Origin of the sequence: Pseudomonas sp. EL_65y_Pfl2_R95, assembly GCF_963971045.1 — a bacterium.
Classification (GTDB): domain Bacteria; phylum Pseudomonadota; class Gammaproteobacteria; order Pseudomonadales; family Pseudomonadaceae; genus Aquipseudomonas.
Genome location: NZ_CAXAOV010000003.1, coordinates 57672 through 173014, shown reverse-complemented (window position 1 = coordinate 173014; position 115343 = coordinate 57672). Strand labels below are relative to the sequence as shown.

Genomic DNA, 115343 nt, shown 5'->3' with positions numbered 1-115343 from the left:
ACATTTGATGTTGGCCTGGTACGCAATGCTGATAACGCAAGGCTGATTCTTGGCACCTTGGTCGGCGGATTGGTATCGCTGATGGTATTCAGCTTTTCCATGGTCATGGTCGTCCTCAACAACGCCGCGGCGGTGCTTTCACCGCGTGTGCTTCCTGGACTGGTTAGCAGCAAGAGTCACCAGAAAACCCTCGGTTTCTACCTCGGCACCATCATCTACGCACTGCTGCTTATCACCACTATTGAGCTCAATGGTAGTGACAAGGTACCGAGTCTCGGCGTATTGATCACGCTCGGACTGGGAATTGCCTGCCTGGCATTGTTTGTCTACTTCATTCGCTCTATTTCTCAGTCGATTCAGGTCGAGTACATCCTCAGTAATTTGTACCACGTAACACGCGATGTACTCGCCTCGCGCATCAGTAAAATGGCAGCGCAGAGCCCGGCGCCAAAGTGGCCTGCCGATCACAAATGGCAGCAAACGCTGTCCGAGCGCAGTGGCTATTTCAAAGAAATAAACTTCGCCATGACCAATGAACTGCTCAGCGAGCATGATTTAACCATGACGATTCAGGTGCACCGTGGATTCTTCGTGATGGAGGGCCACCCACTGTTCAGGCTCAACCGTAAAGTCGATGACGCAATCATCAATAAACTGCTCGACTGCTTCGACTTTTTTATCGAGGAATACCCCAGCACTCATTACCTCTTTGGCTGCAAACAGATATCTGAGATTGCGGTTAAAGCGCTAAGCCCAGGCATTAACGACCCAGGCACTGCAATCAAATCAATTGATATGCTCAGCGTTTTGTTTAGCCAGCGCTTGAACCTGCCAGATTTTGACTTCAGCGAGCTTGAAGACGAGCCGCCTCGCCTGTTCTTGAACGAGCTGCCCCTTGACCAGCTACTGCAGCAAATTATCGGCCCCATACGCACTTATGGCGCAGCAGATCCGAGTGTACTGGTCAGCCTGCTGCAAGCCTTTAAAAACCTGCTTCATCAGAACCCGAAGCCGGAGCATAAAGCTCAGTTACTGCGCCATGCATGCAGTGTTTTAGAAAGTGCCGATGAACACTTGTCCACGCCACGCGACCGCGAAGAGATCAATGATTTTATCGAGCGCATCAACAGTGCAGGCAAGCAAGACTTGCCTGCACTATCGAGGGTGAAAGCGTCTTGACCTGCAAAATTGCGCACCAACACAGTGCAAGCCTTCGTCATAAAAAATTATCCAATCTTTTTTGACGAGCATTTTTCTGTTTATAATCATGCAGTTAACAAAACCAATCAAAAGTTAGTGGCGCGCTTTGTGCTTGCTATCTTAGGACTAGTTCCCTAGGGTAGGTCGCCATGTGGTCCCTTATTGCCCCTATCAGCTCTCTGCTGAGCGGGGTCGCTTTACTCCTGCTCGGCAATGGTCTGCTCAATACACTTCTGACTCTGCGTGGCGTAGCCCAAGGCTATTCCACTGGAATGCTCGGGCTGATTATGTCCGGGTATTTTGTCGGCTTTCTCCTTGGCACCTGGCTAGCGATTCCGCTGGTTCGGCGCATCGGACATATTCGCGCGTTCGCGTTTTGTGCCGCGCTCGCCGCCATCACCGCCCTGCTCCACGTGCTGATTGTCGACCCTTGGGTATGGCTTGGCTTACGGGTTGTCTACGGCTTGGCGTTGGTCAGTCTGTACATGGTTATCGAAAGCTGGCTCAACGCACAGGTGCCCAATGACAAACGCGGCACCGTATTTGCCATCTATATGGCGGTCAACCTAGGCGCCTTGGCCGCTGCACAACAGCTGCTCAACCTTGCCGAACCCACTGAGTTCATGTTGTTCGCCCTGGCAGCAATTTTGATCAGTGCAGCATTGATGCCGATTACCCTGACCCGGCAAATTCAACCGACGGTGCCGGAAACCCTGCACACCGATGTTCGCCAAATCGCCAAAATAGCGCCTCTGTCAATCGCGGCAGCGGGTTTATCGGGTTTGGCCCTTGGCGCGTTTTGGGGCATGGCACCGGTATATGCCAACCTCAGTGGCTTCGACGCCAAGGGCGTGGGCTTACTGATGAGCAGCGCGATTCTTGGCGGGGCATTACTGCAACTGCCGATCGGTCGATACTCAGATAAGCACGACCGCCGTATGATTATGTTCTGGGTTGTGGCGCTGTCTGTGGTGGTGGCGCTGTTGATGAGCGTTATGCCGGCCGGGCCGATACTGCTGGGTTTGATGTTCGTCTGGGGCGGCCTGGCATTTGCCATCTACCCGATTGCGGTCGCCCAGTTGATTGACCAGTTGCACAGTGACGAAATCCTCGCAGGCTCAAGCAGCTTGTTGATGGTCAACGGCGTCGGCTCAGTATGTGGCCCGCTGCTTGCTGGTGTGCTCATGCAGCACATTGGCCCGCATGCCCTACCGCTGTATTTTGCTGTGGTCTTGGGTTTACTCGCGGCTTACACCCTTTACCGCCTGCGCCATGTCAGCGATTTGGTCAGCGGCGATCAAGCGCATTTCGTACCTATGCTGCGCACCAGCCACACCGTATTGGAACTCATGCCTGACACTCCGCATGCAGATCTAGACTCAGGTACCAACAACGCTGGACCTGAACCCGAATCACCGTAGCGGCAGACTCAATCTGCGGCTGCATAACAATAAGGGCAGTCACCCATTGTGTGGGTGCAACTGCCGGAAACGCAGAGCTTGTTGCTGATAAACAGCGCAGCAGCAAGTTCAAGCTCGTCGGCTGATGTCGGCGCGTCAACTGCACCCACTATATGGACAGGGAGACAGCGCATGCTACTTGCAACCGATCTTGACGGTACTTTTCTTGCTGGCGATCCTGAGGATCGTTTAAGCCTTTATCAAACCATTGCCGCCCACCCAGAAATCAAGCTGGCCTACGTCACCGGCCGCAGTCTGGAAGCGGTGCTGCCACTGCTGGCAGACCCCACACTGCCGCACCCCGACTACATCATTGCCGATGTCGGTGCGACCATGGTCCATGGCGACAGCCTGCAGCCTATCCAACCCCTGCAGAATGCCGTCGATGCGCTCTGGCCCGGTGAAAGCCAAGTGGCCAGTGCCATTGAAGGCTTCAACCTTGAGCGCCAGGATGTGCCGCAGGTTCGCCGCTGCTCATATTTTTGCACGCCCGAGCAAGCCGCCGCGCCTGAACTGCAAGCTGCTGCTGACTCACTGGGGTGTGACCTGCTCTACTCCGCCGAACGCTATCTGGACTTTTTGCCCAAGGGCGTGAACAAAGGCACCAGCCTCGAAGCGCTGGCAGCATGGCTTGAATTAGACGACGATCAGGTCCTCGCCGCGGGCGATACACTCAATGACCTGAACATGCTCAACAGCAAATTCCACGGGGTTTGCGTCGGTAAATCCGAGCAACCTCTGCTCGATGCCACCCTGCACCATTCGCGCACCCTCCATGCCCAGCGCAGCGGCTGCGGCGGGATTCTCGAAGCCTTCGCCCACTTTGGTTTTCTGGGTGAGCACGGTATAGCCGCCGAAAAACGCCAAGCCGCGCAACCAGGCAAGTCAGAAATGGTGATGGTCTATCACCGCCTGCCGTATGAAGAATATCGCGGCGCTGACGGCAAGCTACAGCGCCGCCGTCCGACTTCGCCCAATGGCATTATTCCAACGCTTTTGAGTTTTTATGGGGATGGCCGCCCCGGCTCATGGGTGGCGTGGGCGATTCATGAGGGTGACGAAGAAGAACCCTTTGAAACCCATACCACGGTTGATGCCGAGCGTTATCCCAAGCTAAAAGCGGCGCGCGTGGCACTGACCAAGCATGAAGTCGATATTTTCTATAAACGCTTCTCCAAAGAAGCCTTCTGGCCAACCCTGCACACCTTCTGGGAGCGTGCAGTGTTCCGTGAGGAGGACTGGGAAGTGTTCCTCAAGGTCAACCGTGCCTTTGCGGAACGCACCGCTCTTGAAGCCGCTGAGGGCGCCACAGTATGGCTCCACGACTACAACTTGTGGATGGTGCCAGGCTATCTGCGCGAGTTGCGACCAGACCTGAAGATTGCCTTCTTCCACCACACTTACTTCCCATCGGCGGACGTGTTTAACGTGCTGCCATGGCGTCGCCAGATCATCGGCAGCCTGCTGCAGTGCGACTACATTGGTTTTCACATTCCACGTCAGGTGGAAAACTTTGTCGATGTGGCACGCGGGGTTACCCCGCTGCAAACAGTCAGCCGGCAGAACTGTGCGCCGCGCTTTATCACTTACGGCTGCGCCGTTGGCCTTGAACGCATGACCACCGCCGTTGACACTGGCAGCCGCGTGGTCAAGCTGGGTGCGCATCCGGTAGGGCTGGATATCGACCGGGTACGCACGGCTTTGGATAATCCGAAAATCCGCGAGATGATGGCGCGCCTGCGGGAAGAGCTAAGTGGGATTAAGTTGATTCTCGCGGTTGAACGCCTCGACTACACCAAAGGCATTCTCGAGAAGCTCAATGCCTATGAGCGACTTCTCGATGAAAATCCAGAGCTGCTCGGCAAGGTTACCTTGGTCACAGTCTGCGTACCGGCTGCCAAAGAGATGACCATCTACAACGAACTGCAGTCGCAGATCGAACAGGCCGTTGGCCGCATCAATGGGCGCTTTGCCCGTATCGGCTGGACACCGCTGCAATTCTTCTTCCGCAGCCTGCCATTCGAAGAAGTCAGCGCTTGGTATGCAATGGCCGATGTTATGTGGATCACTCCGCTGCGCGACGGCCTTAACCTGGTGGCCAAGGAGTTTGTTGCAGCCCAAGGCTTGCTCGGGGGCAGCGGCGTGCTGGTGCTCTCCGAATTTGCCGGTGCAGCGGCCGAACTCAAAGGCGCATTGCTGACCAACCCGCATGACCCGGCCGACCTGACCAGTACCTGTTACTGGGCACTTAATTTGCCGAAAGTCGAAGCGCAGGCTCGCCTGCGGGAGCTGTTTGACATCGTCAGCTACAACGACATTCGTCGCTGGGGTGATGAGTTCCTAGGCGCGGTGGCTGAGGCACCCTTTGCACTGGAAACCTCTGAAAAAGTCAGTTCTATTGGCTTGGCCTCTTAGCTCGCGAGAGCTGTAAAAAAGCCCGCTACAATCGCTGCATGTAACAGCGTTTGTAGCGGGCTTTTCGCATGCGAAAACGCTGAAGGGTCTTTAGGCCTATGGCTCAGAGCCCACGCATCCTAGGCCTGCAGCTCTTATTCCGCCACGATGCAGTTGATCAACCAAGGCACGCCAAACCGATCCTTTACTGAACCGAAACGGGTCGCCCAGAAGGTCTTTTCAAAAGGCATTTGGATAGTGCCACCCTCTGCAAAGGCATTGAAAATACGTTCACCCTCATCGGTACAATCCAGGTTCAAGGCTACCGAGTTACCGGTAATGCCCTCATAAGGGCTGAAGCCGCAAGCATCCGAGCCCATCAAGACCTGATCACCCACCATCAGACACACATGCATAATCCGCTGCTCGAACTCGGGCGGGATTTGCGCATCCTCACAAGGTATCTCGGCAAAGCGCATCATGCCCTCGATCTTGCCACCCAGGCATTGTGCATAGAAGTTGAAAGCCTCTTCGCAGTTACCATCGAACGTCAGGTAGCTATTAATTTTCATGATTCACTCCTCGCAATGATAGGGGTTATTTTCTTGCGTGAATTTGCTCACGCAACTGGCGCTCTTGCTCTTGCAGTTGAGGGGTAAATTCCTCGCCGAAATCTTCGGCTTCAAATATTTGACGAATCTCGATTTCCGAATCGCTGAGCATCGGATTCGGACAGCGTTTGACCCATTCGATTGCCTCTTGCATGGAGGCCACATTGAATATCCAGAAGCCTGCAATCAGCTCCTTGGTTTCCATAAACGGGCCATCAACCACCGTGCGCTGCTCACCCGAGAACTGCACACGTACGCCTTTGCTACTGGGATGCAAACCTTCACCTGCTAGCATGACGCCAGCATTTACCAGTTCCTGATTGAAGTTACCCATCTGCTCAAGTAATTGTTCAGTGGGCATTTCGCCGGCCTCTGACTCTGGGCTGGCTTTGACTATCACCATGCAGCGCATAAAAAACTCCTTCTATTTACGGTTGGACTAACCAGTAGTCGAACCGGCGCACGGCAAATCGACAGACACCTGAAAAATATTTACGGACAGCCATGCAGGGATCGTCCAACGGGACTATTTAAGGGCTCGTCGAATGACGATAGGCGAGTTGCGCAGACACGGCAAACAGCCCCATAGCAGATTGAGCAATGGTGGCTGGCATTGTTTTGGGGAGGGCGTAAAAAGGTGAAGGCCGGCTGACATCGCGTTATCAGCCGATCACTTGCAGCAGGTATTTACTGCGCCAAGAGGGCCAAGGCTTCGGCACTGGTTTGCTCTACTCGCGCCCAGTCACCGGCTTTAATCCAGGCACTGTCGAGCATCCAGGTACCGCCAACGCACATCACGTTTGGCTGCGCCATGTAGCTTTTGACGTTAGCCAGGCTGACGCCACCCGTCGGGCAGAAACGCACCGCTGGGAAGGGCCCGCCCAAGGCTTTTAGCGCCGCAGTGCCACCACTGACTTCAGCTGGAAATAGCTTGAAGCGACGGTAACCCAAAGCGTAACCCATCATGATTTCAGAGGCACTGGCGATCCCCGGCAACAATGGTATATCGCTGGCCAAACTGGCTTCCAGCAATTCAGGGGTGCAGCCAGGGGTGACAATAAATTGCGCGCCTGCGGCTTCTGCGGCGGCCAGCATCTCAACATCAAGCACGGTACCCGCACCGACAACGAGATCGGGGCGCGTTTCACGCAACAGACGAATAGCGGCCAGGCCATGCTCGGAACGCAAAGTCACTTCGAGCACAGTAAGCCCGCCGGCGGCCAGTGCATCAGCCATCGGCAGTATGTCTTCCTCACGGGAGATGGTGATCACCGGCATTATTTTCGCTTGCGCGCAAATGGCGTCGATCTGAGCGGTTTTGGCCACCATGCGCTGCTGATTGGTTTCGTGTGTTGTCATTATTCAAGGTCCTTTAAAACTAGAGCTACTGGGCTAGGCGCACCAGTAAATTTCAAGAGGTGATTGCAAAAACACGCTTACGGGCATCTGCGCCGGCACATCAATCTGCAACGCTTGGTTCAGGGTTGCCAACTTGCTGCTGCCTTGAATCGCCAACATCGTCCGCCTGGCTGATGCGAGCAGCGGCAGCGTCATGGTCAAGCGCTGATGCGGCACCGTTGGCGCCAGCATCGGCAAGCAACGGCGCGTTGTATCCAGGGCCAATGCCTCGGTTAAATTAGGGCTGCCCGGGAACAGCGATGCGGTATGGCCATCGTCGCCCATGCCCAGCACCAACACATCAATGGGCGGTAAATCCTGCAGCGCTTGATCCGCCTGTTCAGCCGCCGCATCCAGCGATGGCGCACTGAAATACAGGCCGAATATGCGTGCAGCGGCGGCTGGGCCTTGCAACAAATGGCGTCGTACCAAGCCTTCATTGCTGTCTGCATGGGTGGTTGGCACCCAGCGCTCATCAGCCAGGCTAACCAGCACATTGGCCCATTGCAGTTGCTGCCTGGCCAACGCCTCGAAGAATGCCACCGGGCTGCGCCCACCGGAGACCACTAATGTGGCCTGCCCATTTTCGGCAATGGCCAGGCGCAGCGCATCGGCCACCTCTGCAGCCAATGTGTTGGCAAGCTGCGTTGGGGTATTGAGGCTGTGGCTAACCACGTCAGCCGGCAATTGCAAATCAGAGATCGCCATACCAGGCCCTCCCGTCACGGGTAATTAATGCGATTGAGGCCATTGGCCCCCATGAACCTGCGGCATAGGGCTTGGGTTTATCGCCCAGGCGTTTCCAGCCAGCAATCAGCTGATCACACCAATGCCATGCGTGTTCGATTTCATCTTTACGCACGAACAAATTCTGATTGCCGCCAATAACTTCCAGCAGCAAGCGCTCATAGGCATCCGGGATGCGTGCGCTTTGGTAGGTGTCGGAGAAACTCAGCTGCAAGGGCCCGCTGCGCAGTTGCATGCCTTTGTCGAGGCCTTGATCTTTGGTCATCACCTGCAGGGAAATACCTTCATCCGGCTGCAGACGAATAATCAGCCGATTACTGATCAGCGGGCGCTGTTCGGCGGCAAATATATAGTGCGGCGGCTCTTTGAAATGAATCACGATCTGCGACATTTTTTCCGCCATGCGCTTACCGGTGCGCAGGTAAAACGGCACACCCGACCAGCGCCAGTTGCGAATATCAGCCCGCAGCGCGACGAAGGTTTCGGTGTCACTTTCAGTGTTGGAGTTTTCTTCTTCAAGGTAACCAGGGACTGGCTTACCGGCACTGTTACCGGCTACATACTGGCCACGCACAACACGCTGGCTGAGCTGCTCGGCGGTAATCGGCTCAAGCGCTTTGAGCACCTTGACCTTTTCATCACGAATGCTGTCGGCCGACAGATCGCTTGGCGGGTCCATGGCGATTAGGCACAGCAACTGCAAGAGGTGGTTCTGAATCATGTCGCGCAGTTGGCCCGCCTTATCGAAGTAACCCCAACGGCCTTCAATTCCGACTTTTTCAGCCACTGTGATCTCAACGTGGGAGATGTGATTCTGATTCCACTGGGTTTCAAAGAGGCTGTTGGCAAAACGCAGTGCAATCAAGTTCTGCACGGTCTCTTTGCCCAGGTAATGGTCGATACGGTAGATGCGCGTTTCCGGGAAAAACTGCGCTACTGCATCATTGACCTCACGCGATGACGCCAGGTCATGGCCAATCGGCTTCTCCAACACCACCCGAGTACGTTCCGCCAAACCAACCCGCGCCAAGTTTTCACAGATGCCGCCATACACCGATGCGGGCGTCGCAAAGTAGGCAATCAGGCATTTGTCATGGGCAATTTGTTCAGCCAGCGGCAGGTAATCATCCGCCTGCAAGAAATCCATGCACAGGTAACTGAAGCGCGCCAGAAAACGCTGCATGACCGCTTCATCGATGCTCTTTGCGTCGATGTAACCGCGCAAGGCATGTTCAATTGCGTCGATATACTGCTGCGGCTCACCGCTGTCACGCGCCAGGGCGAAAATTTGCGTGCCTGGGTGCAGTAAGTCCGCTTGATCCAGCTGGAACAGGGCTGGAAACAGTTTGCGCAGGGCCAGATCACCCAGCGCACCAAATAAGGCAAAGCTACAAGGTTCAACAGTTATGCTTGGCATGATATATGTTCTTCTATCAACTTAAGCGAGAAACACCGCGTTTGAGGGCATACTACACCGCAATATGTAGTAATAAAAACAACATTCAATGGAAATTAACAGAACAAGTGGTGCCAAACAGGGCCGATCAGTACGATAGGCCAGCATTTTCGTCGACCGCTTGTGTGCATAAGGAACAAAAATGGATCGCGTGCGAAACCTTCTGGAGCAAATTCAGACCCGTCTCGACAGCCTTAACAAGGCAGAGCGTAAGGTCGCCGAAGTGATTTTGCACAACCCGCAACAAGCCACACGCTTGAGCATAGCCGCGCTTGCCCAAGCGGCATCGGTCAGCGAGCCTACCGTCAATCGCTTCTGCCGCTCATTTGGCGTCAACGGCTACCCGGAACTGAAGATGCAATTGGCCCAGAGTCTTGCCAGTGGCGCGGCTTACGTCAGTCGAGCCGTTGAAGCAGACGATGGCCCGGAGGCTTACACCCGGAAAATTTTCGGCAGTGCCATTACCTCGCTTGACAGTGCTTGCCAGTCACTTGACCCGCAACTCATCAGCCGCGCTGTCGACCTGCTGATTCAAGCCCGGCAGATCCACTTCTTCGGCCTTGGCGCTTCTGCCCCGGTGGCGCTGGATGCGCAGCACAAGTTCTTTCGCTTCAACCTTGCCGTGACCGCTCACGCCGATGTGCTTATGCAGCGGATGCTGGCCTCGGTTGCCCATACCGGCGATCTGTTCGTGATCATCTCTTACACCGGCCGCACCCGCGAACTGGTTGAAGTGGCGCGCATCGCCCGGGAAAAAGGCGCTTCAGTCCTGGGACTGACCGCTGCCAACTCACCGCTGGCCAAAGCCAGCACCCTGAGCCTGAATATTCCCCTGCCTGAAGACACCGACATCTACATGCCGATGACCTCACGCATCATTCAGCTGACCGTGCTTGATGTACTCGCCACCGGCGTAACCTTGCGTCGCGGTGTCGACTTCCAACCCCACCTGCGCAAAATCAAAGAAAGCCTCAACGCCAGCCGCTATCCGACTGACGAAGATTAACCACATCGGCGATCAAGCCATTTAACCTAGCCTGATCGCCTTCGGGCTTACTTCCACCAGTACTCGACTTGCACCCCAAAGTTCGAGCCATGCCGAGCGTTGTCAAACACGCCCGAATCAGACAGCGCCGAACCGGCAGACATCTGACTGGCGGCGCGCTGCGCTGCTTCGTTCCAGCTGGCATAGGTGTAGTACAAACGGAACTCAGGACGCGCCCAAAACCCGGGACCTGCCGGCGACCATGTCGGCGCGACGGTGAATTTGGTCAGCTTGCGGGTGCCGTCGGCTGCATCCACCTGATCACGGCCCAATTCACCGACCAGCTTGAACTGATCAGTCAGCGCATAAGTAGTACGCCCTCCCACCGAGAGCCAGTCCTGATCTTCACTGTCCGGACGAATATCCTTCTGGTACACCACCTCAACCTGACCACCCAGGCGCGGGGTTATTTGCCAGTCAAAGAATTCCACCAGGCGGTAGCTCTTGCTGTCGCGATCAAGCCCGACGTCACCGGTGGTGCCCAACCCGGTGCCCGGGCCCTGGCCGTATTGCAAGGCGAATTTGTTGGTGCCTCCAAGAAATACTTTCTGCACATGCTGTCCGGTGATGGCCCAGCCGCTGCTGCTGTCACCACGATCCGGGTTATCGATGTAGCTATAACCGACTTCAACCTCACCGCCGGGATTGGTCTTGAAACCGCCGACGTTGAAGTCATGGCGAGTGGTGTAGTCATCCTGGAAGTAACTGTCTTTGCGCGAGAACACATAGCTGTACTTAAGGTCACCGATCACCATCTCATCAACCCCGAAACCGGTCGCACTCTGGTTCCAGTAGTAGAAGTCGGAGATATGAATGTCGTTACGTTTGTAGAAACGTCGACCCGCCCACAATGAGCCGCCATTCAAGGCAGGCATGTTGCTCCACTCGGCATACATCTGGTTCATCCGGGCAAAGCCATATTCACCAGTGAACTTGGGCGTGTGACCGTATTCGTTATACAACTGGGCCATCCCTTCGACGCTGAGGGTGGAGCCGTCATCCAGAGTCGCCAGATCCTGACGCAGATCCAGCTCCGAATAGGTCTCGCATTCGTTACCCAGACGATACTTGGACTGCGCGCCCGGCAACTGGAAGCAGGATTGGCTTCCGCCGTTTTCCGAACTGCCCGCTCCGCTGCGCACGTAACCTGTGAATTCTAATGCGTTGGCCGCCATTGGCATCGTCAAATAGCCCGCTGCTAGCGCCAGTCTCAAACCCGTTGCTGCTTTCATTGCAACTCCAATTATTTTTATTGTTAAGTCGGTCATCGATCTGCTCAGGTGGCGTGATAAGGCAGCTGCCACCCAAACCCTTTGGATTGATATCCGTATCGGCGCAAAAAACGCGCAAAAGCTTCCTCAACCAGGCAGGAAACTGCCCGGCTGCACAACACAAAATGGTTTACCTAGAGGCGCTTACGCCCATCGTCAAAGACTTCTTAAACGCGTGACATTGGTGGCCGATGCATCCACCTTGGGTGCCACAGACAAATCCGAACGCAGGCGCTCGCCGCTCTTGGCGTCGAACAACATGACCTTTTCAGGATCGAGTTGCAGTTCAAGCACCTGACCCACACGCGGCGCGTCATCGGGAGCCATGCGGCAACAAACCTTGGTTTGATTCAGCGTGACAAATACCAAGGTGTCAGGCCCGGTAGGCTCGATGATCTCGACTTCGGCAGCAATCGCCACCAGCCCCGCAGTGCCTGCCGAGGTCTGAATCTGCTCAGGCCGCACCCCTAGAATCACCTCGCGATCCTCAACACCCTCGGGCATATCCGCCAAGGGCAAGGCGCAGCTAATCTCGCTTTTTTCACCGCTGTGCAGTTGCGCGACTAATTGATTGCCTTGGCGCTGCAGTTTCACCGGAATAAAGTTCATCGGCGGCGAGCCAATAAAACTGGCGACAAACAGATTGGCCGGATCGTTGTAAATCTGCTGCGGGGTACCGAACTGCTGGATAACGCCCTCTTTCATCACCGCCACTTTGTCGCCCAGGGTCATGGCCTCGATCTGGTCATGGGTGACATACACAGTGGTGGTCTTGAGGCGCTGGTGCATCAGCTTGATTTCCGTGCGCATCTCCACCCGCAACTTAGCGTCCAGGTTGGAGAGTGGCTCATCGAACAAGTAGATTTTTGGCCGCCGCGCCAAGGCACGGCCCATTGCCACACGCTGCTGCTGACCGCCGGACAATTGCCCCGGCTTGCGTTTAAGCAGGTGTTCGATTTGCAGCAACTTGGCTACCCGAGCAACCTCTTGATCAATTGCCTCTGGCGCCATTTTGCGCATCTTCAAGCCGAAGGCGATGTTGTCGCGAACACTCATGGTTGGGTACAGCGCATACGACTGAAAGACCATGGCGATATCACGATCTTTCGGGCTCATGCCGCTGATATCGGCGCCTTCAACCAGGATTTCGCCACCACTGATGCTTTCCAACCCGGCAATGCAGTTCATCAGGGTCGACTTACCACACCCGGAAGGGCCGACCAGAATCAGGAATTCGCCCGAGTCGATTTTCAATTCGATATTTTTCAGCGTATCGGCCAGACCGCTGCCGTAGCTTTTGTGGACCTTACGTAGTTCAAGCGTTGCCATATTGCCTCTCCAAACAGGTCGTTGCTTTTCAAGCAAACAAAGGTCGAAACCGACCTGTCAGCCTTTCACCGCGCCGGCTGTCAGCCCGCGCAAGAAGTACTTACCCGCCAGCACGTAGACCACCAGCGTGGGTAGCCCAGCGATCATTGCGGCAGCCATATCGACGTTGTATTCCTTGGTGCCGGTGCTGGTGTTGACCAGATTATTGAGCGCCACCGTAATCGGCTGGGTGTCACCACTGGCGAACACCACCCCAAACAAGAAATCGTTCCAGATCTGTGTAAATTGCCAGATCAAACAGACCATGATGATCGGCACCGACATCGGCAGCAGAATGCGCCCGAAAATCGTGAAGAACCCTGCCCCATCAAGCCGCGCAGCACGCACCAAGGCATCCGGCACACTGACGTAATAGTTACGGAAGAACAGCGTGGTAAAGGCGATCCCGTAGACCAGGTGCACCAACACCAGACCGGTTGTGGTGTTCGCCAGGCCAAGCTTTCCAAGGGTGAACGACGCCGGCAGCAGCACCACTTGAAACGGCAGGAAGCAGCCAAACAAGAGCAAGCCAAAGAACAACTGCGAACCCTTGAAACGCCACATCGCCAGCACGTAGCCGTTGAGCGCGCCGAGAACGGTGGAAATCAGCACCGCAGGCACGGTGATCTTCACCGAGTTCCAGAAAAAGCCGCCAAGGCTGTCCCAGGCCTTGACCCAACCAATCGCAGTGATCACATCCGGCCATGACAGCAAATTGCCGCTCCGAATGTCGTCAGGCGACTTGAAGCTGGTCAGCAGCATGACGATTAACGGCACCAGATACACCGCACAGGCAATGAGCAAGGTGGCGTAAATGGCCATACGACTAAAACTGAATTTGTTTTGATTAATCATGGCGCTTGCCCCGCAACTCGGAATACAGATAGGGCACCAGAATTGCCAACACCGCGCCGAGCATCAGAATCGCACTGGCCGCGCCGAGGCCCATCTGGCCACGGGTAAAGGTGTGGGCATACATAAACATGGCGGGCAGATCAGAGGAGTAACCGGGCCCACCTGCGGTCATCGATGCGACCAAATCGAAGCTCTTGATCGCGATATGCGAGAGGATCATCACCGCGCTGAAAAACACCGGACCGAGGCTCGGCAACACAATGCGCAGGTAGATATTCGGCAAACTGGCGCCGTCGACTTGCGCGGCGCGAATGATCGATTGATCCACCCCGCGCAGCCCCGCCAAAAACAGCGCCATGACAAACCCAGAGGCTTGCCAGACAGCAGCAATCACCAGGCAATAAACCACCCGATCGGTGTCCACCAACCAGTCAAAGCGAAAGCCTTCCCAGCCCCAGTCACGCAGCAGCTTGTCCAGGCCCAAACCTGGGTTAAGCAGCCATTTCCAGGCCGTACCGGTGACAATCATCGAAATCGCCATCGGATAAAGAAAAATCGTGCGGATAAAGCCTTCACGACGAATTCGCTGATCGAGCAGCACCGCCAGAAACACCCCAAGGATCAAGCTGATGCTGATAAACAGGCCACCAAAAATCATCAGGTTCTTGCTCGCCACCCACCAGCGATCGTTTTCCATCAGTCGCTGATACTGCTGCAGGCCCACCCATTTGTAGCTGGGCATAAACCGCGAGCTGGTGAAGGACAATAAAAAGGTCCACAGGATGTAACCGTAAAAGCCAACCAGCACGATCAACATGGTCGGTGCCAGCACCAGCTTAGGCAGCCAGCGCTGTAGTGCATCCAGTGGTGAAGCTTTGCTCATAACTGCGATCGAGCTCATACAGGCCCCTCAAGCTGGGTAAGACAAAACTCAGGCAAAGCGCCGCCGTGATGCCTGAAATGCATCGGGTGACGCTTTACGCAAGGAGTCGCTGCCGGCGCACCGGCAGCGTGGAATTACTGCACCGCCTGGATGGCTGCCGCCAATTGCTGCGCAGCTTTTTTCGGATCAGCATCGGCGTCGTTGAAGAAATTGGTCACCACGTCGAATACCGCGCCCTGAACATAGCTAGAAGCCGCCATGCCGTGAGCCAGACTTGGCTGCAGGCCGCCATTGCTTGCAGCTTCTTTGAAGTCCTTCATGGATGCCTGGGCGCAACTGTCAAAGCTGCTCATGTCCATGTCCTGACGAACCGGAATCGAGCCTTTGGCCTTGTTGAAGATGCCTTGGAATTCCTTGCCCATGACGATCTCGGCCAAGTCCTCCTGTGCCTTGCGGTTATCCGCATCGGCCAGTTTGAACATCGCCAGGGAGTCGATGTTGTAGGCGAAGCTGCCTTGGGTGCCAGGGAATGGAACGCAGGTGTAATCCTTGCCCGCAACCTTGCCGGCAGCGGTCCACTCGCTCTTGGCCCAATCACCCATGATCTGCATACCGGCCTTGCCATTAATGACCAGACCTGCGGCTGTGTTCCAGTCGCGACCGGCAGCGTTGCTATCAATGTAGCCATGGAGCTTTTTCAAAGTGGCAAAGACTTTGACCATCTTATCGCCTGTCAGCACCGATTCGTCTTGATCTACAAAGGCTTTACGGAAATCGGCTGGGCCAAGAATGGCGAACGCCAAATCTTCGAAAACAGTGCCGTCTTGCCAAGGCTGACCGCCGTGGGCAATGGCGATAAAACCGGCAGCTTTGAGCTTGTCTGCGGCGGTAAAGAACTCATCGAGGGTGGTGGGCGGTGTAGCACCGGCCTTGGCAAATACTTGCGGGTTGATCCACAGCCAGTTAACCCGGTGCACGTTCACTGGAACCGCCACGTAATCACCGTCGTACTTCATGATTTTGGCAACCTGGGCGGGCAGCAACTCATCCCACTTCTGGCGCTTGGCAACGTCATTCAAATCGGTGAGCAAACCCAACTCGCCCCACTCTTGAATATCCGGGCCTTTGATTTGTGCAGCTGCGGGCGGGTTGCCAGACACAGCGCGGGTCTTGAGCACGGTCATGGCGGCTTCACCACCACCACCGGCGACTGCGAAGTCTTTCCAGGTGTGACCTTTGGCTTCAACCATTTGCTTGAGGGTATCGGCAGCGCGTTTTTCACCGCCCGAAGTCCACCAGTGCAGCACTTCCACTTCACCAGCATGGGCAGCAAACGGAATCAGGGAGGCAAGGTAAACAGCGGTTGCCAGGCGAGAGATAACTTTCATGAACAGTACCTTTCTTGTTGTTATTCGCGAACAAGTCTGATGCTTGTGCTGCATTGGATACTAACCAAGGCGCTGGCGAAAACGGGTAACGAAGGGATATAGAAACGTCACCGAATGGTTACAAACCTAATCGGCGAAACGGGGTAAATACAACGACACACGCAAGCCACCTTCGCGCAGGTTTTTCAAGGTCACTTCGCCACCATGGCTGTGGGCGATGTTGCGCGCGATGCCCAGGCCGAGGCCGTAACCTTGCTGCTGCGCAGACAAGCGAAAATGCGGCTCAAACACATACTCTAACTGCTGCTCAGGTACGCCTGGGCCTTCGTCATCCACATGCAGGACAAAAGCAGTGTCATCATCCTCGATCTGCAAGTGCGCACGCTGGCCATACTTCAAGGCATTATCGACCAGATTACCAATGCAGCGTTTCAGGGCCAGAGGCTTACCCTGATACGTTTCGCGGCTCTGGCCGGCCAGCGCAACCAAGCCATTCCCGGCAGGTGCCAAATACGGCTCGACCACGCAGTTGATCACATAATCCAGATCAACAGCCTCGATATTCTCATGGATATCCGTGTCTTTAACGCACTGCAATGCGCCCTTGACCAGCAGTTCGAGCTCATCCAAGTCACGGCGAAATTTTTCCTGCACCGCTTCATCGTCAAGCAACTCAACACGTAATCGCAGGCGGGTGATGGGTGTGCGCAAGTCATGAGAGATTGCGCTGAACAACTGACTCCGCTCGCGCAGGTAACGACCAATACGCTGGCGCATGGTGTTGAAGGCCCGGCTCACCTCAACCACTTCGCTACCGCCCGCCTCTTTCAACGGCTCGACTTCGGTGCCCAAGGACATTTCACGCGCCGCCACCGCCAAGTGCTTCAGCGGTCGACTCTGCCAATGCACCATCAAACCGATAAACAGCAGCAGAAAACCACTGGTCAAGATGATGAACCAGAGTTGCTGCGCTGGCAGTCCCGGCTGCTCAAGACTCACATAGGGCTCGGGCATCAGCGACGCCAGATACAGCCACTCTTCAGGACCGATCCTTATCTGCGTTACCAGCACCGGCGGATTCATCGGTTCAAGGCTCAAGGCGTAATGCGCCCAGGAGCGCGGCAACTCATCGAGCTTCACGGCGTTATTGAAGATACGCAGGTCGTCGGGGCTGACAAATTGCACCGACAAATCAAGATCGTGGCCCAGGCGCTCACGCAAGGTCGCGTCTACCGCATCAATGACCGCCCGCTTGCGCGGTGTGATTGGCAGAACGTCCATGCTCAGTGGCTTGTCATTGAGCGAGACAAAAAATCGCGTCCCGCCCATATTGCGCAGCTGGTCGAGCACCATCGGCCTGTAGCCCAGGGGCAATGAGCGAAAGTAGCTGACACTGGCAGCCATTGATTGCGCCAGACTGCGCGAGCTGGCGACCAAGCCCTCAACCTGACTGGCACGCAGTTGTGAGACCCAGATAACGCTGGACAGCGCTTGAGCTATTACCACCACCAGCAAGGTCAACACCAGCATTCGGGCCAGCAACGAGCGCGGCACCAGCAACCTGAGCATGCGTTTAATAACCATGCCCCTGATGCGGTTCAACATGGGCCGCAAGCAGGTAGCCACTGCCGCGAACAGTGCGAATCAGTCGCGGTGGCTTGTCTATATCGCGCAAGCGCTGACGCAACCGGCTGACTGCCATATCGACGATGCGCTCAAGCGGCATCACTTCCCGCCCGCGCGTGGCATTGCCGATGGTGTCGCGATCAAGTATTTGCTGCGGGTTATCGAGAAACAGCTTGAGCAAGATAAAATCCGCCCCGGAGAGAATCACTTCTTCGCCGTCGATGTGAAACAAGCGGTGGCTGACCATATCCAGCCGCCAGCCCTCGAAAGCCAACACCTCTGCCCCGCGCTCCTGGCTGAAGTTAACCCGGCGCAGCAAGGCTTTGATACGCGCCTGCAACTCACGCGGACTAAAAGGCTTACCCAGGTAATCATCGGCGCCCAGCTCAAGGCCGATCACCCGGTCCGCTTCGTCCGAGTTGGCGGTCAACATGATCACTGGGATGTGGGCAAAACGCTGATGCTCACGTACCCAACGACAAAGACTGAATCCGTCTTCATCAGGCAGCATTACATCGAGAATCACCAAGTCAGCTGATTCCGTCGTCAGGCTCTGTCGAAAACCGGCACCATCACCAACAGCCCGCACCTGAAAACCTGCACGACTGAGATAGGTTTGCAGCAGTTCACGAATTTCCTGATCATCATCAACCAACAGGATCGACTTTCCGCTTTGAGTCAAAACATCACCTTTTTATTGTTATCTGCAGCTGATGCGGCCTCGCGCTTACCGACTGCGTTGTTGCTGCAATGCCACGCCCGCCCCCATCAAACCGGGGTACTCAGCAGTGACTAGCCACACGGGAATCCCGGCAAAATAATCGCTCATACAACCTTTGTCGCTGAAGCTGTGCGCAAAACCGCTCTTACAGAAGAACTCGGCAAAGCGCGGGACAATTCCACCGACGATATACACACCACCGCGTGCCCCCAAACTCAGCACGTTATTGCCCGCCGCACGCCCCAGCCAGCAACAAAACTGCTCAAGCACAGCACTGGCCGTGGCCTCACCTGAAAGCGCCGCTGTGGTTATTTCGGCCGGAGTAGCCCATTGCGCAGTGACGCTATCCAGCTCGCACATGGCGCGATACAGCACCAGCAAGCCATTGCCGCTGAGCACATCTTCGGCCCGCACATGACCCAGTTGCCGGAACAGCACTTGCCATAATTGCGCCTCGCGAGCACTGCCAATGGGTAAATCGACATGCCCGCCCTCGCCCGGCAGCGCAGCCCAGCCGCCGTCTGCTTGAGGCAGTAACGTCCCCACACCCAGGCCGGTGCCCGCACCAATGACCACCGCAGGGCGACTGCTGTCGGCCTGGCCTGCGCAGACTTGCAAACGCTCACCTGCAGCCAGGCGCGTCATGCCCAGCGCCATGGCCGAGAAATCATTGATCAGTAACAATTGCTCGATCTGCAGGCGCCGGCAAAATGCCTCGCGATTAATCAGCCAATGGTTATTGGTAAAGCGAAATACCGCATCACTGACGGGCCCAGCGCAAGCAAGACAGACCGAACCGAGCGAGCCCAGCGACACATCGTGCTCAGCCAGGTACTGCTCAATCGCGGCCTCAGGCGTGCTGAAATCAGCCGTTGCCAGCACGCTGACTGATTCCAGTTGGTCATCGCGCCACAAGGCAAAGCGTGCGTTGGTGCCACCGATATCACCGACTAGCGCTAGCTTCACTTAAGTGACTCCAGACTTTCGGTGAATGCACTGGCACCCTGCTCTGCGGTGCTGAATGAGTGACGCATAAAGCTGAAAAGCTCGCGCCCACAGCCTTCGCCATTGTTCAGAGAACTGCTGGCAAGTTCGCGTCCAGCCAGCTCTGCATCACTGACCAAGACCTGCAATTCGCCGGTATGACCGTTCACTCGGATGATGTCGCCATCACGCACACGCGCTAACGCACCGCCATCAAAGGCTTCAGGGCACACATGGATCGCCGCCGGAATTTTACCCGAGGCGCCCGACATCCGACCATCAGTCACCAGCGCGACTTTGAAACCGCGATCCTGCAGCACCCCAAGAAACGGCGTCATCTTGTGCAATTCAGGCATGCCATTGGAGCGCGGTCCTTGAAAGCGCATCACCGCCACCATGTCATGCTCAAGCTCACCGGCTTTAAACGCATCAGCCAGTTCCTGCTGATCTTCAAATACCCGCGCAGGAGCCTCAACGATTTGATGCTCAAGGGCCACAGCCGAAACCTTCATCACGCCACGGCCGAGATTGCCTTCCAAGACCCGCAAACCACCCTCAGCCGAGAATGGATTGGCGACCGGGCGCAATACCGTCTCGTCATAGCTCTTGCTCGGCCCGTCGCGCCAAACCAGCTTGCCATCTTCCAGGAAAGGCTCTTGGGTGTAACGACTCAGGCCATGGCCAGCAACGGTGTTGACGTTTTCATGGAGCAGCCCCGCATCAAGCAATTCACGGATCAGGAACGACATGCCGCCCGCTGCCTGGAAGTGGTTAATGTCGGACTTACCGTTTGGATAAACGTGAGCCAGGGTTGGCACCACCGCCGACAGGTCGGCCATGTCCTGCCAGGTCAGCATAATCCCAGCAGCGCGGGCAATGGCTGGCATGTGCAGGGTGTGATTGGTTGAGCCACCGGTGGCGCTCAAAGCAACAATCGAGTTAACCAGGCAACGCTCATCAACAATCTCTGCCAGGGGCATAAACTGCCCGCTTTGCTTGGTCAACTGAGTGATCTGCCGCGCGGCTGCAACGGTCAAGGCATCACGCAGTGGGGTATTCGGATTGATAAACGAGGCACCCGGCAAATGCAGACCCATCACTTCCATCAACAGCTGGTTGGTGTTGGCCGTGCCGTAAAAGGTGCAGGTGCCAGGGCTGTGATAAGCGCTCATTTCGGCTTCAAGCAACTCATCGCGAGTGGCTTTACCTTCGGCATAACGCTGGCGCACGTCAGCCTTTTCTTTGTTGGACAAACCCGACGGCATCGGTCCAGCCGGCACGAACAGGGTCGGCAAGTGACCGAAGCGCAGCGCGCCCATCAGCAAGCCCGGCACGATCTTGTCGCAAATTCCCAAGCACAGCGTGGCATCAAACATATTGTGCGACAGCGCCACCGCAGTCGACATGGCAATCACTTCGCGGCTGGCAATGCCCAGCTCCATGCCCGGCTCGCCCTGGGTCACCCCATCGCACATGGCTGGTACACCACCGGCGAATTGACCAACCGAGCCAACATCGCGCAGGGCCTGTTTGATCTGTTCGGGATAGGTCTCATAGGGCTGATGGGCCGAGAGCATGTCGTTATAGGCAGAAATAATTGCCACATTGGCTGCGTTCATCAGACGCAAGGCTTGCTTGTCGTTAGTGCCGCAACCGGCAACGCCATGGGCAAAGTTGGCGCATTGTAATTTGCCACGCTGCGGACCATCACTTGCCGCCGCATGAATCATCGCCAAATAGCGCTCGCGAGTAGCTCGGCTACGGGCGATAAGGCGGTCAGTTACCTCTTGGACACGGGGATGCATGTTGTCGACTCCAGGCTAGCGGGCAAATTTATTTGTACCTTTAACAAAATATTGCCACTTAAAAGGCTTGATTTCTACATTCACGGGAATAATCTTGTAATTCCAACAACAAATAATCAATGGACTGCATTTATGACTCTGCGTATCGCTATCAATGGCTTTGGCCGTATCGGCCGCAATGTTCTGCGTGCCTTGTACACCCAAGCCTACCGCCAGAACATCCAAATCGTAGCTATCAACGACCTTGGTGATAGCGCTATCAATGCCCATTTACTCAAATACGACAGCGTGCATGGCATCTTTGATGGCGATGTTGAGTTTGATCAGGAAAGCCTGACAGTAAACGGTGACCGTATCGCTGTCAGCGCAATCCGTGATCCAAGCGAGTTGCCATGGAAACGCCTGGCAATTGACCTGGTATTCGAATGCACCGGGCTTTTCACCTCTCGTGACAAAGCCGCTGCGCACCTTAGCGCCGGCGCGCGCAAGGTGATTATATCGGCGCCAGCCAAAGGTGCGGACGCCACCGTAGTTTACGGGGTTAACGAGGGTATTTTGCGCCAATCTCATCAGATTATCTCCAATGCATCTTGCACCACCAACTGCCTGGCGCCCGTTGCACAGGTTTTGCACCGCGAATTGGGCATCGAACATGGCCTGATGACCACAATCCACGCCTACACCAATGACCAAAACCTGTCCGATGTTTACCACAGCGATCCGTACCGCGCCCGCTCGGCCACGCAGTCACTCATCCCCAGCAAGACTGGGGCAGCCGAAGCTGTAGGTTTAGTCCTGCCAGAGCTAGCAGGCAAGCTGACGGGCATGGCGGTGCGCGTTCCAGTGATCAATGTTTCCCTGGTCGACCTGACCCTGACCCTCAGCCGCGAGACCAGCGCAGACGTGGTGAATGCTCTGATGCAAAGCGCCAGCGAAGGCTCAAGCGTGCTCGGCTACAACAGCCTGCCATTGGTCTCATGCGACTTTAACCATAATCCGCTTTCATCGATTTTCGACGCCAATCACACCAAAGTCAGCGGCAAAATGCTCAAAGTGATGGCTTGGTACGACAACGAATGGGGCTTCTCCAATCGCATGCTCGACACCTGTCTGGCCCTGTGTAATGCACCTGAGTAATAGCCATTTTTAGGAATCACAGCATGAGCCGTATCAGCTTCACGACCGCCACATTGGCGGCACGCAAACGCATCGCACTGGTCGCCCACGATCACTGCAAGGTGTTTTTGCTTGATTGGTGCCAACGCCACCGCGACAAACTGGCAAATCACGATTTACTGGCAACCGGTACAACCGGAGCATTGCTCAGCCGCAGCTTGAACTTGCCAGTCGAAAGCATGATCAGCGGCCCCTTGGGCGGCGACCAGCAGATTGGTGCGCGCATCGCCGAGCGACGTGTCGATATGCTGGTGTTTTTCTGGGACCCGTTCGAGCCACAGCCCCATGACCCCGATATCAAAGCCCTGCTGCGCGTGGCCGCTGTCTGGAACATCCCGGTGGCCTGCAACGAGAGCAGCGCCGACTACATGCTCAGCAGCAGTTTGTTAGAACAACACCATTCCTACCGAATCCCGGATTACAGCAGCTACCTGGCGGAGCGCTGTTAAGCGGTGTGCAACAGCGCTGTGCTCACCCCATCTGACTTGTTCGCTTAAAAAATTCATGCGGACGACAGATATTGCGCCTGAAATTAACGCGTCACCCAAGGTCGTTTTTCCCGGAAAGATACTGAGGGGTCTACGCCACCGTCTTGAGCTTCGTTATCTCAGGGCATGGGCGCTGTTCTGCCTGCCATAAATCAAACGCTGCTTGCTGGGCGAGCCAGACCCGAGCAGCGCCAACGCCTGCAAGCTCCAAACGGCGCGCAAGATCGGCACTAATACCGGCATGGCCATTAATCACTGTCGAGAGCTGGCCCCGCGAATAACCCAAGTGCTGAGCCAACGCAGTAACACTCAAGCCAAGGGCTGGCAGAACGTCATCGCGCAAGGTTTCGCCCGGATGGGGCGGGTTGTACATAGGCATGTCGTGCCCTCCCATTAGTGCTAGTCCAAGTATTGTAGGGTGGGTGACGCTTTTTTCACCCACCATTTGTGGAGGCTGCGAGGACTCGCGCTGCGACATCCTACAGCGCATCCGCCCCACGAAGCGGTGCGCAACATTGGCGGTTATCCAGGGCTTCTAACAGCCGGCAATGCTCCGCCTCGGCGCTGGTGCAGTTGGCCATTCTGGATAATTCAGCCTGCATTTTTTGCAGGTCGCGAATACGCTCCTCAATAGTCACCAGGTGGCTTTGCACCAGCTGATCAGCCTCGACACAAGGGCTGTGCGGCCTGTTGGCCAGTTCTAACAAGGTACGAATCTCATCTAAGCTAAACCCTAGCTCGCGACCACGGCGAATAAACAACACGCGCCGAACATCTGCATCCTGGTAGTTGCGATAGCCTGAAGCAGTACGTTTTGGCTCAGGTAGCAAACCGCTGCGCTCATAAAAACGAATTGTTTCCAGATTGACGCCGCTCTGCTTACTCAATGCACTGATGGTAAATGGCTTATTCATGCTTGACTCCGTAGCGACTACAGGGTTTAGCGTAGCGCTTATTGCTAAAAAGGAGAAGTCAAATGAGCGCCAATTGCTGCAGTCACACCCCGGATCCATCAAGCCAACAACAGCCTGCCCGCTATCGCAAAATTCTGTGGATTGCGTTAGCGGTCAACCTCGGGATGTTTTTTGTCGAGATCGCCAGCGGTGTCAAAGCAGGCTCGGTTTCACTGCTGGCCGACTCCCTCGACTTTCTCGGCGACGCCGCCAATTACGGCATCAGCCTTTGGGTACTGGGCATGGGCATCGCATTGCGCGCCAAAGCCTCACTGGTCAAAGCCGTATCGATGCTGATATTTGGCATCGGCGTACTAGGCATGGCCATTTGGCATGCCCTAAGCGGCCAGGTGCCAGAAGCACAAACCATGGGCCTGATTGGTACCTTGGCATTACTCTCGAACCTGGGCGTGGCCGCCCTGCTCTATGCCTACCGGGAAGGTGACAGCAATATGCGCAGCGTTTGGCTGTGTACCCGCAACGATGCGCTTGGCAACGTTGCCGTGTTGCTGGCCGCGGTCGGCGTGTTCGGCACAGGCACCGCGTGGCCAGACCTTCTGGTTGCCAGCGTAATGGCCCTTTTGGCCATCACTTCGGCTTATCAAGTGACGCGCCAGGCACAACAGGAACTAAAGCCTGAACATGCCCATTCATAACCGCTGACCAACCACAAGATAACGCCGCAGAACTGCGGCGTTTCTTGTACCTTTTGTCGATTAAAAAAACGAATCGTACACAATATATTTCACGCAATTACAGCTTAAAAAAAGCTGGAATCCCAATAATACGGGGCCTACAGCTTAACCATGCAGACATTTTATGACTGACCGTTCAGACAGGTTATCTTAATTTAATTACAAAATTGTATACAAGCACTAGCCAAGTGCCCCCTTTGTTCCCTACATTACGAACACAAGAACAAAACGGGAACACCTCACTATGCAGTCGCCATCGGTTGAAAGTGCTTCATCGCAACGTCCTGAAGATGAGAACCTCGGTGTCGGAGCCAACATGGCTTACGGCTTGCAACATGTCCTGACCATGTACGGAGGGATTGTCGCGGTACCCTTGATTGTTGGCCAAGCCGCCGGCTTATCACCCAGCGACATAGGTTTATTGATCACCGCATCATTATTTGCAGGCGGTTTAGCCACGCTCCTGCAAACCCTTGGCCTGCCATTTTTTGGCTGCCAATTGCCGCTGGTACAAGGTGTTTCCTTTGCCGGTGTTGCAACCATGGTGGCAATTGTTACCGGCGATGGCGCTGGCGGGATTCCTGCCGTTCTAGGCGCAGTGGTTGTGGCCTCGTTGATAGGCTTACTGATAACGCCCATTTTCTCAAAAATCATTAAGTTCTTTCCGCCATTAGTAACCGGTATCGTGATCACCACGATCGGCTTGACCCTGATGCCGGTTGCAGCCCGCTGGGCCATGGGTGGCAACAGTAATGCCCCCGACTTCGGCAGCATGGCCAACATTGGCCTGGCGGCTATCACGCTGGTCTTCGTGCTGCTACTGAGCAAACTGGGCAGCGCCAGCATCTCGCGCCTGTCGATTCTGCTGTCGATGGTGATCGGCACGCTGATTGCGATGGCCCTCGGCATGGCTGATTTCTCGCGCATCGGCGACGGTACCCTTGTGGCCATGCCTAGCCCGTTCCACTTCGGTATGCCGACCTTTCACATCGCAGCCATTATTTCGATGTGCATCGTAATCATGGTGACTCTGGTCGAAACCAGCGCTGACATCCTTGCAGTTGGTGAAATTATCGAGACCAAGGTCGACTCCAAGCGCCTGGGTAATGGCCTGCGTGCCGACATGCTGTCGAGCATGCTGGCACCAATCTTTGGCTCATTCACTCAAAGCGCGTTCGCTCAGAACGTTGGCTTGGTCGCGGTTACCGGAATCAAAAGTCGCTATGTAGTTGCCACCGGCGGCCTATTTTTGGTGCTGCTGGGTTTGTTGCCGGTGATGGGCCGGGTGATCGCGGCGGTGCCGACATCAGTGCTTGGCGGCGCAGGTATCGTCCTGTTTGGCACCGTGGCAGCCAGTGGCATTCGCACCTTGTCGAAGGTTGATTACCGCAACAACATGAACCTGATCATCGTTGCCACGTCGATCGGCTTCGGCATGATCCCGATCGCCGCACCCAGCTTCTACCACGACTTCCCAAGCTGGTTCGCGACCATCTTCCATTCCGGCATCAGCTCCGCTGCAATCATGGCGATCCTGTTGAACCTGGCATTCAACCACTTCACCACGGGCAACTCTGACCAGCAGTCCGTGTTTGTTGCCGGCACCGAGCGTAGCCTGCGCTACCGCGATGTTGAAGCGCTGGAGGACGGCGACTACTTCAAAGGTGGCAAGCTGTTCAACGCACAAGGCGAGGAAGTGCCGATCATCGGCGCTGAAACCCAAACCGCGTCACCCACCTCGCCTGATGCGCGAGCAAGCACCATAGGCAAGCCATCTACCGAACAGGTTTAGTCAGCAACTAGTCCATTAAAAACCGGCGCACAGCCGGTTTTTTTGGCGCTGTATTTCTCAAGGCTTATGCATGTGCTTAGCCAGATAATCAATAAAACAGGTAATACGCGATGCCAAGGCAGTATTGCGGTAGTACACCGCGTTGATCGGCTGCAGCGATTCGACGGTATCGCGCTTAAGCACCTGCTGCAGGCTGCCGTTGTGAAGGTCTTTATCGGTCATAAAACCTGCCAGACAAACAATCCCGACACCTTCTAATGCGAGCTGGCGCAAGGTTTCCCCACTCGAGGCTGACAAGCTGGGCTTGATCGCATACCCGTCCTCCTGATCACAACGTAGCGGCCAATGATTGAGGGATTCTGGTTGGGTGAAGCCGAGCAAACTGTGCTGGCTCAAGCTCGCAACCGATTTCGGTTCGCCGTGCAGGCGCAGATATTCAGGACTGGCCAATACCCGTTTCGGACTGCGGCCGAGCAGGCGTGCATGCAAGGTGGAATCACGCAAAGGACCAATCCGAATGGCAATATCGGTACGTTGCTCAAGCAAATCAATGATCTGATCGCTGCTGTTGATCTCAAGCTCTATGTCCGGGTATTGCTCGCGGAACCCTGCCACTAGCGGCACGATGCTGTGCAACACAAAAGGGGCAGCCGCATTGACCCGCAAACGCCCAGCGGGAAGCTGGCGGCGCAACGCCATTTGCTCCTCGGCTTCTTCAACCGAGGCCAATATCTTGCGCGCCTGGGCCAGAAAAACCATGCCCTCTTCGGTCACTTCCAAACGCCGCGTGGTTCGGCGCATCAGGGTTACATCGAGCTTTTGCTCAAGACGACTTAACGCCCGACTGACCCCCGAAGCCGTTTGCTCAAGCTGCTCGGCAGCAGCACTGATTGAGCCGCTGTCGACCACGGTCACATAGGCTTGTAATTCATCTAAAGTCGTTTTCATTCGTGAATTTTAGTCAAATATTTTATGACTACAACCCCATTACTGCGCATAAACCAATGCCGCAGACTGGCTGACAGATCCACAGTTAATAGCAGGTTTACCGGGCAACAGCCTCGAAACGATAAGCCAAAAGCACTGTCAGCTAATTTATCGACTGATTTTTGTTAATGATTCACTCAAGCCGTTAGGAGTAAATAATGTCTCTTCCAGTATTTGGTCTTGGTACGTTCCGCCTTAAAGATCAGCAAGTCATCGACTCGGTCACCATGGGCCTTGAGCTTGGGTACCGCCACATTGACACTGCACAGATTTATGGCAACGAAGCCGAAGTCGGCCAAGCGATTGCCGCCAGCGGCATTGCCCGCGGAGACTTGTATGTCACCACCAAGATCTGGACCGACAACCTTGCCAGTAATGCGCTCATCCCCAGCCTGAAAGAAAGCCTGCGCAAGCTGAAAATGGATTATGTCGACCTCACACTGATTCACTGGCCCTCGCCAGATGATGAAATTCAGGTCAGTGAATATATGAGCGCCTTGCTCGAGGCCAAAGCTCAAGGCCTTACCCGTGAGATCGGTATTTCCAACTTCACTATCAAGCACATGCAACAAGCCTTTGAAACCGTGGGTGCCGATCAGATCGCGACCAATCAAGTGGAAATCCACCCGTACCTGCAAAATCGCAAAGTGGTTGAGTTTGCCCGTGAAAACGGCTTGCAGCTGACGGCTTATATGCCGCTGGCCTACGGCAAGGTAATGGATGACCCTGTGCTGCAGCGCATCGCCAGCACGCACAACACGACCCCGGCGCTGGTCTCGTTGGCGTGGTTGCTTCAGCAAGGGTTTGCGGTGATTCCTTCATCAACCAAGCGCAATAACCTGCAAAGCAATCTGCAGGCGATGAACCTCAAACTCAGCGAGGCTGAAATGGCTGAAATCGCCCAACTGGATCGTGGCGAACGCCTGGCAAACCCTGGTTTTGCACCTGAGTGGGATTAATCTGAAACACAGCTGGGCGTGCTCGCGAGGATTAAAAGTCCACCCGCCCGCGCCCTGCCTTGATCGCCCCACGCTTGGTCTTACCTTCCAGTCGGCGCTTCTTTGAGCCCAGCGTCGGCTTGGTCGGTCGCCGGGCTTTTTCAGTTTTACCGGCGCTGCGGATCAATTCACACAACCGCTCCAACGCATCGGCGCGGTTTTTCTCCTGAGTGCGAAATTGCTGGGCCTTGATAATCACCACGCCTTCGGCAGTAATGCGGCTGTCACGGAGCGCTAGCAGGCGTTCTTTATAAAACGGCGGCAATGACGATGCCTGGCTATCAAAGCGCAAGTGCATGGCGCTGGACACCTTGTTGACGTTTTGCCCACCCGCGCCTTGAGCCCTGATTGCAGTGAGCTCAATTTCATCATCGGCGAGGTGAACACTGTTTGAAACCACCAGCATGACAGGGCCTTGAACAAAATATGCATGCAGAATAACCCGATATGCCGCATCAGTTCGCCCTTAGCCACTATTTGATCGCGCTGCATTGAAATGTTTTTTAGTACATTACTGTGCATCAGCCTGGTCCCGCCTCGGTTACCGTAGTCGCTGATCGAATTTGAGGACTGGCAATGGATTCGCTTACACAGGTGGTGCTTGGCGCAGGCATTCAAGGCGCCTTGCTCGGTCGCTGGCAAGGCCGCAAGGCGCTGCTATATGGCGGATTGCTCGGCACCCTGCCGGATATGGATGTACTGATTCACTATGGCGATGCGGTGGCACAGATGACCTATCACCGTGGGTTCAGCCACTCGGTATTTGTGCTCAGTGCGGTGGCATTGCTGCTGACCTTGCTGGTACGGCGCTTTTACCCGAATCCCGGTTACTCCTCTCAGCGGTTGCTGTTAACGCTCTGGCTGGTGTTGGTCACCCATCCCCTGCTCGACAGCTTCACCAGCTACGGAACCCAGTTGTTCTGGCCAATGACGCCACCCCCTATTGCCTGGTCGAGTATTTTTATCATCGACCCGCTCTACACTGTGCCCCTGCTTGCGGCCATGATCCTCGGCCTGATTTACGGCCTGCGCGGCAAAGCTGGTAAAGCACCCGCTATCGCACTGGCCATTTCCACCGCTTATCTCGCCTCAACACTGGTGGGTAAACACCATGCTGAAGAGCGGGTTGAGGCCGAACTCGCGAGGCAGGGTGTTCAAGCCCAGCAAATCTTCAGCACGCCGACCCCCTTCAATACCTTGTTATGGCGGGTGATCGTGCTCGATGGCGATGATTACTACGAGGCGCTGTCCGGCTGGTTTGATAGCGCCCCACCCAAGCTTGAGCGTATTCCGCTGGGCACCGCTGAAGGCAAAGCGCTGGCCGCTTCACCTGCGCTGGCACGCCTTAACTGGTTCACCGCTGGCGTGTTGCGTTATGACCGGATTGATGACCACTTGATAGTCACTGACCTGCGCCTGGGGATGACCGGCTTTCACCCGTTTCGTTTTGACTTTGCCCACTGGCAAGACGGCAAGTGGCAACTCCAAAATGATATTCAACGCTGGCCGACTGGGCGTGGCGACCTGGACCGCTTGAAACTGCTATGGACCCGCATATGGAAACCACAAACACCCATTCCGCTGGCACTCTGGGCCAGCGAATTGAGCAAGCCCATGTAAGGTGGTCGACGCCTTTTTCGGCCACCGTAGCGATCTTAAATAGTCGTAGTTTTTGCGCGGGTCACGGCGGCCAAACTTCGCGCTGCCTTACCACTCTCGCCCCTAAACAATTATGTGCGAAAGCGCTTGACCAAGCCTTGCAGCTCAACCCCAAGGCGTGCCAACTCTGCACTAGAGGCCGCTGTTTGCTCACTGGCTGAGGCACTTTGCTCGCCGATATCGCGAACCCGGGTGATGCTCTCGCTGATGTTCTCCGCCACGCTGCTTTGTTCTTCAGCGGCCGCTGCGATCTGGTGATTCATCTGCTCGATGGTGCTCACCGACTGGGTAATCCGGCCCAACGCATCACCCGCCTGCCCGGCCAAAACTACAGTGCGCTGGGTCAAGCTCAGGCTACTGTCCATTTGCGTCACGGCGTCTTTGGCCATGGTTTGCAGGCCCGCAATCAAGGACTCAATTTCTTCGGTAGAACTGTGCGCCCGCTGCGCCAACGCTCGTACCTCATCGGCCACGACCGCAAAACCACGGCCCTGCTCACCTGCACGCGCCGCTTCGATTGCCGCGTTCAAGGCCAGCAAGTTAGTTTGCTCTGCCACAGAACGAATCACCTCAAGCACGCTGCCAATGCGCCCGCTTTCAAGGTTGAGCGCTTGAATGGCCTGAGCAGATTGCTCAACTTCGCTGGCCAAGCTGTTGATTTGCCCAACAGCCTGCTGCACAACCTGGTTGCCCTGCTGGGCTTCTTGATCCGCCTCACGGGCCGCAACCGATGCCTGATCGGCATTCTGCGCAACTTCTTGCACAGTGGCGGCCATTTCATGCATGGCGGTAGCTGTCTGTTCGGTTTCAAGCTTCTGCTCTTGCACGCCTAAACTGGTTTGCGCGGTGATTGCAGACAACTGTTCGGCTGCTGCGGCAATTTGGCCGACGCCACCCCCAATGTGGCCAACCAACTCGCGCAGACTCAGGGTCATACGTTGCATGGCCGACATTAGCTGGCCGACTTCATCGCCCCGGTTGCTGGTGATGTTTTGACTAAGATCACCCTCGGCAATTTGCTCAGCAAAGCTCACTGCCTGACGCAATGGGCCAACAATCGAACGCGTAATCAGCAACCCAGCCAGCACGCCAATAACCGAGGCTGCCAGCGCCATGATGATCAAGCCCAACAGCGCCTGATTGCGAATATCCAACATACTGGCATCTTCAGCCGCCGTGGCTCTTTCAACCAAAGTCAGGACTGACTGGGCCTTTTCCTGCATGGTTTTTTCAGCATTTTCGCTCTGGGTAATCACCTGTTGGTAATTAGCGAAGGCTTGCTGATACACCTTGAGTGCATCCAACGCGGCTGTGATTGCGCTTTTTTGCTCGTCGGTGAGCCAGATCATCAAGTTGCGGGCGACTGTTTCCAAGTCTTCGTTGGTGTACTTCCAGTCCTTCAAGGCATCGGCTGATTCATCGATGATGTACAGGCTTTCATTACTGCGCAGGTCAAGCATGCGTTTACTCAAACCGGATGCAGTCTCGGCCAACGTCAGCGGATCACTGCCTTTAAGGTTATCGCCCTGCAGGCGCAGCTCACGCACAGCGTCGTACATCTCAAACTCAATCACATCAAACTGATCACGGGCCTCGCCTGCCGCCTTACTCATTTGCTCCCGTGCAGCGCGCGACTGATCATTAAGCCGGACAAAACCATCAAACTGTTGCTGGTATTGATTCACCGCCTCACCCATGGCCTGCAGCTTGGCTTTCTTATCCGCGTCCGCCGAGCCCATTTGCGTGGCAATAAGTTGCTTGACCAGGGTCAATTGTTCGGTGGTTTTTGCAGCCGTCTCAGCGGTTTTCTTCAATGCAAAAACACTCTCAAAATGCCGCGCCTCCAATACCGCAACGTCAATTTCTGAAAACTGATTAACCTGCTCATGCCTGCTCGCTACCGCTTCCACCGCCCAATAACCGGTTAATGCGACTGCCAGCGTGAGCAGCAGCACCAAGGCAAAACCACCCAGCAGTTTTTTACCGACGGCGAGGTTACTAAACAGGCGTGAGGCAGACGACAACATGAGTTACTCCGTTATATTTATTCACTGAAGTCGCCAGCCTGCTAGCAAGATTGGGCCGGCACAGTGTTTGTTGGATCGATGTCCTTCGCAAGCATTGTGCCATCACCAGCAAAAGCCACTAATTCCGGCACACCAGCACGTCTCGCGGGATCAATCACAACCTCTAATACAGCTTTATCGGCAGCTTTACGCTGAGCTGAACTAATGATTGGCGAGATTTCGCCATTTATCAGACGTCAAAAAAACCGTGCCGCGTAAAAGCACGGACGTAAAACGTTGTCCGCCTTACGTAGGGCACGACGACATGAAGCTGTGTGCCAGATAGTTAATAACGTGGAATTTCGAGTGCGCTATCGGCTCTCACGTGTGTGCCACAGGCACAGCAGATAAATCTAAGAACCCTGTATTTCGTAGCGCATCTCGTAGTCGCCAATCAGGGCGCAACACTGGCATAAAAAAAGCGCACGGCTTTCGCCGTACGCTTTTTAAAATAGCCTGATCGATTAACGCCCGGCTAAAACCGGCATCACCCGCGGGCGAAAGATCTCGCCCAGGATGGTCAACACGCCAATGGCGCCAGCGATCCAGTACCACCCGGCAATCGGGTCAAAACCCAGCCAGCCCAAGGCATTGAGGAACACGATCATGATCAGCACCGGGCACACATAGCGCACCATAAATAGCCACAGCGCGTAGCCCATTGGCGGCAGGTTGAGTTCATCACGCATGATCTCGTCACGCAACGCGTAGCCGGCAAACAGGACAATAAATATTCCGCCCAGGGGCATCATCCAGCGTGACGTCAGGTAATCCAGCCAGTCGAAGAAGTTCTTGCCCATTGGCGTCCAGCCTGCAAGCAGGTTGAACGAGAGCATCGCCAACAAGCTGATGACCAACAACACCGCACCTGAAACCACAGCAGATTTGACCCGACTGATGCCGTGTTTCTCGTTAAGATAGGCGACGGTGGCTTCGATCATCGAGATCGCTGAAGTCAGCGCGGCAATCGACACCATGGCGAAGAACAGCACGCCAAAAGCGGTGCCAAACGGCATCTGCTGGAAGGCCAGCGGCAAGCTCATAAAGATCAAGCCCGGACCGGCACTCGGGCTCATGCCGTTCGCAAAGATGATCGGGAAGATAGCCAAGCCGGCCAACAACGCCACAGCAGTATCGCAAATGGCGACCATAAAGGTTGTCCGCGCAATCGACTGGCCATCGGGGATGTATGAGCCGTAAGTCAAAATCGCCCCGGACGCCAAGCTCAAGGTGAAGAAGGCATGGCCCAAGGCGGCCAACAGCGCTTCGCCGGTGATTTTCGAGGCATCAAAGGTAAACAGGAAGTCGAAACCGGCGGAGAAGCTACCGCTGGTGAAGGCATAACCCACCAGTGCCACCAGCATCACCGCCAGGCCTGGCATCATCCAGCGCACCGAGTTTTCGATACCTTTTTGTACGCCTTTGGCGACGATCCACAGCGTCAGCAGCGCCACCAGCACGCTCCAGCCACCGAGTTGCCAAGGGTTGGCATTGTGCGCTTCAAACACCGCGCCCAGCGCATCAACACTGGTGGCCGCGAGTGAGCCATCAAGCATTTTCCAGGTGTAGGCAAAGGCCCAACCGGCGACCACCACGTAAAAACACAGAATCATAAACCCGGCGAGCATGGCCATGCCGCCCACCGCTTTCCACAACGGGTTGCCGCTGTTTTCTTTGACCACGCGACCAATTGCATCAATCGGGCTGCCGCGTCCACGGCGACCAATGGCGATCTCAGTCATCATCACCGGAATACCAATGGCCAGGATGCAGGCAAGGTACATCAGTACGAAAGCGCCGCCGCCGTACTCACCGGTGATGTAAGGGAATTTCCAGATATTGCCCAGGCCCACGGCGGAGCCAGTTGCGGCAAGAATAAAGCCCCAGCGAGAGAGCCAGAGGTTTTTCGGTTTTTCTCGGGTCATGCGTCACCTGTTGTTTTTATCTGTGACGGGATCTAACCCGCTGCGCTTGTGGCGCGGCGGAGTGATGAAGAGTCGAGCAACGCCAGCATTGGCTAGCGCGCCTGTCTCCCCGCAAGGCTGGTAAGCCCTAAGTTGCGTCGGGTTGCACCTCCGGAGCGGCCTTGCTAAAGGCTTCGAGGGCTTCACAACGCGCCGTCATGGCGAGAATGCGCGGATACGCATTGAGGTCACAGTTAAAACGGCGCGCATTGTACACCTGTGGGATCAAACAGGCTTCTAGATATCCCGGCCGCTGACCAAGGGACAGCTTGCCAGCAAAAACGGCCAAACCTTGCTCCACAGCTTTCAGTCCAGTGTGAACCCAATGCTGATACCACTCGGACTTCGCGTCATCGGTAATGCCCAACTCGCTGGACAAGTAGTTGAGTACCCGTAAGTTATTCAGCGGATGGACTTCGCAAGCGATATGCATCGCCAGCGCTCGCACCTGCGCACGCTGCGCCGGATCGGCTGGCAGCAGTGCAGGCACAGGAAACACTTCATCGAGGTATTCGATGATTGCCAGCGACTGGGCAATTTTGACTTCATCGCCCCCAGACCCAGAGTCAACCAGCAATGGCAGCAAGCCTTGCGGATTGAGCTGCTGATAGGCTGGGGCCAATTGCTCGCCCCCGTCCCTGACCAGATGCACCGGCACTTGCCGATAGGCTAAACCTTTGAGATTCAGCGCTATTCGCACCCGATAGGCAGCACTGGAGCGCCAATAGGAATAGAGCGTCAGCTCAGCCATCGTAGCGTTCCACCGCCTGATCGATAGCGCCGAACAGGCTTTGCCCTGCGCTATCAAACATCTCAATGCGGACCCGATCACCGAACTTGAGAAATGGGGTTTTCGCTTCGCCCTGCTCAATCACTTCAAGCATGCGCTTTTCCGCGAGACAGGATGAGCCGGCACTGCGGTCATAGTTGGACACAGTGCCCGAGCCAACAATGGTGCCCGCGCCCAGAGGACGACTTTTGGCGGCGTGAGCGATAAGCGTGGGGAAATTGAAGGTCATATCAGTACCTGCATCCGGCTCGCCGAACAGCTGGTCATTGATATGCGAAACCAATGGCCGATGGACCTTGCCCTCTTTCCAGCTATCGCCCAGCTCATCTGGCGTCACTGCTACCGGAGAGAAGCTCGACGAAGGTTTGCTCTGGTAAAAGCCGAAGCCCTTGGCCAGCTCACCCGGAATCAAGTTCCGCAGCGACACATCGTTAACCAGCATCAACAGTTGCACATGCTCTGCAGCTTCAGCAGCGCTAACGCCCATCGGCACATCATCAGTAATGACTGCCAGCTCGGCTTCGAGGTCGATGCCCCAGGCCTCGTCGGCCATTCGAATGGCGCTGTGCGGTGCAATAAAGGCATCAGAACCGCCTTGATACATCAGCGGCTCATGCCAAAAGCTCTCTGGCATTTCGGCGCCACGGGCCTTGCGTACCAGTTCAACGTGATTGACGTAAGCGCTGCCATCGGCCCAATGAAAAGCGCGCGGCAGAGGGCTATGACAAGCGCTCTGCTCGAAGGCAAATGCCTGGCCCTCAAGGCCGTCATTCAGGCGCTGGTACACCGCCTCAAGTTGCGGACGAATGTTTGCCCAGTCATCCAGTGCCGCTTGCAGGGTTGCGGCAATGGCTGGGACTTTGAGGGCACGGCTGAGATCGCGAGAAACCACGACCAAGACGCCGTCGCGACCCTGCTTGAGTGAGGCTAACTTCATAATCAAACCTTCGAATTGGCAAAAGCATCTGACGCCGCAAGGTTGCGGCGCTAGTGGTCTACAGGAATATTAGTCGGCCGCGATAACGCCGCGACGAACTTGATCTTCTTCGATCGACTCAAACAAAGCCTTGAAGTTGCCTTCACCGAAGCCCTGATTGCCCTTGCGTTGGATGATCTCGAAGAAAATCGGACCAATCACAGTGTTGGTGAAGATCTGCAGCAAAATACCGTCATCGCCCGGCGCGCCATCAATCAGAATGCTCAGCTCTCGCAGGGTTTCAGTTGACTCACCATGGCCTGCGACGCGGGTATCCACCTTGTCGTAGTAAGTGCCCGGCGTGCTCATAAAATCGACGCCATTGGCGCGCAACTGGCGAACCGTGGCGAATATATCCTCAGTGCTCAAGGCGATGTGCTGGATGCCTTCACCTTGATATTCGCGAATAAACTCTTCGATCTGCGACTTGTCATCCGCCGACTCATTGATCGGGATGCGGATCTTGCCGCATGGCGCCGTCATTGCCCGCGACAGCAGGCCGGTAAGCTTGCCTTCAATGTCGAAGTAACGAATCTCACGGAAGTTGGCGATGCGCTCGTAAAAGCCGGACCAGACGTCCATCTGCCCACGCTTGACGTTATGCGTCAGGTGGTCGAGGCTCACCAGGCCAACAGCGTTGTCGTTGGGTGTGCGGCCCTCGATAAATTCGAAGTCAACGTCGTAGATGGTGTTTTCGCCAAAGCGGTCCACCAGATACAGCAGCGAGCCACCAATCCCTTCAACGCAGGGAATGTTCAGCTCGCCGAAGTTGGCGTGGCTACCGACCAGCTTGGCGCCCTGGGACTCAACATAGGCAGCGGCCTGAGCAGCATTTTCCACCCGGAAGGCCATGGCGCAGGCACTTGGACCGTGCTTGATACCAAACTCGCGGACATGGCCGGTCGGGCTGCCATTGAGGACGAAGTTGATATCGTTCTGCTGGAACAGAAATACTTCCTTGGAACGGTGTTTCGCGGTTTCGGTGAAGCCCATGGCAGTGAACAGCTCGCGTAGCTGCTGAATACCTTCAGGCGTCGGCGCTGTGTACTCGACGAATTCAAAGCCATCAGTACCAATCGGGTTGTGCTGTTCGATTTTGTTCACGGCGTTCATTGCGCCTCCTTGTTGTTCTCGGGCGGTTGTCAGCAGCCTTGCAGGCAGCTGTAGTGAAGCCATAACACCCGTAGAACGCTGGCCGAACAAGCACTTAAGCGGCGCGCAACAGCAAGGCAGTCGACTTGCCGCGGCACGATTTCCTTACACCCGCGCTGGATGACAATAAGCGCGTGATTAGCGCCCAAGAGCCGTAAACTTATCGTTACAAGGCGGTTCAATAAGCTGCCAATGCAGCGTGCAGAGTCGTGCGAACTTGTCTCTGTACCTTAGGGTGCAGTAGCAAAACGCTTTAGATACGGCGCATTATCGCAGAGGGTCGTGGCCGCGATGGTGGCTCTTGGAGGGTGTGACAACCCGAAGCTTGTCCACCATGGTCCACGCAAACAACCCGTATGTCCGAGATCGTAACGGTGGATGAGAAGAGCGTCATCCACCCGAAACCCACGCGGGATGCGCCAACCGACGCTGCCCACCGTGATTTAACTTACTTATCGTGCTCCAGCTCGGTGGTAATCACCGGATCGGATTCGAGGGTTTTGTGCACCGGGCAGCGATTGGCAATCTTCAGCATGCTTTCGATATGCGCCTCGGTCAGTTGCTCGCCCTTGAAGGTGATGTAGCGCTGGATTCGTTCAAGCTTGCCTTCGCGCCCTTCACAGGCAGCACAATCCTCGGCATGCACTCGGTCATGCACCAGACGAATATCGATGTCTTCCAGTGGAATGCCTTTACGCTCGGCATACATACGGATGGTCATGGAGGTGCAAGCGCCCAGGCTCATCAACAACAACGCGTAGGGTGTTGGCCCCAGGTTAGAACCACCCACGCTCTTGGGCTCATCGGATACCAGGCTGTACCTGTTGGTATAAAGCCCGCGTAGAAACTTCTTATCCAGCTCTGTGACCAACACATGACCGTCTTCAAGGGCCGTCGCAACGGATTCGGTGACGGGCACCTCAATGTAACGCTCAGCCCAGGCGGCCAAGGTCTTGGCGACATAGCGGGCGTCTTCTTTCTTGCTCAGCAGGTGATCGGCTTTATCCAGTGAAATAAAGCTTTTCGGATGCTTGGCTGCGGTAAAGATTTTCGCCGCTTCTTCGACGGCGACTGTGTCATCTATCGGCGAGTGAAAGATGATCAGTGGTCGGCGCAGGCGCGTGATATGTTGCAGATCGGCGTATTGATCGAGGTCCTCAATAAGCTGCTTCTTGATCGAAAACTCACGAAAACCAAGCTTAACCTTGGCCTCACCCTGTGCTTCGATCTCAGCTTTTGAGCTTGCGAATAGGTGCTGCACATGGTGCGCGGTAGAGGGCGCGGCAATGGTGGCGACCGCTTGCAGCGATGGAATTTTATCAACCGCTGAAAGCACCGCCGCACCGCCAAGGCTGTGGCCAATGATCAACTTGGGCGCGGCATACTCAGCTTCGAGCATTTTGGCCGCAGCCACCAAGTCTTCGACATTTGAGGTGAAGTTGGTATTGGCAAAATCACCGTCGCTGTTGCCCAGTCCGGTGAAGTCAAACCGCAGCACTGCAATGCCTTGATCAGCGAGCTCGCGACTGATGCGCGATGCGGCGGCAATATCTTTACCACAGGTGAAACAGTGGGCAAATAACGCGTAATACCTCACCGGTTGCAGGCTGTTTGGCAGCTCCAACAAACCCGCCAGTTGCTGCCCTGAACTGCCTGCAAACTCGACTTTGACTCGATTCATTCACCTATCCCTCGCTATTAATCGTTAGGCTTGAGCAACCGGGCACAACGCCCAGCTGTACTGACGAATGAACATTCGACGTCGACCCCGTGAATTCATTACGCCCGGCAATGGCTAAATCCTATCAGCCCTAACCTTAGCACCCACCGATGTCCCCAAGCGTCAGGCTACTGTTGAAGATGGCCATAGAGGCGTGCATACAGCCCGCCATCAGCGATCAATTGATGATGATCACCGTCTTCAGCAATGCGTCCACCATCGAAAACCAATACCCGGTCAGCTTGCTTCACCGCAGACAGGCGGTGGGCAATAATCAGCGTGGTGCGCCCAACGAGGAAGCTGCTCATTGCCTTGTGCAAGGCGTACTCTGTGGCAGCATCCAGCGCAGAGGTCGCCTCATCGAGAATCACCACCTTTGGTTCGGCCAGCACCATGCGGGCGATAGCCAGGCGCTGACGTTGACCGCCGGACAAGCGCACGCCAGATCGCCCAACAATGCTGTCGAGGCCCTTGGGCAACTGGCGAATCGTCGCGGCCAGTTGGGCTATTTCCAGTGCATGCCAGCAGGCATCATCACTGCGCTCACGGCCCATGCATAAATTGGCGCGTACCGAATCGTTAAACAGTGCGGGATGCTGCAGCACCACGGCCACATTCTCGCGCACCTGCTCAAGTCCAATGGCTTGCAGGCTAGAGCCGCCATAACGAATCGAACCACTTTGTGCGCTATACAGCCCCAGCAACAACTGCACCAAGGTGCTTTTACCGCCGCCGCTGGCACCGACGATGGCGACCTTTTCACCCGGTGCAATGCGCAGGTTAAGTTCGTCGAGTACCGGTTCATCCTGATAAGAAAAGGTCAGCTGTTCGATCTCGATGCCAACAGTCGCTCGACCATCGAAAGGATCAGCGCCACCCGGATATTGCGGCTCATCATTGCGCGCAAGCAGCTCATTGATGCGTGACAGCGCACCACCTGCTGCATAGAAAGCGTATTGCAGGCTGAGCAACTGCTCCACGGGGCCGATCATAAACCACAGGTAGCTGAACACCGCGAGCATCTGCCCGATTGACAGGTCAGAGAACAGCACGGTAAGCATGGCCGCCGCTCGGAATACATCGATCCCGAACTGGAATAGCAAGCCACTGGCCCGACTTGATGCATCGCTTTTCCACTGCGATGCGACGGCAAAATTACGCACTTCCTGGGCGCGTGCGCCTAGCCTGCCAAGAAAGAATCCTTGACGATTGCCCGCCCGAATTTCCTGAATGGCGTCCAGGGTTTCGGTCAATGTCTGGGTAAAGCGGGAGGTGCTGTCGTTTTCCAGTTTCTTCAGGTGTTTGACCCGTTTGCCGAGCTGCACTGTGGCGTAGATCACCAGCGGGTTGAACAACAGAATCAACATGGCTAGCTGCCAGTGCATCCACAGCAATATGGCCGAGGTGCCAGCCAGCGTCAGGATCGCCACCAGGAATCGGCTGAGGGTTTCACCGGCGAACTTATCCAGCGTGTCGAGATCGGTCACCAGGTGAGTGGTCACTGTGCCGCTGCCAAGACTTTCGTATTCAGCCAGGGAGATGCGCTTTAGCCGCTCGATAAGTCGCACGCGGATGCGATAGACGATGTCTTTTGATAACCGGGCAAACAGACGTGCTTGCAGCACATTGAAAACCAACGCACTGGCGCGCAGTACGAAAGTCAACGCCAACATCAAACCGATGTAACCGACCGCGCTTTGCCAGGCGACAGGTAGAAAGTTGTTCATCACCTGCAATGCTGAATCGCCCTGCTTAAGCAAGACCTCATCAACCAACAGGGGTAACAATAGGGGTATCGGTACGCTGCACAGGGTTGCCAGCACGGCAATGCCATTGGCTAGGAACAAGGCTTTACGGTGACGCAAAGCCAGGCGACGAATTTCCGCCCAGCTCAACTGGTCACGCATTGGCAGCGCGCTCTAACCAACGAGCCAGTAATGGTGACAAACGTTCAAGCGGCTGATAGCCATTAGTCACCAATGCAAGTTGGCCGTCACGCTCAGCCAGCAGCGTTGGAAAACCCGCAATGCCCAGATCTTGAACCCAGGTAAAGTCAGCCGCTGTGGCGGCATGCTGCTCGGCGCTGTCGAATGCTTCAGCAAAAACAATCCGCGGCAAACCGACCTTTTCCGCCAGTTCAACCAAAACGCTGGCTTGGGTGACATCCCGACCTTCGGCATAGAACGCTTGCTGAATCAACTTAACCAGCGGCCATGCGCTTTGCGGATCAAGGCTGCGCGCCGTGACCAAGGCCCGGCACGCAGGCTCGGTGTCGTAAACAAAGCCATCTGGCAAGGCGCCGTCAAACTTGAAGGGCTGCCCTGTCGCCTGTGCAACAGCCTGCCAATGCTCAAGGATGTAATTGCGCGTGGTGGTGTCCAACGCCGCGCCACTGCCGGTGCGTAAACCACCGGCAATCAGGTGCAGTTCCACGCCTTGCGCTTGCGCCTGCTCTGCGAGGGATTGAAAGACCGGAGCAAAGCCCCAGCACCACGAACACATCGGGTCCATCACATAGAGCAAGCGAGTTTGCATGGCTTAGCCTTGATTTTTTAGACGCGGATTGAAGCCTAAGGGATGCGGCATATTGCGTTGTTTGGCCAGTTCGATCTGCTTTTGCCGCTCTCGGGCGCCCGCGCGCGTCTTCTCCGGCAGTGAATCCCAGCAATAGGGGCAACTCACGCCTGGTGTGTAAAATTCAGATTCACGGTCAATCGCTGAGATCGGCGTGCGGCAGGCGTGGCACTGGTCGTATTCACCTTCCGTCAAGTCATGGCGAACCGTGACGCGGTTGTCGAACACAAAGCAGTCTCCCTTCCAGCTCGACTCATCCTGCGGCACTTCTTCAAGGTATTTAAGAATCCCGCCTTGCAGGTGATAAACCTCCTCATACCCTTGATTAAGCATGTAGCTGGAGGCTTTTTCGCAGCGAATACCGCCGGTGCAGAACATCGCGACCTTCTTGTGCTTGGCCGGATCGAAATTGGCTTTGATGTAATCCGGAAACTCGCGGAAGGTTTTGGTCTTTGGGTCGATAGCCCCCTCGAAGGTGCCAATCGAAACCTCGTAATCATTGCGGGTATCGATCAGCAGCACCTCTGGATCAGCTATTAGCGCGTTCCAGTCTTTAGGCTCGACATAGGTGCCCACTTGCTTGTTGGGGTCGACACCCTCAACACCCAGCGTGACGATTTCTTTCTTCAGTTTGACCTTGGTGCGATAGAACGGCTGCTCATCGCAATACGACTCTTTGTGATCGACATCGGCCAGCCGTGGGTCCAGGGCAAACCAGGCGAATAACCCGTCAATCCCTGCGCGGCTGCCGGAAACAGTACCGTTGATGCCTTCTTCGGCAATCAGCAGTGTACCTTTCACGCCGTTTTCGATCAGGGTGTTGAGCAGCGGCTCACGGAGTTCGTGGAAATCTGGCAGCGAGACGAATTTGTACAGGGCTGCCACGACAATCTTGTCGGTCATGCTTTTATTTCCTCAGTAGTCGCCCACGTAAAGGGCGGACTGGCGATTGATTAACAGGTCGTAGTTTAACGTTTTTTTAAGCCGCCCGCGCAGGGTGCGACAACAGGAAGCTTTTCCAAAGGAGCGCGCACACCATTGGCCGTTAATAATGGCTCGTGTAGGGTGTGTCAACGCGAAGCTTGGCCACCGTGGCGTTGCGAATTCGTGAGCATGTGTGGCGGCGAATGGTGGCCGAAAAAGGCGTCGACCACTCTACAAAAGCGTCAAGCTACAGCCTTCACTGGTCGTGCTTGCTGCCGCCGAGGCAGGTGGGCGACGCCGGGGCATCTCCGTTTTTGGCCCACTCCTGGGCGGTGTAGGTATGCAGCGCCAGGGCATGGATCTGGCCCATCAAGTCGCCAAGGCTGGCATAGACTTTCTGGTGACGCTTCACCGCATTCAATCCTTGAAACTGCTCACTGACGATAACCGCCTTGTAGTGCGTCTCAAGACCACGGCTGTGCATATGGCTTTCATCCAAAACTTGCAAATGCTCAGGTTGCAAGGTGGTAAGTGCGGCCTCAAGCTGCGCTTGTTTGGTCATCATTAACTCCAAAATACGCACGCGATACCCAATGACTGGGTTATCGCCACGTAAAAAAAATGGCTCAGGCCCTGAGTTTACGAAGTGTAAAGCTCAAGCCAAAGCCATTTTTCAACATCCGGCAATAAATGCCTGAATGCGCCGCCGATTAGGACTTTTTAGGGCCTAACTCTTTGGTCATATCTTCCAGCAATTTATTTACCTTAGGCACCGCAGGTTCCAGCTTGCCTTGGGTCAATTCGGCCGACTGTGCAGTCAGGCGCGGCATGGTTTTCAGCACTTTCTCACCCACTGGCGACTCGTAGAACTTGATCAGTTCCTTAAGCTCTTGCTCAGTGAAGTTGCTGGTGTAGAGCTTAACCAGATCGGGCTTAACCTTGTTCCAGCTTATCGACTGGTCGAGGACCGCGTCTGCTTTAGCCTGATAAGACTCAAGTACCGCCTTCTTTTCACCGCCAGCACCACTTTGTGAGTAGCGCTGGGCAAACATTTGCTGCACTTGCGCATATACCGGAACAGCGAGCTTGTCGGCGTGGGCTAATTGCAAAAAGCGCTCAGCATCGGCTGCGTGGCTGGCTGCATCTGCGAATACCTGAGCACTGGCGCAGGACAGCACAGCAGCTAGGCATAGAACCGGAAAACGAGGCATTGGCGACTCCTAACAAAGGTTTGAATCGAGTTTGACAGCCACTACAGGCATTTTGTGCCCGAGCAGTTAACAATTCGCAAAATCATTGCGATCACTGCACCAAAAGCAGGGCCTGTGCGGACGCCAACCCACCCTTTTAGGATAAATTCTCTGGACGTGAAACAGTTTGCTTAGCAAAGGCACGCTTGGCGTCGCAAATACTCTATTATCTGATTACTGCCGCGCGCCCGCGCGAACCCCACACGGATGTGTACGATGAACAGCGCCATTCATAGTCCCGTTTTTGCTCAGAAAGACCTATGCCTGAAAAACGGCATGCTCAATCCTGACGCCATTGGCTGGTCAAATCGTCCGCAAATCAACTGCACGCTCTTGCAGCACAAGGGTCGGCGCAAGCGCTGGAACCATTGGTGTTTCACCACTCCAACGTGGATGCTTTCGGTCACTCAAGCCAATCTCGATTACGTGGGCTATGGCGCAGCTTATTTTCTCGACCTTGTTACCGGGGAATCAGCAAGTTTCAGCCAAATGCGTGCCCTCGCCCGAGGTTGCACATTGCCTGACCATCCCCAGCAAAGCCACGCATTCAGCCACCGCAACCTCTCGTTCCAGCTCAATGAATACCCAGGGCGTGCCTGCTTGAGCCTGAGTGCCAGCAATTTAGGGGGGCATCCCATTGAGATCCTGCTGGATATTCAACGGCCAACCCACCTGGAGTCGGTCAATTTGGTCGCCCCAATGGGGCCTGGTACTTTTCATGCGACCTGCCGTCAACTTGGTTTGCCCGTAAGTGGCAGCGTGCAACTGGGCGATCGCCTGTACACCTGTGAAGCTGGACACAGCTTTGCGTCGATGGATTTTGGCCGCGGTGTCTGGCCGCTTAACAGTCACTGGAAGCGTGCAGCCTTTGCCGCCCCGGGTGGAATTGCCGGAAATTTTGGCACCCACTGGACTGATTACAGCGGCCTGTCAGAGAACGCATTGTGGTTTGGCGGTGAGCTGCAACAGATCACCCACAATGTCGAGCTGACGCCTCTAGGTAAAGGCCGACTGGCAAACTGGCGGATTGAGACGGCTGACAAGCAGGTACACCTCACCTTCACCCCGCGTCAGCTGCATCACGCCTCCCCTCATGTTGGCCCGCTTTTCGCCGACACCCGCCAGTGGTTTGGACACTTCGACGGCGAACTTCTCAGCCCTCAAGGTGAGCACGTGCCGGTCAACGCAGCACTTGGCTGGCTGGGCGCGACCGACGCGCGCTGGTAAACCGATAAGCGCGTGAGATTTTCCAAACAGCTACGCCTCGGGAACCTGTTACCGTTAAATGCAGCCTAAACTGCCACGAACGGTAATTGGAGGAGTGTCATGAGTCCTAACAACACAGGCCCGACCGAAACTACCCGGACCAAGCCAGGCCGGACCGAGACAGACAGCATCGGCCCAATTGAAGTCCCTGAAGATGCCTATTGGGGCGCTCAGACCCAGCGCTCGTTAATCAACTTTGCGATTGGCCAAGAGCGTATGCCCTTGGCGGTACTACACGAACTGGCGCTGATCAAAAAGGCTGCAGCGCGGGTAAATGATCGCGTTGGCGACCTGCCACAAGACATCGCCCGCCTTATCGAACAAGCCGCCGACGAAATCATCAGCGGGCAGCACGATGACCAGTTCCCACTTGTGGTGTGGCAGACTGGCAGTGGCACCCAAAGCAATATGAACGTGAATGAAGTGATTGCCGGGCGCGCCAATGAGCTGGCCACTGGCGAACGGGGCGGTAAAAGCCCTGTCCACCCCAATGACCACGTCAACCGCGCACAAAGCTCCAACGACAGCTTCCCAACCGCCATGCACATTGCCACGGCGCGGGCGATTACCCAGCAACTGCTTCCGGCCATCGCTGAGCTGTCTGGCGGTCTCGCCGAACAGTCGGCGCGGCACGCCAAGCTGGTCAAGACCGGCCGCACCCATTTAATGGATGCGACCCCCATCACCTTTGGGCAAGAGCTGTCAGCCTATGTGGCCCAGCTAGATTACGCTGAGCGTGCGATTCGCGCCGCCCTTCCCGCGGTATGTGAATTAGCCCAAGGCGGCACAGCAGTGGGTACGGGGCTGAATTCACCTCCGGGCTTTGGTCAGGCAATCGCTGCCGAGCTCGCCGCCTTGAGCGGCTTGCCGTTGACCAGCGCCCCCAACAAGTTCGCCGCATTGGCAGGCCACGAGCCGCTGACCAGCATGTCGGGCGCGTTGAAAACCCTGGCAGTGTGCTTGATGAAAATCGCCAACGACCTGCGCTTGCTCGGCTCAGGGCCGCGCGCAGGGTTTGCGGAGGTGAAGTTGCCGGCCAATGAACCGGGCAGCTCGATTATGCCCGGCAAGGTTAACCCAACGCAGTGTGAAGCCTTATCAATGCTGGCCTGTCAGGTATTGGGCAATGATGTCACCATTGGCTTTGCTGCCAGTCAGGGCCACCTGCAGTTGAATGTGTTCAAGCCCGTGATCATTCACAATATTCTGCAATCAATCCGCTTGCTGGCCGATGGCTGCAGTAACTTTCAGCAGCACTGCATCGCGGGTCTGCAACCTGATGCGCAGCAAATGGCCAAACACCTCGAAAACGGCTTGATGCTGGTCACTGCGCTCAATCCGCATATTGGTTACGACAAGGCCGCGGAAGTCGCGAAAAAGGCTTATCACGACGGCACCACCTTGCGAGAGGCTGCCATTGAATTGGGCCACCTGAGCGCTGAAGAATTTGATCAATGGGTTCGCCCGGAGAACATGCTCGAACCCCACCACGACTAAGCACGGCGCAGGGCTTGGTCAAATCCAAGCCTTGCGTCATTTAATCACCGTCAAAACAATGCCGAAAGCCCGCTAAATCCAGGCAAAAAAAGAGACAAAACAACCACTTGTCGCCCTACATAGCACCTTGATAGCAAAGTTCAGATTGCCAGTTACACTGATTAAAAATCGTGTTTCAAGTCGCCCCTGAGAAATGTAGCGCAGTTGTTTTTCAGGGGTCCCAACTGAGGATGGACCCATGCTAGGCCAACGCGCTATCGACCCCGGCCCCGACACTCACTATCGCAGTGATCGCATCAGCTCAGTCAATGGTCATTATTTTTTTTCGACCCGTGAAGGCACTCTGGAAGGCCCTTACTTCACCCGCATCGACGCCGAACACAATATCGACCGTTACGTGCAGCGCATGATTCAGTCGCACCAGCTGATTGAAAGCCGCGCTTTCTAGCTCTTCTGGCCAGCGTTTTTTCATTCCGTGGATGACGCTCTTTTCGGCCACCATTTGCAGCCACAAATACTCGATATATTTGCACCCCTCGGGTGGCCACGCTTCGCGTTGACACACCCTCAGGCTACGGAGCCACGCGCACGCTACGCTTGATATGCCTCAAACAGCCCCGCTGCGCCCATGCCACCGCCGACACACATGGTCACAACCCCATAGCGCACTTCGCGGCGCTGAAGCTCACGGATCATGTGCCCGACCAACCGAGAACCGGTCATGCCAAACGGGTGACCAATCGAGATCGAGCCGCCATTGACGTTGTATTTCTCGTTATCAATGCCCAGCTCATCACGGCAATAAAGGCACTGCGACGCGAAGGCTTCATTGAGCTCCCACAGATCAATATCAGCCACACTTAGACCTTTGGCCTTAAGTAATTTAGGCACGGCAAATACCGGACCGATGCCCATTTCATCCGGCTCACAACCGGCCACGGTAAAACCACGGAAATAGGCCTTCGGCTTGAGGCCCAACTCAAGGGCTTTCTCCAGGCTCATGATCAAGGTCATTGAAGCGCCATCCGACAACTGCGAGGCGTTGCCCGCCGTAACCGAGCCATCTTCAGCAAATACCGGTTTCAAGCCCTGAAGGCTTTCGAGCGTGGTGTCCGGACGATTGCAGTCATCATGCTCGACCACGCCTTCAACAATCGATTTCTCGCCCGTGGCTTTATCTTCGACTGAATAGCTCACATTCATCGGCACGATTTCATCGGTGAACAGTCCAGCCTGCTGTGCCTTGGCGGTACGCTGCTGGCTCTGCAGGGCGAAGGCGTCCTGCGCCTCACGACTGATGTTGTAGCGTCGCGCCACAACTTCGGCTGTGCGGCCCATGGGGTAATAAATACCCGGCACGTTTTCCTGCAGAATCGGGTTGTAAAGGTTGTCCATGTTGACGCTTTTCATGGTCATGCTGATCGACTCAACGCCGCCTGCGACAATCACGTCGCTGCAACCTGAGGCGATCTGGTTGGCGGCAATCGCAATGGACTGCAAGCCGGAAGAACAGTAGCGATTAAGCGTCATACCGGCGACGTGGGTACCGAGGCCGGACAATACCGCGACGTTACGGCCGATGTTCATGCCTTGCGCGCCCTCGTTAGAACCGGCGCCGACAATGCAATCATCAACCAGCTGCGGGTCAATCCCGGTACGCTCAAGCAAGGCATTGACACAGTGGGCGGCCATGTCATCGGGGCGGGTCATATTGAATTTGCCGCGGAATGACTTGGCCAGACCGGTTCTTACACTTTCGACAATCACTACTTCACGCATAGCTGTTCTCCATGATGAGCTGGGATAAGTGCGCGGCCGGGCGAGTGCGCCGCGATATGTGTCCTGAGCATAAGTTCGTACAATGCCGGTGCGCGATGACTATTCATAATGCATATGTCACCAGACATATGAACCTGTACCTGCGGCATGCATAAACCGCCCGCTAGCCTTTAGCAAAGGCCGCCTCAAGTGCTTCATTGATGGTACGTATCACCTTAACCCGGGCAAAGTGCTTGTTATTGGCCTCAACCAGCGTCCATGGGGCTATCGAGGTGCTGGTGCGATCAACCATATCCCCGACTGCATCACGGTACAGCGGCCACTTCTCGCGGTTACGCCAGTCGTCTTCAGTAATTTTAAATCGCTTGAACGGAATTTTCTCACGGGCTTTAAAGCGCTCCAACTGAGTGTCTTGATCAATTGCCAGCCAGAATTTGACGACCACCGCACCCGCCTCAGTCAGCTGCTCTTCGAAATCATTGATTTCGCCATAGGCCCGCAGCCAATCAGCGGGCGAGCAATACCCTTCCACCCGCTCAACCAGTACTCGCCCATACCAGGAACGGTCGAATACACTGAACTTACCCCGCGCCGGAATATGTCGCCAGAAACGCCACAAATAGGGTTGGGCCAACTCTTCGTCGGTCGGCGCAGCAACGGGAATGATCCTGTACTGACGCGGATCCAATGCGGCGGCAACACGACGGATTGCCCCACCTTTACCCGCCGCATCATTGCCCTCAAACACTGCAACCAGCGAATGCTTACGCATGCGCCTGTCACGCATCAGGCCAGATAAGCGCGCTTGCTCAATCGCCAGCACCTCTTTGTAGTCTTCCTTCTCCAGCGTCTGGGTCATGTCCAGGCTATCAAGCAAGCCATTGCCTTCAAGCGATGAAATCAACGGCGCTGCATGGGGTTGCGGCACGGGACGCTCTGTTTTGTTGAGGGCCGCCTGCAGGCCTTCCAGCAGGATTTTGCCAACCGTCAGGTTGCGGTAGTTTTCATCCACCCCTTCAACCACATACCAAGGCGCATAATCGCGGCTGCTGCGACGCAGAACACGTTCACCGTAGCGGACAAATTTGTCGTAAGTCTTCGACTGTTGCCAGTCCAGCGGGCTGATGCGCCAGCTGTGCAGCGGATCGTCCTTGAGGGTTTTAAGGCGCGCATTCATGTGGTCTTTGGACAGGTGAAACCAGAACTTGAAAATAAGCGCGCCTTCATCACAGAGCATACGTTCAAGCCCTTCGGCGGTGTCGATCGCTTGATCGAGCCCGGCATTTTTGAAGCGCCCATGGACGCGTGCCTGAAGCATCTGGCTGTACCAGTTGCCAAACATGATGCCGATGCGGCCTTTGGCAGGTAACTGACGCCAATAGCGCCAAGCGGGTGGCCGTGCCAGCTCCTCATCCGTTTGCTGATCGAAGGTGTTGACCTCAATCAACCGCGGATCCATCCATTCGTTGAGCAATTTGACTGTCTCGCCTTTCCCGGCACCTTCCACCCCGTTGATCAGGATGATGACCGGGAAGCGCTTCTGTTGCTGCAGTTCGTACTGCGCCTCAAGCAATGCTTCACGCAGTGCCGGTTCGGCATCATCGAAGGTTTCCTTGTCAATGGTGCGACCAATCTCTGCAGACTCGAACATAGGCTTCTCCTTGAGCTGATGGCTTCAGCCTAGCGGATTACCGCAGGTGTTGTCTCACAGCTTTAGCCATTAGGAAGCCGATCGCGCCTGATATTCAGTGTGCAGAATCGGCTAGAATGCACGGCTGAATCTCCGAGCAAAGACCATGACCCAGCGAGTGCAACACCCACCCCAGTTTGAACACGCGCAACTTGACTGGGATGATCAGGGCCGCCCGCTTTCCTCGGTGTTTGATGATGTGTATTTCTCGCCGCAGCAAGGTATTGAGGAAACCCGCCATGTGTTTTTGCACAATAATGACCTCGCCCAACGCTTTGGCAGCCTCGCAGACCATCAGCACCTGACCATCGCTGAAACCGGCTTTGGTACCGGCTTGAATTTTTTCTGCGCCTGGCAGCTGTTTGAACAACATGCGCCGCCCAGCGCCCGCCTGCATTTTGTCAGTGTCGAAAAGTACCCATTGAGCCACGATGACCTGCAGCGCGCCTTAAGCCTGTGGCCGGAACTGGCACCTGTTACTCAGCCCCTGCTAGCCCAATATGTCGCGATTCATCCGGGGTTTCAGCGCTTGCAGTTCGACAATGGCCGCATCACCCTCGACCTGCTGATCGGCGACGCCAGCGAGATGCTCAGCCAACTGGATGCACGCGTCGATGCGTGGTTTCTGGACGGTTTTGCCCCGGCGAAAAATCCAGAGATGTGGTCGACACAATTGTTTGCTGAAATCGCCCGGTTGTCAGTCGCAGGTACAACCCTTGGCTCTTTTACCAGCGCCGGTGATGTGCGCCGCGCGCTGAAGGACGTTGGCTTTAAAATCAAGCGTGTGCCCGGTATTGGCGGCAAATGGCATGTGCTCAGGGGTCAGTTTATTGGCCCGCAAGAGCAATCGACCGATGCGCTCAGCCCGCCATCAACCAGCCCGATTAGACATTGGTTTTCGCGCCCACCGCTGAATAACTCAAAACGCCATGCATTGGTGATCGGCGCAGGCCTTGCCGGTTGCGCTACGGCCGCCAGCCTGGCTGCGCGGGGCTGGCAGGTGAGCTTGCTGGAACGCCACAAGGCAATCGCCCAAGAAGCGTCGGGCAACCCACAAGGTGTGCTGTACCTCAAGCTCTCCGCCCACGGCACCGCCCTGTCGCGTTTGATCGTCAGTGGCTTTGGCTACACACGGCGCTTGCTTGAACGCTTGGACAAAGGCCAGGATTGGAGTGACTGCGGCGTCTTGCAACTGGCGTTTAATTCGCAGGAACACAAGCGTCAAACTAAGCTTGCCGCGGCATTTCCGCCAGGACTGCTGCAACAAATCGATCAGACCACTGCCACGCAACTTGCCGGTATCGAATTACCTGCCGGCGGTTTGTTTTATCCCGATGCCGGCTGGGTTCATCCGCCTGCGTTGTGTGAGTTGCTCAGTCGTCATCCAAACATAAGCTTGCTCAGCCAGCACAACGCGCTGCAACTCGTTCGTGTGGACAACCAGTGGCAGGCCTGGGATGGCGAACAGTTACTGGCCAGCGCCGAAGTGGCCGTTCTGGCCGGCGCCGCCGAGATCAAGCATTTCGCCCAAAGCGCTGAATTGCCACTGAAACGGATTCGAGGGCAAATCAGCAGCCTGAAAAAGACAGCGGCAAGTGGCGCGCTGAGTACGGTTGTCTGTGCCCAGGGCTACATCGCCCCAGCCCGACTCACCGAGCACACCTTGGGCGCCAGCTTTGACTTTGACAGTGACGACCTGAGCCTTAACAGCGCCGATCACATCGGCAACTTGCAGATGCTTGAGGAGATTTCACCCGATCTCAGTGCCCGCCTGAATGTTGCCGAGCAAGACCCGCAAAGCCTTGCAGGACGCGCCGCGTTTCGCTGCACCAGCCCGGATTACCTACCCATCGTTGGTCCGTTGGCTGATCAGCAGGCTTTTCTCGACAGCTATAACGCCCTCAGCAAAAACGCCAAGCACGTCCCCGACACTCCTTGCCCGTGGCTTGAAGGCCTATACATCAACAGCGGTCACGGCTCCCGCGGTTTGATTACCGCAGCGCTTTCGGGTGAGCTAATCGCCGCTTGGCTCAATGACGAACCCTTGCCTGTACCCCGTGATGTTGCAGAAGGCTGCCACCCAAACCGCTTCGCCTTACGCAAGCTAATCCGCAACCTTTAATGCGCAACACACGCCCATGGATGTATCCATCGGCAACAGCAAACACCCAAGATATTTGCAACTCCCGCAGGGGGGATGACGCTCTTTTCATCCACCATTGGCAACCCCAGAATACGCGATATATTTACAACCCAATGGTGAACAAGCTTCGCGTTGTCACACCCTACGCACTGCCATACCGACCCAAATAATTCAACGAATTTGCACCTCGCGTTGGGTGGATGACGCTCTTTTCATCCACCATTGCCAACCACAAAATACGCGATATATTTACAATCCCATGGTGGACAAGCTTCGCGTTGTCACACCCTACGCACTGCCATACCGACCCAAAATATTCAGAGAATTTGCAACTCGCGTAGGGTGGATGACGCTCTTTTCATCCACCATTGCCAACCCCAAAATACGCAATATATTTACGACCCCATGGTGGACAAGCTTCGCGTTGTCACACCCTACGCGGAGTCATTGCAGGCGTTGCGAAGCGCTATCGGCCCTTAAGAACTCTGCTCTCCATAGTCACCGACCTCCTGCAACGGGCCGGTACACCAATCTTCAGGATAAATGCCCATTGCTACAGCCCGGTGGAAACTCGAATAGGGCCAATCTGCCAGACTCCGGACATGGTTGTGTTTCAGCGGGTTGTAATGGATATAGTCAAAATGCTGCTGATAGTCCTGCCTGTCGCGAATCAGATGTTCCCAATAGCGGCGTTGCCAGACTCCGCGCTCTGCTCGCCGGAGTTGGTTGGCTGTTCGCGACTCGATCGCAGGCAGGCGTTTGCTAAATGCGAATTTGATTATCTTCCAACGGAGTGCAAACTCCTTGTCGCCCGGGGGCAGCGTCCACATGCAATGCATATGCTCGGGAAGCACCACCCAAGCATCAATATAAAAGGGGTGACGAGATCGAGCGGCACGAACTGACTCGCGCAGTAAATCTATTTCACGAACGAGTAGATCGCTTTTGCGATCCTGCAGATTGACGGTAAAGAAATAGGTTTCGCCCGGCGCGCGGGCACGGCAGTAATTAGGCATAGCAGCTCATCCTTGAGCGGTCAGGTGCAATGAATCTTGATGGACAAGCTTCACCGTGGCCACTTTACCAATTGCTTGCCCTGATAGATGGCATTTGTTCAACCCACCATCAGCAACAGCAAACACCCACGATATTGCAACTTGCGTAGGGTGGATGACGCTCTTTTCATCCACCATTGGCAACCACAAAATACGCGATATATTTACAACCCCATGGTGGACAAGCTTCGCGTTGTCACACCCTACGCACTGCCATACCGACCCAAAATATTCAGAGAATTTGCAACTCGCGTAAGGTGGATGACGCTCTTTTCATCCACCATTGCCAACCCCAAAACACGCGATATATTTACAACCCCATGGTGGACAAGCTTCGCGTTGTCACACCCTACGCACTGCCATACCGACCCAAATAATTCAACGAATTTGCAACTCGCGTTGGATGGATGACGCCCTTTTCATCCACCATTGGCAACCCCAAATACGCGATATATTTACTACCCCATGGTGGACAAGCTTCGCGTTGCCCCTACAAAACGCAAAACCCTACTCGTCCTGGTCACAAAACTCGGCGGCGCGGAGCAGCGCGGCGGTGAGGTTGTGTCGCTCCCACTCGGGGGTCGCGGCTAAATGCTGGTTGAACTCTGGTGGCAGCAATGACGGCGCACGCTTTAACAGCTCGCGGCCTTCATCGCTGATCAACAGCCACTGACGACGGCGATCCTGGTCATCACGCTGACGCTGTAACAAGCCACGCTCTTCCAGGCGGTCGAGCAAACCCGACAAGGTCGCGGCGGTAAGGCTTACCTGCCCGCTCAAATCACTTGCGGTTATCCGCGACTCTTTTTCCAGCACTTGCAGAACCATTAATTGCATCGGTGTCAAACCACCAAAGCGACTCAAGCGCTTGGCATGCACTTCACCGGCCTGCTGCAAGCGCCGCAAGGCTTGAAAGATGGGCATTTCAAATGCGACAACGGATGACAATTTAATTTCAGTTGAACCTTTTTTGTCTGCCATTTATCTATCTACCTGTTGCCATAAACTTTGACATGAAAGCATTTTTTTGTTTTGGTGTAAAAGGTTCAGCAACACGTAAGAACCACTCCCCAACGGCAACTCCGGTAAGGACATATGTGCGGAATAGCAGGCGAACTACGCTTCGATAATCAACCAGCCGACTTGGCTGCAGTTGAACGAATTACCCATCATCTGGCCCCTCGCGGCCCGGATGCCCATGGCTTTCACAGCCAGGGCCCGATTGCCCTCGGCCATCGCCGACTAAAAATCATGGACCTCGCAGAGGCCTCAGGCCAGCCGATGATCGACAGCGATCTGGGCTTGTCCATGGTGTTTAACGGCGCGATCTACAACTACCCCGAATTACGTAAAGAACTTGAAGCCTTGGGTTATCGCTTTTTCTCTGGCGGTGACACCGAAGTGCTGCTCAAGGGCTATCACGCTTGGGGCAAAGATATGCTGCCCAAGCTCAACGGCATGTTTGCCTTCGCTGTTTGGGAGCGCGACAGCCAGGAGCTGTTTATCGCCCGTGACCGACTTGGCATCAAACCGCTGTATATGTCGCGAACCGGTCAGCGCCTGCGCTTTGCATCGAGCTTGCCCGCGCTGCTCAAGGGCGGCGACATCGGCAAAACCCTCGACCCGATTGCGCTGAATCATTACCTCAATTTCCATGCCGTCGTCCCGGCGCCCCGCACCATTCTGGCGGGCGTTGAAAAGCTTCCGGCGGCAAGCTGGATGCGCATTGATGCCAAGGGCAATTGCGAGCAGCAGAGCTGGTGGAAGCTGGACTTCGGCCCGCGCCCAGATGAAGCAAACTACAGCTTTGAAGATTGGCGCGACCAGGTACTGGACGGCATGCGTGAAGCGGTATCGATCCGCCAACGGGCAGCCGTTGATGTGGGCGTGTTGCTTTCAGGCGGTGTTGATTCGAGCATGTTGGTTGGCCTGCTGCGTGAAGCCGGCGTCGAAAACCTGTCGACCTTTTCCATCGGTTTCCAGGATGCCGGTGGCGAGCGTGGCGATGAGTTCCAGTACTCGGATCTGATAGCCGAGCGCTTCAATACCAATCATCACCAACTGCGCATCGGCGAGAACGAGATTCTCGACCAACTGCCTGCCGCCTTCCGCGCGATGAGCGAGCCGATGGTCAGCCATGACTGCATCGCCTTCTACCTGCTTTCACGCGAAGTGGCCAAGCACTGCAAAGTGGTGCAAAGCGGTCAAGGCGCGGATGAACTCTTCGCGGGCTATCACTGGTATCCGTTGGTTGACGGTGCTAAAGACCCGTTCGCGGCCTATCGCAAAGCCTTTTTCGACCGTGAGCACGATGAATATGCCGCGTGTGTGCAGCCTGCGTGGCTGACTGACGACCACGCCGGTGAATTTGTCCGTGAACACTTTGCGCAACCGGGTGCCGATGCCGCAGTCGACAAAGCGCTGCGCCTCGACAGCACGGTAATGCTGGTTGATGACCCGGTTAAGCGGGTGGATAACATGACCATGGCATGGGGCTTAGAAGCGCGCACACCATTCCTTGACTACCGCCTGGCCGAATTATCGGCGCGCGTTCCGGGGCAATTCAAGCTGCCCGATGGCGGCAAGTACGTGCTCAAGGAAGCCGCACGCAAGGTCATTCCTTCTGAAGTAATTGACCGCAAGAAGGGCTACTTCCCAGTGCCTGGTCTCAAGCACCTTGAGGGTGCAACCTTGGGCTGGGTGCGTGACCTGTTAACCGACTCCAGCCAGGACCGTGGCGTGTTCAACCCCGCCATGCTCGATAAGTTGTTGAGCGATCCATCCGGCCAATTGACGCCGTTGCGCGGCTCAAAACTCTGGCAAATGGCCGCACTCAATTTATGGCTCAGCGAACAGGGCCTGTAAATCGCGGTCATATGCAGTTGCCATTAACCCGACCTCGCCGTCGGGTTAGTGCTTATTTTAATAACCCGGAATCAATCCGGCGATTTGCAAAGCAAAGGAACAGTTCCAATGCGAGCCAATGTCTACAATCAGCGCCTTCTTCGCGGCCAAGCGCCCACCTACGAGCGCCTGCAAGCGCGACTCGCTGAAGACCGTGACACGCAACCCAGCGAGCCGGCGGCAGTGCATTGTGGCTGGGGTCGGTTACTGATTGGTCATACCTTCCCCGATGCAGCGTCCTTGGCCAACGAACTGGTGACCGAGGAGCCCGGCGAGCGCGATATTGCGCTGTACGTGGCGGCCCCTCATCAAGTTTTGGCGCATGCGCCGCAGCAACTATTTCTCGACCCATCCGACACCTTGCGTATCTGGTTTAGCGACTACCGCCCTGCCCGCCGGGGCTTTCGCGGCTATAACATCCGCCGCGCACAAAATGATGAAGACTGGCAGGCCATCAATTGCCTCTATCAGTTGCACGGCATGCAGCCGATTGATCCGGAAAAGCTGACACCTTATGAACAAGGTGGCCCGACCTACTGGCTGGCAGAGGATCAAGACAATGGCTCGGTGATCGGCAGCGTCATGGGCCTTAACCACTTGCGAGCCTATCGAGACCCGGAACACGGCAGCAGTTTGTGGTGCCTGGCCGTCGATCCGCATTGCTCGCGCCCGGGCGTGGGCGAAGTGCTGGTCCGACATTTGATTGAACATTCGATGAGCCGAGGCCTGAGTTATCTTGACCTGTCCGTGCTGCACGACAACACGCAAGCCAAGCGCCTGTACGCCAAGCTTGGCTTCCGTGAACTGCAAACTTTCAGCATCAAACGTAAAAACGGCATCAACCAGACGCTGTTTATCGGCCCCGGTCCAGAAAGCGAAATGAACCCTTACGCACGGATCATCGTCGATGAAGCCATGCGCCGCGGCATTGAAGTCAGCGTTGATGATGCTGAAGCGGGCCTGTTTACCCTCAGCCACGGTGGCAGGCGCATTCGTTGCCGCGAATCGCTCACCGACCTGACCAGCGCGGTGAGCATGACCTTGTGTCAGGACAAGCGCCTGACTCACCGCACTCTCAGCCGTGCAGGGCTGAGCATGCCGGCGCAGCGACTGGCCGGAAATGCCGAAGAAAACGCCGCGTTTCTCTCCGAACACCAACGGGTGGTGGTCAAGCCGGTCGATGGCGAACAAGGCCAAGGGGTGGCTGTGGATCTGCGCAGCCCAACGGAAGTGCATGACGCCATCGAGCGGGCCAAGTTGTTTGATGAGCGGGTGCTGCTGGAAAGCTTCCACGAAGGTTTTGACCTGCGCATTGTGGTGATTGGCTTTGAGGTGGTTGCCGCTGCTATCCGCTGCCCCGCTGAAATCATTGGTGATGGTCGCCACAGCATTGGCGACTTGATCGATTCACAAAGCCGTCGCCGCCAAGCGGCCACCGACGGCGAAAGCAAAATCCCCAAGGACGCGGAAACCTTGCGCACCCTGCAAGCGGCCGGGCTTGATTACCAAAGCGTGTTGCCTGCTGGCAAGCGCATGTTCGTGCGTAAAACGGCCAACCTGCACACCGGTGGCAGCCTCGAAGACGTGACTGACATCCTCCATCCCGTGCTCGCAGATGCTGCCGTACGCGCGGCGCGAGCACTCGACATCCCCGTGGTCGGGCTGGACCTTATGGTGCCCGCCGCCGACCAGCCCGAATACGTATTTATTGAAGCCAACGAGCGTGCCGGTCTAGCCAATCACGAGCCTCAGCCAACCGCCGAGCGCTTTATTGATTTGTTATTCCCGCTAAGTCGCGGCGTCAACTAACCCATCAGCACTGAGCGCTGGCGGCTTTGCATCCGTCAGCGCTCAACACCCAAGACCCATTCATATGCCAGGAGGCTTTTATGCAATCACTCCCAGAACCGGATCTTGAATACCTGCAAAAAGTACTGCTTGAGATGCTCGCCATCCCCAGCCCAACCGGATTTACCGACACCATTGTGCGCTACGTTGCGGAAAAGCTTACCGAGCTGGGCATCCCCTTTGAAATGACTCGCCGCGGCACTATCCGCGCCACGCTCAAAGGCAAGCGCTACAGCCCGGACCGCGCCATATCTGCACACTTGGACACCATTGGCGCGATCGTTCGCGTGGTTCAAGACAACGGTCGCTTAGGTTTGGCCCCAATCGGCCATTGGTCGAGCCGCTTCGCTGAAGGCAGCCGCGTCAGCGTATTTACCGATCACGGCGTGTTACGCGGCAGTGTGTTGCCCTTGCTCGCCTCAGGCCATGCCTTCAACACCGCCATTGATGAGATGCCCGTGAGTTGGGATCACATCGAATTGCGCCTGGATGCAATCACAACCACCCGTGCCGACAGCGAATGCCTGGGTGTATCGGTTGGCGATTTCGTGGCATTCGACCCTCTGCCTGAGTTCACCGAGAGCGGTCATATCAGCGCCCGGCACCTCGATGACAAAGCAGGCGTTGCCGCCCTGCTCGCGTCATTGAAAGCCATTGTCGACAGCGGCATAGAACCGCCAATAGACTGCCACCCGCTGTTCACCATCACTGAAGAAGTCGGCTCGGGCGCCGCCGGTGCATTGCCTTGGGATGTCAGCGAGTTTGTCGGGATCGATATCGCCCCCGTCGCACCCGGCCAGCAGTCTAACGAACATGCGGTGAGCGTCGCACTGCACGATTCCGGCGGCCCTTATGATTATCACTTGTCGCGCCAATTACTGCGCTTGGCGAGCGAAAACGACATCCCGGTTCGTCGCGACCTGTTCCGCTACTACCACAGCGATGCGCAATCTGCGGTTACAGCTGGCCATGACATCCGTACCGCCTTGTTGGCCTTTGGTTGTGATGCAACCCACGGCTACGAGCGCACCCATATCGACAGCCTCTCGGCGCTGACCAAGCTAATCAGTGCTTACCTGCTCAGCCCGCCGGTATTCGCCAGCGACGCGCAGCCTGCAGAGAGTTCACTTGAGCGTTTCAGTCATCAGATTGAGCATGCTGCACAAATGGAAAGCGACACGCGCGTGCCTTCAGTTGACAGCGTACTCAATACCCTAGAAACCAAAGAAGAATGAATGACAAGCCTTAGCTAGACTGAGTTTCTGGCTAAGGCGCTTGCTAACGCGCAACATTGATGGTCAGCGGCGTGCGCAAGGGTTAGCATCGCCGCTGCTTTACCAATCCCCCAATGGAGCGCCCGCGTGCTGATCCCTGCCACTATGCTGCAAGCCGAGACGCTGACTCTGCTGATCGAAGATTTTGTCACCCGTGACGGCACGGATAATGGCGATGAAACGCCGCTAGAAACCCGCGTTCTGCGCGTTCGACGCGCCCTTGATAAAGGCGAAGCGGTGATCATTTTCGATCCAGAAAGCGAACAATGCCAACTGGCGATGAAACGGGACGTGCCCAAAGAATGGCTCACTGACCTGGCTGACTCACTTGACTAGTGTCTCAAGGACTTGAAAAGCGCGGCCCGAGCAATATCACCAGTGCTCCGGCGACACACAGCCCCGCGCCCAGCCAATCGCTGCTAAGTGGTCGACTTTTCTCGATCACGCTCAGCCACAGCAGCGAAGCAACAATATAAACCCCGCCATAAGCCGCATAGGCACGCCCCGCATAGCTGGCCTCAATACGCGTGAGCAGAAGCGCGAACAGCACCAGGCTGGCTAGACCCGGCAGAATCCACAGTGAACTTTTGCCCAAGCGAAGCCACATCCAGAATGCATAGCAGCCTGCAATCTCAAATACAGCCGCCATAAAAAAAAATAGATAATTAAGCACGCAGTTGCCCCGCTTTCGTCTCGGTTTTAAGACAGCTACTTGCGCCCGCCACCCTCACGTTCCCAAGCGCAACGCACGCGCAAGTCACCCTCTTGCGGGCTATGAAACTCGCCATCAGATTCCCAGCGGAAGGTATGAGTGCCATTCAGTTCAGTCTCAAGATGGACTACAGCGCTGGCCCAATACAAACGTTTGAGCAAGGTCTCGAACTGCTCGATCCACAGATTCCACTCATACTCGACCGACTTATAACTGGCGCCGAAATGGATCACCTGTGTTTGGTAAACACCGTCGCTCGGCGCCGGGCAGCTTGAAAACATCTCACGGCCCAACAGCGGCCAGCAATCGCCCGCAGGCAACTCGCTCAACACCTGGCGGTTGATTTGCCGGCGCAAGCGACTCTCAAGCGCGCTATCTGACGGCCAGTCACGAATACAGCCATAGACAATCGACTCAGACTCCACACCGCCACTCCACAAAAATCAGGCTGCCTTATATCCCAGGTCGCTAAGCGTGGCAACGCAGAGCGTGCACAGCATCGATCAATCAACAAACCAACCCGCCCGCGTAAATGGTGGCCACCCTGTCCAATATTCATCGTCGCAACCCGCAAAAAACATCCGCCCCGTAGGGTGCGACAACGCGAAGCTTGTCCACCATCTTTTAAACGCGCCGAAGCTCTTCCGCTGGAGTAGCCTGTTGAACGCCGTGCCTTAAAAAGCCAGCCAGCACGGTCATCAGCAAAGCCATACTCATCATCATTGCAAAGGGCAGCTGATAAGAGCCTGAGTAATCACGCATAAAGCCGGTAATAACCGGCATCAAACTGCCAAGGCTGTAGCCCATAAACAGCATCATCGCGGTCCATCGACTCACATCCAGCGGCGAATCGGTTTCATACAGCGGCAACACCAAAGACAAGGCGAAGGAGCCACTAAGTGCAAAGCCCAGGGCAACGGCCCACACCTCAGGCAAAAGACTCGGCATAAAGGTGATCATCGCCAAGCACAACGCCGTGGTTGCACCGCAGACCATCAACAACACATAACGATTGTTATAACGCTGAGCCAGCCAGGGCAATAAAAAGGCACTGGGCAAGCCCATCAGCATGATCATGCCAAACAGATTATTGCTCTGCAGCAGGCTGAAACCGGCCTCGTGATAACGGGCAACCGTCCAGGTGGCGATGGCATAAAACAAACCGCCTTGCAGCGCGAAAAAGCTACTGATAAGCCACGCCCGCGGTTTTCGCCATGGCAAACCTGCCGGTTGTTCCGCCGTTTCTTTAGAAGCCTTCAAGTTTGGCACAAACAACCACAAAAGCACGCCGATAAAACCCAGCACGGCCCACACCGCCAAACCGCGTGACCAGTTATCACCCAGCAACTCAGTCGCAGGCGCGGTCAACACAGCCCCTGCCGCACCACCCACCGCCATACTCAAGGAGTACCATGCAACCACCTTACCCACATGACCCACGAAATGCCGTTTGATAAACCCGGACAACAGCGGTCCGGCAATTGCAATCGCCGCACCCAACACCGCAGCACTGCCAATGAGGATAGCCGTTGAGTCACCGATCAGACGCAGTGACAACGCTCCAGCAATAAGTACTAAACAGAGGGTAATTGTGCGCTCCAGCCCGATGCTCAGCGCTAGACGCGGCGCAAACGGCGCCAACAAACCCATGCATAAAACAGGCAGTGCCGTGGTCAGGCTAATCAAACTGCGACTCAGCGAAAGCTCGCCGGCAATTCGCTCAACCAGTGGCGCAAGCGAGGTAATCCCCGGGCGTAGATTGATGGCTGCAATGATCAAAGCAATCAGCAGCAAGGTCTTTGAGGCAGGCTTCACAAGGCGTCCAAGATCATTAGTCTAATAGTTAGCAAGCCACCCTAACTGGCGCATCTAGATAGATCAAGATCGAGAAGAATAAAACTGACTAAACAGTCAGCATTTTATTGCCTCTACTGGAAAAAATACTGGCGAAGGCGCTGAAAGTTAACTAAATCAACAACGTGCACCACCTATGCCCGTCCGCCGCCTTACCTAGCTAGTAATGGACTACAGTCTTATTTAGGAAAAGCTGAATATCTAATAACGCGATGGACGTAATGAGCTGTCGGACATGCTTGAAGCGTTAGCCGTTTAAGCATTTACGAAGGAGCCTTTGTGGCTCCTTTTACGAGGTATCAGTTAACTTCTTTTAGCACGCATCTTCTCAGCCATGCTGCTCATTTCATCGTAGAGCAACTGCGGGTTCTTTTGCTTGATTGCCCAAGCCATACGGCCCTGCTCATGGGGCAGAATCATAAACTCACCTTTGGCCACCTGCTGGTAGATATAGTCAGCAATCTCGGTAGCGTTTATCGGTGAGCTTTCAAGCAGCTTGCCGACCTGAGCCTTCATCGCTGGCGTTGGCCCGCGGAATGAGTCGAGCAAATTGGTTTGGAAGAATGATGGGCAGACTACGTGCACGCCGATCTCTTGAGCTTTAAGTTCGATGAGTAAGCTCTCAGATAGCGCAACAACGCCGGCTTTTGCCACGTTGTAATTACTCATCGCCGGGCCCTGCATTAAGGCCGCCATAGAGGCGATGTTGATGATCGTGCCCTTGCTGCGCTCAAGCAAAGGCAAGAAGGCCTTACAGCCCTTAACAACGCCCATAAGATTGATTGCAATCTGCCAATCCCAATCCTCAAGCGACAGCTCATTAAAGAAGCCGCCCGAGGCAACACCTGCGTTATTAACGATCAGATCAATGCCGCCAAACTTTTCATCGCAGGCTTGAGCGAAAGCAGTTAACTGGCTGTAATCACGCACATCACAACGCTGGGTGAAGCCTTCGCCACCCACCTCACGAACAAGAGCCAAGGTTTCAACAAGGCCTGCTTCGTTAACATCAGAAAGTGCTAGCTGACAGCCTTCACGCGCCCAGCGCAGGGCTATTTCGCGGCCTAGACCTGAGCCTGCGCCAGTAATCATGATGCGATTTTGCATACGGAGGTCGCCTTGTAGTGCTGTGGTTAATGGTAGGGAGTGTAACCAAGGAAATAATCCTACCCACGTACCATTAGCCTCCTGAATGATCAGGGCAAACTAACAAGCGAAATACAAAACGGATAAAACTTACGTACTTGCGCGGCGTGCCAAATTAGGGTCAGAGAGGCTGTTGGCGAAACACGCTGGCCCTTCACAACCGTTAATTTTGCACAAACACCTTATTAACTGTGCGTATGCGGACGGGCTGTCAAATCAACACCCAGCGCCCTCATCACTACCAGCATGGTTTTCAGTGTAGGGTTTCCACGTTCGCTGAACGATTTGTAAAGTTGCTCTCTAGCCAGACCTGTTTCCTTGGCCAACTCGGTCATCCCTTTGGCGCGTGCAACAACTCCCATAGCTTTAGCGATATAGGCAGCATCCCCCGTGTCTAAGGCGTCTGCAATGAAAATAGCTATCGCCTCAGGTCCGTCCAGTGCCTGCGCAGGGTCGTAATCATATATTGGCTCTGTCACTTCGGCCTCCACTCATTCGCTAGGCGTTTCGCCGTTTCGATGTCCCTGACCTGACTGCTTTTGTCACCACCACATAGCAGGATGACGATTTCGGTTCCGCGCTGCTGAAAGTAGACTCGATAGCCCGGACCATGATAAATCCTTAACTCGCTTATGCCATGGCCGACCGGTGCCGCGTCGCCCGACAGACCATTTGCCAAGCGAAAGATGCGCGCGGCAATTGCCGCCTTTGCCCGTCGATCCTTGAGCTTGCTTTCCCAGATCATGAAAGTTGCTGTTTGTTTGATTTCAAACATTGGACCAATGTGCTTTATAAATCACAGAAGGTCAACCGCTGTAATCAATAACCTATCAAGGCTCCAGACGTCGCTGCTGATGTATCCAGTCAACGATCTCGCCATCGGGTTTATATCCGCTGACAGTCTCGCGCAAAAGTTGGCGGACACGGCCGTAATCATCCGCCGAGACAGAGTCAACCAGTTCCGCCAGGACTTTCCTGAAGTCCTCCCACGCCAGATGCTCTTCGCTTGCGCGCATGATCATCGGATGCTCGGTTGGGCTGACATTGTCACCGATCAGAAGCTCTTCGTAGAGTTTCTCACCCGGACGCAGGCCGGTGTATTCGATGGTGATATCGCCATGAGGACTCTTCTCCGAGCGAATACTGAGGCCGCTGAGGTGAACCATTTTTTCTGCAAGATCAACGATTTTGACCGGCCGGCCCATATCCAGAACAAAGACATCACCGCCCAGCCCCATCGCCCCGGCTTGAATCACCAACTGAGCTGCTTCAGGAATGGTCATAAAGTAACGTGTGATGTTGGGGTGGGTCACTGTAATCGGCCCACCATGCTTGATTTGCTCATGGAACCGTGGAATCACCGAACCAGACGAACCCAAAACATTGCCAAAACGCACCATCGTGAAACGGGTTTTATTGACGTGGTGAACAGTGTCGTTATCACCAAATAGGACCGGCGCCGATTCCTGACTCAAGGCCTGCAGAACCATCTCAGCGAGACGCTTGGTGCTGCCCATAACATTGGTTGGGCGCACCGCTTTGTCGGTGGAAATCAATACGAAATGTTCTACACCGGCTTTAAGCGCAGCCTGGGCAGTGTTAACTGAGCCAACAACGTTGTTAAGCACCCCTTCAGCAATATTATGCTCAACCATAGGCACATGCTTATACGCTGCAGCGTGATATACCGTATTCACTTTCCAAGTCCGCATCACATCGAATAAGCGTCCTGGGTTACGAATCGAACCTAAAATCGGCACCAGATTCAACGGCAGCGACTCGCGCACAGCGCGCTGCTCAAGCTCGGTATGAATGCTGTACAGATTGAATTCACTGTGCTCAAACAAAATAAGCGTAGTTGGGCCAGTGGCAATAATTTGCCGGCACAGTTCCGAACCAATAGAGCCCCCCGCTCCCGTGACCATAACCACCTGGCCACGAATGCAGCGCTCAAACAGAGGCTTACGCGGCGGCACTGCATCACGGCCAAGCAAATCAGCAATGTCGACTTCCTGTACATCATCGACCTTCACGCGACCGCTGGCCAAATCCATAAAGCCGGGGATGCTGCGCACGTGTAGCGGAAAGCCTTCTAAATGCTCAAGGATTTCACGGCGCTTCGCACGGGTAGCAGACGGAATAGCGAGTAGGATTTCCTCTGCTCCCGTTTCTTCGACCATTTGTTGGATGTGTTTAGGTTTATAGACCTTAATTCCAGCAATCACCCGGGTGGCGATATCGCTGTCATCATCAATAAAGGCAACAGGCCGCATCACCCGGCCCATACGTAGCGCGGCAACCAACTGGTTGCCGGCAGCACCGGCACCATAGACAGCCACTTTTGGAAGATTTTCATGCTTATTGAAAAAAGGCACCTGCTGAGAGGCAACGTACCAGTCACCCATAAAATACTGGCGCATCACTAAGCGCAAGCCGCCAATCATAACCAGACTCAGCCACCAGTAATTGAAGACCACTGAACGCGGAACAACGACGGGAGATGACTGGTACCAGTAGACAGCTAATGCTAGTAATAACGAGGAAATACTGATCGCTTTGAAGATAGTGATCAGCGCATCATTGCCAAAATAACGCATTACCGCGCGGTACATACCTATCCTCATAAAGATAGGAATAGCGACAAGCGGAGCAGCCAAAAACAGCCAAAGATGCTCACCGATTGGATTGACCGGATGCTCCAAACCCAGTCGCACAGCAAAAGCTAGCCACAGAGAACACCAGACTAAGACGGTATCAACACCAACCTGCAACAATCGCTTGTAGCGCCTAGGGAGCTTTAATAGCCAGATGCGAAGCATATCCATAATTTCGAAGCAACCCCTAGCAACATAATCTTATGAAAGTAATCATAGCCGAAGATTATACAGCCTTATGAAACCTGAGGCTCACTAGCGCCTGAGTTGAATTTTATCGCCAAGAAAAGTACGGGGACATAGGCTATCACCAACCCCCAAAAACCATCGAGAAAATCTAAAGCGACCAAAAGTGCTAAGGGAAATAACCAAATTATATTGATTAAGGTGACCCCCAGCGTCACGGGTAGGTGCTTTTTATAGTGACGAGAAGCGTACTGGTAGCCGTGGCTACGATGGGCCTCGTAGACCTTATCACCGCGTAGTAGCCTTCTTAAAAGGGTAAAGGTTGCATCGACTATGAACACACCAAGCAGGATCAACCAACTCCAGAGCAATTGAGGAGCTACCCAAGCAGCTTGAATGGATAAAATACCTAATGTGATCCCTAAGAAACCACTACCCGCATCACCCATAAATATCTTGGCAGGCGGAAAATTCCATAACAAAAAGCCGACTACAGCCGCGGCCAACGCAAGCGGTAAATAAGCATAAGATAAATCGCCTAAACACCAATATATAACAGCGCCACCAACGCAAACGGCAACCGCTTCCGAGCTAGCAAGCCCATCGATACCATCCATAAAATTATATAAATTCAGCATCCATACTAAATACAAGATAGCTAGGCCAGTAAGGATAAAATCGCTGCTAACTATAAACCCACCAATGGACATAGGCGGCATGCCGCCTAGCCATAATATCGCCCATACGGAAGCTACTAGATGCCCAAGCAGCCGCCAACGCGCAGCAATATGACCATGATCATCAATAAAGCCAATTAATGCAATTAAAACGGACCCAAAAAACAATGAATAAAAAATAGTATCTGAAATAATATTATTAAAAAACAACGTAGGGAGCGCAACTAAAAACGAAAGTACCATAGCGACCCCACCACCTCTTGGCGTAGGAATTACATGAGAGCTTCGATAGTTCGGAACGTCCATGATATTTTTAAAAAGAGCATACCGCCTCAACCAAAAAGTAAGGGAAAATGAGACACCAACTATTAACAAAAAAAATAAATAGATCATTCTACCGACTCCGAATATAAAATAGCATCATGAATACCTGCAACAAAAGTTTTACATGGAGCCCAGTCGAGAAGATCATATGCCTCTTGCGTATATATTTCCAAGTCACCAAATAATTTTTGGTACATAGCACGCTTACCTACTAAGAAAAATAGCAATTTTAAAATTCCAACCGGTACCGGTATCAGACGAGCCTTAACTTTGGACGCATCAGAAATGCACCTTATTAAATCAACCGTGCTAACGACCTCGCGATCTGCGGGCAAGATAGGTTTTTGAGTAGCCCTAAGATGAAAAATACACACTTCTATAAGGGAGCAAAGATTATCCACACCTATAAACGATCGCCGATTAATGACACAACTAAAGGGCAGCGGCAGGCCAAGACAGCTTAATTTAACTAGTTTTCGAAAATTTCCTGGGGCGTGCGGCCCATATATTAGCGGGGGCCGTATTATCACAACCTCCATTCCTGTCTCTTTTGACAGCTCAAGAAGTAATAACTCAGCCTCATACTTTGATACAGCGTAAGGCTCAATTGGGCATGCCCTGACATGAGAGGTTAATGGAGCTGAAGTAGCATCTCCATAGACCCCAATAGAGCTAAGAAAAATAAATCTTCGGACCCCAGATAATGCAGCTTGTTTTGCTAGATTAATTGTCGCAAACGTATTAATACTGCGGAAGTCCTCAAGGTCATCCTTAGAGGCGGATTTTTGCTTATGAGCCAACCCCGCTAAGTGAATAACAACATCCACATGATCTAAAGGCCACTCAAAGCCAACTCTCAGATCCTCGCAGACAATTGTATTAGAAAAATTAGCAGCTCCACGCCTTACAACCTGATGAAGATCAAAAATATCATTCCGCTGCAAGTGCTTAACGAGGTGAGTGCCTAAGAAACCGCCTGCTCCAGTTATCAGAACACTTGTACTATTCAATTATTAGAACCACACGCTTTGAAAAATTGATGAAGAGGTCATTTGAGGCTAAGAATAAATGTGCTCTACCTTAGTCCGTACAGGGAAAGCATTATACAGAATAAACTGAACACAACTTTATCGCGAAGACGCCGCCGACATTTCCAACCAGAGAAGGCCAAACGGATTAGATCCGCTCTTTGGAGAGGGGCCCAACTTCTAACAAATGCACTCGAGCTCATACCAACAATATCGGATATCGCGACTGATTGATTCAGCAACCAACCATCTAAAAATATAACAGTTCGATTTTTAAAAGCATCAAAACCGCTGTTCACTCCAACTTGGTTACTCTCGTGCTGTCGGTAGAGCATTGATGAAATATTGTGTATAAACCAAGTGTAACCATTGGCGCGACATAAGGCATAGCAATACCAGTCGTGCAAAGTAATAGTCTGAAGTTCGATAGAATGGTTTAACACATGCAAATGAATAAATTTAAAAAACTTATTGGTAAATACGTACGTGCAACCGGGCCCAGCCGCCTCGAAAAGATAATCAAACTCAACCTGTGGCTGAGACTTAATTATCTCTTTAGTGCATCCAGAGTCCCAGAAAGCGGTGACATTACTTGAATATGCGTCAGCCGCATTAAGTTGGATCTCTGCAATTGCAGTGACTAACTTATCAGGATTCCACAGATCATCTTGATCAGAAAATGAGTAATAATCATAACCATTCAAATCTGCTTCTTTAATTAATCTAAAAAAGTTAGCTGATGCCCCTCCAAATACGAATCCATGATCAAGACAAATAACTCTTGGATTATTAAGTGCGAGTTCAGTTGCCCAGCGCTCAGTGCCATCTGAAGACTTGTCTACACTTAAAAGAATCGTTACCTGAACACCACGCTGATTCAAAATAGAATCCACCTGTGATGCTATCCAACGCATCCCATTGTACGCAGCAAGTAATACAAGAACTCTAGGCTTCACAAATAGACATCCGCATGATAAAACACAATTAAAATATTAATGACGAATATACGCCAACAAGACGCAGCGATGAGATATAGAATATAGCCGCAACAATAACTAATAATAAGGCGTAACAAGCTCTGCTGTTCTGATCGATGAACCTAAAAATAATACAAAACGAAGCCATATCAAATAGACCAAATAGTTCAGAAAAGCGTAAAGAAAATGCATCATTCCATGAAAAGAAAGCTTGAATGGCAACGCCACAGATAGACATAAATATTAAAAAGCGCTCTGTTTGAGCAAGCCGTTCATAAAGCAGAATAACTATAGATAAAAATGTAAGTAGCCGGACCATGAAATAAAATGAAAAAAGTGAAACTGCTGACGTTTGGTACTCACCGTTAATGTAAGGAGCTACACGTGACATGCCCGAAAGAATACTTAATGCGTACTGGGCAAAGTATGGAAACATAAAAGAAGAAAAAATAAGTATTAATAAAAAAATCTTACTTATATATTTAGAAAAAAAAGCATAGAATAAATAAATTGGAAACAAAATTATTACTGAAAGATGGATACTTAAACTAATAAGGAACAAGAGATAGCCTTTTCGCTTACTCCCATTGTTTAAGAACATGATGGCGCACGATGCAATCGCAATTGCAGCTCCGACTCTGATTTGTACTAAATCGTGCACGATATAAAAGCGCGAAAGAATTAGAAAAAAAATGAAAAAGGAGTATTGGCCTCCATAAACCAGAGAAGAGAAACGAGCCTTCGCCAATAACGATACCGAAGCGACTAGGCAGAAAAAAACATAGTCTTCGAATCCGATCCAGTTTATGAAACTATATGGAAGCAAAAAACCCGGATCTTTTAAATCCACAAATTTAAGCTGCGGGCTGTCTACGAAACTATGTAACCAATCAGAATAATTGTAATAGTCAGGCGCTACGTCTGGAGACTTTAATCCTGTAAAAAAAATCAAATAGACTATTAAAAAACAGAAAAATGCACATATCAGAACTCTTGACCTCCTATCTATGAATATCACTGAAAACATTGCCGGCAACAATGTCATAAAAAAAACAAGCACATAGAGCATTAAAACCGACCCTTAAACATTTTCTTTACAAGCCCATCATAGCAAGCAAGAACTAGGAGTTTTAGGGAATAAAATTTCCTTTTTGAAAATAGAGAATATACAAATATATATATAGGTACCTTTCTGGCTAACTGAAACCTGGTAGATAAACTAACCTTTCCCCATAAAGCTAAATACACAGCATTTCTAACAATAAAATAATTACGGAAATCACTGTGCAAATTAATTTTTCTACCCAAAAAATTTACAAACTCATCACCAATACTATGCCGCATAGAAACCAATGGGGTTAAGTACGATGCATAGCCCAAGCCTGCGGCTCTTTCACACCATTCGATATCAACCCAATCTATAAAAAGCTCATCTGACATACCGCCGACGTGATCAAGGACGTCTATACTTATTAGCGAGCCGGAAGATATGATATAACTAGCCAAAACAGGCTCAATTGAATCCAAATTAACTGAGGATCTCTTTCCACCAAAAAAAGTCGATTTAATCGCTGGTGCTGCTTCATTTGTTTTTTCGTCTATAAATACAGGGCCGATCGCTCCTACTTTTTTACCCATTTGTATAAGCTTTAAACTTTCGTCTATTAGAGTTTTAACAGTGTTAGGTGCTAATTCACTATCTTGGTCTAAAATTAGCACATGAGTTTTTTCTGAACGCCTAGCAAGAGTTACTCCCGCATTATGAGCATGTGCGATACCATAGTTATCATGTAAAGGTTGATAAGTTATAGATTGATCGCCCATAATATTTAGGTAAGAATCAGCAGTTCCACCCGGGGTATTATCAATTACGAAAACGTGTTCAACTTGCCCTACAATACTGCACAGCAAGCGTCTGAGAACATCCAACTCAGGATAATAAAGTACCACTACCGCCGCTACCGAAACTTTCATATTCAATATCAACCATTTATCTTAAATACATCTAACATTTTTTGTGCAATGTTAGACCACGTATAACTGTCCATATCTTTATCAGCTTGATCACTAATTTTTTTTAAACTTGCGTTTTTCATTCCCAAAAATACAACAATATTATCAACTAATTTATCAACATTGACTTTTGTCAAAAATATAGCATTTGAATAACTTGCCGGTGCGTAATTTGATATTACTATGCACCCCGAAGCTAATGCCTCCATACAAGGATAATGAAAGGCCCCATCTTGCATAAGTCCAGTAGCAATAAATAAATCCATTTTTTTATAAAACAACGATAAATTTAAATCGCCATGTGGAGTTGTATGCCTAATAAATTGATATCGAGTAACATCCACAGAATCAGGAATTTGAAAAGCGATATTTAATACTAAATTAGCACCAGTCCTAGACCTCGCAATCTGTACAGCTTGAACAATTTCCTTCGTTCCTTTCCAAGGAATGTTTCGACCTATACAGCCTATATTGATCTCAGGCCTATCTATATCAGTTTTATTTTGTTGACCGTTTGAATTTCTAAAAAAAAGCTCACGATCAATTCCAGGCTCAACCACGTACGAGGATTTGAGATTTTTATAATGCTTATATATAGGAGAATTTACAACTCTGCAGAGAGGCAAGTGGTAGGACATCTTCGCTATATAAAAGCTTAACAAGCCGACAACAGTTTTTTTGCTGTAAAACTCTGGCTCATAAGCTTGGATATAGTAAAATCCTTTTTTTGTGCCTATGCTTCCTAAAACCACTGGGAAAGAGGTTAAATTATAATTTGCCAAGAAAATATCGTACTTTTTTCTATTGATAATTATAAATACTAACATCAAGATCAAATTGTATAAACCTGAAAGCACGGGAATATTATTTAAAGGATTATTAAACTTAATAATAGAAGCTACTGTTGGATAGTACGGATCATTAACATGACGAGGCACTAGAAACTCAACCACGTGCCCTTCCGCTACAAATTGATTCGCAAGCTTTGAAAGCACACGCATACCACCTGCACTAGAAAACGAGAGCACAGGTATTAATATATTCACGGCTTGACTTCCTCACTCGCGTAATTAATTATTTTGAGGTTGCGCCAAACGCATAAACCGATCACTACCCAATACAACACATAATTGACGGCATATCCTTCTACAACCCCTTCAAAACCATGCAAATGCGTAAACAGTAGTACCAGAAAATAAAAGCTAATTGAAAAAATTATCTCAGTCGAGATATATAATCTGAACATCGATTTTCCAAGCATAACATAAGCTAATATCCAGCTTCCAATTTTCATAACATCACCAAAAAGTTGAAAGGCAAATAGCTCTCTCATTGGCGTAAACTCTGAACTAAAAAGAATATTAATAATTATATCGCGTGCTAAAAAAACAATAACACTACAAATGAAAGCTAAGGGTAATAAAATTTTATAGCCATTTAAAATTTCGGAGATCATTTCATTTGCACAAGTAATTTCTGATAGTCTAGGGAGGTAATAAACACCCAGCGTCGTCGTGACAAATAAAAGATAAGCGCTACTTAACCGCCACATTGCCTCCCAATACCCAGCAAAGTCCGCCCCATATGAGCTAACCAGATGGTTACGAATCAATATTTGTGATAAGGGTACGCACGCAGCAGTTGTCAACGCCATAGCAGCATATTTGCTAAGATTAAACGCAATTTTTTTATCAAATTTTCCAAAAAAATATTTAACCTTAAACCACTTTGTGTTGAAGCAAATTAAAACTGTAGACACGAATGCGACAGCTTGATAAACAACCAAGGATATTAGCGCTCCATACAAACCCCAATACGCCGTAAGTACAGTGATAACAATTAAAGATAATATACTGCCTAAAATATTAGCCCATACCAAGGTGTAAATATCTTTCCGCCCATTTATGACAGAAAGGAGAAATAAATTCACGGTAAAGAATATTAACGAGACGGAAACCCATTGAAAAACACTTGTAAATTCTGTTGTCTTAAAAAAATACAAAGACAAATCGGAACTCAATAATGCAACAACGATCCCAATTATTAATGAACACACAATAGCGAGTATTATAGACGTTTTCCACAACGAGTGAAGCTTTAAAGGCTGATCGACGTACTCTGCTGTATACTTTATTACACCAGTATTTACTGCTCCACTAGAAAGCGAGGTAATCATTGTTAGCGCATTTTGTAATTGGCCTATCGCAGCATATCCGGATGGCCCAACATACAATGCTAATATTTTATTAACACCCAGCAGTGTTAGCATTTTAATGACAACAGCGATGCCATTAAGCAGGCTAGTTTTAATCAGAGTCATGCTTGTTTAAAACTATTACAGGCGTCAACAACACGTTTCGCATCTACGGCGATCATGATCGGGCTAATCGGCAAGCTCAATACCTGATGATGAATACACTCGGTTAACGGGAAGCAAAGGTCGTTCCATTGCGAGTAAGCCTGTTGCTGGTGTGGCGGTATCGGATAGTGGATCAGCGTTTGTACGCCCATTGCTGCTAGATGTTTTTGCAGTGCATCACGTTGTTCACAACGGACAACAAACAGGTGCCAAGCGTGGCTCTGTAGTGTCAGCGCAGACACCTCCGGCCCCAGCGGTAAAGTTATAGCCGAATGGTTAATTCCTTCTTGGTATATTTGCGCGATCTGCCGGCGCTGGGCTGTTTGTTCATCTAGATGCTTGAGCTTTACGTTCAGCATCGCGGCTTGGATTTCATCGAGACGGCTGTTTACGCCTTGGTGAAGATTTTTGTATTTCTCATGAGATCCGTAATTTCGTAGCGCGCGTAAAGTTTCAGCTAACTGATCGTCATTAGTTGTAATGGCCCCGGCATCACCCAAGGCACCTAGGTTCTTACCCGGATAAAAGCTAAAACCCGATGCATCACCCCAGCTACCGGCTTTACGGCCATCGAAACTCGCACCATGCGCTTGAGCCGAGTCTTCTAGGACCAATAAATTATGTTGCTCAGCAATTTTCATAATCGCGGGCATATCGGCTAGACGACCATAGAGATGCACAGGCAAAATAGCACGGGTTTTATCTGTGACGGCAGCACGGATACCAGCAGGGGAGATATTGAATGTGCTCGGGTCCGGCTCCACCAACACTGGTACCAACCGGTTTTCAGTGATGGCCAGAATGCTAGCGATATAGGTGTTAGCGGGAACTATGACTTCATCGCCCTCCTTAAGCTTACCCAACTCCTTCCAAGCACGAAGGGTAAGAGTCAAGGCGTCAAGACCATTCGCCACGCCGATACAATGCTTGCTACCGCAGTAGCGAGAAAAAGCGCTCTCGAAGTTGGACAGCTCTTTACCGGCGATGTACCAACCGGAGTCGATCACCCGCGTACAGGCTTCAATGAGTTCTTCGCGAACACCGGAGTTAATAGCCTTAAGGTCGAGAAAACTAATCATTGCTCTATATACCTGATGATTTTAGCTGGATTACCGACTACCACAGCGCGCGCGGGAACATCTTTGGTAACAACCGCACCGGCACCTACCATAGCGTAGCGACCAATATTTATACCTGGCAACAAGGTTGCATTAGCACCAATACTAGCGCCCTGCTGAACAACAATACCGCTAAAGGCATCTGGATACACCTTCGAACGTGGCATTAGGTCATTGGTAAAAGTGGCGTTGGGGCCAATAAAAACATCATCTTCAATACGGGTTCCATCCCAAAGAAACACACCGGATTTCACCGTAACATTATTACCTATAACAACGTCACCCTCGACTAAAGTGTGCGCGCAAAGATTACAATTTGTACCGATCTTAGCACCCGCAAGAATGACACTGTATTGCCATACTCGCGTACCCGCGCCGATGCTGGCGTTACTTGCATCGGCGAGCGAATGAATGTTAGGCATTCCTCACCTGCTCGATAAAATCTGAATAACTGCGGATATAATCCGCTTCATCGTAATACTCATTGGCTAAAACCAGTAGTACGCAGTCGGAACTGAAATCATGCATTTCGTGCCAAACCATTTTTTCTATACGAATTGCTTTACTTACCGAATCGAGCCAGATTTCTTCTTTGTGCCTACCATTATCCAAAATCATACGGCACTTACCAGATACACAGACCGCGACTTGCTCAAGCTCTTTATGTGCGTGAAAACCACGCGGCACGCCTGCCTGTGTTTCGGTTAAGTAGTAAACTCGTTTGATATTAAAAGGGATATTTTTATGTCCCTCCAAAACTGTTAAATGACCACGATCGTCACCTAACAGTTTAAATTCAATTAACTTTATTAAACTCACTTAACTGTCTCCGACGACACGGAGAATAACGGAGCTTGCTGATCCTTTTGATTAACGATCAAGCATTCAACGTTTGGCCATTGGATAGCTAACTGCGGATCATTCCAACGAAGCGCGGCTTCACAGTCTTTAGCATAGTAGTTAGTAGTTTTGTATAGAAAATGCGTATTGTCCGCTAGCGCAAGAAATCCATGCGCAAAGCCTTCAGGGATCCAAAGCATTTTGTGATTTTCGCTAGTTAACTCAACACCGACCCATTGACCAATGGTTGGCGAGCCTTGGCGAATATCCACCGCTACATCAAAGGCTACGCCTTGAGTAACACGTACTAATTTACCCTGCGCATGAGGTGGCAATTGGTAGTGTAGCCCACGCAACACCCCTTTTTTTGAACAAGAATGATTGTCCTGCACAAAGGGTCGTGGGGGCTGTAGGCCTAACTTAATCAACTCGGCATGGAAGCGTTGCTCATTAAAACTTTCCATAAACCAGCCGCGATCATCTTCAAACACGCTAGGCTCAATGATCACTACATCGGGTAGAGTTGTTTGGGTCAGCTTCATTACTGCGCATCCTCTAACAGCTTGAGCAGGTATTGACCATAGCCAGTCTTCTTTAAGCGCTCGGCTTGCAGCATTACTTGATCGCGAGTTAGCCATCCATTGTGAAAGGCGATCTCTTCCAAGCACGCAACTTTAAGACCTTGGCGCTGTTCGATGGTGTGCACAAAATGACTGGCCTCAAGCAGCGAGTCGTGGGTGCCGGTATCTAACCACGCGAAGCCACGGCCAAGCATTTCTACATTTAGGCTTTTATCTTCAAGGTAGACGCGATTTACGTCGGTGATTTCTAGCTCGCCACGCTCGGAAGGTTTAATGCCCTTGGCTATTTCAACTACGCGGTTGTCGTAGAAATACAGGCCGGTTACAGCATAGCTAGACTTCGGAAGGGAGGGCTTTTCTTCAATGCTTATGGCGCGGCCATTAGCATCGAACTCAACTACACCAAAACGCTCTGGGTCAGCTACATGATAGCCGAACACAGTTGCGCCTTCACTGCGCGCGGTAGCAGCATGAAGATTGGCAGAGAAGTTTTGCCCGTAGAAAATGTTATCACCGAGGATTAAGCAGCAGTTGTCATCACCAATAAAGTCTTCGCCAATAATAAAGGCCTGAGCCAAGCCGTCAGGAGATGGCTGTTCGGCATAGCTAAGCTTGATACCAAACTGACTTCCATCGCCCAGTAACTTGCGAAAGTTTGGCAGATCTTCTGGTGTCGAGATAATAAGCACTTCACGGATGCCGGTCAGCATCAATACCGAAAGCGGGTAATAGATCATCGGTTTGTCATAAATCGGCAGCAACTGCTTGGATACGCCGAGAGTTATGGGATGCAAGCGACTACCCGAGCCGCCGGCAAGGATGATGCCTTTACGATTGGTGATGGGCATGGGTTAAATCTCCTTGAGCATACGCGATACACCGCTCTGCCAGCTCGGTAAATGCAGGGCAAAGCTTTGGCTTACCTTGCGGGTATCTAGTCTTGAATTAAGCGGCCGTTGAGCCGGAGTAGGATAAGCCGTCGTTGGTATCGGCTCGATATTCTGCACAGCAAGTGCTGCGCCCATTCCACGCGTCAGTTCGATTACATAACGGGCATAACCGCACCATGAAGTTTCACCAGCAGCTGCAAGATGATAAAGCCCACTTAGCTGTGGCTTTGCCACAGCCAGCCTTAGCGTATGAGCAGTTACATCGGCGAGTAAATCAGCCCCTGTTGGGGCGCCAACTTGGTCGTCAATAACATTCAGCTGTTCACGTTCAGCGGCCAGGCGCAACATAGTCTTGGCAAAGTTGTTACCACGCGCAGCGTAGACCCAGCTCGTGCGGAATATCAAATGCTGACAACCACTTTGCTGAATAGCCTCTTCACCTTGAAACTTGCTCTGCCCGTACTGGTTGAGCGGGGCCGTCCGATCCATCTCGGACCACGGTAGAGTACCACTGCCATCAAATACGTAATCGGTTGAGTAATGCACCAGCCAACCATTGAGAGCATGCATCTCTTCGGCCATTACTTGCGGTGCCAGCGCATTAATCAAACACGCTAACTCCGGCTCATCTTCAGCCTTGTCTACCGCTGTATAGGCGGCGGCGTTTACGATAACGTCCGGCTGCAAGCGGCGGATGGTTGTACGCAAGCCGTCGAGATCAGCCAGATCACCACACAGGCCATTTTCACCCTGGCGATCAAGCGCTATCACCTCGCCTAAGGGCGCCAACGCACGTTGGAGCTCCCAGCCGACTTGACCGTCTTTGCCCAGCAGAAGAATTTTCATGGCGTAACGTTGCGTGCTGAGTAATTTTTGTCCAGCCACTGCTGATAGGCACCACTTCTTACGTGCTCGACCCAGTCGGAATGGCTCAGGTACCATTCAACTGTCTTACGAATCCCTGACTCAAACGTTTCAATCGGCGTCCAGTTAAGTTCACGTTCGATTTTGCTCGCGTCAATGGCGTAACGGAGGTCATGACCAGGGCGGTCTTGGACGTGGGTGATCAAGCTGGCGTGGGGGCAATGTGGCGATTCAGGTCGCAACTCGTCAAGCAAAGTGCAAAGCGCATGCACAACTTCGATATTCTGCATCTCGTTGTGGCCGCCGATGTTATAGGTTTCGCCGAGCTTGCCTTCGGTAACTACCTTGTATAACGCACGGGCATGGTCCGTCACATACAGCCAGTCTCGAATCTGGTCGCCTTTACCGTAAACAGGTAATGGCTTGCCTTCCAGTGCATTGAGAATGATCAGCGGAATGAGCTTTTCCGGGAAGTGATATGGGCCATAGTTGTTCGAACAGTTGGTAATTAATGTAGGTAACCCGTAAGTGCGGCTCCAAGCCCTGACTAAATGATCTGAGCTAGCTTTACTGGCTGAATACGGTGAGCTGGGAGCGTAAGAGGTGGTTTCAAGAAACAACTCAGCGGGGTCATCAAGGTCGCCATAGACCTCGTCAGTTGAAATGTGATGGAAACGAAAGGCAATTTTTCGAGCATCGTCCAAACCTTGCCAGTACTGGCGAGCAGCTTCCAGTAAATGGTAGGTGCCGACGATATTGGTTTCTATAAAGGCCGCGGGCCCGTCGATGGAGCGATCGACATGGCTTTCCGCAGCTAGATGCATAACCGCATGGGGCTGATGCTCGCGAAACACACGATCAACTTCGGAACGGTTGCAGATGTCCACCTGCGCAAAGGCATAACGCTCGCTGCCGCTGACCTCGTCCAGTGACTCGAGGTTTCCGGCATAGGTAAGTTTATCAAGATTGACAACCGAATCATTAGTGTTGCCAATGATATGGCGGATGACTGCAGAGCCAATAAAGCCGGCACCGCCGGTGACGAGGATTTTCATATATGTCCTGCTCTCGATACTTTGAATTTAATTGATAACTTGTAAGGTTACCCGACGAGTAACCTGCGGTTCTTGGTTGCGACTTACGCAACATACTTAAAAAAAGTAGCGGCGATGTTAATTCTCACAAACCATGTTAAATAACTTGGACGCGACGCTTTGTAAACATAATACAGACAAGTGCGGCAAATACACCCAACATGCCCCCAAAAACCAAGCCTATAACCAAAATTAAAGCTTTTTTTGGTTTTATTGGTGTGTCTGGTACTTGAGCTGGACTGTCAAGCGTATACACCGCAACGTTATCCGGCCTCACATCGATCTTCTGTAAGAAATCCATTTCGTTTTCGATGCTACGTAAATCAACAATAAACGGGTCATCATTAGTGCGCTTTTCAAGCACTGCAAGCTCTGCCTTAACAGCTTTTGCGCCGCGCATATACATCAAGTTGCCATCCATAAATTCGGCAAAATCACCGTCTGACGAGGTCTTCCCAGGGGTAACTTGGGGTGACTGATAGCCTACAGAATCGGCTACTATCAGAGCCTCTTGAAGACGAGCAATTCGATCAGTACGCCTTTTTTCAGCGGTCAATCGTAGGGCATCAACCTGCCGAGAGAGTGATTGGGCCTTGGTAGCTATCTCCGTCAGCAGATTGCCCTTCATAACCTCCGCCGACTTGGCTGCGGCCATTTTCACATAGCGATTTGTCCACTGAGCTACTACATTGGGGTTTTTGCCTACAACTGCAATCACGTAATAATCTGGATTATTCTTTTCATCGGGCGCCTTAATAGTCAGACCTGAGTTAAAACGCGCCCATAATGTATCTTTCCCAGCGCCTGACTGTTCAGATGGTAAGCTTGGCAAATAAATCTCGTCGAAAAACTGGCGCTTTAGTGAGCCTGACAATAAATTGCGTTTGAAGACATCATAAACGTCTTCAACAGTAAACTCTTTCAGCTTCGCTTCGCTACGACCAAGGTTATAGCCCGAGATATCACTGAGCCGGGGCGGCATTACGCCTGCGGAAGCTTCATAGGTAGGCGTGCTAAGGAATGCGTACGCAGCGGCAAGAGCGGTGATCAGTATTGTGCAGCCAACTATTATCCATTTTTGAAACCAAAGCTGTTTAACCAGCTCAACCAGATCGATTTCATCGGATGCACGAGGCTGCTCTGCAATATTTCTTTGATTCACACAAGCTCCAATTTTTGTCATTGATAATCTCGAGTACGCAGGTCCGGTACCCGCTGCACTCAACAAGGGTTATGCCGTGCTCACTGATTACAACGACGTCAGTGGCAAAAGGCGATCCAACAAAGTTAGACGCAAATTCATGCCACAAATTCCATTTATTCCATGACTTTGGTGAATTTCATTGACGATGGATACCGGGCACGGACCACGGCCCATCCAAAGACAAAAAACGTGCGCAGTTTAACGTTTTAGGCAAGCACCGTGCCACTACAAAGCACCGCTAAATCTTTGATTGATTAAGCTATTTCGCTCTTAAAACAGGAAAACATCTACTCGTCTTCATTAACCCGGTCACGCAACTCTTTGCCTGGCTTGAAGTGCGGGACAAATTTACCGTCGAGGCTGACTGATTGACCTGTTTTCGGGTTACGCCCTACTCGCGGTGCGCGGAAGTGCAGCGAGAAGCTGCCAAAGCCACGGATCTCAATACGATCGCCTGACGACAAGGCGCTCGACATTTGTTCAAGCATTGTTTTAATTGCCAGCTCGACATCCTTGGATGAGAGTTGGCCTTGATGGGTCACGATCCTTTCGATCAATTCCGACTTGGTCATAATTTTCCCTTCGTTTTCAAGCGGCTAGATCACTCGATACAAAGGTTTTAGCATGCTACCAAGCTTTTGAACAGCCTCTGCAAATGCTTCTATGATGTTGATTCTGTTCATAACGTCTATTACGCCAGCAATTTAGCCTCCGCGACGGTTGTATCTTGGCGCACGCCATTGGACTCGTGTGCTTCAGTGTGCGCGGTTGGGCCTTGGATAAACAAATGGCAGAGGTGGTAGATATGACCCAAAGGGGGGGCGGAAGATGCATGGAGAGAGCCAGTTATTGAGAGATTCGCCGACAGGAATGGTGGATGGGTAAAGCGGCATCCACCCTACGGAAGCGTGGTGTTGGCGGCCATTTTTTAGCAATAACGTAATTGCCGCGACATCGATGGCGGATAAAGAAAGTGGTGTCCACCCAGCGTAGTGCGGGTCAAATTTCGCCCACAAAAAAAGGGAGCCCGAAGGCTCCCTTTTTCTATGGTTTACCTGAACTTAGTTCTGGTTTTCCATTTGTGCGCGGATCAGATCACCAATGGTGGTCGGACCAGCAGGAGCAGCTTCGTCCTGCTTAGTGCGCATTTCTTTGATAGCTTCTTTTTCGTCTTCAACGTCTTTCGACTTGATCGACAAGCTGATTACGCGGCTCTTACGATCAACGCTGATGATCTTGGCTTCTACTTCTTCGCCTTCTTTCAGAACGTTGCGCGCGTCTTCAACGCGGTCACGGCTGATTTCAGATGCTTTCAGAGTAGCTTCGATGCCGTCAGCCAGGGTGATTACAGCGCCCTTAGCATCAACTTCTTTAACGGTACCGGTCACGATTGTGCCTTTATCGTTAACTGCAACGTAGTCGGAGAACGGATCTTCTTCCAGTTGCTTGATGCCCAGGGAGATGCGCTCGCGCTCTGGATCAACAGACAGGATGACGGTTTCGAGCTCGTCGCCCTTCTTGAAGCGACGTACGGCTTCTTCGCCAACTTCGTTCCAAGAGATGTCTGACAGGTGAACCAGGCCGTCGATGCCGCCGTCCAGACCAATGAAGATACCGAAATCGGTGATCGACTTGATGGTGCCGGAGATCTTGTCGCCCTTGTTGAACTGACCCGAGAAATCTTCCCATGGGTTAGTTTTGCACTGCTTGATACCCAGGGAGATACGACGACGCTCTTCGTCGATATCCAGAACCATAACTTCCACTTCATCGCCAACCTGAACGACTTTAGATGGGTGGATGTTTTTGTTGGTCCAATCCATTTCGGATACGTGCACCAGGCCTTCCACGCCTTCTTCCAGCTCTGCGAAGCAGCCGTAGTCGGTCAGGTTGGTTACGCGTGCAACAACGCGGGTGCTTTCTGGGTAACGTGCTTTGATAGCAACCCATGGGTCTTCGCCCAGCTGCTTCAGGCCCAACGAAACGCGGTTACGTTCGCGATCGTATTTCAGAACCTTAACGTCGATTTCGTCACCAACGTTGACGATCTCGGAAGGATGCTTGATGCGCTTCCAAGCCATGTCGGTGATGTGCAGCAGGCCGTCGACACCGCCCAGATCCACGAACGCGCCGTAGTCGGTGAGGTTTTTGACGATACCTTTAACTTGCTGGCCTTCCTGCAGAGATTCGAGCAGAGCTTCACGCTCAGCACTGTTCTCAGCTTCGAGGACGCTACGACGAGAAACAACAACGTTGTTGCGCTTCTGGTCCAGCTTGATGACCTTGAACTCGAGCTCTTTGCCTTCCAGGTGAGTGGTATCACGCACTGGACGAACATCGACCAAAGAACCTGGCAGGAACGCACGGATGCCGTTAACGTCGACTGTGAAGCCGCCTTTAACCTTACCGTTGATAACGCCCGTAACCACTTCTTCAGCGGCGAAAGCTGCTTCCAGAACAATCCAGCACTCAGCGCGCTTGGCTTTTTCGCGGGACAGCTTGGTTTCACCGAAGCCATCTTCAACCGCGTCCAGCGCAACGTGGACTTCGTCACCGACCTTGATGGTCAACTCGCCTTGTTCGTTGAAGAACTGCTCGAGTGGAATGACGCCCTCTGACTTAAGACCGGCATGAACAGTGACCCAGTCACCGTCGATGTCGACTACGATACCGGTAATGATGGCGCCCGGTTGCATGTCGAGGGTTTTTAGGCTTTCTTCAAAAAGTTCCGCGAAGCTTTCGCTCATGTTGATTCCTGTTGATTCAGGGCAGTGAATCTGCCCAAACCACACTCCAGACAATGTGGGTACGTTCATATAAAAAGAGGCTTGCAAGACTAGGACTGGTCTCTTGCATGCCTCCCTGGCGAACTGGCGGCTTATGCCGTAGCTCTGTTAACCAGCGAGATCGCGAATGGCGACCTCACTGAGAATTCGTTCAAACACCTGCTCGATGGACAGTTCGGTGGAATCCAGCTGGATTGCATCGTCTGCCGGCTTCAGCGGAGCGACCGTACGCTGGGTATCGCGTTCGTCGCGCTCGCGAATCTCATCAAGTAGACTCGCAAGATTAACATCATCGCCTTTAGCCTTCAACTGCAAGTAACGTCGGCGAGCCCGCTCCTCGGCGCTGGCGGTCAGAAATATCTTCAGCGGCGCATCGGGAAACACCACAGTGCCCATGTCACGCCCATCAGCAACCAGGCCAGGAAACTCCTGAAATGCCCGCTGACGCTGCAGCAAAGCCTCACGTACCGCAGGCAAGGCGGCTACTTGTGAGGCGCCGGCACCCACCTGTTCATTGCGAATCGCATCGGTAACCTCCTCGCCTTCAAGGATGATGCGCTGGCCCTTGCCGTCCGCGCTGGCAATAAACTGCACATCGAGGTGCGCCGCCAACATGGTCACAGATGCTTCGTTGGTGATATCAACCCCGTGATTGCGCGCAGAGAAAGCCAACAAGCGATAGAGGGCACCGGAATCCAGCAGATTCCAGCCCAATTTCTGTGCAACTAAACAGGCAATCGTGCCCTTGCCTGAACCGCTAGGCCCGTCGATTGTGATGATTGGCGCAGCATCCATCACTTACCCTCCTCGCCAACCTGCATCCCAACCTGGGTGGCCAAGGCTAGAAAGTTAGGGAAGGACGTGGCGACGTTTGCGCAATCATGGATGCGGATAGGCGCTGTAGCGCGCAGCGAGGCAACGCTAAAGGCCATGGCGATCCGATGGTCACCGTGGGCGTGGACTTCACCGCCACCCATAACGCCACCTTCAATGATGATGCCGTCTGGCGTTGGCTCGGCACTAACGCCCAGCTCGATCAAACCATCCGCCATCACCTGAATCCGGTCAGACTCTTTAACTCGTAGTTCTTCAGCACCACGCAACACGGTACGACCCTCGGCACAGGCTGCAGCGACGAATAACACAGGGAACTCATCAATCGCCAGCGGCACCAGATCTTCAGGGATATTGATCCCTTTAAGCTTAGCTGAACGCACGCGGATATCTGCAACGGGCTCTCCACCAACCTCACGCTCGTTTTCGAGGGTGATATCGCCGCCCATCAGCTTGAGAATATCGATTACGCCGGTGCGTGTTGGGTTGACGCCCACGTGCTCAAGCAGCAAATCAGAGCCTTCAGCGATACTGGCGGCTACCAGGAAGAACGCTGCAGATGAGATATCAGCCGGCACTTCGATATGCGTCCCTTTGAGGGTATGACCGGATTCAACCGTCGCCGCATTGCCCTCAACCTTCACCGGGTAGCCAAAACCACGGAGCATACGTTCGGTGTGGTCGCGGGTCGGTGCTGGCTCAATAACAGTGGTCGAACCTGCCGCATAGAGGCCAGCCAGCAGCAGGCAGGATTTAACCTGAGCGCTGGCCATCGGCATTTCGTAGGTCATGCCACCCAAACGGCCACCGGCGCGCACGGTGAGCGGCGGACGCCCTTCGGCCGCGGTTTCGATAATTGCACCCATGGCGCGCAACGGCTTGGCCACACGCCCCATCGGCCGCTTGTTCAGCGAAGCATCGCCAGTCAGGGTGACATCGAACGGCTGCGCCGCCAGCAAACCACTCAGCAAGCGCATGGAGGTGCCCGAGTTACCGACATAGATCGGACCAGGCGGTGCTTTAAGACCGCGCAAGCCAACGCCATGGACAGTCACACGCCCGTGTTGTGGGCCTTCGATCACAACACCCATGTCGCGAAATGCCTGCAGAGTCGCGAGCGCATCTTCGCCTTCGAGAAAGCCTTCAATCTCGGTCACGCCTTCGGCAATCGAGCCGAGCATGATCGAACGGTGTGAAATGGATTTATCGCCAGGTACGCGAATTTTACCAGTGACTGTGCCACCAGGATTTGCCAGGAAAATCAGATCAGTCGTATGCATAGCGTCCACATAAGCCCTGCGGGCTAAAATTTTGCTGAAGTGTTCGCGGGCCACGCGGGCGCGGGTAAAAACGCCCAGCAGTTGATGCCCATCCCCTGCATCGACCGCGGCGCGAAGCGCGTCGAGATCGCTGCGAAATATGTCCAGGTTCTGCAATACCGCTTCGCGATTGGCCAGAAAAATGTCATGCCACATCACCGGATCACTGCCGGCTATGCGGGTGAAGTCGCGAAAACCGCCGGCAGCGTAACGGAAAATCTCCAGATTCTCATTGCGCTTGGCCAGGGAATCGACCAAACCAAACGCCAACAAATGTGGCAAATGACTGGTAGCAGCCAACACCTGATCGTGATGCTCGACCTGCATATGCTCGACATCGGCCCCCAACTGACGCCAGAGCTGATCGACCAACTGCAGCGCGTCTGGGTCAGTGCCCTGTTGCGGCGTCAGAATGACTTTGTGGTGACGAAACAGCTCTGCGTTGGCCGCCTCCACCCCACTCTGCTCTGAGCCTGCAATCGGATGTCCCGGCACAAAACGCGCCGGCATATCACCAAACGCGAGCCTTGCAGCCCGCACCACGTTGCCTTTAGCACTGCCAACATCGGTGAGCACCGCATTGCCCAGATCGAGCTTGGCCAGTTCACCCAACACACGCTCCATGGCCAAGATTGGCACTGCCAGCTGGATTACATCAGCGCCCTCACAGGCTAACGCAAGCTGCTCTTCGCAACGATCAACCACACCCAAAGCAACCGCGGCTTGGCGAGATTGCGCATCGAGATCAACCCCAACCACTTCACGACAAACACCGCACTCACGCAAACCTTTGGCGAACGAGCCCCCAATCAAACCGAGCCCGACCACCACCAAGCGGCCGATCATAGGCGTCGTCGATTGCGCGCAGGTTACAAGCGATTCAGCGGCTGCACATTTAACCTCAGTCACTCGCCAAGTACCTTTTTCAAGGCAAGCAAGAAGCGGCTGTTCTCTTCAGGCAGGCCAATTGACACGCGCAAGTAGGTTGGCATGCCGTAGTTTGCCGTTGGCCGAACGATGATGCCCTCGCGCAGCAATGCCTGATTGATTGGCCCCGCGTCACGAGCTAGATCAACGGCAATAAAGTTACCTTTGGAAGGGATCCAGCTCAGGCCAAGCTCACGGAAACCCGCTTCAAGCTGGGCCATGCCGTCATCATTGATTTTACGGCTTTGCGCCAGGTACTCGGCGTCATCAAAAGCGGCACATGCCGCTGCCTGCGCCAAGCTATTCACGTTGAACGGCTGGCGCACACGATTCAGTACATCAGCAACCTGTGCGGTGCTGATGCCGTAACCCACACGCAGCGCCGCCAGACCATAGGCCTTGGAGAACGTGCGCGACACCAGCAGATTTGGGTACTGGCTCAGGTAATCAAGGCCATCCGGCAATTCACTGCCGTGTGCGTACTCGATATAGGCCTCATCCAGCACCACCAACACCGACTCAGGCACCTTGGCCAAGAAGTCAGCCAATGCATGCGGGCCAAACCAGGTGCCAGTGGGGTTATTCGGGTTAGCGATGAACACCACGCGGGTGTGCTCATTGATCGCCTTGGCCATGGCTTCAAGGTCATGCCCAAAGTCTTTGGCTGGAACGATATTGCACTGCGCGCCAACCGCCTGCGTCGCAATTGGGTACACCGCAAAGGCGTGTTCGCTGAATACCGCATTAAGCCCGGGTGCCAAATAAGCACGGGCGACCAGCTCAAGAATGTCGTTAGAACCGTTGCCCAACGTCACTTGCTGAATCTCAACGCCACAGCGCTGTGCCAGCAGGTTTTTCAATGTGAAACCATTGCCGTCTGGGTAACGCGTCAGCTCTGCTAACTCAGCGCGAATCGCCTCAAGCGCTTTAGGGCTTGGGCCAAGCGGGTTTTCATTGCTGGCCAGTTTGACGATGTTAGCTGGATCGAGCCCCAGCTCACGGGCCAGTTCATCGACCGGCTTGCCTGGCACATAGGGCGACAGCTTTTGTACGCCTGGCTGAGCCAGCGCGAGGAAATCACAACTCATTGTTTGCCTCGTTAAATCCGTAAATCCGCAGGTCCGTAGGGTGTGACAGCGTGTGGCTTGCCCACCGTTTGTAATCGATAACCCAAATATTCATGCTGCCGGTGGTGAGCAATGGTGGATGAAAAGAGCGTCATCCACCCTACGTGAAACCAATTATCGGCAATTCAATCGTAGGGTGTGGCAACGCGAAGCTTGCCCACCATTTCCAGCCAATAACCCAAACACCCATGCCGCCGGTGGTGAGCAATGGTGGATGAAAAGAGCGTCATCCACCCTACGTGAATCAATAGCCAAAAACCCAAATATCCAAGCCACCGACAAAGCGTTTACAAAACGGCTTTTGGATAAGAACCCAGCACTTTCAGGGCGACTGCTTCCTGATTGATCTTCTCCAGCACATCCTTGATCAACGGATCACGGTGATGGCCGACGAAATCGATAAAGAACACATAGGTCCACTTACCGCTGCGCGAGGGACGCGTTTCGATACGGGTCAGATCGATGCCGTTTTGATGGAAGGGCACCAGCAGTTCGTGCAACGCGCCTGGCTTGTTGCTCATGGAAATAATGACCGAGGTCTTGTCATCTCCAGTCGGCGGTACTTCCTGGCTGCCGATGATCAAGAAGCGCGTGGAGTTATCCGGGCGGTCTTCGATCTTTTCCGCGACTTTGGTCAAGCCATACAGGCTTGCAGCCATGTCACCAGCGATTGCCGCTGAATTCCACTCGCTTTTAACCCGCTTGGCGGCATCGGCATTGCTCGAAACCGCAACGCGCTCGACATTTGGATAATGCGCGTCCAGCCATTTACGGCACTGGGCCAACGACTGGGCGTGGGAGTAAATACGGGTAATTTTGTCGGTCTTAGTCGCCTCACCCACCAGCAGATGATGGTGAATGCGCAGCTCAACCTCGCCACAAATCACCATGTCGTGCTCAAGGAAGCTATCAAGCGTGTGGTTGACCGCGCCTTCAGTCGAGTTCTCGACCGGCACTACACCGAAGTTTACTGCACCCGCAGCCACTTCGCGGAATACCTCGTCGATGGCAGTCATCGGCATGCTAACTACCGCGTGGCCAAAGTGTTTCATCGCAGCCGCATGGGAAAAGGTGCCTTCCGGGCCGAGATACGCCACTTTCAGTGGGTTCTCAAGCGCCAGGCATGAGGACATGATTTCCCGAAACAGGCGGGCCATCTCTTCATTACCCAAAGGCCCGACATTACGTTCCATAACGCGCTTGAGAACTTGCGCCTCACGCTCTGGACGGTAAAACACGGGCACTTCACCCACTGGCAAAGCGGCCATTTTGACCCGTGCGACTTCTTCGGCGCAGCGCGCGCGATCACTGATCAGCTCAAGGATTTTTTCATCCAGGCTGTCAATCCGTAGGCGCAGTGCTTTTAATTCCTGCTCGGTGATGAGATCCGACATTAACCGTGCTCCTTCTCGAACTCAGCCATGTAGGCAACCAGTGCCTGCACCGCATCAAGGCCAACCGCGTTGTAGATAGAGGCACGCATGCCGCCAACCGAACGGTGGCCTTTGAGGTTCAATAAACCGCGCGCATCAGCGCCGGCCAAAAATGCCTTGTCCAGACGATCATCTGCCAGACGAAAGGGTACGTTCATCCACGAACGCGCGTTAGCCGAGATCGGGTTGCTGTACATCTCGCTGCTGTCAATCACGCCATACAGCAGTTCTTTCTTGGTGCGATTGAGCTTTTCCATCGCAGCAACGCCGCCCTGCTCTTTGAGCCACTCGAACACCAAGCCAGAGAGGTACCAGGAAAAAGTTGCCGGGGTGTTGTACATCGAGCCGTTATCAGCCGCGACTTTGTAATTGAGCATGGTCGGGCATGAGCTGCGTGCACGACCCAACAGGTCTTCGCGAACGATGACCACAACCAAACCGCTCGGGCCGATGTTTTTCTGCGCACCGGCGTAGATCAGGCCAAATTGGGACACATCCAATGAGCGCGAAAGGATGTCCGAAGACATATCCGCCACCAGAGGCACATCGCCCACTTGGGGAATCCAGTCAAATTGCAGGCCACCAATGGTTTCATTGCTGGCGTAATGCACATAGGCGGCATTTTTCGACAGCTGCCATTCGTTCTGGCCGGGAATCGCAAAATAATCGTAGGGCTTGGCGCTGGCAGCGACATTGATGTTGCCGTAACGCTTGGCTTCTTCGATGCTTTTCTTCGACCAGATACCGGTGTCGATGTAGTCGGCCACGCCGTCTTCGGGCAGCAGATTCAGGGCGATCTCAGCGAATTGCTGGCTGGCACCGCCCTGCAAAAACAGAACCTTGTAATTCGAGGGAATGGACAGCAGATCACGCAGATCCTGCTCGGCCTTCTCGGCGATTGCGGTGTATTCGTCGCTGCGGTGGCTCATTTCCATCACTGACAGGCCTTTACCCTGCCAGTCGAGGAGATCAGCCTGGGCACGTTGCAATACAGCTTCGGGAAGCGCGGCCGGGCCGGCGCAGAAGTTAAAGGCTCGCTTGCTCACATCCACTCTCTCAAAAAATGGACGCTGACCCTAAGTCAGCGCCTGATCAAACGCCACAGACAACAAAGCCTGCCGAAGCAGGCTTGTTGCGTGGATTACTCTGGATCTACGGGGCTTTCACCCGCAGCAGGCGCTTCTGGTTCCACGCCATCTTCTGGCGCCAAATCAGGCTCACCTTCAAGCTCTTCATTAACGATCAGCTCGCCGTTTTCATCGTATTCTTCTTCAATTGAAGGTTCTTGAACACGCTGCAGACCAACTAGTTTCTCGTCTTTGGCCAAGCGAATCAGGGTCACGCCCTGGGTATTACGCCCCAAGCTTGAGACCTCACCAACGCGCGTGCGCACCAGTGTGCCCTGGTCAGAAATCAGCATGATTTCCTCGCCATCAAGTACCTGAACCGCGCCAACCAACTTACCGTTACGCTCGTTGCTGACCATGGCAATTACGCCCTGCCCGCCACGTTTGTACTCTGGGAACTCGCCGATTTCAGTGCGCTTGCCGTAGCCGCGTTGTGAGGCGGTCAGAATCTGGCTGCCTTCTTCTGGGATCAGCATCGAGATCAGCTTCTGGCCTTCAGCCAGACGCATGCCGCGAACACCGCGAGCCGTACGGCCCATGGCGCGCACATCGCTCTCTTTAAAGCGGGTTACTTTGCCGCCGTCGGAGAACAACATCACTTCACGGCTGCCATCGGTAATCGAGGCAGAGATCAGGGTGTCGCCTTCATCCAGATCAAGGGCAATCAAACCCACGCTACGCTGACGGCTGAATTGCTCCAGCGGCGTCTTCTTCACGGTACCGCCAGCGGTCGCCATAAAGATAAAGTGGCCTTCGGTGTACTCGTCGACCGGCAGCATGGTGGTGATGTATTCACCTTCATCCAGCGGCAACAGGTTAACCAAAGGACGACCACGCGCCGCACGGGAGGCTTCTGGAATTTCATAGGTCTTCAGCCAGTACACCTTGCCGCGGCTGGAGAACAGCAGCAGCGTGGTGTGACTGTTGGCAACCAGCAGGTGAGAAATGTAATCCTCATCCTTGACCCCAGTGGCCGACTTGCCTTTACCGCCACGGCGCTGCGCTTGATACGCGGCCAGTGGTTGCGATTTGGCATAACCGGTGTGCGAAATGGTCACCACACGATCTTCTTCGGTGATCAGGTCAGCCAGGGTCAGGTCAAGACGGTTATCGAGGATTTCGGTGCGACGCGCATCGCCGAACTCAGCCTTGATGCCTTCCAGCTCTTCGGTGATCACTTCCATCAAGCGCTCAGCGCTGGTCAGGATACGGATCAGCTCGCCAATCTGGGCCAGAATCTCCTGGTATTCAGCCAGCAGTTTTTCGTGCTCAAGACCGGTCAGGCGGTGCAGACGCAGGTCAAGAATGGCCTGAGCCTGTTCTGGCGACAGGTAATACTTGCCGTCGCGCAGACCGAATTGCGGGTCCAGATTATCTGGGCGGCATGAATCAGCACCTGCACGCTCAACCATGCTTTGCACAGCGCTCGATTCCCAGGCTTTGGCAATCAAGGCTTCTTTCGCTTCAGCCGAGGTCGGCGAGGCTTTGATCAGGGCAATAACCGGGTCGATGTTCGACAGGGCAACCGCTTGACCTTCAAGAATGTGGCCACGCTCGCGGGCTTTACGCAGCTCAAACACAGTGCGACGGGTAACCACTTCGCGACGGTGCAAGATGAAGACTTCGAGCATGTCCTTAAGGTTAAGCACCTTAGGCTGACCGTCGATCAAAGCCACCACGTTGATGCCGAACACACCTTGCATCTGGGTCTGGGCGTAGAGGTTGTTAAGAATCACCTCCGGCACTTCACCACGGCGCAGTTCGATCACAATGCGCATGCCGTCTTTGTCAGACTCATCGCGCAGCTCGGTGATGCCTTCGAGCTTCTTCTCTTTAACCAGCTCGGCGATCTTTTCGATCAAACGGGCTTTGTTCAGCTGGTACGGCAGTTCGGTGACGATGATCTGCTGGCGACCGCCAACCTTATCGATGTCTTCGATTTCGGCGCGGGCACGCATATAAATGCGCCCACGACCGGTGCGATAGGCTTCGATGATACCGGCGCGACCGTTAATGATGGCGGCGGTGGGGAAATCCGGGCCCGGAATGTACTGCATCAACTCATCGATGCTCAGTTCCGGGTTTTCGATCAGCGCCAAGCAGCCATTGATAACCTCGGTGAGGTTATGCGGCGGAATATTGGTCGCCATGCCCACAGCAATACCGCTGGAGCCGTTGATCAACAGGTTGGGAACCTTGGTCGGCATAACCGCGGGAATAATCTCGGTGCCGTCGTAGTTGGGCACCCAGTCCACAGTTTCTTTGTGCAAGTCGGCCAGTAATTCATGGGCCAGCTTGGTCATGCGCACTTCGGTGTATCGCATGGCAGCAGCGTTATCGCCGTCAACCGAACCGAAGTTGCCTTGACCGTCTACCAACAGGTAGCGCAAAGAGAATGGCTGAGCCATACGAACGATGGTGTCGTAAACCGCTGTGTCACCGTGTGGGTGATACTTACCGATCACGTCACCAACGACACGAGCCGACTTCTTGTACGCCTTGTTCCAGTCATTACCCAGCTCGCTCATCGCGTACAGCACGCGACGGTGCACGGGCTTCAAGCCATCGCGCGCATCCGGCAGCGCACGACCGACAATTACGCTCATCGCGTAATCGAGGTAGGACTGCTTAAGTTCGTCTTCGATATTGACCGGGAGGATTTCTTTGGCCAGTTCGCCCATGAGTAGCCTGGTTCCTTTTTCTGGTGAAACTCCGCGCCACTCATTGTGAATGGGCGAAGCCTGTCGCTGTAACATCAAGTCAACAACGACTCACGACAAATCAATAAGTTATGCCATGGATAAGCGCAGTTAAAGCAACCTTGAGCAGTTGCTCTGATAACTGCCGGAGGTTACCACAAACAGCGCCTTACACCTACCCTAAAGCGACCAGCAAAAAACGGCCAAATAGCCCTGTGACGCACTGAGAGGCCGCACAAGCCGATTTATTCTCTAGCCGCCATCACTGAAAGCATCAGGCGCACAGGCCGTGACCCTCATTAAAATGCGCCGTTAATGCAGACGTTTGCGGCACATCAACTGGGTCATCTTGGCCAGATCCGGGCGCTCGACCACGCCTTTCTCGGTGACAATAAAGTCGATCAAATCCGCAGGGGTCACATCGAACACCGGGTTGACCGCATCAACTCCTGCCGCGACGCGCTTGCCACCCACTTCCAGCAATTCGCTGCCGTCGCGCTCCTCGATCGGGATGTCTTCGCCGCTTTCCAGATCCATATCAATGGTCGAACTTGGCGCCACCACCATAAAGCGCACGCCGTGGTGCATGGCATTTACGGCGAGCTGATAAGTGCCAATCTTGTTCGCCACATCGCCATTTGCGGTGATGCGGTCAGCACCAACAATAACCCAGGTGATGCCGCGGGTTTTCATGAGATGGGCTGCCGCCGAGTCAGCATTGAGGCTGACAGGTATGCCTTCGTTGGCCAGTTCCCAGGCAGTCAACCGTGAGCCTTGCAGCCATGGACGAGTTTCATCGGCGTATACCCGCTCAACCAGCCCATCGAGATAGGCGGCGCGAATCACACCCAGCGCCGTGCCAAAGCCGCCCGTGGCCAGCGCACCGGTATTGCAGTGGGTTAACAGGTTTTGCAGGTTGCCCTGATGCTTGCGGATCAAATCCACACCCAACTGGGCCATGGTCAGGTTGGCTTCACGGTCGCTTTCATGAATGCCCAGCGCCTCAGTTTCGAGTACAGCCAGCGCATCATCACCCGGCTTGATCCGTGCCAACCGCTCACGCATGCGGTTCAAGGCCCAGAACAGATTTACTGCAGTGGGCCGCGAATCTGCCAGCACCTTAAAGTCAGCCTCAAGCGCTTCACGCCAATCGCCACCCTGCTCGATCCGCTGCTTAGCGCCCAGCACCACACCATACGCGGCGCTGATCCCAATCGCCGGAGCGCCTCGCACGACCATCGCCTTGATCGCTGTCGCCACGTCGGCTGCACTGTCATAAGCGATCCACAGCTCTTCAAAAGGAAGGACGCGCTGATCTAGCAGATATAGACGGCCATCGCGCCACTCAATAGCCTTGACCTTTTCTGCTGCTAACAACTGCTCGCGCATCGACCTACCCTCGTGAAACAAAGCCGCCGATTATACGCCCATGCGTCAGTCGGCCTGTAGCCATAGTTGCAGCAAAATATCGAATTCACTACCAAGGCCGGGTTTGCAGCGCTTTCGGTTTCATGCGCGCGGCGTTCCACTATAGAATTGCAGGCCAATTACCCCGTGGATACGCCTTAAATGTCCGAAGCCCCACTCGACCTTCTCCTGCTCCCCACCTGGTTGGTGCCTGTTGAACCGGCCGGTGTCGTGCTGCGCGACCACGGCTTGGGCATTCGCGACGGCAAAATCGTACTGATTGCGCCACGCGAGCAAGCGCTTAAGCATACGGCATTGGAGGTGCGCGAACTGCCCGAGCACATCATCAGCCCCGGGTTGATCAACGCCCACGGCCATGCGGCAATGACCCTGTTTCGCGGCTTGGCGGACGACATGCCACTGATGACCTGGCTGCAGCAACACATCTGGCCAGCCGAAGCCAAATGGGTGACCGAGGAATTCATCAAAGACGGCACTGAATTGGCGATTGCCGAACAACTCAAGGGCGGCATCACCTGTTTCTCGGACATGTACTTCTACCCCGAAGTGGCCAGCCAGCAAGTTCACAGCAGCGGTATTCGCGCGCAAATCACTATTCCGGTGCTCGACTTCCCCATTCCCGGCGCCCGCGATGCCGCCGAAGCCCTGCACAAAGGCCTGGAGTTATTTAGCGACCTGAAGCATCACCCACGGATAAAAATCGCCTTTGGCCCGCATGCGCCCTACACCGTCAGCGATGACAAGCTGAGCAATATCAACGTGCTAGCCGAAGAGCTGGAAGCAGGCATTCATATGCACGTCCACGAGACGGCATTTGAGGTTCAGCAAAGCCAGGAGCTGCACGGGGAACGGCCGCTCGCACGACTGGCCCGCCTCGGCCTGCTTGGTCCGCGCTTTCAAGCCGTACACATGACCCAAATAGATGACGACGACCTCGAACTGCTGGTCGCGACCAACACCAGCGTCATTCATTGCCCTGAATCGAACCTCAAGCTCGCCAGCGGCTTCTGCCCAGTCGAAAAACTGTGGAATGCCGGGGTCAACGTGGCTATCGGCACAGATGGCGCGGCCAGCAATAATGACCTCGACCTGCTTGGCGAAACGCGCACCGCGGCCCTGTTGGCCAAAGCAGTCGCCGGTTCCGCCACGGCACTGGATGCCCATCGCGCACTGCGCATGGCCACCTTAAATGGTGCTCGCGCCTTAGGCCTTGAAGCAGAAGTGGGCTCACTGGAAATCGGCAAAGCCGCGGACATGTGCGCATTCAACCTGTCAGGCCTTGCGCAGCAGCCGGTGTACGACCCGGTCTCGCAACTTATCTATGCCAGCAGCCGGGCCTGCGTTGAGCATGTCTGGGTCGGTGGCAAACAATTGCTGGAGAACGGCAAACTGACCCGCATGGATGAAGCGCAGATCATCGCCAAGACCCGTGCCTGGGGTGAGAAAATCGCGGCCAAGGCCGAATAAATAAACCAACAGCTGCGCATAGATGCCAGCCGCTGCGACAAACTGACATACACTGGCCTGCTGACAAGTGCCCACCAATAGACGCGAAAATGGCACCATAAACTATTGGAAACCTCTAAAAACTACCGTTTAAGAGGCTCCCTGCCAAACATGCAGGCAACCGAATTGCAGATTTACTCAGGAACAGCTAAATGAGCAACGTCGACCCAGCTGAAATTGCCAAATTTGAAGCCCTTGCCCACCGCTGGTGGGACCGTGAAAGCGAGTTCAAACCGCTGCATGAGATCAACCCGCTGCGGGTCAACTGGATTGATGAGCGTGTCGGCCTGGCCGGCAAGAAAGTGCTCGATGTTGGCTGTGGCGGCGGTATCCTCAGTGAGTCCATGGCGCAGCGCGGGGCGACTGTGATGGGCATCGACATGGGTGAAGCACCGTTGTCCGTAGCCCAGCTTCACCAGCTTGAGTCCGGTGTTTCGGTCGAATACCGCCAGATCACGGCTGAAGACCTCGCAGAAGAAATGCCAGAGCAATTCGATGTCGTCACCTGCCTGGAGATGCTTGAGCACGTGCCTGACCCGGCCTCGATTATTCGCGCTTGCTATCGCATGGTGAAACCGGGTGGCCAAGTGTTCTTCTCGACCATCAACCGCAACCCTAAGGCCTATATGTTCGCGGTGATTGGTGCGGAATACCTGCTGCGCCTGTTGCCTCGCGGCACCCATGAATTCAAAAAATTCATCCGCCCTTCCGAACTTGGCAGTTGGAGCCGCGCCGCTGGCCTGGAAGTCAAAGACATCATCGGCTTGACCTACAACCCGCTGACCAAGCACTACAAGCTGTCATCTGATGTAGACGTCAACTACATGATCCAAACGCTCAAGGAGCAATGATGCGACTGCGTGCAGTACTTTTCGACATGGATGGCACGCTGCTCGACAGCGCTCCTGATTTCATTGCGATCTGCCAGGCGATGCGACTGGATCGTGGACTGGAGCCGATTGCCGAAAAACTGATCCGTGATCAAGTTTCTGGCGGCGCCCGGGCCATGGTTTCGGTCACCTTCGGCATGGACCCGCAAGCACCTGACTTTGAGCCATTGCGACTTGAGTTTCTTGATCGCTACCAAAAAGACTGCGCCGTGCTCACCCGGCCATTTGACGGGATCGAAGAGCTGCTCGCCGAGATTGAGCAAGCCAAGCTGGTGTGGGGCGTTGTCACCAATAAGCCGCTGCGTTTCGCTGAACCGATCATGCAACAGCTGGGCTTAGCCAAGCGCTCTGCCATTCTGATCTGCCCGGACCATGTGAAAAACAGCAAGCCCGATCCTGAGCCAATGATTCTCGCCTGCAAAACCCTGGGCCTGGACCCGGCCAGTGTTTTATTTGTTGGCGATGACCTGCGCGATATTGAATCAGGCCGCGCCGCTGGCACCAAAACCGCCGCAGTGACCTACGGCTATATTCACCCCCAGGACAACCCACGCAACTGGGGCGCCGACGTGGTCGTCGACCATCCATTGCAACTACGCTCAGTATTAGACAACGCGCTCTGTAGCTGCTGACCGCCTACCGCCCGGCGTGCTCTCGCGCCGGCTTGGGCGCAATAATTGAAACTGGCGTCTGGCGCAGCCACGCCACCCCTAGCAAGTGAGACCCAGTCATGTTCGATTACAACGCCCGTCCCGACCTTCTTAACGGCCGCGTCATTTTAGTCACCGGCGCAGGCCGTGGCATTGGCGCCGCTGCCGCAAAAACCTTTGCCGCACACGGCGCAACGGTACTCTTGCTGGGCAAAACCGAAAGCAATCTGAGTGCGGTCTACGATGAAATCGAAGCGGCCGGACACCCGCAGCCTGCGGTGATCCCGTTCAACCTCGAAACGTCGCTGCCCCATCAATACGATGAGCTGGCGGCGATGATCGAGACTGAGTTCGGCAAGGTCGATGGCTTGCTGCACAATGCCTCAATCATTGGTCCACGCACACCGGTCGAACAGCTGTCTGGCGAGAATTTCATGCGGGTCATGCAGGTCAACGTCAACGCCATGTTTATGCTGACCAGCACCCTGCTGCCTTTACTCAAGCTTTCCAGCGACGGGTCGGTGGTATTCACCTCCAGCAGCGTTGGGCGCAAAGGCCGGGCTTATTGGGGCGCTTATGGCGTGTCGAAGTTTGCCACTGAAGGCTTTATGCAAACCTTGGCAGACGAACTGGAAGACGTTGCCCCCGTTCGCGCCAACAGCGTTAACCCGGGCGCGACCCGCACCGACATGCGCGCCCAAGCCTATCCAGGAGAAAACCCGGACAACAACCCGGCACCGGCCGATATCATGCCGGTCTACCTGTACCTGATGGGCCCAGACAGCACCGGCATCAGTGGTCAGGCATTTGACGCTCAATAACGCTCGATAGTGGCAAAACAATGCCAGTTTTTTGGCAAGCTGATGAACAGACCGGCAAGCGCTTGCCGGTCTTTTGGCATCACTGCTGGCAAATCGCCCAACCAGTGCTTGGCGGCCCGCGTTAAGTGACTGACTTCACATAATTTTTTAGCCAAATGAAACGGCTGGCACGAAAATCGCTCTAAAACCGTATTGCCGCACTTTAGCGCCAGAGGTTTAGCGTTCATGGTCCCTCCGAACTCCAGCAACACAATCGACTTCGATGCAGCCAAGCTGCAGCGTCTCGGTTATTCAAGCAAGCGACAGCAGCCATTGCAGCCGCTCAACCTGGCACAACTGCGCCAGCACCTGAACTTGCAGCTGCAAACCAGCCTCGACACCGAACGCACCCTGAACCTCTTCTTCAGTGAAATTCAGCGCTTGGTGGCGCTCGATGGCTTGTCCTATCAGCACAGTGTCAGCGACCTGAGCCTGGAGTTCGGTCAAGCCGCTGGCAACTCCGCCAGCTATCGTCTGAGCCATGAAGGCGAATACTTGGGCGAGGTCATATTCCGGCGCAAACTGCGCTTCAGTGAAGAAGAACTCAAACAGCTCGAAGCATTACTTGGCAGCCTGCTCTACCCGCTGCGCAATGCACTGCTGTATCGCACGGCTATTCAGAATGCACTGCGCGACCCGCTGACCAATACCGGCAACCGTATTGCCATGGAGCAAATGCTGCACCGTGAAGTGGACGTCGCCCGGCGCAACCTGCAACCGCTATCGCTGCTGATGCTCGACCTCGACCACTTCAAGCAAATCAACGACAACTACGGCCACAGTGTGGGCGATGAAGTGCTGAAAGCCGTCGCCACGACCATCAAGGCGCAGTTGCGCAATGTCGATATGATTTTCCGCTACGGTGGCGAGGAGTTCCTGGTACTGCTCTCAGGCACCTGCCGCGACGCCTCGGCCATGGTCGGCGAACGCCTGCGCCATTCGGTTGAAGAGCTGCAGTATGTCAGCCAAGGCCAATCACTGTCCTTGTCGATTAGCCTCGGCGGCGCCAGCCTATTGCCCGGCGAATCCGATGAAAGCCTGCTGCGCCGCGCCGATAACGCGCTCTACGTGTCCAAGCGTGATGGCCGCAACCGCCTAAGCATGGCTGGCTAAGCTTTGCGCAGGGTTGATGACGTGTTTTTCATCCACCATTTCGGCCTCGAATATTTGCGTGTTTTCGACATCCGGCGCACATAAAAAAAGGGTCGCACTGGGCGACCCTTTTCTATGCCATCAACTGCTTACGCCTTTGGCGCTGGCTTGCGGCCTCGGCCGAAGCCTGGGCGCTGACCTTCTGCGGCTGGGGTACTACGACGCTTTGCCGGATCGCCTGCTGGCTTGCGAGTACCCCGTTCGGAAGATTCCGAACGCTCGGTACGAGGCTTGCCAGAGGTGCTCTGCTTTCTCACGTCGCTTGGGCACTCAGCAACAGCTGAGGACTTGCCAGCACCGCCACGTGACTGATCACGGGAACCACGCGAACGTGAATCACCTTCAGCCGGACCACCGTGCGACGGACGCAAGGTACGTGCAGAGCGATCACCACGGCCTACAGGCTTGGCCGACTTACGCTGCTGACGATCCAGCTTGTCACGCGCCTTTTCCTTCATCTCTGGCAGGGCAACAGGCTTGAGGCCGACTTCTTCGCTGAGAATATCGACTTCACGCTGCCCCATTTCACGCCAGCGACCCATGGTCAGGTCGGAGGTCATAAATACCGGGCCAAAACGAACGCGCTTCAAGCGGCTGACCACCACGCCTTGCGATTCCCACAGGCGACGCACTTCGCGGTTACGACCTTCCATAACCACGCAGTGATACCAGTGGTTATAGCCTTCGCCACCGGGCGCTTCTTTAATGTCGGTAAACTTGGCCGGGCCATCTTCCAGCATAACGCCGGCTTTCAAACGCTCAAGCATCTCTTCGTCGACTTCACCACGCACACGCACCGCATATTCACGGTCCATCTGATAGGAAGGATGCATCAAGCGGTTAGCCAATTCACCGTCGGTGGTGAACATCAGCAAACCGGTGGTATTGATGTCGAGGCGACCAATGTTGATCCAACGGCCTTCTTTAGGGCGTGGCAAACGGTCAAATACGGTCGGACGGCCTTCTGGGTCGTCACGGGTGCAGATCTCGCCATCGGGCTTGTTGTAGATGATCACACGGCGTGAGTTTTCAGCGGCTTCTTCGCGCTTGATAACCTTGCCATCAATGGCAATTGCGTCGTGCAGATCAACGCGCTGACCCAGGCTTGCGGCTACGCCATTGACCTTGACGCGACCAGCGCCGATCCAGGTTTCGATCTCACGGCGTGAGGCCAAACCCATGCGGGCCAAGACTTTCTGCAGCTTTTCGCCTGCAGGGCTAGTTTGTTCAATTTCTTCACTCATCTGGGCACCTCCCGGTGTTTCTCTGTGATGGGGCGACATCTCGTCGAGGGCGCGCATCATACGCGCCCGCTGAAAGACTAGCTATCTATATAGAAAAATTTGAAAATTCTGCCGACCGGTTACGTGGCGCCCGCGAATGCGCCCAGCTGGCTGCTCCGGGTGAATGACGCTCTCTTCATCCACCATTGCGGTCTCGGATATTTGCGTGTTTTCGACACCCATGGTGGACAAGCTTCGCGTTGTCACACCCTACCAGAGCCTATTCGGCCGCAGAAACGCGCCCTTAACTCCGCGATTTAATAGTTGCGCTCATTAAGCTCGGCGGCGATGGCGGCTTGCAACTCGCGCTCGGCTTCGGCCTCTTCATCCCGTGCAGCTTGGGCGGGATCAACATCGGCAATTTCTGGTTGATCCTGCTCGGCGGCCTCATCCGCATCCTCGGACGCGAAGGAAGGAATAACACCCTGTTGCGCCGCACTTGAAGCGTCTGCAGGCGCGTCAGCCTCATCGGCCGCCGGCACCTGCTCAAGGTCATCGAAGTCAATCTTCAGGCCTTGCTCCATCGTATCCAGCTCGGCAAGCAGGCTACTAAAGCTGGTTTCCTGGAGGGCTTTTTCAGACGCAGGCTCGGACTCAACGTCACCCTCTTCACCGGCCAAGGCCAGATCAGCTCGGGCTTGCAGACTGGCCGGCACCGGCGCCTCGCCTTCTGCGTAGCCAACGAATTCAGGCTCGGGCTCGGCGGCCGGCTCAAGTTGACGCAAATCGGCCAGTGGCGGAAGTTGATCAAGGCTTTTCAAGTTGAAGTGATCGAGAAACTGCCTGGTAGTTGCCAGCATCGCAGGCTTGCCCGGCACGTCGCGGTAGCCGACCACGCGAATCCATTCACGCTCAAGCAAGGTTTTGACGATATTGCTGTTCACCGCGACGCCGCGAATATCTTCAATCTCGCCCCGGGTAATCGGCTGACGATAAGCGACCAGCGCCAGGGTTTCGAGCATCGCCCGCGAATAACGCTGCGGGCGTTCTTCCCATAAGCGCCCAACCCAAGGGGCAAATTTTTCACGCACTTGAAGCCGATAACCGGTGGCTACTTCGACCAACTCGACTGCACGACCACTGCAGGCCTTGCGCAGCACCTCGATGGCTTTCTTGAACACCGCAGGCTCCGGACGCTCTGTTTCCTCGAACAGCTCATACAGACGCTCAAGGGATTGCGGCTTACCAGAAGCCAACAAGAACGCCTCAAGCAAGGTGGCCAGGTCCTTCGGTTCATTCAAATTCATTTATTTGCTCAGCTCGCGCCCGCACGTGAATGGGGCCATAAGGCTCATTTTGCACTAACTCAGCCAGCGATTCCTTGATCAACTCCAGCACCGCCATAAAGGTCACCACTACACCCAGACGCCCTTCTTCTGCCATAAACAAAGCAACAAAGGGCACAAACTCGCCGCCTTTGAGCCGCTCAAGCACATCACTCATACGCTCACGAGTCGACAAGGTTTCCCGGCTGATCTGGTGGCTTTCAAACATATCGGCGCGGTGCAGCACTTGCGCCATCGACATCAGCAGCTCTTCCAGGCTGACATCAGGCAGCAGCTTGCGCGCTTTGGCTTGCGGCGCATCCAGGCGTGGCACGGTAAGGTCACGGCCAACCCGTGGAATCGTATCCAAGCCTTCGGCGGCAGCCTTGTAGCGCTCGTACTCTTGCAAACGGCGGATCAGTTCGGCGCGCGGGTCGTCTTCTTCCTCCTCAACACTGGCCGAGCGCGGCAACAGCATGCGCGATTTGATCTCGGCCAGCATCGCGGCCATCACCAGATATTCAGCAGCCAGTTCCAGGCGCACGGTGTGCATCAGCTCAACGTAGCCCATGTATTGGCGGGTGATTTCCGCGACTGGAATATCCAGCACATCAATATTTTGTTTACGGATCAAATACAGCAGCAGGTCCAATGGCCCCTCAAAGGCCTCAAGAAAGACCTCAAGTGCGTCCGGTGGAATGTACAAATCCAGCGGCATCTCTGTGAGCGCTTCGCCGTAGACCATGGCAAATTGCAGCTCTTGCTGAGCGCCGGCTTGATCGTCGACGACCTGAGTACTGGCTTGGCTCATGGCAGGCTCATCGGTAGACCATGCCGAGTGCCTGACGCACTTCGGTCAAGGTGTCACGGGCTTCATCACGGGCCCGCTCTGCGCCGTTGGCGAGGATACCGCGTACCACATCCAGATTATCTTCGTACTCGGCAGCTCGCAGTTGGATTGGCTGCAAATCCTGCTGGACCGACTCAATCAGTGGCTGTTTGCACTCTAAACAACCAATACCGGCGCTGGTACAGCCCTGCTGGACCCAATCACAGGTGGCATCGCTGGAATACAACTTGTGCAGCGGCCACACCGGGCAACGCGCAGGCTCACCCGGATCTTTGCGGTGAACACGGGCGGGATCGGTCGGCATGCGCTTTATTTTTTCTTCTACCTGCTCTTCAGTGTCACGCAGGTAAATTGCATTGTTGTGCGACTTGGACATTTTACCGCCATCCAAACCGGTCAAACGGGGCGCTTCACTCAGCATCGCCTGTGGCTCGGGCAGCAACAACTTGCCGGCGCCCTCGAGATAACCGAACAGCCGCTCCTTGTCGCCCAGGGTGATGTTTTGCAATTCTTTGAGCAGCGCTCGCGCGGTGTCCAGGGCTTCACTGTCGCCTTGCTCCTGATAGGCCTGGCGCAAATGGTTATAGAGCTTTGCATTTTTTTTGCCGAGCTTAAGAATCGCCGCTTCGGCCTTGGCTTCAAACCCCGGCTCACGGCCGTACAGATGGTTGAAACGCCGCGCCACATCGCGAACAAACTCGATATGCGCCAACTGATCAGAGCCAACCGGCACCACTCCGGCACGATAGAGCAGGATGTCGGCCGCTTGCAGTAATGGATAGCCCAGAAAACCATAGGTCGCCAAGTCGCGGCCTTGGTGTTGATCCTGCAATTCCTTGTACGATGGCACGCGTTCCAGCCAACTCAGCGGGCAAAGCATCGACAGCAACAGGTGCAACTCGGCATGTTCCGGCACCTGAGACTGGATAAACAGCGTGGCCGAACTTGGGCTCAGACCACACGCCAGCCAATCAACCGCCATGTCCGTGACATGCTTGGACAGTTGGTTAACGTCTTCGTAATCAGTGGTCAACGCGTGCCAGTCGACAATGCAAAAAAAACAGTCGTAGCTGTGTTGCAGCTGGACCCAGTTCTTTAGCACGCCGTGGTAATGGCCAATATGCAACTGGCCGCTTGGGCGCATACCTGAAAGCACGCGCCGTTCAGAATCAACAAGGTTCAAACCGGGTTTCCCGCCAAAAACAATTACACAGACATTAGCAAGACGCAGCGCTTAACGACAGCCTGATACAGCATCGAATGCACATGCCGATAAATGCTTCAAAGGTTTTCAAAAGGTTCCGGGTCGCCACAGCCGACACGCACCACATGGGGTTCGTCATCAGCCAGATTGACCACGGTGGACGCTTCCAGACCACCAAAGCCGCCATCAATGATCAAATCAACCTGATGTTCAAGCAATCCGCGCATTTCATAGGGATCGCTCATTGGCAGCGTTTCATCCGGCATGATCAGACTGACACTCATGATCGGCTCACCCAACTCTTCCAGCAATGCCTGAGCAATCGGATGGCTCGGCACCCGCAAGCCAATGGTTCGGCGCTTGGCGTGGAGCATGATGCGCGGCACTTCGCGGGTGGCATTGAGAATAAAGGTATAAGGCCCCGGCGTATGGGTTTTGAGCAGACGAAACGCACCCGTGTCGACCTTGGCAAAGGTGCTCAGCTGCGACAGGTCCCGACAGACCAAGGTGAAGTTGTGCTTGTCATCTAACTGACGCAGGCGGCGAATGCGCTCAAGGGCATTCTTGTCACCCAGACGGCAGCCAATGGCATACGACGAGTCAGTGGGGTAAACCGCTACACCGCCGTTGCGGATTATTTCCGCCGCCTGCTTTATCAGGCGCGCCTGTGGGTTTTCCGGGTGAACCTGGAAGAATTGACTCACGTTAGCTCCCTGCTCGTAAGGCTGCTGAATGTTGGACATGCTCAAACCGCGCCCATAATGGCGAAAGGTCTTCGGGAACCGGGCGATACATACCCAGCTCTGACCAGTTGCCCGGTGCATGGAAATCGCTGCCGGCGCTGGCCAACAGCTCAAATTCACGGGCCAATATGGCTAAGCCTCCAACCTGCTCAGCAGGCTGCATGCCATTACAGACTTCGAGGGCATGCCCCCCCGCTTCCGAAAAAGCTGCTACCAAACGGCGTCGCTTACTACGAGTAAAGTCGTACTGCCATGGGTGCGCCAGACTAATCCATGCATCAGCCTGCTTTAATGTTGCCACCGCATCATCCAATGCAGGCCAATGCTGCTTCACATCGCCCAATTTGCCGGAGCCGAGCCATTTGCGAAACGCTTCAGCGCGGTCCTTGACAAAGCCTGCACGAACCAGAAATTCAGCAAAATGCGGCCGCGCAGGCGCATTGCCACTGTCTCCCAATTCTTGTTGAATCGCTCGCGCGCCCTCAAGGGCACCTGGCATACCTTTGGCCGCAAGGCGCTGATCAATTTCAGCCGCCCGCAGCCAACGGCCGTGATGCAGTTCTTCAATGGCTTTGTTCAGCGCCGGAGCATCAGCGGCAAAGGCATAACCCAACACATGAATAGTCGCCCCGCCCCACATGCAGGACAGTTCAATCCCATTGACCAGCTGCATACCGTGTTCGTGGGCGGCGACACGGGCCTCATCAAGGCCTTCAATCGTATCGTGGTCGGTCAATGCCAACAGCTTAACGCCGCGTTCATGTGCCCGCGCCACCACCACTGCCGGCGCCAGTGCGCCGTCGGAAGCAGTGCTATGACAATGTAAATCGACATCCATATAGGCACTATCTCAGTAATTTATGGTTGATATTATGCCGTCAGATGCGGATTCTTGCTGAGCTGAGTCGCAAACTGCTTTTTTATAAGCCCAGAAGCGCTTACCCAAAGCGTATAATCGGCCATTGCGCCCATTACTGACTAAGGATTGAGATGCTCTACGCCATTATCGCCACTGATGTAGAAAACTCCCTGGAAAACCGCATGTCTTCGCGACCTGCGCACCTTGCCCGTCTTGAGCAACTTAAAGCTGAAGGGCGGATTATTCTTGCCGGCCCGCACCCAGCAATCGACAGCAACGATCCGGGCAGCGCGGGTTTCTCCGGCAGTTTAATCGTAGCCGAGTTTGACTCGCTCATTGCTGCGCAAGACTGGGCCAATGCCGACCCGTACAAAGCAGCCGGTGTCTATGCGTCTGTCGTGGTCAAACCTTTCAAGCAGGTACTGCCATAAACGCCACTTCGTCAAGCCGCGCCCATTCACACTAAATATAGAGTAGGACAAAGGAGCTCCAATGCGCCCTACTAAGCTGACCATGCTACTCGCCACATGTTTGCTACCGACGGTCTTGCACGCTGAACCCGAACCGGCAACGGCGCAAGCCAGGATCGATGCATTGGAGCAGCGCTTGGCCCTGAGCGAAGACCAACGGGTACAGCTCAATGAGCAATTGCAAGCACAGAGCTCGGAACGTGAGAGCATCCAGTTGCAACGCCTGCGCCAGGATAACCAGCGCCTAAAACTGCAGCTTAAAACCGCCCAGGCACAAATCCCACCACCGCTGATCAGTGAACGTCAGCAATGGTTTGCGGTCGGAGCAGGCTCTGGGCTATTGGGTGTGATTATCGGCGCAATGTTGCGTGGTAGCCGCCGTCGCCGCCGTGAATGGACTAACTGATTAACATGAGCGCCCTCCTACTCATTGACGATGACATCGAGCTTTGCGAGTTGCTGAGCCACTGGCTGACGCAAGAAGGCTTTGAAGTAACGGCTTGCCACAACGGTCAACAGGCTCGCCAAGCTTTAAGCCAGGAAGCGCCTGACGCAGTGGTCCTCGATGTCATGCTGCCGGATGGCAGCGGCCTTGAGTTGCTCAAGCAATTGCGCAGCGAGCATGCCGAGCTACCGGTACTGATGCTCTCTGCGCGAGGCGAACCCCTTGACCGCATCCTAGGCCTTGAACTGGGCGCCGATGATTACCTGGCCAAGCCTTGTGATCCCCGTGAGTTAACCGCCCGCTTGCGCGCAGTACTGCGCCGCAGCAGCAGCGCTGTCGCCACCACACCACAGCAACAATCATTGGGCGACCTGCAACACAGTCCGGCCCGCGGCGTGGTCAACATTGGTGAAAGCGAGATCCTTCTGACTCTGTCTGAAAGCCGAGTGCTTGAAGCGCTGCTGCAACAGCCGGGTGAGCCGGTCGATAAACAGGAGCTGGCGCAATTGGCATTGGGTCGCAAGCTCACGCTTTACGACCGCAGCCTGGACATGCACGTCAGCAACTTACGCAAGAAGATCGGCCCGCACCCCGACGGCCGCCCCCGCATCATGGCGTTACGCAGTCGCGGCTATTACTACTGCGTATAAAGCCAAACAAGATCTTTACCTTGGCTTTACCTTCCCCTGACCGCGCTTGACCAAGAGCTGCTTAAACTGAGCTCATCCGGTAACGAACCGGCCTTGAGATTAGGAGATACATCATGCGCAAGACACTTACTGCAGTATTACTCGCCCTGACTCTGCCAACCCTGGCCATGGCTGCAACAGACGGCGCCCAGCATGACGGCAAGGGCCATCGCGGCGCACCAATCTTCAAAGACCTCGACCTGAGCAAAGAGCAGCGTCAAGACGTGCGCAAATTGATGGGCGAACAGATGAAAACGCGCCACGAGATCACCAAGCGCTACCTGGAGAAATTGCCTGAGAAAGAGCAACAGGCGATGAAGGCCGAGATGAAGGCTTCTTTCGACAAGCAACAGGCCGCAATGCGCAGCTTGCTCAACCCTGAGCAGCAAAAAAAGTTTGATGAGCACGTGAAAAAGATGGAAGAGCGTCGTGCTGAAAAAATGAAGACAAAAGCAGAGTAGCTCGCTCAGCCACAGCCTCGTCCGCGAGGCTGACCATTCAACGTAGAAGCCCGGCAGTTTTCAGCTGCCGGGCTTTGGTGCATCAAGGAGTTATCCGTGCGGTCATTGTTCTGGCGCATCTTTGCGAGTTTCTGGCTGGCGATTACTTTGGTTGCCGGCTTGTCGATGTTACTTGGCCGAGCGCTGAATCAGGACAGCTGGATTCTCAACAACACCCCCGCTTTACAGGGCATTGCCGAAACCTGGACCGAGCGCTATGAAAGCGCTGGCAAGCTTCCCGCACAGGCCTTCCTGCGGCAACACAAAGACCAATACCAAGTTGACGTACAGGTACTGGGCGAGAACGGCCAGCAACTGGTACCCGGTACATTCCCGCCGCGCGCCGCCGCATTCGAGTCCCGGCAGAAGAACAAACGCCTGCCTTGGCGGCGCCTGACCACCGAGTATGTCAGCCCAAGCACTGACAAAACCTACCTGTTTATCTATCGCATCCCCTATCAAGTGCTCAATGGCTGGCACCGGGACAGCTTGCTCTGGCCAATCAGCGCACTGGTTATCGCCCTCGTGGTGTTAACGGTATTTAGCCTGCTGCTGACCCTGTCGATTACCCGACCGCTTAATCGCTTGCGGGGTGCGGTTCATGACCTCGGGCAGACCAGCTATCAACAAAACAGCTTGGCGCATTTGTCCAAACGCCGCGATGAACTGGGCTTGCTGGCAAGCGACTTCAATCGGATGGGCGCTCGCCTGCAGGGCCTTATTGGCAGCCAACGGCAGTTACTGCGCGATGTTTCCCACGAACTTCGCTCGCCCTTAGCGCGATTGCGCATCGCCATCGCCCTAGCAGAACGTGCAACCCCTGAAGAACGTGAAAAGCTATGGCCGCGACTGACCAAGGAGTGTGACCGCCTTGAAGCGCTGATCAGCGAGATTCTCGAACTCGCACGTTTAGATGCCAATCTGGGCGCCGTGCAACCGGTCAAACTTGAGGAAATCCTGCAAAAACTGGTCGAGTACGTGCAGATCAGCGCGCCCGCACAACAGGTCGATATTCGTATCGCGCCGGGGCTGAGGCTAGACGGCTGGCCGATTATGCTTGAGCGCGCATTGGATAACCTGCTGCGTAACGCCTTGCGCTTCAACCCACCTGGCCAACCCATCGAAGTTAAGGCACAGGCCAAAGATGGCGCCGTCGTTATCAGCGTGCGCGATCATGGCCCAGGCGTTGACGAACAGTACCTCAAGCAACTGGGAGAGCCGTTTTTTCGCGCCCCAGGCCAAACAGCTGCCGGGCACGGCCTGGGACTGGCTATTGCACGCCGAGCCGCAGAACGTCATGGCGGCAAGCTGGTATTAGCCAATGATGCCCAAGGCGGCTTTTGCGCCAGCCTGATGATTGCCACTCAGACTGAGGCAAAATCCTGACAGCACGAGCCTCTAGCGAGACCAGGCACTGACAAACTCATCGACATTCAGCGTCGGCGGCGTGCGCAGCTCACGTTCTGGGGTGCCCAGATACAGATAGGCCACGACCTGCTCATTAGCAGACAAGCCTAAACCCGCAGCCACATGGGCGTTGGTTGCCATGTCTCCAGTACGCCATACGGCGCCAACACCTTGTGCGTGTGCCGCCAGCAAAATGCCATGTGCGGCGCAGGATGCAGCAATGACCTGCTCGTGAGCCGGAACCTTTGGCGATGGCTTCACGCTAGCAATCACCACGACCATCAGCGGCGCACGCAGTGGCATGGCATGGGCCTTATTTAGCGCTTCAACGCTAGGGGGTTCATCTGCAGCGGATAACGCCTCGGCAAACAACTCACCCAATTGATTACGTGCCTCACCTTCAATCGTCAAAAAACGCCAAGGTCTTAGCTGCCCGTGATCCGGGGCTCGCAGTGCTGCACGAAACAACACCTCACGCTGCGCAGCGTCAGGAGCAGGCTCGCTCAAGCGCGGAACAGAAACTCGGTTTATAAGTGCATCTAGCGCGTCCATCGATCACCTCTGGTAAAACTTGAAGCCAAATTCTAGAGCCTGCGGCAATAGCTGTGGGAAAAACCTGAGAAATTCCTAGAATTTTACCCCCCCGCAAGGTGCGTCAACGCGAAGCTTGGCCACCATATATCATTAAAAACAGCCAAATATTCGAGATCGCAATGGTGGATGAAAAGAGCGTCATCCACCCTACCGGACATCACCCGCCCCGCCGTCTATGGTGACTCTTGTAGAGTTTGTCCACCACGGAACAAGCACCACGAGGCTCATCGTTGAACCATCTATTGGGGTTGTTTCGACGAAAAAAGGTAGCCGAAGGAGCACCGGCCACCGATTTTTCGGGGTTTAAGCTGATTTTTAAGCCACCCGATCCGGTGACACGCTCGGTGCTACTGGCGGGGTCAGCGGCGGCAAGCCGTAAGCCATGCGGGCATCGTCGCAACGCGGGTTGTGCTCACCATTGGCCCAAGAGGCTTCAAAGTCGCGGCATGGGCTTGAGCGATGCTCATATAATGTGCAACGCACACCTTGACCAACATCGCCCAGCAGTGCGTTGCAGCGCGCTGGTTTATGTTCAGTGCCGCGCATGGCAACCCGCTGCGGAGTAATCAATACCACTTGATCATCCGGCACCGTCCCGCCCGCAGATTGGCACTCGCCCCAAAAGAAAGACACACGAAAATACGCGCAGCAAGCGCCACACGTTAAACACGGATTAGTTTCAGACATGATAATAAGGACTCAGAAACCGGCAAGGGCCGGCACCTGGCGGCTATTCTATGCATACCGTTGGCGTTGTAAAGCAGAGTTAATAGTTGGTTTACAGCTTTCTTGTCACGGGTAGAATGACGCCCTTTGCGACTTTCCGTCGGACCTCCACCTGAGCCCCCTATATGGCCTTGGCGACACTGCGAATAATTGGTTTTATCCTCGGTATATTTTTATTGACACTGGCGCTCAGCATGATGATTCCGCTGCTGACGCTACTGGTATATGGACGTACTGAAGACCTTGATCCCTTCCTCTGGTCGAGCTTGATCACCGCCGTTGCGGGTATCGCCCTGGTGATCCCCGGCCGCCCGGAAAACGCCCAATTGCGGCCACGGGATATGTATTTGTTGACCACCGGCAGTTGGCTGGTGGTGTGCATATTTGCAGCGTTGCCAATGGTGCAAATCCACCACATCAGCTACACCGATGCTTTTTTTGAAACCATGTCGGGTATTACCACCACTGGCTCGACTGTGCTTAGCGGTCTCGATACTGCATCCCCAGGCCTGCTGATCTGGCGCTCAATGCTGCAATGGCTGGGAGGCATCGGCTTTATCGGTATGGCGGTGGCAATTCTGCCGCTACTGCGGGTCGGTGGTATGCGCCTGTTCCAGACCGAATCTTCGGACTGGGGTGAGAAAGTCATGCCGCGCTCGCACATGGCCGCCAAATACATCCTGTTGGTGTACCTTGGCCTGACAATGCTTGGCTTCGTCTCCTACTGGCTCGCCGGTATGACCCCGTTCGAGGCGATCAACCACGCAATGACCTCGATCTCAACCGGTGGCTATTCAACATCAGACTCCTCGCTCGCCCACTGGGATCAGCCGGCCGTCCACTGGGTGGCGGTGTTGATGATGATCTCCGGCAGCCTGCCTTTCACCCTGTACGTTGCCACTGCCCGCGGTAACCGCCGGGCACTGATACGCGACCATCAGGTTCACGGCTTCATTGGGTTTCTGGTCTTGACCTGGGTGGTGTTTGGTACCTGGCTGTGGATCAACTCCGATTACAGCTGGATGGATGCAGTGCGCATTGTTGCCGTTAACGTGACTTCAGTGGTCACCACCACCGGCTTTGCGTTAGGCGACTACACCCTTTGGGGCAGTTTTGCAGTCATGCTGTTTTTCTACCTGACCTTTATCGGGGGCTGTTCAGGCTCAACTGCGGGCGGCCTGAAAATTTTCCGCTTTCAAGTGGCCTATGTGCTGTTGCGTGCCAACTTGCAGCAGCTTGTTCACCCGCGGGCTGTGATCAAGCAGCAGTACAACAATCACAACCTCGACGAAGACATTGTTCGCTCGCTGATTACCTTTTCGTTCTTTTTCACCATCACCATCGGCGTTATTGCACTGGGCTTGGCATTGCTCGGACTGGATTGGATTACCGCGCTTACCGGCGCCGCAACAGCGGTGTGTAACGTGGGCCCGGGCCTAGGGCCAATCATTGGTCCCGCAGGTAATTTTGCCAGCCTACCTGACGCAGCCAAGTGGTTGCTGACCCTGGGTATGTTGCTCGGCCGGTTGGAAATTCTGACCGTCTTGGTTTTGGTTACCCGCTCATTTTGGCGACACTGATATCCGCCGACTAAACTTCACTCAAAAGGACCACAAGGATGCTGGCTCCAAGATGAAATCGACGCAGCGCGCAGGGGTTGAACGAGATGTCTAAATCGACACTGCGCATTCTCGCCTTTATTAATGGCGTGTTTTTGATCACCCTCTCGGTCAGCATGCTGGTGCCGGTGATTACCTTGCTGGTATTCGAGCGCCCCAGTGAGATCAATTCATTCCTGTGGTCGAGCGTGCTCACCTTTATCTGTGGCTTGGTGATGGTTGCCCAAGGCCGCCAACAGGTCACCCAGTTGCGCCCCCGCGACATGTACATGCTGACCGTTTCCAGCTGGGTGATGGTTTGTCTGTTTGCCGCAGTGCCCTTTATGTTCGCTCAACGCATGAGCATTACCGACGCCCTGTTTGAAAGCATGTCGGGCATAACGGCCACCGGAGCAACGGTACTCAGCGGTCTTGATGACATGTCACCGGGCATTCTGATTTGGCGTTCGCTCCTGCACTGGCTGGGCGGCGTTGGTTTTATTGCCATGGCCGTAGCCATTTTGCCGATGCTGCGCATTGGTGGCATGCGCCTGTTCCAAACCGAGTCTTCTGACCGTTCTGACAAAATCATGCCGCGCTCACATATGGTCGCCAAGTACATGGTGGCGGCCTATGTCGGCTTGAGCATTTTCGGGGTGGTGTCCCTGTGGCTCGCGGGGATGGGTTGGTTCGACGCGATCAATCACACCATGTCGGCCATCGCCACCGGCGGTTTCTCAACCTCAGACAGCTCGATTGGCCACTGGCAACAACCCGCTGTGCATTGGGTGACCGTGTTATTGATGATTCTCGGCAGCCTGCCGTTTGTACTCTACGCCGCAGCACTGCGCGGCAACATTCGTGCGCTGCTTTACGACCAGCAGGTTCGCGGCTTTCTGGGCATTTTGTTCTTCACCTGGATCATTCTCGGTAGCTGGTATGCGCTCACCACCGACTTGCACTGGCTTGAAGCCGTACGCCATGTTGCAGTCAACACCACCTCAATCATTTCAACCACGGGTTTTGCGCTGGGCGATTACACCCTCTGGGGTGGCTTTGCTGGCATGTTGTTTTTCTATCTGGGCTTTATCGGAGGGTGCTCGGGATCAACCGCCGGCGGTTTGAAGATCTTCCGCTTCCAGGTCGCCTATATCCTGCTCAAGGCCAACTTAAAACAGCTGGTTCACCCTCGGGCTGTGATCAAGCAGCAATACAATCGACACCGCCTGGACGAAGATATTGTTCGCTCGATTTTGACCTTCTCGTTTTTCTTCACCACCACCATTGCGGTGATGGCGCTGGGCTTAAGCCTCTGCGGGCTGGACTGGATCACCTCGCTGAGCGGAGCGGCCAGCACTGTTTCCGGCGTGGGCCCGGGCATGGGCCCAATCATTGGCCCAGCTGGCAACTTCTCCAGCCTGCCGGATGCCGCCAAATGGATTCTGACCTGCGGCATGTTGCTTGGCCGCTTGGAAATCCTCACGGTAATGGTGGTCCTGATGCCATCGTTCTGGCGGCATTAAACCAATTAGAGCGACCCGAAGCGCGGCCGCCGCCGCATGGAAACTCGCAGGTATTTGTGCCTAGGGTAGGGTGGCCAAAAAGAACGTCTACCAGCCGCGGTTTTAACCGCCTGCCCCCATACGCGCGCGGTACTCGCTCGGGGTTAACTCGAACCAGCGGCGAAATGCGCGAAAAAAATTACTCGGGTCAGCAAAGCCCAACAAATACGATATCTCGAGCAAGGTCAGGTTCGCCTGCGCCAGATACTGTTGTGAAAGTTCGCAGCGCGTATCATCCAGCACATGTTGAAAGCTGGTGCCCTCCTCCTGTAAACGGCGCTGCAAGGTGCGTTGCGACATATGCAGGCTTTGCGCGACCACTTCACGCTTCGGCTCGCCTTGGGGCAGCAACCGGCAAATAACCTGGCGTGCCTGGTGCGTCACCCGACTCTCAGAAAAGCGTGCCAGATACTCACCGGCAAAGCGGTCGTGCAGCTGCGCCAGGGACGGGTTGGCCGTGGGTAACGACATTTCCATGTCAGCGCGCTCGAACAGCAACGCATAATGGCTTGCATTGAACTGCAGCGGCGCCTGAAACACTTGCTGAAACGGCTCTATATCAGCAGGCGGATCACCCTGCAGGAGAATCCTGCGTGGGCGTATCAGTTTGCCGGTCATCCAACGACAGAACGCTAAGGCATAGGCCAGTGACGCTTCTGCGCTCTGCCGCGCTGGCGGTAGCCGATCACCATGAATCGCCAGCACCAGCTCATAGCCGTCGGTGGTGGGCCTGAAGCTCAGGTCGGCGCCTTCGGCAATGATTCGCTGGTAGCGAACCAGTCGTGTCAGACCCTCCTTGAGCGAGCTGCTCGACATCAAGGCGTAGCCCACCACATGGAATGAGGCAGGACGCACGACTTTGGCCATGTTCAAGCCAATGGCTGGATTCCCCGACAATTCGACGGCACGGGTCCAGAGCCGCGTCATGCCATCTTGGGGAAATCGTGCGTCCGGGTCTTCGAGCAAAGCGTAGTCAAGCCCCAGCTCGGGAAATATCGAACGGCAGTCCACGCCGCCCATTTCCAGCGCCTGAACGATGCCCAGGGCCCAATTCGAAGATGTTGTGCGCTCACTCATTGAGGTTTCTTATTGTGAAATTCGACATAGCACTGCACCGACTGCAATGGCGGCTAAGGATAGCAATGTGGCACTTAATGTCACTGGTTAATAGTCGTAGCAAGCCTAGACTGTAAGCATTAAGGAACCCCTGAAATACGACCTCGCTCGCTACTTTTTCAGAGGCTGCTTAGCGAGCCTGACTAAAATAACAACAGGAGGCAAATCATGACTGCCCACGTTTCCGAGCGTTTTCATTCCTTTGCTGAGTTTTACCCTTATTACCTGCAAGAACACAGCAATCCAATCTGCCGCCGCCTGCACTATGCAGGTAGCACCCTGGTGTTATTGATTCTGGCTTACAGCTTACTGACCCAACAATGGCTATGGCTACTCGCAATGCCGCTGGCGGGCTATGGCTTTGCCTGGGTTGGCCACTATGTGTTTGAAAAGAACCGTCCGGCTACATTCAAGCACCCACTGTACTCGTTGCTGGGCGATTGGGTCATGCTCAAAGATGTCTGCACCGGCCGTATTCAATTCTAATAAGAGGAGTTCAGCGATGAATATGCACGCGCGTTTCACCCACATGGAAAACGGCACTCAGGATGACTGGGCCATTATCGCCAAAGACTTCCGCGCTTTTGCTGACTTGTTGCCCGACCGTATTATCAAGCACCTGCTGCTGCTCGACGGTGACTTCGGTGGCTTTCCGGTTGACCGACTGACCCACTCGCTGCAAACCGCAACCCGCGCCCATCAAGACGGTCGCGACGAAGAATACGTGGTCTGCGCCCTGCTCCATGATATTGGCGACACCCTTGGCAGCTACAACCATGCCGACATTGCAGCAGCCATGCTCAAGCCTTTTGTCAGCGCTGAAAATCATTGGATAGTTGAGAAGCACGCGATATTTCAGGGTTACTACTTCTTTCATCATCTGGGCATGGATCGTCACCTGCGCGAGCAATTCAAGGACCATCCTCAGTACCAGGCGACGATCGATTTCTGCGCCAAATACGACGCATCAGCCTTTGATCCTGAGTACGAAACGCTGCCACTCGCGTTTTTTGAGCCGATGCTGCGCCGGGTATTTGCCCAACCGAAAAGTTCTATTTACCGCGACGTAAAACAAAGCGCTTGAAATTACTGAAGCAATAGACCGATCGTTCGCAGCGCCAAATGGTGGATGAAAAAAGCGTCATCCACCCTATCCGCTACCGCGATGTGAAAAAGAGCGCTTAAGCACCGGTAATCCGCCAAAACGGTGCATTCGTCATTGCTGCTTGGCGGGTAAGCTTGGCTTAGATATGATCCCTGTTTGACCGAATCGCTTCAGGTCAAGTTAACGCCCATCTAGAGGCGTTCCAACACCAGGGATCATTGCCGTACCATGACCGTCCGCACCGCTACCCTAGCCCATGTACTGCCAGCCCCTTTAATGCGTGAATATTATTCGCGCATTCTGGCTTACATATCTGTCGCAGCCAGTATTGCCGCCGGAACGTACGTCCAATACTTCAATTACAGTATTTTATGGATTGTTCCCTACGCCCTGCTGTATCCGCATTTGGCCCACCAGCTCAGCCAACGCTACAAGCGCGACTATCCGGAGAAAGCCACCCGGGGCCTGATGATTGTCGACTCCATACACTGTGGCTGCTTAGCCGTTCTGCTGAATTTCTCCCCAGTCCTCAGCCTGATGAGCCTGCTGACGCTACTGTTTAGCTCACTGGTTGTCGGCGGCTTACGCAATATGAGCTGGGCACTGGTGACCACGCTGATCAGCACCCTGGCCTGCTCTGCCTTGCTCGGCCCCAAATTCATCGGCCAGACCCCAACCCTGGTCTCGCTAGTAAGCATTCTGTTCACCACCTTTTACATCACCATTACCGCCTATTTTGTCCACCAACAGGGGTTGCATCTGGCGCAGGTGCGCAGTGACATCAGGCGCGAGCAAGAAAAAGCCGCCAGGCTGGCCCGTAACCTTGCCAAATACTT

Annotated in this window: 108 protein-coding genes (2 of these 108 cut by a window edge); 33 read left to right on the top strand and 75 right to left on the bottom strand. The window is 54.1% G+C overall.

The window, feature by feature from the left end:
- The 3 genes from AACY09_RS11600 to ggpS form a co-directional block, all read left to right on the top strand.
- A protein-coding gene (locus AACY09_RS11600; RefSeq protein ID WP_339488140.1) for a DUF2254 domain-containing protein crosses the window boundary here: on the top strand, nt 1-1179 show its 3' portion. 153 nt of this gene lie to the left of the window's left edge; 1179 of the gene's 1332 nt are visible here — the last part of the coding sequence; its start codon lies beyond the left edge, outside the window; it ends in the stop codon at nt 1177-1179.
- Between the two features lie 170 nt (nt 1180-1349).
- Nucleotides 1350-2621: an MFS transporter gene (locus AACY09_RS11595; RefSeq protein ID WP_339488138.1), complete on the top strand. Its 1272-nt coding sequence runs from the start codon at nt 1350-1352 to the stop codon at nt 2619-2621.
- Between the two features lie 171 nt (nt 2622-2792).
- Complete coding sequence (ggpS, locus tag AACY09_RS11590) at nt 2793-5075, top strand: glucosylglycerol-phosphate synthase (RefSeq protein WP_339488137.1); 2283 nt, start codon at nt 2793-2795, stop codon at nt 5073-5075.
- Nucleotides 5076-5209: 134 nt separating this feature from the next.
- Here ggpS and AACY09_RS11585 read toward each other — a convergent pair whose 3' ends face one another.
- The 5 genes from AACY09_RS11585 to zwf all read right to left on the bottom strand — a co-directional run bounded on the left by AACY09_RS11585 (nt 5210) and on the right by zwf (nt 9227).
- Nucleotides 5210-5626: a VOC family protein gene (locus AACY09_RS11585; RefSeq protein WP_339488134.1), complete on the bottom strand. Its 417-nt coding sequence runs from the start codon at nt 5624-5626 to the stop codon at nt 5210-5212.
- 25 nt (nt 5627-5651) lie between these two features.
- On the bottom strand, nt 5652-6077 hold the full coding sequence (locus AACY09_RS11580; protein WP_339488133.1) for a YciI family protein: 426 nt from the start codon (nt 6075-6077) through the stop codon (nt 5652-5654).
- Between the two features lie 275 nt (nt 6078-6352).
- Nucleotides 6353-7024, bottom strand: a complete 672-nt coding sequence (locus AACY09_RS11575) for a bifunctional 4-hydroxy-2-oxoglutarate aldolase/2-dehydro-3-deoxy-phosphogluconate aldolase (protein ID WP_339488131.1) — start codon at nt 7022-7024, stop codon at nt 6353-6355.
- 33 nt (nt 7025-7057) lie between these two features.
- On the bottom strand, nt 7058-7771 hold the full coding sequence (gene pgl, locus AACY09_RS11570; protein WP_339488130.1) for a 6-phosphogluconolactonase: 714 nt from the start codon (nt 7769-7771) through the stop codon (nt 7058-7060).
- Nucleotides 7758-9227, bottom strand: coding sequence for a glucose-6-phosphate dehydrogenase (gene zwf / locus AACY09_RS11565; RefSeq protein WP_339488128.1), 1470 nt, complete (start codon nt 9225-9227; stop codon nt 7758-7760). The genes pgl and zwf overlap by 14 nt, the downstream gene beginning before the upstream one ends.
- Nucleotides 9228-9417: 190 nt before the next feature.
- Between zwf and AACY09_RS11560 the strand changes: the two genes are divergently transcribed.
- Nucleotides 9418-10272 (top strand): MurR/RpiR family transcriptional regulator, encoded by an 855-nt coding sequence (locus AACY09_RS11560; RefSeq protein WP_339488709.1) that lies wholly within the window; start codon nt 9418-9420, stop codon nt 10270-10272.
- Between the two features lie 47 nt (nt 10273-10319).
- Here AACY09_RS11560 and AACY09_RS11555 read toward each other — a convergent pair whose 3' ends face one another.
- The 9 genes from AACY09_RS11555 to edd all read right to left on the bottom strand — a co-directional run bounded on the left by AACY09_RS11555 (nt 10320) and on the right by edd (nt 21212).
- A complete protein-coding gene (locus AACY09_RS11555) occupies nt 10320-11492 on the bottom strand; it encodes a maltoporin (protein ID WP_339488707.1) in 1173 nt (390 codons plus the stop codon).
- A gap of 246 nt (nt 11493-11738) precedes the next feature.
- Nucleotides 11739-12911: an ABC transporter ATP-binding protein gene (locus tag AACY09_RS11550; protein ID WP_339488127.1), complete on the bottom strand. Its 1173-nt coding sequence runs from the start codon at nt 12909-12911 to the stop codon at nt 11739-11741.
- 57 nt (nt 12912-12968) lie between these two features.
- Nucleotides 12969-13805 carry a carbohydrate ABC transporter permease gene (locus AACY09_RS11545; protein WP_339488126.1) on the bottom strand — a complete coding sequence of 279 codons (837 nt, stop codon included), beginning with the start codon at nt 13803-13805 and terminating at the stop codon, nt 12969-12971.
- Nucleotides 13798-14706 carry a carbohydrate ABC transporter permease gene (locus AACY09_RS11540; RefSeq protein ID WP_339488124.1) on the bottom strand — a complete coding sequence of 303 codons (909 nt, stop codon included), beginning with the start codon at nt 14704-14706 and terminating at the stop codon, nt 13798-13800. Before AACY09_RS11540 ends, AACY09_RS11545 begins: the two co-directional genes overlap by 8 nt.
- A gap of 116 nt (nt 14707-14822) precedes the next feature.
- Nucleotides 14823-16076: an ABC transporter substrate-binding protein gene (locus AACY09_RS11535; RefSeq protein ID WP_339488122.1), complete on the bottom strand. Its 1254-nt coding sequence runs from the start codon at nt 16074-16076 to the stop codon at nt 14823-14825.
- A 126-nt stretch (nt 16077-16202) separates the two neighbouring features.
- Nucleotides 16203-17660, bottom strand: coding sequence for an ATP-binding protein (locus AACY09_RS11530; protein WP_339488121.1), 1458 nt, complete (start codon nt 17658-17660; stop codon nt 16203-16205).
- Nucleotides 17650-18384 (bottom strand): response regulator transcription factor, encoded by a 735-nt coding sequence (locus AACY09_RS11525; protein ID WP_339488120.1) that lies wholly within the window; start codon nt 18382-18384, stop codon nt 17650-17652. Before AACY09_RS11525 ends, AACY09_RS11530 begins: the two co-directional genes overlap by 11 nt.
- A 45-nt stretch (nt 18385-18429) precedes the next feature.
- Entirely contained in the window at nt 18430-19389 is a 960-nt protein-coding gene (locus tag AACY09_RS11520) for a glucokinase (RefSeq protein WP_339488119.1), read from the bottom strand.
- The gene (gene edd, locus AACY09_RS11515) at nt 19386-21212 is read right to left on the bottom strand and encodes a phosphogluconate dehydratase (protein ID WP_339488117.1); all 1827 of its coding nucleotides are present in this window, start codon (nt 21210-21212) and stop codon (nt 19386-19388) included. Before edd ends, AACY09_RS11520 begins: the two co-directional genes overlap by 4 nt.
- A gap of 132 nt (nt 21213-21344) precedes the next feature.
- On the opposite strand from edd, the gene gap reads away from it, so the two are divergent.
- Together gap and AACY09_RS11505 are read left to right on the top strand one after the other, a co-directional pair.
- The gene (gap, locus tag AACY09_RS11510) at nt 21345-22349 is read left to right on the top strand and encodes a type I glyceraldehyde-3-phosphate dehydrogenase (RefSeq protein ID WP_339488116.1); all 1005 of its coding nucleotides are present in this window, start codon (nt 21345-21347) and stop codon (nt 22347-22349) included.
- A gap of 23 nt (nt 22350-22372) precedes the next feature.
- Nucleotides 22373-22837 (top strand): methylglyoxal synthase, encoded by a 465-nt coding sequence (locus AACY09_RS11505; protein ID WP_339488115.1) that lies wholly within the window; start codon nt 22373-22375, stop codon nt 22835-22837.
- Nucleotides 22838-22967: 130 nt separating this feature from the next.
- On the opposite strand, the gene AACY09_RS11500 is transcribed toward AACY09_RS11505, so the two are convergent.
- Together AACY09_RS11500 and AACY09_RS11495 are read right to left on the bottom strand one after the other, a co-directional pair.
- Nucleotides 22968-23255 carry a HigA family addiction module antitoxin gene (locus AACY09_RS11500; protein ID WP_339488113.1) on the bottom strand — a complete coding sequence of 96 codons (288 nt, stop codon included), beginning with the start codon at nt 23253-23255 and terminating at the stop codon, nt 22968-22970.
- A 100-nt stretch (nt 23256-23355) separates the two neighbouring features.
- On the bottom strand, nt 23356-23790 hold the full coding sequence (locus AACY09_RS11495; protein WP_339488111.1) for a MerR family transcriptional regulator: 435 nt from the start codon (nt 23788-23790) through the stop codon (nt 23356-23358).
- Nucleotides 23791-23852: 62 nt separating this feature from the next.
- Between AACY09_RS11495 and AACY09_RS11490 the strand changes: the two genes are divergently transcribed.
- Together AACY09_RS11490 and AACY09_RS11485 are read left to right on the top strand one after the other, a co-directional pair.
- Nucleotides 23853-24485, top strand: coding sequence for a cation diffusion facilitator family transporter (locus AACY09_RS11490; RefSeq protein WP_339488109.1), 633 nt, complete (start codon nt 23853-23855; stop codon nt 24483-24485).
- Between the two features lie 283 nt (nt 24486-24768).
- Nucleotides 24769-26316: a nucleobase:cation symporter-2 family protein gene (locus AACY09_RS11485; protein ID WP_339488108.1), complete on the top strand. Its 1548-nt coding sequence runs from the start codon at nt 24769-24771 to the stop codon at nt 26314-26316.
- A 57-nt stretch (nt 26317-26373) separates the two neighbouring features.
- Here the strand turns inward: AACY09_RS11485 and AACY09_RS11480 are convergent, their stop codons facing one another.
- Nucleotides 26374-27264 carry a LysR family transcriptional regulator gene (locus tag AACY09_RS11480; protein ID WP_339488106.1) on the bottom strand — a complete coding sequence of 297 codons (891 nt, stop codon included), beginning with the start codon at nt 27262-27264 and terminating at the stop codon, nt 26374-26376.
- Nucleotides 27265-27461: 197 nt separating this feature from the next.
- On the opposite strand from AACY09_RS11480, the gene dkgB reads away from it, so the two are divergent.
- A complete protein-coding gene (gene dkgB / locus AACY09_RS11475; protein WP_339488105.1) occupies nt 27462-28262 on the top strand; it encodes a 2,5-didehydrogluconate reductase DkgB in 801 nt (266 codons plus the stop codon).
- Nucleotides 28263-28293: 31 nt separating this feature from the next.
- Here dkgB and arfB read toward each other — a convergent pair whose 3' ends face one another.
- Nucleotides 28294-28707 carry an alternative ribosome rescue aminoacyl-tRNA hydrolase ArfB gene (gene arfB / locus AACY09_RS11470; protein ID WP_339488104.1) on the bottom strand — a complete coding sequence of 138 codons (414 nt, stop codon included), beginning with the start codon at nt 28705-28707 and terminating at the stop codon, nt 28294-28296.
- 170 nt (nt 28708-28877) lie between these two features.
- Here arfB and AACY09_RS11465 point away from each other — a divergent pair, with 170 nt between their 5' ends.
- Entirely contained in the window at nt 28878-29921 is a 1044-nt protein-coding gene (locus AACY09_RS11465) for a metal-dependent hydrolase (protein WP_339488103.1), read from the top strand.
- A 110-nt stretch (nt 29922-30031) separates the two neighbouring features.
- On the opposite strand, the gene AACY09_RS11460 is transcribed toward AACY09_RS11465, so the two are convergent.
- The 11 genes from AACY09_RS11460 to AACY09_RS11410 all read right to left on the bottom strand — a co-directional run bounded on the left by AACY09_RS11460 (nt 30032) and on the right by AACY09_RS11410 (nt 43337).
- Nucleotides 30032-31987: a methyl-accepting chemotaxis protein gene (locus AACY09_RS11460; RefSeq protein WP_339488101.1), complete on the bottom strand. Its 1956-nt coding sequence runs from the start codon at nt 31985-31987 to the stop codon at nt 30032-30034.
- A 503-nt stretch (nt 31988-32490) separates the two neighbouring features.
- Nucleotides 32491-33951 carry a sodium-dependent transporter gene (locus AACY09_RS11455; RefSeq protein ID WP_339488099.1) on the bottom strand — a complete coding sequence of 487 codons (1461 nt, stop codon included), beginning with the start codon at nt 33949-33951 and terminating at the stop codon, nt 32491-32493.
- Between the two features lie 127 nt (nt 33952-34078).
- A complete protein-coding gene (gene maiA, locus AACY09_RS11450; protein WP_339488097.1) occupies nt 34079-34741 on the bottom strand; it encodes a maleylacetoacetate isomerase in 663 nt (220 codons plus the stop codon).
- Entirely contained in the window at nt 34734-35717 is a 984-nt protein-coding gene (locus AACY09_RS11445; RefSeq protein ID WP_339488094.1) for a fumarylacetoacetate hydrolase family protein, read from the bottom strand. The genes maiA and AACY09_RS11445 overlap by 8 nt, the downstream gene beginning before the upstream one ends.
- Nucleotides 35718-35786: 69 nt before the next feature.
- On the bottom strand, nt 35787-36869 hold the full coding sequence (hppD, locus tag AACY09_RS11440; protein ID WP_339488093.1) for a 4-hydroxyphenylpyruvate dioxygenase: 1083 nt from the start codon (nt 36867-36869) through the stop codon (nt 35787-35789).
- Nucleotides 36870-37356: 487 nt separating this feature from the next.
- Nucleotides 37357-38589, bottom strand: a complete 1233-nt coding sequence (locus AACY09_RS11435) for a bifunctional alpha/beta hydrolase/OsmC family protein (protein WP_339488091.1) — start codon at nt 38587-38589, stop codon at nt 37357-37359.
- Nucleotides 38590-38756: 167 nt separating this feature from the next.
- Nucleotides 38757-40535, bottom strand: a complete 1779-nt coding sequence (locus AACY09_RS11430; RefSeq protein WP_339488090.1) for an ABC transporter ATP-binding protein — start codon at nt 40533-40535, stop codon at nt 38757-38759.
- Nucleotides 40528-41130, bottom strand: coding sequence for a DsbA family protein (locus AACY09_RS11425; protein WP_339488704.1), 603 nt, complete (start codon nt 41128-41130; stop codon nt 40528-40530). The genes AACY09_RS11430 and AACY09_RS11425 overlap by 8 nt, the downstream gene beginning before the upstream one ends.
- Before the next feature lie 36 nt (nt 41131-41166).
- Nucleotides 41167-42105, bottom strand: coding sequence for an oxygen-dependent tRNA uridine(34) hydroxylase TrhO (gene trhO / locus AACY09_RS11420; protein WP_339488089.1), 939 nt, complete (start codon nt 42103-42105; stop codon nt 41167-41169).
- Between the two features lie 277 nt (nt 42106-42382).
- Entirely contained in the window at nt 42383-42688 is a 306-nt protein-coding gene (locus AACY09_RS11415) for a BolA family protein (RefSeq protein WP_339488087.1), read from the bottom strand.
- 148 nt (nt 42689-42836) lie between these two features.
- Nucleotides 42837-43337 carry a DUF2059 domain-containing protein gene (locus tag AACY09_RS11410; protein WP_339488085.1) on the bottom strand — a complete coding sequence of 167 codons (501 nt, stop codon included), beginning with the start codon at nt 43335-43337 and terminating at the stop codon, nt 42837-42839.
- Nucleotides 43338-43592: 255 nt separating this feature from the next.
- Here AACY09_RS11410 and AACY09_RS11405 point away from each other — a divergent pair, with 255 nt between their 5' ends.
- The 3 genes from AACY09_RS11405 (at nt 43593) to AACY09_RS11395 (ending at nt 46587) form a co-directional block, all read left to right on the top strand.
- On the top strand, nt 43593-44603 hold the full coding sequence (locus tag AACY09_RS11405) for a DUF2804 domain-containing protein (RefSeq protein ID WP_339488083.1): 1011 nt from the start codon (nt 43593-43595) through the stop codon (nt 44601-44603).
- A 99-nt stretch (nt 44604-44702) separates the two neighbouring features.
- Nucleotides 44703-46139, top strand: a complete 1437-nt coding sequence (locus AACY09_RS11400; protein WP_339488082.1) for a class II fumarate hydratase — start codon at nt 44703-44705, stop codon at nt 46137-46139.
- Nucleotides 46140-46377: 238 nt separating this feature from the next.
- Nucleotides 46378-46587 carry a DUF6316 family protein gene (locus tag AACY09_RS11395; RefSeq protein ID WP_339488081.1) on the top strand — a complete coding sequence of 70 codons (210 nt, stop codon included), beginning with the start codon at nt 46378-46380 and terminating at the stop codon, nt 46585-46587.
- 143 nt (nt 46588-46730) lie between these two features.
- On the opposite strand, the gene AACY09_RS11390 is transcribed toward AACY09_RS11395, so the two are convergent.
- Both AACY09_RS11390 and pap read right to left on the bottom strand, forming a co-directional pair.
- Complete coding sequence (locus tag AACY09_RS11390) at nt 46731-47918, bottom strand: thiolase family protein (protein ID WP_339488079.1); 1188 nt, start codon at nt 47916-47918, stop codon at nt 46731-46733.
- Nucleotides 47919-48081: 163 nt separating this feature from the next.
- Nucleotides 48082-49569 carry a polyphosphate:AMP phosphotransferase gene (pap, locus tag AACY09_RS11385; protein WP_339488077.1) on the bottom strand — a complete coding sequence of 496 codons (1488 nt, stop codon included), beginning with the start codon at nt 49567-49569 and terminating at the stop codon, nt 48082-48084.
- A 145-nt stretch (nt 49570-49714) separates the two neighbouring features.
- Between pap and mnmC the strand changes: the two genes are divergently transcribed.
- The gene (gene mnmC / locus AACY09_RS11380; protein ID WP_339488076.1) at nt 49715-51730 is read left to right on the top strand and encodes a bifunctional tRNA (5-methylaminomethyl-2-thiouridine)(34)-methyltransferase MnmD/FAD-dependent 5-carboxymethylaminomethyl-2-thiouridine(34) oxidoreductase MnmC; all 2016 of its coding nucleotides are present in this window, start codon (nt 49715-49717) and stop codon (nt 51728-51730) included.
- 497 nt (nt 51731-52227) lie between these two features.
- On the opposite strand, the gene AACY09_RS11375 is transcribed toward mnmC, so the two are convergent.
- On the bottom strand, nt 52228-52767 hold the full coding sequence (locus AACY09_RS11375) for an REP-associated tyrosine transposase (protein ID WP_339488074.1): 540 nt from the start codon (nt 52765-52767) through the stop codon (nt 52228-52230).
- Between the two features lie 546 nt (nt 52768-53313).
- A complete protein-coding gene (locus AACY09_RS11370) occupies nt 53314-53787 on the bottom strand; it encodes a MarR family winged helix-turn-helix transcriptional regulator (protein ID WP_339488072.1) in 474 nt (157 codons plus the stop codon).
- 114 nt (nt 53788-53901) lie between these two features.
- Between AACY09_RS11370 and AACY09_RS11365 the strand changes: the two genes are divergently transcribed.
- The 4 genes from AACY09_RS11365 (at nt 53902) to AACY09_RS11350 (ending at nt 59168) form a co-directional block, all read left to right on the top strand.
- Nucleotides 53902-55671, top strand: coding sequence for an N-acetylglutaminylglutamine amidotransferase (locus tag AACY09_RS11365; RefSeq protein WP_339488071.1), 1770 nt, complete (start codon nt 53902-53904; stop codon nt 55669-55671).
- Between the two features lie 108 nt (nt 55672-55779).
- A complete protein-coding gene (gene ngg / locus AACY09_RS11360; protein WP_339488069.1) occupies nt 55780-57519 on the top strand; it encodes an N-acetylglutaminylglutamine synthetase in 1740 nt (579 codons plus the stop codon).
- An 80-nt stretch (nt 57520-57599) separates the two neighbouring features.
- Nucleotides 57600-58793, top strand: coding sequence for an osmoprotectant NAGGN system M42 family peptidase (locus AACY09_RS11355; RefSeq protein WP_339488067.1), 1194 nt, complete (start codon nt 57600-57602; stop codon nt 58791-58793).
- 126 nt (nt 58794-58919) lie between these two features.
- Nucleotides 58920-59168: a YheU family protein gene (locus AACY09_RS11350; protein ID WP_339488066.1), complete on the top strand. Its 249-nt coding sequence runs from the start codon at nt 58920-58922 to the stop codon at nt 59166-59168.
- 4 nt (nt 59169-59172) lie between these two features.
- On the opposite strand, the gene AACY09_RS11345 is transcribed toward AACY09_RS11350, so the two are convergent.
- The 32 genes from AACY09_RS11345 to mtnA all read right to left on the bottom strand — a co-directional run bounded on the left by AACY09_RS11345 (nt 59173) and on the right by mtnA (nt 92994).
- Nucleotides 59173-59505, bottom strand: a complete 333-nt coding sequence (locus AACY09_RS11345) for a YnfA family protein (RefSeq protein ID WP_339488063.1) — start codon at nt 59503-59505, stop codon at nt 59173-59175.
- Between the two features lie 35 nt (nt 59506-59540).
- A complete protein-coding gene (locus tag AACY09_RS11340; protein WP_339488060.1) occupies nt 59541-59969 on the bottom strand; it encodes a hypothetical protein in 429 nt (142 codons plus the stop codon).
- A 199-nt stretch (nt 59970-60168) separates the two neighbouring features.
- Complete coding sequence (locus AACY09_RS11335; RefSeq protein ID WP_339488059.1) at nt 60169-61359, bottom strand: MFS transporter; 1191 nt, start codon at nt 61357-61359, stop codon at nt 60169-60171.
- A 342-nt stretch (nt 61360-61701) separates the two neighbouring features.
- Entirely contained in the window at nt 61702-62505 is an 804-nt protein-coding gene (locus AACY09_RS11330) for an SDR family oxidoreductase (protein WP_339488058.1), read from the bottom strand.
- Between the two features lie 224 nt (nt 62506-62729).
- Nucleotides 62730-63023, bottom strand: coding sequence for an addiction module antidote protein (locus tag AACY09_RS11325; RefSeq protein WP_339488056.1), 294 nt, complete (start codon nt 63021-63023; stop codon nt 62730-62732).
- Nucleotides 63020-63319 carry a type II toxin-antitoxin system RelE/ParE family toxin gene (locus AACY09_RS11320; protein WP_339488053.1) on the bottom strand — a complete coding sequence of 100 codons (300 nt, stop codon included), beginning with the start codon at nt 63317-63319 and terminating at the stop codon, nt 63020-63022. Before AACY09_RS11320 ends, AACY09_RS11325 begins: the two co-directional genes overlap by 4 nt.
- Nucleotides 63320-63374: 55 nt before the next feature.
- Nucleotides 63375-65372: a polysaccharide biosynthesis protein gene (locus AACY09_RS11315; RefSeq protein ID WP_339488701.1), complete on the bottom strand. Its 1998-nt coding sequence runs from the start codon at nt 65370-65372 to the stop codon at nt 63375-63377.
- A gap of 62 nt (nt 65373-65434) precedes the next feature.
- Entirely contained in the window at nt 65435-66454 is a 1020-nt protein-coding gene (locus tag AACY09_RS11310) for an MraY family glycosyltransferase (protein WP_339488052.1), read from the bottom strand.
- Complete coding sequence (locus AACY09_RS11305; protein ID WP_339488051.1) at nt 66451-67395, bottom strand: NAD-dependent epimerase/dehydratase family protein; 945 nt, start codon at nt 67393-67395, stop codon at nt 66451-66453. Before AACY09_RS11305 ends, AACY09_RS11310 begins: the two co-directional genes overlap by 4 nt.
- A gap of 65 nt (nt 67396-67460) precedes the next feature.
- A complete protein-coding gene (locus tag AACY09_RS11300) occupies nt 67461-68369 on the bottom strand; it encodes a glycosyltransferase (RefSeq protein ID WP_339488050.1) in 909 nt (302 codons plus the stop codon).
- A gap of 28 nt (nt 68370-68397) precedes the next feature.
- Nucleotides 68398-69417, bottom strand: a complete 1020-nt coding sequence (locus tag AACY09_RS22045; protein WP_445323844.1) for an EpsG family protein — start codon at nt 69415-69417, stop codon at nt 68398-68400.
- A 41-nt stretch (nt 69418-69458) separates the two neighbouring features.
- Nucleotides 69459-70364 (bottom strand): glycosyltransferase family 2 protein, encoded by a 906-nt coding sequence (locus AACY09_RS11295; RefSeq protein ID WP_339488049.1) that lies wholly within the window; start codon nt 70362-70364, stop codon nt 69459-69461.
- Between the two features lie 8 nt (nt 70365-70372).
- Nucleotides 70373-71449, bottom strand: a complete 1077-nt coding sequence (locus tag AACY09_RS11290) for a glycosyltransferase (RefSeq protein WP_339488048.1) — start codon at nt 71447-71449, stop codon at nt 70373-70375.
- A complete protein-coding gene (locus AACY09_RS11285; protein ID WP_339488047.1) occupies nt 71446-72723 on the bottom strand; it encodes an O-antigen translocase in 1278 nt (425 codons plus the stop codon). The genes AACY09_RS11290 and AACY09_RS11285 overlap by 4 nt, the downstream gene beginning before the upstream one ends.
- On the bottom strand, nt 72720-73841 hold the full coding sequence (locus AACY09_RS11280) for a DegT/DnrJ/EryC1/StrS family aminotransferase (protein ID WP_339488046.1): 1122 nt from the start codon (nt 73839-73841) through the stop codon (nt 72720-72722). Before AACY09_RS11280 ends, AACY09_RS11285 begins: the two co-directional genes overlap by 4 nt.
- Nucleotides 73838-74302, bottom strand: coding sequence for an acyltransferase (locus tag AACY09_RS11275; RefSeq protein WP_339488045.1), 465 nt, complete (start codon nt 74300-74302; stop codon nt 73838-73840). The genes AACY09_RS11280 and AACY09_RS11275 overlap by 4 nt, the downstream gene beginning before the upstream one ends.
- Complete coding sequence (locus AACY09_RS11270) at nt 74295-74699, bottom strand: sugar 3,4-ketoisomerase (protein ID WP_339488043.1); 405 nt, start codon at nt 74697-74699, stop codon at nt 74295-74297. Before AACY09_RS11270 ends, AACY09_RS11275 begins: the two co-directional genes overlap by 8 nt.
- The gene (gene rfbC / locus AACY09_RS11265; RefSeq protein ID WP_339488042.1) at nt 74696-75262 is read right to left on the bottom strand and encodes a dTDP-4-dehydrorhamnose 3,5-epimerase; all 567 of its coding nucleotides are present in this window, start codon (nt 75260-75262) and stop codon (nt 74696-74698) included. The genes AACY09_RS11270 and rfbC overlap by 4 nt, the downstream gene beginning before the upstream one ends.
- Nucleotides 75262-76149: a glucose-1-phosphate thymidylyltransferase RfbA gene (rfbA, locus tag AACY09_RS11260; protein ID WP_339488041.1), complete on the bottom strand. Its 888-nt coding sequence runs from the start codon at nt 76147-76149 to the stop codon at nt 75262-75264. The genes rfbC and rfbA overlap by 1 nt, the downstream gene beginning before the upstream one ends.
- 3 nt (nt 76150-76152) lie before the next feature.
- Nucleotides 76153-77037, bottom strand: a complete 885-nt coding sequence (gene rfbD, locus AACY09_RS11255; RefSeq protein ID WP_339488040.1) for a dTDP-4-dehydrorhamnose reductase — start codon at nt 77035-77037, stop codon at nt 76153-76155.
- Nucleotides 77034-78110 carry a dTDP-glucose 4,6-dehydratase gene (gene rfbB, locus AACY09_RS11250; RefSeq protein WP_339488039.1) on the bottom strand — a complete coding sequence of 359 codons (1077 nt, stop codon included), beginning with the start codon at nt 78108-78110 and terminating at the stop codon, nt 77034-77036. Before rfbB ends, rfbD begins: the two co-directional genes overlap by 4 nt.
- Before the next feature lie 136 nt (nt 78111-78246).
- Complete coding sequence (locus AACY09_RS11245) at nt 78247-79311, bottom strand: LPS O-antigen chain length determinant protein WzzB (protein ID WP_339488038.1); 1065 nt, start codon at nt 79309-79311, stop codon at nt 78247-78249.
- Nucleotides 79268-79459 carry a hypothetical protein gene (locus AACY09_RS22040; protein ID WP_445323818.1) on the bottom strand — a complete coding sequence of 64 codons (192 nt, stop codon included), beginning with the start codon at nt 79457-79459 and terminating at the stop codon, nt 79268-79270. Before AACY09_RS22040 ends, AACY09_RS11245 begins: the two co-directional genes overlap by 44 nt.
- A 181-nt stretch (nt 79460-79640) precedes the next feature.
- Complete coding sequence (gene ihfB / locus AACY09_RS11240) at nt 79641-79925, bottom strand: integration host factor subunit beta (RefSeq protein WP_087516438.1); 285 nt, start codon at nt 79923-79925, stop codon at nt 79641-79643.
- Between the two features lie 489 nt (nt 79926-80414).
- Nucleotides 80415-82100 carry a 30S ribosomal protein S1 gene (rpsA, locus tag AACY09_RS11235; RefSeq protein ID WP_339488036.1) on the bottom strand — a complete coding sequence of 562 codons (1686 nt, stop codon included), beginning with the start codon at nt 82098-82100 and terminating at the stop codon, nt 80415-80417.
- A gap of 147 nt (nt 82101-82247) precedes the next feature.
- Complete coding sequence (cmk, locus tag AACY09_RS11230) at nt 82248-82934, bottom strand: (d)CMP kinase (RefSeq protein WP_445323817.1); 687 nt, start codon at nt 82932-82934, stop codon at nt 82248-82250.
- Nucleotides 82934-85138: a bifunctional prephenate dehydrogenase/3-phosphoshikimate 1-carboxyvinyltransferase gene (locus tag AACY09_RS11225; protein ID WP_339488034.1), complete on the bottom strand. Its 2205-nt coding sequence runs from the start codon at nt 85136-85138 to the stop codon at nt 82934-82936. The genes cmk and AACY09_RS11225 overlap by 1 nt, the downstream gene beginning before the upstream one ends.
- Nucleotides 85139-85197: 59 nt before the next feature.
- Complete coding sequence (hisC, locus tag AACY09_RS11220; protein WP_339488032.1) at nt 85198-86307, bottom strand: histidinol-phosphate transaminase; 1110 nt, start codon at nt 86305-86307, stop codon at nt 85198-85200.
- Nucleotides 86308-86633: 326 nt separating this feature from the next.
- A complete protein-coding gene (gene pheA / locus AACY09_RS11215) occupies nt 86634-87740 on the bottom strand; it encodes a prephenate dehydratase (protein WP_339488030.1) in 1107 nt (368 codons plus the stop codon).
- The gene (gene serC / locus AACY09_RS11210) at nt 87740-88825 is read right to left on the bottom strand and encodes a 3-phosphoserine/phosphohydroxythreonine transaminase (protein WP_339488028.1); all 1086 of its coding nucleotides are present in this window, start codon (nt 88823-88825) and stop codon (nt 87740-87742) included. The genes pheA and serC overlap by 1 nt, the downstream gene beginning before the upstream one ends.
- A gap of 95 nt (nt 88826-88920) precedes the next feature.
- Nucleotides 88921-91587: a DNA gyrase subunit A gene (gene gyrA, locus AACY09_RS11205; protein WP_339488027.1), complete on the bottom strand. Its 2667-nt coding sequence runs from the start codon at nt 91585-91587 to the stop codon at nt 88921-88923.
- Nucleotides 91588-91917: 330 nt separating this feature from the next.
- Nucleotides 91918-92994: an S-methyl-5-thioribose-1-phosphate isomerase gene (mtnA, locus tag AACY09_RS11200; protein WP_339488026.1), complete on the bottom strand. Its 1077-nt coding sequence runs from the start codon at nt 92992-92994 to the stop codon at nt 91918-91920.
- 180 nt (nt 92995-93174) lie between these two features.
- On the opposite strand from mtnA, the gene AACY09_RS11195 reads away from it, so the two are divergent.
- From AACY09_RS11195 to AACY09_RS11180, 4 genes are all read left to right on the top strand, one after another.
- Nucleotides 93175-94500 carry a TRZ/ATZ family hydrolase gene (locus AACY09_RS11195; RefSeq protein WP_339488024.1) on the top strand — a complete coding sequence of 442 codons (1326 nt, stop codon included), beginning with the start codon at nt 93175-93177 and terminating at the stop codon, nt 94498-94500.
- A 191-nt stretch (nt 94501-94691) separates the two neighbouring features.
- Nucleotides 94692-95390: a bifunctional 2-polyprenyl-6-hydroxyphenol methylase/3-demethylubiquinol 3-O-methyltransferase UbiG gene (ubiG, locus tag AACY09_RS11190; protein ID WP_339488023.1), complete on the top strand. Its 699-nt coding sequence runs from the start codon at nt 94692-94694 to the stop codon at nt 95388-95390.
- A complete protein-coding gene (gene mupP / locus AACY09_RS11185) occupies nt 95390-96061 on the top strand; it encodes an N-acetylmuramic acid 6-phosphate phosphatase MupP (RefSeq protein WP_339488021.1) in 672 nt (223 codons plus the stop codon). The genes ubiG and mupP overlap by 1 nt, the downstream gene beginning before the upstream one ends.
- A 98-nt stretch (nt 96062-96159) precedes the next feature.
- Nucleotides 96160-96900, top strand: a complete 741-nt coding sequence (locus AACY09_RS11180) for a YciK family oxidoreductase (protein ID WP_339488019.1) — start codon at nt 96160-96162, stop codon at nt 96898-96900.
- On the opposite strand, the gene AACY09_RS11175 is transcribed toward AACY09_RS11180, so the two are convergent.
- Entirely contained in the window at nt 96894-97127 is a 234-nt protein-coding gene (locus AACY09_RS11175; protein WP_339488017.1) for a hypothetical protein, read from the bottom strand. The genes AACY09_RS11180 and AACY09_RS11175 overlap by 7 nt on opposite strands.
- On the opposite strand from AACY09_RS11175, the gene AACY09_RS11170 reads away from it, so the two are divergent.
- Nucleotides 97126-98052, top strand: coding sequence for a GGDEF domain-containing protein (locus tag AACY09_RS11170; RefSeq protein ID WP_339488015.1), 927 nt, complete (start codon nt 97126-97128; stop codon nt 98050-98052). The genes AACY09_RS11175 and AACY09_RS11170 overlap by 2 nt on opposite strands.
- Nucleotides 98053-98180: 128 nt before the next feature.
- Here the strand turns inward: AACY09_RS11170 and rluB are convergent, their stop codons facing one another.
- From rluB to AACY09_RS11140, 6 genes are all read right to left on the bottom strand, one after another.
- Complete coding sequence (rluB, locus tag AACY09_RS11165) at nt 98181-99335, bottom strand: 23S rRNA pseudouridine(2605) synthase RluB (protein WP_339488013.1); 1155 nt, start codon at nt 99333-99335, stop codon at nt 98181-98183.
- 296 nt (nt 99336-99631) lie between these two features.
- Nucleotides 99632-100621: an SMC-Scp complex subunit ScpB gene (gene scpB, locus AACY09_RS11160; protein WP_339488011.1), complete on the bottom strand. Its 990-nt coding sequence runs from the start codon at nt 100619-100621 to the stop codon at nt 99632-99634.
- Nucleotides 100608-101384, bottom strand: a complete 777-nt coding sequence (locus AACY09_RS11155; protein ID WP_339488699.1) for a segregation and condensation protein A — start codon at nt 101382-101384, stop codon at nt 100608-100610. The genes scpB and AACY09_RS11155 overlap by 14 nt, the downstream gene beginning before the upstream one ends.
- Before the next feature lie 73 nt (nt 101385-101457).
- Nucleotides 101458-102672 (bottom strand): tryptophan--tRNA ligase, encoded by a 1215-nt coding sequence (locus AACY09_RS11150; protein WP_339488010.1) that lies wholly within the window; start codon nt 102670-102672, stop codon nt 101458-101460.
- A 98-nt stretch (nt 102673-102770) separates the two neighbouring features.
- Nucleotides 102771-103397, bottom strand: coding sequence for an L-threonylcarbamoyladenylate synthase (locus AACY09_RS11145; protein ID WP_339488008.1), 627 nt, complete (start codon nt 103395-103397; stop codon nt 102771-102773).
- A gap of 1 nt (nt 103398) precedes the next feature.
- Entirely contained in the window at nt 103399-104274 is an 876-nt protein-coding gene (locus AACY09_RS11140) for a PHP domain-containing protein (protein ID WP_339488007.1), read from the bottom strand.
- 152 nt (nt 104275-104426) lie between these two features.
- Between AACY09_RS11140 and AACY09_RS11135 the strand changes: the two genes are divergently transcribed.
- From AACY09_RS11135 to AACY09_RS11115, 5 genes are all read left to right on the top strand, one after another.
- Nucleotides 104427-104726 carry a YciI family protein gene (locus AACY09_RS11135; RefSeq protein WP_339488005.1) on the top strand — a complete coding sequence of 100 codons (300 nt, stop codon included), beginning with the start codon at nt 104427-104429 and terminating at the stop codon, nt 104724-104726.
- Nucleotides 104727-104787: 61 nt separating this feature from the next.
- A complete protein-coding gene (locus tag AACY09_RS11130) occupies nt 104788-105171 on the top strand; it encodes a translation initiation factor 2 (protein ID WP_339488004.1) in 384 nt (127 codons plus the stop codon).
- 5 nt (nt 105172-105176) lie between these two features.
- Nucleotides 105177-105860 (top strand): response regulator transcription factor, encoded by a 684-nt coding sequence (locus AACY09_RS11125; protein ID WP_339488003.1) that lies wholly within the window; start codon nt 105177-105179, stop codon nt 105858-105860.
- A gap of 113 nt (nt 105861-105973) precedes the next feature.
- Complete coding sequence (locus tag AACY09_RS11120) at nt 105974-106360, top strand: Spy/CpxP family protein refolding chaperone (RefSeq protein WP_339488001.1); 387 nt, start codon at nt 105974-105976, stop codon at nt 106358-106360.
- A 96-nt stretch (nt 106361-106456) separates the two neighbouring features.
- Entirely contained in the window at nt 106457-107785 is a 1329-nt protein-coding gene (locus AACY09_RS11115; RefSeq protein ID WP_339487999.1) for a HAMP domain-containing sensor histidine kinase, read from the top strand.
- A gap of 12 nt (nt 107786-107797) precedes the next feature.
- On the opposite strand, the gene AACY09_RS11110 is transcribed toward AACY09_RS11115, so the two are convergent.
- Both AACY09_RS11110 and AACY09_RS11105 read right to left on the bottom strand, forming a co-directional pair.
- Entirely contained in the window at nt 107798-108358 is a 561-nt protein-coding gene (locus tag AACY09_RS11110) for a nitroreductase family protein (protein ID WP_339487998.1), read from the bottom strand.
- Nucleotides 108359-108715: 357 nt separating this feature from the next.
- A complete protein-coding gene (locus AACY09_RS11105; protein ID WP_339487997.1) occupies nt 108716-109087 on the bottom strand; it encodes a YkgJ family cysteine cluster protein in 372 nt (123 codons plus the stop codon).
- Between the two features lie 164 nt (nt 109088-109251).
- Between AACY09_RS11105 and AACY09_RS11100 the strand changes: the two genes are divergently transcribed.
- On the top strand, nt 109252-110706 hold the full coding sequence (locus AACY09_RS11100) for a TrkH family potassium uptake protein (RefSeq protein ID WP_339487996.1): 1455 nt from the start codon (nt 109252-109254) through the stop codon (nt 110704-110706).
- An 86-nt stretch (nt 110707-110792) separates the two neighbouring features.
- The gene (locus AACY09_RS11095) at nt 110793-112247 is read left to right on the top strand and encodes a TrkH family potassium uptake protein (RefSeq protein WP_339487995.1); all 1455 of its coding nucleotides are present in this window, start codon (nt 110793-110795) and stop codon (nt 112245-112247) included.
- A gap of 102 nt (nt 112248-112349) precedes the next feature.
- Here the strand turns inward: AACY09_RS11095 and AACY09_RS11090 are convergent, their stop codons facing one another.
- Entirely contained in the window at nt 112350-113363 is a 1014-nt protein-coding gene (locus AACY09_RS11090) for an AraC family transcriptional regulator (RefSeq protein ID WP_339487993.1), read from the bottom strand.
- Between the two features lie 207 nt (nt 113364-113570).
- Here AACY09_RS11090 and AACY09_RS11085 point away from each other — a divergent pair, with 207 nt between their 5' ends.
- From AACY09_RS11085 to AACY09_RS11075, 3 genes are all read left to right on the top strand, one after another.
- On the top strand, nt 113571-113888 hold the full coding sequence (locus AACY09_RS11085; RefSeq protein ID WP_339487990.1) for an Mpo1-like protein: 318 nt from the start codon (nt 113571-113573) through the stop codon (nt 113886-113888).
- 16 nt (nt 113889-113904) lie between these two features.
- Nucleotides 113905-114486, top strand: coding sequence for an HD domain-containing protein (locus AACY09_RS11080; protein ID WP_339487988.1), 582 nt, complete (start codon nt 113905-113907; stop codon nt 114484-114486).
- Between the two features lie 249 nt (nt 114487-114735).
- A protein-coding gene (locus AACY09_RS11075) for an adenylate/guanylate cyclase domain-containing protein (RefSeq protein WP_339487986.1) crosses the window boundary here: on the top strand, nt 114736-115343 show its 5' end (the start). Its footprint extends 781 nt past the window's final position; only the first 608 of its 1389 coding nucleotides appear in the window; its start codon is at nt 114736-114738; its stop codon lies beyond the right edge, outside the window.

What these genes read in the sequence shown, in the direction of transcription:
- AACY09_RS11595 (WP_339488138.1), top strand. Translation starts at nt 1,350, where the DNA reads ATGTGGTCCCTTATTGCCCCTATCAGCTCTCTGCTGAGCGGGGTCGCT.
- ggpS (WP_339488137.1), top strand. Translation starts at nt 2,793, where the DNA reads ATGCTACTTGCAACCGATCTTGACGGTACTTTTCTTGCTGGCGATCCT.
- AACY09_RS11585 (WP_339488134.1), bottom strand. Translation starts at nt 5,626, where the DNA reads ATGAAAATTAATAGCTACCTGACGTTCGATGGTAACTGCGAAGAGGCT.
- AACY09_RS11580 (WP_339488133.1), bottom strand. Translation starts at nt 6,077, where the DNA reads ATGCGCTGCATGGTGATAGTCAAAGCCAGCCCAGAGTCAGAGGCCGGC.
- AACY09_RS11575 (WP_339488131.1), bottom strand. Translation starts at nt 7,024, where the DNA reads ATGACAACACACGAAACCAATCAGCAGCGCATGGTGGCCAAAACCGCT.
- pgl (WP_339488130.1), bottom strand. Translation starts at nt 7,771, where the DNA reads ATGGCGATCTCTGATTTGCAATTGCCGGCTGACGTGGTTAGCCACAGC.
- zwf (WP_339488128.1), bottom strand. Translation starts at nt 9,227, where the DNA reads ATGCCAAGCATAACTGTTGAACCTTGTAGCTTTGCCTTATTTGGTGCG.
- AACY09_RS11555 (WP_339488707.1), bottom strand. Translation starts at nt 11,492, where the DNA reads ATGCCAATGGCGGCCAACGCATTAGAATTCACAGGTTACGTGCGCAGC.
- AACY09_RS11550 (WP_339488127.1), bottom strand. Translation starts at nt 12,911, where the DNA reads ATGGCAACGCTTGAACTACGTAAGGTCCACAAAAGCTACGGCAGCGGT.
- AACY09_RS11545 (WP_339488126.1), bottom strand. Translation starts at nt 13,805, where the DNA reads ATGATTAATCAAAACAAATTCAGTTTTAGTCGTATGGCCATTTACGCC.
- AACY09_RS11540 (WP_339488124.1), bottom strand. Translation starts at nt 14,706, where the DNA reads ATGAGCTCGATCGCAGTTATGAGCAAAGCTTCACCACTGGATGCACTA.
- AACY09_RS11535 (WP_339488122.1), bottom strand. Translation starts at nt 16,076, where the DNA reads ATGAAAGTTATCTCTCGCCTGGCAACCGCTGTTTACCTTGCCTCCCTG.
- AACY09_RS11530 (WP_339488121.1), bottom strand. Translation starts at nt 17,660, where the DNA reads ATGGTTATTAAACGCATGCTCAGGTTGCTGGTGCCGCGCTCGTTGCTG.
- edd (WP_339488117.1), bottom strand. Translation starts at nt 21,212, where the DNA reads ATGCATCCCCGTGTCCAAGAGGTAACTGACCGCCTTATCGCCCGTAGC.
- gap (WP_339488116.1), top strand. Translation starts at nt 21,345, where the DNA reads ATGACTCTGCGTATCGCTATCAATGGCTTTGGCCGTATCGGCCGCAAT.
- AACY09_RS11505 (WP_339488115.1), top strand. Translation starts at nt 22,373, where the DNA reads ATGAGCCGTATCAGCTTCACGACCGCCACATTGGCGGCACGCAAACGC.
- AACY09_RS11500 (WP_339488113.1), bottom strand. Translation starts at nt 23,255, where the DNA reads ATGCCTATGTACAACCCGCCCCATCCGGGCGAAACCTTGCGCGATGAC.
- AACY09_RS11495 (WP_339488111.1), bottom strand. Translation starts at nt 23,790, where the DNA reads ATGAATAAGCCATTTACCATCAGTGCATTGAGTAAGCAGAGCGGCGTC.
- AACY09_RS11490 (WP_339488109.1), top strand. Translation starts at nt 23,853, where the DNA reads ATGAGCGCCAATTGCTGCAGTCACACCCCGGATCCATCAAGCCAACAA.
- AACY09_RS11485 (WP_339488108.1), top strand. Translation starts at nt 24,769, where the DNA reads ATGCAGTCGCCATCGGTTGAAAGTGCTTCATCGCAACGTCCTGAAGAT.
- AACY09_RS11480 (WP_339488106.1), bottom strand. Translation starts at nt 27,264, where the DNA reads ATGAAAACGACTTTAGATGAATTACAAGCCTATGTGACCGTGGTCGAC.
- dkgB (WP_339488105.1), top strand. Translation starts at nt 27,462, where the DNA reads ATGTCTCTTCCAGTATTTGGTCTTGGTACGTTCCGCCTTAAAGATCAG.
- arfB (WP_339488104.1), bottom strand. Translation starts at nt 28,707, where the DNA reads ATGCTGGTGGTTTCAAACAGTGTTCACCTCGCCGATGATGAAATTGAG.
- AACY09_RS11465 (WP_339488103.1), top strand. Translation starts at nt 28,878, where the DNA reads ATGGATTCGCTTACACAGGTGGTGCTTGGCGCAGGCATTCAAGGCGCC.
- AACY09_RS11460 (WP_339488101.1), bottom strand. Translation starts at nt 31,987, where the DNA reads ATGTTGTCGTCTGCCTCACGCCTGTTTAGTAACCTCGCCGTCGGTAAA.
- AACY09_RS11455 (WP_339488099.1), bottom strand. Translation starts at nt 33,951, where the DNA reads ATGACCCGAGAAAAACCGAAAAACCTCTGGCTCTCTCGCTGGGGCTTT.
- maiA (WP_339488097.1), bottom strand. Translation starts at nt 34,741, where the DNA reads ATGGCTGAGCTGACGCTCTATTCCTATTGGCGCTCCAGTGCTGCCTAT.
- AACY09_RS11445 (WP_339488094.1), bottom strand. Translation starts at nt 35,717, where the DNA reads ATGAAGTTAGCCTCACTCAAGCAGGGTCGCGACGGCGTCTTGGTCGTG.
- hppD (WP_339488093.1), bottom strand. Translation starts at nt 36,869, where the DNA reads ATGAACGCCGTGAACAAAATCGAACAGCACAACCCGATTGGTACTGAT.
- AACY09_RS11435 (WP_339488091.1), bottom strand. Translation starts at nt 38,589, where the DNA reads ATGAATCGAGTCAAAGTCGAGTTTGCAGGCAGTTCAGGGCAGCAACTG.
- AACY09_RS11430 (WP_339488090.1), bottom strand. Translation starts at nt 40,535, where the DNA reads ATGCGTGACCAGTTGAGCTGGGCGGAAATTCGTCGCCTGGCTTTGCGT.
- AACY09_RS11425 (WP_339488704.1), bottom strand. Translation starts at nt 41,130, where the DNA reads ATGTGTTCGTGGTGCTGGGGCTTTGCTCCGGTCTTTCAATCCCTCGCA.
- trhO (WP_339488089.1), bottom strand. Translation starts at nt 42,105, where the DNA reads ATGACCGACAAGATTGTCGTGGCAGCCCTGTACAAATTCGTCTCGCTG.
- AACY09_RS11415 (WP_339488087.1), bottom strand. Translation starts at nt 42,688, where the DNA reads ATGACCAAACAAGCGCAGCTTGAGGCCGCACTTACCACCTTGCAACCT.
- AACY09_RS11410 (WP_339488085.1), bottom strand. Translation starts at nt 43,337, where the DNA reads ATGCCTCGTTTTCCGGTTCTATGCCTAGCTGCTGTGCTGTCCTGCGCC.
- AACY09_RS11405 (WP_339488083.1), top strand. Translation starts at nt 43,593, where the DNA reads ATGAACAGCGCCATTCATAGTCCCGTTTTTGCTCAGAAAGACCTATGC.
- AACY09_RS11400 (WP_339488082.1), top strand. Translation starts at nt 44,703, where the DNA reads ATGAGTCCTAACAACACAGGCCCGACCGAAACTACCCGGACCAAGCCA.
- AACY09_RS11395 (WP_339488081.1), top strand. Translation starts at nt 46,378, where the DNA reads ATGCTAGGCCAACGCGCTATCGACCCCGGCCCCGACACTCACTATCGC.
- AACY09_RS11390 (WP_339488079.1), bottom strand. Translation starts at nt 47,918, where the DNA reads ATGCGTGAAGTAGTGATTGTCGAAAGTGTAAGAACCGGTCTGGCCAAG.
- pap (WP_339488077.1), bottom strand. Translation starts at nt 49,569, where the DNA reads ATGTTCGAGTCTGCAGAGATTGGTCGCACCATTGACAAGGAAACCTTC.
- mnmC (WP_339488076.1), top strand. Translation starts at nt 49,715, where the DNA reads ATGACCCAGCGAGTGCAACACCCACCCCAGTTTGAACACGCGCAACTT.
- AACY09_RS11375 (WP_339488074.1), bottom strand. Translation starts at nt 52,767, where the DNA reads ATGCCTAATTACTGCCGTGCCCGCGCGCCGGGCGAAACCTATTTCTTT.
- AACY09_RS11370 (WP_339488072.1), bottom strand. Translation starts at nt 53,787, where the DNA reads ATGGCAGACAAAAAAGGTTCAACTGAAATTAAATTGTCATCCGTTGTC.
- AACY09_RS11365 (WP_339488071.1), top strand. Translation starts at nt 53,902, where the DNA reads ATGTGCGGAATAGCAGGCGAACTACGCTTCGATAATCAACCAGCCGAC.
- ngg (WP_339488069.1), top strand. Translation starts at nt 55,780, where the DNA reads ATGCGAGCCAATGTCTACAATCAGCGCCTTCTTCGCGGCCAAGCGCCC.
- AACY09_RS11355 (WP_339488067.1), top strand. Translation starts at nt 57,600, where the DNA reads ATGCAATCACTCCCAGAACCGGATCTTGAATACCTGCAAAAAGTACTG.
- AACY09_RS11330 (WP_339488058.1), bottom strand. Translation starts at nt 62,505, where the DNA reads ATGCAAAATCGCATCATGATTACTGGCGCAGGCTCAGGTCTAGGCCGC.
- AACY09_RS11320 (WP_339488053.1), bottom strand. Translation starts at nt 63,319, where the DNA reads ATGTTTGAAATCAAACAAACAGCAACTTTCATGATCTGGGAAAGCAAG.
- AACY09_RS11310 (WP_339488052.1), bottom strand. Translation starts at nt 66,454, where the DNA reads ATGATCTATTTATTTTTTTTGTTAATAGTTGGTGTCTCATTTTCCCTT.
- AACY09_RS22045 (WP_445323844.1), bottom strand. Translation starts at nt 69,417, where the DNA reads ATGTTTTCAGTGATATTCATAGATAGGAGGTCAAGAGTTCTGATATGT.
- AACY09_RS11295 (WP_339488049.1), bottom strand. Translation starts at nt 70,364, where the DNA reads ATGAAAGTTTCGGTAGCGGCGGTAGTGGTACTTTATTATCCTGAGTTG.
- AACY09_RS11285 (WP_339488047.1), bottom strand. Translation starts at nt 72,723, where the DNA reads ATGACTCTGATTAAAACTAGCCTGCTTAATGGCATCGCTGTTGTCATT.
- AACY09_RS11280 (WP_339488046.1), bottom strand. Translation starts at nt 73,841, where the DNA reads ATGATTAGTTTTCTCGACCTTAAGGCTATTAACTCCGGTGTTCGCGAA.
- AACY09_RS11275 (WP_339488045.1), bottom strand. Translation starts at nt 74,302, where the DNA reads ATGCCTAACATTCATTCGCTCGCCGATGCAAGTAACGCCAGCATCGGC.
- rfbC (WP_339488042.1), bottom strand. Translation starts at nt 75,262, where the DNA reads ATGAAGCTGACCCAAACAACTCTACCCGATGTAGTGATCATTGAGCCT.
- rfbA (WP_339488041.1), bottom strand. Translation starts at nt 76,149, where the DNA reads ATGCCCATCACCAATCGTAAAGGCATCATCCTTGCCGGCGGCTCGGGT.
- rfbD (WP_339488040.1), bottom strand. Translation starts at nt 77,037, where the DNA reads ATGAAAATTCTTCTGCTGGGCAAAGACGGTCAAGTCGGCTGGGAGCTC.
- rfbB (WP_339488039.1), bottom strand. Translation starts at nt 78,110, where the DNA reads ATGAAAATCCTCGTCACCGGCGGTGCCGGCTTTATTGGCTCTGCAGTC.
- ihfB (WP_087516438.1), bottom strand. Translation starts at nt 79,925, where the DNA reads ATGACCAAGTCGGAATTGATCGAAAGGATCGTGACCCATCAAGGCCAA.
- rpsA (WP_339488036.1), bottom strand. Translation starts at nt 82,100, where the DNA reads ATGAGCGAAAGCTTCGCGGAACTTTTTGAAGAAAGCCTAAAAACCCTC.
- cmk (WP_445323817.1), bottom strand. Translation starts at nt 82,934, where the DNA reads ATGGATGCTGCGCCAATCATCACAATCGACGGGCCTAGCGGTTCAGGC.
- AACY09_RS11225 (WP_339488034.1), bottom strand. Translation starts at nt 85,138, where the DNA reads ATGATCGGCCGCTTGGTGGTGGTCGGGCTCGGTTTGATTGGGGGCTCG.
- hisC (WP_339488032.1), bottom strand. Translation starts at nt 86,307, where the DNA reads ATGAGTTGTGATTTCCTCGCGCTGGCTCAGCCAGGCGTACAAAAGCTG.
- pheA (WP_339488030.1), bottom strand. Translation starts at nt 87,740, where the DNA reads ATGTCGGATCTCATCACCGAGCAGGAATTAAAAGCACTGCGCCTACGG.
- gyrA (WP_339488027.1), bottom strand. Translation starts at nt 91,587, where the DNA reads ATGGGCGAACTGGCCAAAGAAATCCTCCCGGTCAATATCGAAGACGAA.
- mtnA (WP_339488026.1), bottom strand. Translation starts at nt 92,994, where the DNA reads ATGCGCGAGCAGTTGTTAGCAGCAGAAAAGGTCAAGGCTATTGAGTGG.
- AACY09_RS11195 (WP_339488024.1), top strand. Translation starts at nt 93,175, where the DNA reads ATGTCCGAAGCCCCACTCGACCTTCTCCTGCTCCCCACCTGGTTGGTG.
- ubiG (WP_339488023.1), top strand. Translation starts at nt 94,692, where the DNA reads ATGAGCAACGTCGACCCAGCTGAAATTGCCAAATTTGAAGCCCTTGCC.
- mupP (WP_339488021.1), top strand. Translation starts at nt 95,390, where the DNA reads ATGCGACTGCGTGCAGTACTTTTCGACATGGATGGCACGCTGCTCGAC.
- AACY09_RS11180 (WP_339488019.1), top strand. Translation starts at nt 96,160, where the DNA reads ATGTTCGATTACAACGCCCGTCCCGACCTTCTTAACGGCCGCGTCATT.
- AACY09_RS11170 (WP_339488015.1), top strand. Translation starts at nt 97,126, where the DNA reads ATGGTCCCTCCGAACTCCAGCAACACAATCGACTTCGATGCAGCCAAG.
- AACY09_RS11175 (WP_339488017.1), bottom strand. Translation starts at nt 97,127, where the DNA reads ATGAACGCTAAACCTCTGGCGCTAAAGTGCGGCAATACGGTTTTAGAG.
- rluB (WP_339488013.1), bottom strand. Translation starts at nt 99,335, where the DNA reads ATGAGTGAAGAAATTGAACAAACTAGCCCTGCAGGCGAAAAGCTGCAG.
- scpB (WP_339488011.1), bottom strand. Translation starts at nt 100,621, where the DNA reads ATGAATTTGAATGAACCGAAGGACCTGGCCACCTTGCTTGAGGCGTTC.
- AACY09_RS11155 (WP_339488699.1), bottom strand. Translation starts at nt 101,384, where the DNA reads ATGGTCTACGGCGAAGCGCTCACAGAGATGCCGCTGGATTTGTACATT.
- AACY09_RS11140 (WP_339488007.1), bottom strand. Translation starts at nt 104,274, where the DNA reads ATGGATGTCGATTTACATTGTCATAGCACTGCTTCCGACGGCGCACTG.
- AACY09_RS11135 (WP_339488005.1), top strand. Translation starts at nt 104,427, where the DNA reads ATGCTCTACGCCATTATCGCCACTGATGTAGAAAACTCCCTGGAAAAC.
- AACY09_RS11130 (WP_339488004.1), top strand. Translation starts at nt 104,788, where the DNA reads ATGCGCCCTACTAAGCTGACCATGCTACTCGCCACATGTTTGCTACCG.
- AACY09_RS11125 (WP_339488003.1), top strand. Translation starts at nt 105,177, where the DNA reads ATGAGCGCCCTCCTACTCATTGACGATGACATCGAGCTTTGCGAGTTG.
- AACY09_RS11120 (WP_339488001.1), top strand. Translation starts at nt 105,974, where the DNA reads ATGCGCAAGACACTTACTGCAGTATTACTCGCCCTGACTCTGCCAACC.
- AACY09_RS11110 (WP_339487998.1), bottom strand. Translation starts at nt 108,358, where the DNA reads ATGGACGCGCTAGATGCACTTATAAACCGAGTTTCTGTTCCGCGCTTG.
- AACY09_RS11105 (WP_339487997.1), bottom strand. Translation starts at nt 109,087, where the DNA reads ATGTCTGAAACTAATCCGTGTTTAACGTGTGGCGCTTGCTGCGCGTAT.
- AACY09_RS11100 (WP_339487996.1), top strand. Translation starts at nt 109,252, where the DNA reads ATGGCCTTGGCGACACTGCGAATAATTGGTTTTATCCTCGGTATATTT.
- AACY09_RS11095 (WP_339487995.1), top strand. Translation starts at nt 110,793, where the DNA reads ATGTCTAAATCGACACTGCGCATTCTCGCCTTTATTAATGGCGTGTTT.
- AACY09_RS11090 (WP_339487993.1), bottom strand. Translation starts at nt 113,363, where the DNA reads ATGAGTGAGCGCACAACATCTTCGAATTGGGCCCTGGGCATCGTTCAG.
- AACY09_RS11085 (WP_339487990.1), top strand. Translation starts at nt 113,571, where the DNA reads ATGACTGCCCACGTTTCCGAGCGTTTTCATTCCTTTGCTGAGTTTTAC.
- AACY09_RS11080 (WP_339487988.1), top strand. Translation starts at nt 113,905, where the DNA reads ATGAATATGCACGCGCGTTTCACCCACATGGAAAACGGCACTCAGGAT.